Annotated in this window: 78 protein-coding genes, 1 tRNA gene and 1 other RNA gene; 23 read left to right on the top strand and 57 right to left on the bottom strand. The window is 64.4% G+C overall.

Annotation, left to right across the window (positions count from 1 at the left end):
* From AruCF_RS03580 to AruCF_RS03570, 4 genes are all read left to right on the top strand, one after another.
* Nucleotides 1-412, top strand: a 412-nt coding sequence (locus AruCF_RS03580) for an extracellular solute-binding protein (RefSeq protein WP_157130067.1), incomplete at its 5' end; no start/stop codon positions are given.
* Between the two features lie 8 nt (nucleotides 413-420).
* Nucleotides 421-1,233: a phosphodiesterase gene (locus AruCF_RS03575; RefSeq protein ID WP_083036547.1), complete on the top strand. Its 813-nt coding sequence runs from the start codon at nucleotides 421-423 to the stop codon at nucleotides 1,231-1,233.
* A 569-nt stretch (nucleotides 1,234-1,802) separates the two neighbouring features.
* A complete protein-coding gene (locus AruCF_RS29020; protein WP_157130032.1) occupies nucleotides 1,803-2,201 on the top strand; it encodes a hypothetical protein in 399 nt (132 codons plus the stop codon).
* A gap of 431 nt (nucleotides 2,202-2,632) precedes the next feature.
* Nucleotides 2,633-3,241: a class I SAM-dependent DNA methyltransferase gene (locus tag AruCF_RS03570; RefSeq protein ID WP_083036546.1), complete on the top strand. Its 609-nt coding sequence runs from the start codon at nucleotides 2,633-2,635 to the stop codon at nucleotides 3,239-3,241.
* 906 nt (nucleotides 3,242-4,147) lie between these two features.
* Here AruCF_RS03570 and AruCF_RS03565 read toward each other — a convergent pair.
* The 14 genes from AruCF_RS03565 to AruCF_RS29010 form a co-directional block, all read right to left on the bottom strand.
* Nucleotides 4,148-4,429 carry a BrnA antitoxin family protein gene (locus AruCF_RS03565; protein ID WP_056560122.1) on the bottom strand — a complete coding sequence of 94 codons (282 nt, stop codon included), beginning with the start codon at nucleotides 4,427-4,429 and terminating at the stop codon, nucleotides 4,148-4,150.
* A complete protein-coding gene (locus AruCF_RS03560) occupies nucleotides 4,422-4,733 on the bottom strand; it encodes a transcriptional regulator (protein ID WP_083036544.1) in 312 nt (103 codons plus the stop codon). The genes AruCF_RS03565 and AruCF_RS03560 overlap by 8 nt, the downstream gene beginning before the upstream one ends.
* An 85-nt stretch (nucleotides 4,734-4,818) precedes the next feature.
* Entirely contained in the window at nucleotides 4,819-6,804 is a 1,986-nt protein-coding gene (locus AruCF_RS03555) for a ParB/RepB/Spo0J family partition protein (RefSeq protein ID WP_083036542.1), read from the bottom strand.
* Between the two features lie 30 nt (nucleotides 6,805-6,834).
* The gene (locus AruCF_RS29415) at nucleotides 6,835-6,984 is read right to left on the bottom strand and encodes a hypothetical protein (protein ID WP_167385869.1); all 150 of its coding nucleotides are present in this window, start codon (nucleotides 6,982-6,984) and stop codon (nucleotides 6,835-6,837) included.
* Between the two features lie 72 nt (nucleotides 6,985-7,056).
* Nucleotides 7,057-7,479: a thioredoxin domain-containing protein gene (locus tag AruCF_RS03550; RefSeq protein WP_083036541.1), complete on the bottom strand. Its 423-nt coding sequence runs from the start codon at nucleotides 7,477-7,479 to the stop codon at nucleotides 7,057-7,059.
* A gap of 19 nt (nucleotides 7,480-7,498) precedes the next feature.
* Nucleotides 7,499-7,729, bottom strand: a complete 231-nt coding sequence (locus tag AruCF_RS03545; protein ID WP_083036539.1) for a hypothetical protein — start codon at nucleotides 7,727-7,729, stop codon at nucleotides 7,499-7,501.
* Nucleotides 7,730-7,742: 13 nt separating this feature from the next.
* A complete protein-coding gene (locus AruCF_RS29015; RefSeq protein ID WP_157130031.1) occupies nucleotides 7,743-8,174 on the bottom strand; it encodes a hypothetical protein in 432 nt (143 codons plus the stop codon).
* A 485-nt stretch (nucleotides 8,175-8,659) separates the two neighbouring features.
* Nucleotides 8,660-8,995 carry a ClpX C4-type zinc finger protein gene (locus AruCF_RS30235; RefSeq protein WP_083036538.1) on the bottom strand — a complete coding sequence of 112 codons (336 nt, stop codon included), beginning with the start codon at nucleotides 8,993-8,995 and terminating at the stop codon, nucleotides 8,660-8,662.
* Between the two features lie 468 nt (nucleotides 8,996-9,463).
* Nucleotides 9,464-9,658, bottom strand: a complete 195-nt coding sequence (locus AruCF_RS03535; RefSeq protein ID WP_046804271.1) for a DUF6900 domain-containing protein — start codon at nucleotides 9,656-9,658, stop codon at nucleotides 9,464-9,466.
* Between the two features lie 3 nt (nucleotides 9,659-9,661).
* On the bottom strand, nucleotides 9,662-9,916 hold the full coding sequence (locus AruCF_RS03530) for a hypothetical protein (RefSeq protein ID WP_083036536.1): 255 nt from the start codon (nucleotides 9,914-9,916) through the stop codon (nucleotides 9,662-9,664).
* Nucleotides 9,913-10,560, bottom strand: a complete 648-nt coding sequence (locus tag AruCF_RS03525; RefSeq protein WP_083036534.1) for a DNA methyltransferase — start codon at nucleotides 10,558-10,560, stop codon at nucleotides 9,913-9,915. The genes AruCF_RS03530 and AruCF_RS03525 overlap by 4 nt, the downstream gene beginning before the upstream one ends.
* 301 nt (nucleotides 10,561-10,861) lie before the next feature.
* Nucleotides 10,862-11,761 (bottom strand): N-6 DNA methylase, encoded by a 900-nt coding sequence (locus AruCF_RS03520; RefSeq protein ID WP_083036533.1) that lies wholly within the window; start codon nucleotides 11,759-11,761, stop codon nucleotides 10,862-10,864.
* Between the two features lie 308 nt (nucleotides 11,762-12,069).
* Nucleotides 12,070-12,480, bottom strand: a complete 411-nt coding sequence (locus AruCF_RS03515) for an antirestriction protein (RefSeq protein ID WP_083036531.1) — start codon at nucleotides 12,478-12,480, stop codon at nucleotides 12,070-12,072.
* Between the two features lie 473 nt (nucleotides 12,481-12,953).
* Nucleotides 12,954-13,994: a hypothetical protein gene (locus tag AruCF_RS29010; RefSeq protein WP_157130030.1), complete on the bottom strand. Its 1,041-nt coding sequence runs from the start codon at nucleotides 13,992-13,994 to the stop codon at nucleotides 12,954-12,956.
* Between the two features lie 118 nt (nucleotides 13,995-14,112).
* Between AruCF_RS29010 and AruCF_RS03510 the strand changes: the two genes are divergently transcribed.
* The 5 genes from AruCF_RS03510 to AruCF_RS29005 all read left to right on the top strand — a co-directional run bounded on the left by AruCF_RS03510 (nucleotide 14,113) and on the right by AruCF_RS29005 (nucleotide 18,818).
* Nucleotides 14,113-14,775: an SOS response-associated peptidase gene (locus AruCF_RS03510; RefSeq protein WP_083036529.1), complete on the top strand. Its 663-nt coding sequence runs from the start codon at nucleotides 14,113-14,115 to the stop codon at nucleotides 14,773-14,775.
* A gap of 302 nt (nucleotides 14,776-15,077) precedes the next feature.
* Nucleotides 15,078-15,389, top strand: a complete 312-nt coding sequence (locus AruCF_RS03500; protein ID WP_083036528.1) for a hypothetical protein — start codon at nucleotides 15,078-15,080, stop codon at nucleotides 15,387-15,389.
* 100 nt (nucleotides 15,390-15,489) lie between these two features.
* Nucleotides 15,490-15,816, top strand: coding sequence for a LapA family protein (locus tag AruCF_RS03495; protein ID WP_083036526.1), 327 nt, complete (start codon nucleotides 15,490-15,492; stop codon nucleotides 15,814-15,816).
* 57 nt (nucleotides 15,817-15,873) lie between these two features.
* Entirely contained in the window at nucleotides 15,874-16,713 is an 840-nt protein-coding gene (locus AruCF_RS03490; RefSeq protein ID WP_157130029.1) for a hypothetical protein, read from the top strand.
* A 416-nt stretch (nucleotides 16,714-17,129) separates the two neighbouring features.
* Nucleotides 17,130-18,818 (top strand): P-loop NTPase fold protein, encoded by a 1,689-nt coding sequence (locus tag AruCF_RS29005; protein WP_157130028.1) that lies wholly within the window; start codon nucleotides 17,130-17,132, stop codon nucleotides 18,816-18,818.
* 157 nt (nucleotides 18,819-18,975) lie between these two features.
* Here AruCF_RS29005 and AruCF_RS03475 read toward each other — a convergent pair whose 3' ends face one another.
* The 6 genes from AruCF_RS03475 to AruCF_RS03455 all read right to left on the bottom strand — a co-directional run bounded on the left by AruCF_RS03475 (nucleotide 18,976) and on the right by AruCF_RS03455 (nucleotide 23,281).
* A complete protein-coding gene (locus AruCF_RS03475) occupies nucleotides 18,976-19,896 on the bottom strand; it encodes a Fic/DOC family protein (protein ID WP_083036520.1) in 921 nt (306 codons plus the stop codon).
* 37 nt (nucleotides 19,897-19,933) lie between these two features.
* Nucleotides 19,934-20,143, bottom strand: a complete 210-nt coding sequence (locus tag AruCF_RS29410; protein ID WP_167385868.1) for an antitoxin VbhA family protein — start codon at nucleotides 20,141-20,143, stop codon at nucleotides 19,934-19,936.
* 181 nt (nucleotides 20,144-20,324) lie between these two features.
* Complete coding sequence (locus AruCF_RS03470; protein ID WP_083036518.1) at nucleotides 20,325-20,672, bottom strand: H-NS histone family protein; 348 nt, start codon at nucleotides 20,670-20,672, stop codon at nucleotides 20,325-20,327.
* A 296-nt stretch (nucleotides 20,673-20,968) separates the two neighbouring features.
* Nucleotides 20,969-22,150: a DUF7673 family protein gene (locus AruCF_RS30175; RefSeq protein WP_083036516.1), complete on the bottom strand. Its 1,182-nt coding sequence runs from the start codon at nucleotides 22,148-22,150 to the stop codon at nucleotides 20,969-20,971.
* Entirely contained in the window at nucleotides 22,147-22,902 is a 756-nt protein-coding gene (locus AruCF_RS03460) for a ParA family protein (RefSeq protein WP_254431167.1), read from the bottom strand. Before AruCF_RS03460 ends, AruCF_RS30175 begins: the two co-directional genes overlap by 4 nt.
* A gap of 76 nt (nucleotides 22,903-22,978) precedes the next feature.
* Complete coding sequence (locus AruCF_RS03455; RefSeq protein ID WP_083036514.1) at nucleotides 22,979-23,281, bottom strand: transcriptional regulator; 303 nt, start codon at nucleotides 23,279-23,281, stop codon at nucleotides 22,979-22,981.
* Between the two features lie 93 nt (nucleotides 23,282-23,374).
* Here AruCF_RS03455 and AruCF_RS03450 point away from each other — a divergent pair, with 93 nt between their 5' ends.
* From AruCF_RS03450 to AruCF_RS03435, 4 genes are all read left to right on the top strand, one after another.
* Nucleotides 23,375-23,731, top strand: a complete 357-nt coding sequence (locus AruCF_RS03450; RefSeq protein ID WP_050450311.1) for a helix-turn-helix domain-containing protein — start codon at nucleotides 23,375-23,377, stop codon at nucleotides 23,729-23,731.
* A gap of 976 nt (nucleotides 23,732-24,707) precedes the next feature.
* Nucleotides 24,708-25,187 carry a hypothetical protein gene (locus AruCF_RS03445; RefSeq protein WP_157130027.1) on the top strand — a complete coding sequence of 160 codons (480 nt, stop codon included), beginning with the start codon at nucleotides 24,708-24,710 and terminating at the stop codon, nucleotides 25,185-25,187.
* Nucleotides 25,188-25,190: 3 nt separating this feature from the next.
* Nucleotides 25,191-26,474 (top strand): DUF1173 family protein, encoded by a 1,284-nt coding sequence (locus AruCF_RS03440; RefSeq protein WP_083036511.1) that lies wholly within the window; start codon nucleotides 25,191-25,193, stop codon nucleotides 26,472-26,474.
* A gap of 309 nt (nucleotides 26,475-26,783) precedes the next feature.
* Complete coding sequence (locus AruCF_RS03435; protein ID WP_050450316.1) at nucleotides 26,784-27,854, top strand: tyrosine-type recombinase/integrase; 1,071 nt, start codon at nucleotides 26,784-26,786, stop codon at nucleotides 27,852-27,854.
* 24 nt (nucleotides 27,855-27,878) lie between these two features.
* Here the strand turns inward: AruCF_RS03435 and AruCF_RS03430 are convergent.
* The 6 genes from AruCF_RS03430 to mnmC form a co-directional block, all read right to left on the bottom strand.
* Nucleotides 27,879-27,954: transfer RNA gene (locus AruCF_RS03430), tRNA-Lys, on the bottom strand.
* A gap of 204 nt (nucleotides 27,955-28,158) precedes the next feature.
* Complete coding sequence (locus AruCF_RS03425; RefSeq protein ID WP_049071433.1) at nucleotides 28,159-28,956, bottom strand: MetQ/NlpA family ABC transporter substrate-binding protein; 798 nt, start codon at nucleotides 28,954-28,956, stop codon at nucleotides 28,159-28,161.
* Nucleotides 28,957-29,005: 49 nt separating this feature from the next.
* Nucleotides 29,006-29,659, bottom strand: coding sequence for a methionine ABC transporter permease (locus AruCF_RS03420; RefSeq protein ID WP_006388812.1), 654 nt, complete (start codon nucleotides 29,657-29,659; stop codon nucleotides 29,006-29,008).
* Nucleotides 29,616-30,704, bottom strand: a complete 1,089-nt coding sequence (locus AruCF_RS03415; RefSeq protein ID WP_049071432.1) for a methionine ABC transporter ATP-binding protein — start codon at nucleotides 30,702-30,704, stop codon at nucleotides 29,616-29,618. Before AruCF_RS03415 ends, AruCF_RS03420 begins: the two co-directional genes overlap by 44 nt.
* 172 nt (nucleotides 30,705-30,876) lie before the next feature.
* Entirely contained in the window at nucleotides 30,877-33,102 is a 2,226-nt protein-coding gene (locus AruCF_RS03410) for a glycoside hydrolase family 31 protein (protein ID WP_049071430.1), read from the bottom strand.
* Nucleotides 33,103-33,372: 270 nt separating this feature from the next.
* Complete coding sequence (gene mnmC, locus AruCF_RS03405; protein WP_049071427.1) at nucleotides 33,373-35,244, bottom strand: bifunctional tRNA (5-methylaminomethyl-2-thiouridine)(34)-methyltransferase MnmC2/FAD-dependent 5-carboxymethylaminomethyl-2-thiouridine(34) oxidoreductase MnmC1; 1,872 nt, start codon at nucleotides 35,242-35,244, stop codon at nucleotides 33,373-33,375.
* A 155-nt stretch (nucleotides 35,245-35,399) separates the two neighbouring features.
* On the opposite strand from mnmC, the gene AruCF_RS03400 reads away from it, so the two are divergent.
* The gene (locus tag AruCF_RS03400) at nucleotides 35,400-36,275 is read left to right on the top strand and encodes an inositol monophosphatase family protein (protein WP_049071425.1); all 876 of its coding nucleotides are present in this window, start codon (nucleotides 35,400-35,402) and stop codon (nucleotides 36,273-36,275) included.
* 21 nt (nucleotides 36,276-36,296) lie between these two features.
* On the opposite strand, the gene AruCF_RS03395 is transcribed toward AruCF_RS03400, so the two are convergent.
* Nucleotides 36,297-37,997: an AMP-binding protein gene (locus tag AruCF_RS03395; RefSeq protein ID WP_049071424.1), complete on the bottom strand. Its 1,701-nt coding sequence runs from the start codon at nucleotides 37,995-37,997 to the stop codon at nucleotides 36,297-36,299.
* A 76-nt stretch (nucleotides 37,998-38,073) separates the two neighbouring features.
* Between AruCF_RS03395 and AruCF_RS03390 the strand changes: the two genes are divergently transcribed.
* On the top strand, nucleotides 38,074-39,270 hold the full coding sequence (locus tag AruCF_RS03390; RefSeq protein WP_049071422.1) for a M20 aminoacylase family protein: 1,197 nt from the start codon (nucleotides 38,074-38,076) through the stop codon (nucleotides 39,268-39,270).
* A 7-nt stretch (nucleotides 39,271-39,277) separates the two neighbouring features.
* Here AruCF_RS03390 and AruCF_RS03385 read toward each other — a convergent pair whose 3' ends face one another.
* On the bottom strand, nucleotides 39,278-40,177 hold the full coding sequence (locus AruCF_RS03385) for a LysR family transcriptional regulator (protein ID WP_049071420.1): 900 nt from the start codon (nucleotides 40,175-40,177) through the stop codon (nucleotides 39,278-39,280).
* Between the two features lie 130 nt (nucleotides 40,178-40,307).
* Here AruCF_RS03385 and AruCF_RS03380 point away from each other — a divergent pair, with 130 nt between their 5' ends.
* The 4 genes from AruCF_RS03380 to pagP all read left to right on the top strand — a co-directional run bounded on the left by AruCF_RS03380 (nucleotide 40,308) and on the right by pagP (nucleotide 44,064).
* Complete coding sequence (locus AruCF_RS03380) at nucleotides 40,308-41,381, top strand: YeiH family protein (RefSeq protein ID WP_049071418.1); 1,074 nt, start codon at nucleotides 40,308-40,310, stop codon at nucleotides 41,379-41,381.
* Nucleotides 41,382-41,484: 103 nt separating this feature from the next.
* Entirely contained in the window at nucleotides 41,485-41,895 is a 411-nt protein-coding gene (locus tag AruCF_RS03375) for an acyl-CoA thioesterase (RefSeq protein ID WP_049071416.1), read from the top strand.
* A gap of 10 nt (nucleotides 41,896-41,905) precedes the next feature.
* On the top strand, nucleotides 41,906-43,378 hold the full coding sequence (mgtE, locus tag AruCF_RS03370; RefSeq protein ID WP_049071414.1) for a magnesium transporter: 1,473 nt from the start codon (nucleotides 41,906-41,908) through the stop codon (nucleotides 43,376-43,378).
* A gap of 131 nt (nucleotides 43,379-43,509) precedes the next feature.
* Nucleotides 43,510-44,064 carry a lipid IV(A) palmitoyltransferase PagP gene (pagP, locus tag AruCF_RS03365; protein ID WP_049071412.1) on the top strand — a complete coding sequence of 185 codons (555 nt, stop codon included), beginning with the start codon at nucleotides 43,510-43,512 and terminating at the stop codon, nucleotides 44,062-44,064.
* 76 nt (nucleotides 44,065-44,140) lie between these two features.
* Here the strand turns inward: pagP and AruCF_RS03360 are convergent, their stop codons facing one another.
* From AruCF_RS03360 to AruCF_RS03350, 3 genes are all read right to left on the bottom strand, one after another.
* Nucleotides 44,141-44,752 carry a gamma-glutamylcyclotransferase gene (locus AruCF_RS03360; protein WP_049071410.1) on the bottom strand — a complete coding sequence of 204 codons (612 nt, stop codon included), beginning with the start codon at nucleotides 44,750-44,752 and terminating at the stop codon, nucleotides 44,141-44,143.
* A 230-nt stretch (nucleotides 44,753-44,982) separates the two neighbouring features.
* Nucleotides 44,983-45,441, bottom strand: coding sequence for an Lrp/AsnC family transcriptional regulator (locus AruCF_RS03355; protein WP_006388798.1), 459 nt, complete (start codon nucleotides 45,439-45,441; stop codon nucleotides 44,983-44,985).
* A 103-nt stretch (nucleotides 45,442-45,544) separates the two neighbouring features.
* Nucleotides 45,545-46,324: an SDR family oxidoreductase gene (locus AruCF_RS03350; RefSeq protein WP_049071409.1), complete on the bottom strand. Its 780-nt coding sequence runs from the start codon at nucleotides 46,322-46,324 to the stop codon at nucleotides 45,545-45,547.
* A 164-nt stretch (nucleotides 46,325-46,488) separates the two neighbouring features.
* Between AruCF_RS03350 and AruCF_RS03345 the strand changes: the two genes are divergently transcribed.
* The gene (locus AruCF_RS03345) at nucleotides 46,489-47,025 is read left to right on the top strand and encodes a cysteine dioxygenase family protein (RefSeq protein WP_049071405.1); all 537 of its coding nucleotides are present in this window, start codon (nucleotides 46,489-46,491) and stop codon (nucleotides 47,023-47,025) included.
* Between the two features lie 78 nt (nucleotides 47,026-47,103).
* Here AruCF_RS03345 and AruCF_RS03340 read toward each other — a convergent pair whose 3' ends face one another.
* The 6 genes from AruCF_RS03340 to AruCF_RS03315 all read right to left on the bottom strand — a co-directional run bounded on the left by AruCF_RS03340 (nucleotide 47,104) and on the right by AruCF_RS03315 (nucleotide 55,395).
* Complete coding sequence (locus AruCF_RS03340) at nucleotides 47,104-48,798, bottom strand: thiamine pyrophosphate-binding protein (protein WP_049071403.1); 1,695 nt, start codon at nucleotides 48,796-48,798, stop codon at nucleotides 47,104-47,106.
* A gap of 59 nt (nucleotides 48,799-48,857) precedes the next feature.
* Nucleotides 48,858-49,847, bottom strand: a complete 990-nt coding sequence (locus tag AruCF_RS03335) for a tripartite tricarboxylate transporter substrate binding protein (RefSeq protein WP_049071401.1) — start codon at nucleotides 49,845-49,847, stop codon at nucleotides 48,858-48,860.
* The gene (locus AruCF_RS03330; protein WP_049071400.1) at nucleotides 49,844-50,587 is read right to left on the bottom strand and encodes a GntR family transcriptional regulator; all 744 of its coding nucleotides are present in this window, start codon (nucleotides 50,585-50,587) and stop codon (nucleotides 49,844-49,846) included. The genes AruCF_RS03335 and AruCF_RS03330 overlap by 4 nt, the downstream gene beginning before the upstream one ends.
* 182 nt (nucleotides 50,588-50,769) lie before the next feature.
* The gene (locus tag AruCF_RS03325) at nucleotides 50,770-51,489 is read right to left on the bottom strand and encodes a VOC family protein (protein ID WP_049071399.1); all 720 of its coding nucleotides are present in this window, start codon (nucleotides 51,487-51,489) and stop codon (nucleotides 50,770-50,772) included.
* 12 nt (nucleotides 51,490-51,501) lie between these two features.
* Nucleotides 51,502-54,237 (bottom strand): preprotein translocase subunit SecA, encoded by a 2,736-nt coding sequence (secA, locus tag AruCF_RS03320; RefSeq protein ID WP_054419228.1) that lies wholly within the window; start codon nucleotides 54,235-54,237, stop codon nucleotides 51,502-51,504.
* 174 nt (nucleotides 54,238-54,411) lie between these two features.
* On the bottom strand, nucleotides 54,412-55,395 hold the full coding sequence (locus tag AruCF_RS03315) for a M23 family metallopeptidase (RefSeq protein ID WP_049071396.1): 984 nt from the start codon (nucleotides 55,393-55,395) through the stop codon (nucleotides 54,412-54,414).
* 127 nt (nucleotides 55,396-55,522) lie between these two features.
* On the opposite strand from AruCF_RS03315, the gene AruCF_RS03310 reads away from it, so the two are divergent.
* Nucleotides 55,523-55,930 (top strand): flagellar hook-length control protein FliK, encoded by a 408-nt coding sequence (locus tag AruCF_RS03310; protein ID WP_006388788.1) that lies wholly within the window; start codon nucleotides 55,523-55,525, stop codon nucleotides 55,928-55,930.
* A gap of 200 nt (nucleotides 55,931-56,130) precedes the next feature.
* Here the strand turns inward: AruCF_RS03310 and lpxC are convergent, their stop codons facing one another.
* The 16 genes from lpxC to rnpB form a co-directional block, all read right to left on the bottom strand.
* A complete protein-coding gene (lpxC, locus tag AruCF_RS03305) occupies nucleotides 56,131-57,054 on the bottom strand; it encodes a UDP-3-O-acyl-N-acetylglucosamine deacetylase (RefSeq protein WP_006388787.1) in 924 nt (307 codons plus the stop codon).
* 240 nt (nucleotides 57,055-57,294) lie between these two features.
* Complete coding sequence (ftsZ, locus tag AruCF_RS03300; protein ID WP_020925134.1) at nucleotides 57,295-58,479, bottom strand: cell division protein FtsZ; 1,185 nt, start codon at nucleotides 58,477-58,479, stop codon at nucleotides 57,295-57,297.
* Nucleotides 58,480-58,669: 190 nt separating this feature from the next.
* Nucleotides 58,670-59,896 carry a cell division protein FtsA gene (gene ftsA / locus AruCF_RS03295; protein ID WP_006217473.1) on the bottom strand — a complete coding sequence of 409 codons (1,227 nt, stop codon included), beginning with the start codon at nucleotides 59,894-59,896 and terminating at the stop codon, nucleotides 58,670-58,672.
* Between the two features lie 4 nt (nucleotides 59,897-59,900).
* Nucleotides 59,901-60,725 (bottom strand): cell division protein FtsQ/DivIB, encoded by an 825-nt coding sequence (locus AruCF_RS03290; RefSeq protein WP_049071394.1) that lies wholly within the window; start codon nucleotides 60,723-60,725, stop codon nucleotides 59,901-59,903.
* Between the two features lie 12 nt (nucleotides 60,726-60,737).
* Nucleotides 60,738-61,688, bottom strand: coding sequence for a D-alanine--D-alanine ligase (locus AruCF_RS03285; RefSeq protein ID WP_049071392.1), 951 nt, complete (start codon nucleotides 61,686-61,688; stop codon nucleotides 60,738-60,740).
* Nucleotides 61,685-63,091, bottom strand: a complete 1,407-nt coding sequence (gene murC / locus AruCF_RS03280; protein WP_049071391.1) for a UDP-N-acetylmuramate--L-alanine ligase — start codon at nucleotides 63,089-63,091, stop codon at nucleotides 61,685-61,687. The genes AruCF_RS03285 and murC overlap by 4 nt, the downstream gene beginning before the upstream one ends.
* Entirely contained in the window at nucleotides 63,088-64,167 is a 1,080-nt protein-coding gene (murG, locus tag AruCF_RS03275) for an undecaprenyldiphospho-muramoylpentapeptide beta-N-acetylglucosaminyltransferase (RefSeq protein ID WP_049071389.1), read from the bottom strand. The genes murC and murG overlap by 4 nt, the downstream gene beginning before the upstream one ends.
* Nucleotides 64,164-65,357: a putative lipid II flippase FtsW gene (gene ftsW / locus AruCF_RS03270; RefSeq protein WP_049071387.1), complete on the bottom strand. Its 1,194-nt coding sequence runs from the start codon at nucleotides 65,355-65,357 to the stop codon at nucleotides 64,164-64,166. Before ftsW ends, murG begins: the two co-directional genes overlap by 4 nt.
* Nucleotides 65,354-66,886 carry a UDP-N-acetylmuramoyl-L-alanine--D-glutamate ligase gene (gene murD, locus AruCF_RS03265; RefSeq protein ID WP_049071385.1) on the bottom strand — a complete coding sequence of 511 codons (1,533 nt, stop codon included), beginning with the start codon at nucleotides 66,884-66,886 and terminating at the stop codon, nucleotides 65,354-65,356. Before murD ends, ftsW begins: the two co-directional genes overlap by 4 nt.
* Nucleotides 66,883-68,052, bottom strand: a complete 1,170-nt coding sequence (gene mraY, locus AruCF_RS03260) for a phospho-N-acetylmuramoyl-pentapeptide-transferase (RefSeq protein ID WP_049071384.1) — start codon at nucleotides 68,050-68,052, stop codon at nucleotides 66,883-66,885. Before mraY ends, murD begins: the two co-directional genes overlap by 4 nt.
* Nucleotides 68,042-70,906 (bottom strand): bifunctional UDP-N-acetylmuramoyl-L-alanyl-D-glutamate--2,6-diaminopimelate ligase MurE/UDP-N-acetylmuramoyl-tripeptide--D-alanyl-D-alanine ligase MurF, encoded by a 2,865-nt coding sequence (murF, locus tag AruCF_RS03255; protein ID WP_049071382.1) that lies wholly within the window; start codon nucleotides 70,904-70,906, stop codon nucleotides 68,042-68,044. The genes mraY and murF overlap by 11 nt, the downstream gene beginning before the upstream one ends.
* Nucleotides 70,903-72,630 carry a peptidoglycan D,D-transpeptidase FtsI family protein gene (locus AruCF_RS03250; protein WP_054419225.1) on the bottom strand — a complete coding sequence of 576 codons (1,728 nt, stop codon included), beginning with the start codon at nucleotides 72,628-72,630 and terminating at the stop codon, nucleotides 70,903-70,905. Before AruCF_RS03250 ends, murF begins: the two co-directional genes overlap by 4 nt.
* The gene (gene ftsL, locus AruCF_RS03245; protein WP_049071379.1) at nucleotides 72,627-72,917 is read right to left on the bottom strand and encodes a cell division protein FtsL; all 291 of its coding nucleotides are present in this window, start codon (nucleotides 72,915-72,917) and stop codon (nucleotides 72,627-72,629) included. Before ftsL ends, AruCF_RS03250 begins: the two co-directional genes overlap by 4 nt.
* Nucleotides 72,917-74,014, bottom strand: a complete 1,098-nt coding sequence (gene rsmH, locus AruCF_RS03240) for a 16S rRNA (cytosine(1402)-N(4))-methyltransferase RsmH (RefSeq protein WP_049071377.1) — start codon at nucleotides 74,012-74,014, stop codon at nucleotides 72,917-72,919. The genes ftsL and rsmH overlap by 1 nt, the downstream gene beginning before the upstream one ends.
* A gap of 7 nt (nucleotides 74,015-74,021) precedes the next feature.
* Entirely contained in the window at nucleotides 74,022-74,450 is a 429-nt protein-coding gene (gene mraZ / locus AruCF_RS03235; RefSeq protein WP_006392946.1) for a division/cell wall cluster transcriptional repressor MraZ, read from the bottom strand.
* Between the two features lie 324 nt (nucleotides 74,451-74,774).
* An RNA gene (gene rnpB / locus AruCF_RS03230) (RNase P RNA component class A) lies at nucleotides 74,775-75,180 on the bottom strand.
* A gap of 108 nt (nucleotides 75,181-75,288) precedes the next feature.
* Here rnpB and AruCF_RS03225 point away from each other — a divergent pair.
* Nucleotides 75,289-77,124 (top strand): ATP-binding cassette domain-containing protein, encoded by a 1,836-nt coding sequence (locus tag AruCF_RS03225; RefSeq protein WP_063568776.1) that lies wholly within the window; start codon nucleotides 75,289-75,291, stop codon nucleotides 77,122-77,124.
* A gap of 67 nt (nucleotides 77,125-77,191) precedes the next feature.
* On the opposite strand, the gene pyrC is transcribed toward AruCF_RS03225, so the two are convergent.
* Nucleotides 77,192-78,256 carry a dihydroorotase gene (gene pyrC / locus AruCF_RS03220; protein ID WP_049071373.1) on the bottom strand — a complete coding sequence of 355 codons (1,065 nt, stop codon included), beginning with the start codon at nucleotides 78,254-78,256 and terminating at the stop codon, nucleotides 77,192-77,194.
* Nucleotides 78,257-78,267: 11 nt separating this feature from the next.
* Complete coding sequence (locus AruCF_RS03215) at nucleotides 78,268-79,461, bottom strand: M20 aminoacylase family protein (RefSeq protein ID WP_049071372.1); 1,194 nt, start codon at nucleotides 79,459-79,461, stop codon at nucleotides 78,268-78,270.
* Nucleotides 79,462-79,608: 147 nt separating this feature from the next.
* Between AruCF_RS03215 and AruCF_RS03210 the strand changes: the two genes are divergently transcribed.
* Entirely contained in the window at nucleotides 79,609-79,887 is a 279-nt protein-coding gene (locus AruCF_RS03210) for an SWIB/MDM2 domain-containing protein (RefSeq protein WP_006217453.1), read from the top strand.
* Between the two features lie 1,431 nt (nucleotides 79,888-81,318).
* Here the strand turns inward: AruCF_RS03210 and AruCF_RS03195 are convergent.
* Nucleotides 81,319-81,684 carry a DUF4870 family protein gene (locus tag AruCF_RS03195; protein ID WP_049071370.1) on the bottom strand — a complete coding sequence of 122 codons (366 nt, stop codon included), beginning with the start codon at nucleotides 81,682-81,684 and terminating at the stop codon, nucleotides 81,319-81,321.
* A gap of 79 nt (nucleotides 81,685-81,763) precedes the next feature.
* Nucleotides 81,764-81,973, bottom strand: coding sequence for a hypothetical protein (locus AruCF_RS29680; protein ID WP_169538149.1), 210 nt, complete (start codon nucleotides 81,971-81,973; stop codon nucleotides 81,764-81,766).
* Nucleotides 81,974-82,157 lie beyond the last annotated feature (184 nt).

Here is an 82,157-nt window from a genome sequence, read left to right as displayed (position 1 = left end):
GGGGTTCTTCCCGACCTATGGGGATAACGCTCGCGTGCCGGCCGGTGGCAACGTGGCCATGATGTTTGCTAAAGACCCGGCGCACCAGAAGGCTGCCTGGGAATACATCAAGTTCGCCACCGGCCCCGAAGGGGCCACCATCATGACCAAGGGCACCGGCTATTTCCCCGCCAACACCCTGCCGATTGACGACCCCGCCAAGCTCAAGGGCTATTACGACGCCAATCCGAACCAATACACTGCCGTTCGCCAGCTGCCGTGGCTGACCGGCTGGTATGCGTTCCCGGGCGAAAACGGCCTGAAGATCACTGACGTGATCAATGATCATCTGCAGACCGTGTTCGACAAGTCCACCAAGCCCGACGCCGCGCTGGACGCCATGACGCGCGATGTGCAGAAGCTGCTGAACTGAGCGCCGCGATGAAATTCATCCATCTCACCGACACCCACCTGATCGCCGACGCTGGCGATCTGTATGGCACCAATCCCAAGCAGCGGCTGCAGCAGGCGGTAGCTCACATTCTGGCTCACCAGCCCGACGCCCAGGCCGTGACCATCACCGGCGACCTGACCCATTACGGCCACACCGGCGCGTATGAACACTTGCGCGAATGCCTGGCGCCGCTCACCATGCCGGTGTTCCCGATCCTGGGCAACCATGATCATCGCCAGATCTTCCAGAAGTACTTCCCGCACGTCGGGCGCGACCCCGAGGGTTTTGTGCAGTATGCGGTGGACTTCGGCGATCACCTGGCGGTGTTCCTCGACACCAACGAGCCGGGCGTGCACTGGGGCGTTTTCTGCGAGCGTCGCGCAGCCTGGTTGCGCGAGCAACTGGAGGGGACGGCCAAGCCGGTGCTGCTGTTCATGCACCATCCATTCTTCCCGATCGGCATCCGCAGCATGGACTTCCTCTCGCTGCGTGACACCGGGCCGTTCATGGCCGCCATCGCCGGCTTCGAAGCACGTATCCAGCAGGTGTTTTTCGGCCACATCCACCGCCCGATCTGCGGTGTCTTTCGAGGCATCGGCTACTCGACGCTGCGTGGCACTAACCATCAGGTCGCGCTCGATCTGCACGGCGACGAGAGCCAGATCATGGGTGTACATGAGCAGCCGCAATACGGCGTGGTGCTTCTGGCGTCCGATCAAGTGCTGATCCACACCGAAGACTATCTCGACTGCGAAATGCGCTACAGGCTGCACGAGATGCGCGACGGGGAGCAGAGCTGACTGCAGCCCCGACCGCGGCGGCCGGCCCCGAGCGAGCCGCCGCTTCAGCGCTGCAGAGGCCGGCCTTTCCGCAGGTCAATACCCAGGAGCGCCGTCCGCTTTTTGGGTGGAGCCTGGTCCCACAGGGACCACATACCCGAACATCGGAAACACAATGCGAACGTTACCCCGTTTGACCGTGCGCCTCGGTTCCCCGCCGAGCACCTCCTCCGACATGAGGGCGCACCTGCTCAGTGTCGCACCGTCCTCACCCTGACGCGGCCTGAGGAAGCGAGCCGGACGTCGCCTTCCGACCGTCGCGGTGCCGCTTCGCCTCGTTTTCAGTCTGCACTTGTTCTCCAAGATCATTCACCTTTCGAGGGGATGCGCAATGACATGTCCAAGCAGCCACTCCGCTGGGACTGACCACTAACCCCTTGAAAGCTGCCGTTAGACGGCGCCGACCCAAAGGGCTGCAACGGGTCGGAAGCCGACGTCCGCGATAGTCAGCTTGCGGCCAGAAGCGGCCATTCATACACAGCGTGTTAGGACCGACACGCAGCGAAAATTGCGGCATTGAGTGAGGCACAATGATCGAAGCATCGGACGTCTACGGAACACTTGAAATGGAGTATTCCTTGCCCTCTCTCCCTCCTCCCTCTGTCCCTCAATCCTTATGCGACATGCTCAAGGACTATCCGGACTGTGTCGAGCGATTGCAAGACTGCCTGAACAGATATGTAGGCAATCCTTCCTATCGAGACCTATTTAGAGGCGCCATTTTGGCGCTTCAAGGCACGCTGCAAACCTTATCAGCCGAAGCTGGCAATGAACTCGCTGCTGCCAAAGTCACCGACGATACGGGAATGATCGCCAGCGCATCCAAGAGGCAACAGCAGCTATTTACTGCGGGATGGTTCGTCTTCGAGATGGTGGATATGGAGGACCTTTGGGCTTACTTTCGGGCAAACAAGGACGCTTTCAAATGAGCACTCCTGTGTATCGGTTGTGCCAAGGTATTCGGTCAATTAGCGACGCCTCTCAGCATACGCGAGCCGTTGAACTTGGCATTCTCTACCGCAAAGTCATTGAACTTGGGCGACGCTTTGTTTCCTGCCCCCGTATGGAACTTCCATCTCCGGCCGCAATCCGCCGTTGAAGAGGCAATGAGGCGCGATCGGGCGGCACTCGCCGCACAGCAGCCGTTGGTGAGCGCACTTTGAAGCTTCCGCTTTGGGTCGGGAGCGGTCTATCGTCAAGGACGGTTATCGGCCAGTTTGAGACATTCGCCAACAAGAAATGCGCGAGCGGAAGCTGCCATTCACGGTGCAACTTAAGCTGCAGGGGCGCCCCAGATGGCAGCGCATAGAATGATGGTTTTGGGCCCGTTCACGACATTAATCCCCAGGAGTCGGATCGCATGAAATCTGACGCGGACAAGATCATCGATCTGTATGACCGGCATGCGCATGACTACGTCGCGGATCGTCGGCACGGCAACGGCGACGAAGCTGCTTGGCTCGACAGATTCTGTGCGCTATTGAAACCAGGATCAGCGGTACTCGACATTGGTTGCGGTTCAGGCACGCCGATGGCGGAGTATCTCGTCAATCAAGGCTTTGCGGTGGATGGTATCGACAGCTCGCCAACGTTGATAGCTCTCTGCCGTGAGCGGCTTCCGCAACGGTCTTGGCGTGTAGCGGATATGCGTGGCCTTGCGCTAGATCGGATATTCGATGGCCTGCTCGCCTGGGACAGCTTGTTTCATCTCAGCCACGACGATCAGCGCCGAATGTTTCCAATCTTTAAGCGACACGCGTCACCGCGCGCTGCGCTGATGTTTACCACTGGGCCTTCGCACGGTGTAGCCATTGGCTCGTACCGTGGTGAACCTCTCTATCACGCTAGTCTGGCTCCCGAAGAGTATAGAGCGCTTCTGAAAGCAAATGGGTTTCTGGTTGTGGAGCATATCGTCGAAGACCCGGATTGCGGTGGGCACACTGTTTGGCTTGCTCAAGTGGAGCACTAAGTGCCCGCCGAAGCGGCCGCTGATGACCGGCAGCAACGGGTCGCCATTGGCCGATCATCAAGGGCGGTCCGCGGCCAGGATAAGACACTCGTTCTTGACGAGACGTGACGCCAAGGCGTCGCTTCAATGCCAGCGTGCTTAAGTTTGGTTGGAGCTCCGACCAATTAGCCAACTGCTGACCGCAAGATTTGCGCCTCGCCTCTTGTGGTTGAGTTCGGGGCATGGCCCGGCGGAGAGACTTCTTACCTAGGGTGGAGCACCGCTACCAACGCGGTTAAGAAATCGCGGCTACACATCTGGCCCGACCGGACGGCAGCCCGAAATGTCACGTGTCCTGGTGCGACTAGGGTCCAAGTACGAGCGCAGCTCATATTCTTGTCGACAAGCTGTCACGTTGCGAAGACAACGTGTAGACATGGCGTCACAACATGTAGACGAGGCGTCACAACGCGTAGACATGGCGTCACAACGTGTAGACGCGGCGTCACAAGCGGGGCAGTTGCAGAGCGAGAGTCCGCAAAATCGGACGTTTGTATACAGTGAGGATGCCAGCGCAAACCAACGTTTGCGCGCGTTTACGTTTTGGGACGCTTTTCGCTGTCAGACAATAGAGAACTGCCCGCCGCAAGGAAAACCCAAAAAAATCAAAGAGATGACCGTACCCGGAGGGTGCGTCCTGTGTGGTGGCTTTAAGGGACCCGCCGCCGCCCTGGCGGCAGGGGCCTTAAGGGCACCTGTGAGCGTCCGGGGGACGCTCACGAAGTCCGCAGGACGGCCCCGCCGGCGCAGCCGGTGGGAACAGCCGCCCCACCCGAAATCCGACGCCGCAACCAAAGCAAAAGGCCGCCCGAGGGCGGCCTTTTGCTTTGGCGCAGGTTTTTCTGCGCAGGGACACGTGGAAGGCGGTCAGGTCATCTGGTGAGTCTTCAGCCAGTCCTTCAACGCATTGTTCATACGGGTCTGCCACCCCTGTCCGGTTGCCTTGAAAGCAGCCAAAACCTCTTCATCCAGGCGGATGGTAGTAGCGGATTTACGCACAGCGGCGGTACTACCGACGGGCCGACCACGCCGCCGCACGATCTCATCGGGCGTATGCACTCGGGCATATTGACCGTCAACAGCCTGTTTGGCGCTGCGCAACAGTGCAGCTTCAAACTCAGCCATCTCAGCATCTGGTTTCTTAGGCATCAAAGCACTCCTTGAGTTTGGCGAGAAACGACGCCGGCAGGTTATCGAACTTGGCTTTGGCGTATACGATCAACAGCACAACCTCGCCGCTGGCCAACCGAAGGTAATAGATCACACGGGCCCCGCCCCGCTTTCCCATACCGGCGCGGGACCAGCGCACCTTTCTGCATCCGGCCGAGCCAGGGATAACATCCCCTGCTTCCGGGTTCGCCGCGATCCAGTCTATGAATGCCTCCCGTTCGGAGTCGCTCCACACCTTCGCGGCCCAGGTGCTGAATTCATCAGTTTCGATAACGGTTAGCATGAATTAATTGTACTAGCATTTTATTGGTGCGGCAAGATGTTTTAGTGGGCCGCCAGCCAGGGATTCCCCGGCTGGCTCCGCGCTTTTACTCCACCGCTTCGTCCTTACTTTCCGGCTCGGATTTGGTCAGTAGAGGCTGGCCCCGCATCAGTTCCGGCACCCAGCCCCTGCCGTCCAGCAGTTGCTCGGCTGCGGCGGCGGCCTGGGCCTTCTTCATCGCCAGCAGCGGTTTGGCCTGCTCGGCACCGACCGCATCGGTAACGACATCCGCGATTCGGTCCTTGGACACGTGGGCGAGGTAGGACTGCGCCGTGGGCTTCCACCATTTGCTCATGTCCACCCCGACCAGTTCGCCCAAGCGATCAAGGTGCCGGGGCTCTTCACCGTAGGAATTGCTTTTGCGGCGGTAGATCGAAGCGCCCGTCAGCACGGCCAGCAGCTCGATCAGGTCCGCGTGCGGCCGCTCCAGCAACCAGGGCAGCACCGCCACGCCGTCATCGGGAATTTGCTTCGTGACGGCTTCAATGTGCGCGTGCACCGCTGCCCAGGCCGGGCTCTCCTTGATGCCAGCGTCCGTGTTCGCCAACTCGTGGTGGGCTGATCGCAACGAAAAATCGAACGTGTCTCCGGCGCTGCCGCGCCGATTCCAATCGAAGTCGCCCAGCATCTGCTCGATAAGCAGGCAAAGCGCGAGCGTCGGGCGGGCCATAATTTCAGCCTGAAGCGCAATGACGCGTTGCGCCTGGAGCCGGTTGGTCAGCGCCTCAGAATGGAGGGGCCGCGTCTTGACGGGGGGCAAGTCTACGCCCGCCGTTTTCTGACCATCTGCATCGTTGCTTCGCGTGGCTTTTGCCACGGCGTCGCGCTCGTCCTGGCGGATCAGGCCCCGAGTGACGGTCAAGTCGCCTTGATAGTCCAGGTGCACAATCGCGCCGCACAGGGCTTTCAGGTCGGTCGGGTAGTCGTAAAGCTCGGCCCGGATTTTACGAATCTGCCCTTCATAGCCGCGAATCACGCCGCGAACCTTGTCCAGGTCGGCCGCGTCGTGGCCTTCGGACTCTTGCAATTCCGCAAGCTTTGTCCGCGCCGCCTCGATCTTCTTTTGCAGTCCGTCGATCTGCTTGGCCTGGGCCTTGCTCGGCTCCTGGTGGACGCGCTGAATCTCGCCAAAGGGCCTTTTGTCGGCGTACTCAAAAGACACGCGGCATTCCACCCACAACCAGCCTTCTGCCTGCACCGCCTTGAACAGCTTGGACCGTTGCATCTTCGCCAGGGCCATCGTTCGCGCCATATCCGGATCAGCCAGATAGGTGTCGTTCTCGAACAGGTCGCGGCGCACTTCTCCGCCCGCCTTCTCATACGCTGCAACTGTCACGTAGCGGGCGACGGCCGAGTCGCCCAGCATTTCCGCTTCCGCCAGGAGGTTGCGGATATGAACGTCGCGATTCCAGTGTTCCGACTGCGCCGCCTTCCATGCCGCTTCCTGGCGGGCGTGGTCCGAAACGGACGCCAACGCCTGCATGTCGGCAACTTCAATCTTGCCGTCGCGGAATAGCTGCATGAGCTTGGGCGAAACAGCGCCGAGAGCCAGCAGCTTTTTTACGGCGGACTCCGTTGCGCCGTGCGCGGCCGCGATGGCGTCGATGGTCCAGTTTTTCTCTGCACGCAGCCGGGCATATGATTCATACATATCGGCGGGGTGCATGGCCTTGCGGGCGATGTTTTCGATCAGGCTGGCGTGATGGGCGTACTCGGCGGGAATCACGAGGCACGAGACCCTGTAGTCCGCCGCGAGTTCGGCATCTTCTATCAACAGCCCCAGCGCTGCCCAGCGCCGACCGCCCGCGCAGACTTCGTAGAAGCCATCGGCGCACGCAACGACCACGAGGTTTTGCAATAGTCCGCCCATCGCCTTGATCGTGGCCTTCAGTTCCAAAAGCTCAGGATCTTTCTTCGAATCCAGCGGACGACGAGCCTGATAGCTTTCGCTCAGGCGCAGTTGTGAATGCGGGATCTCCGTGCGGGTGCTTGCGGCGTGGATGGCGGCGAGTTCTTTGGAGTCGATCTTCATGGTGTGTGTTCTTGCTTCGATTTATCTGAATTAGTGCAGTTGTGCAGGGATCGGTGCGTCCTGCATTGCGGCGATGAGCGCGGCAAGGTCGCGCACCGTCATCGCCGGAAGGCGATAGGAAAGGCCCAGTACATGGGCACGGCGCATGTCGTTCGCCAATCTGATAAAGTCGTGGTTCATCACGGTTCTCCTTCGAAGGGTGGGTCGAGGTGCAAGCCCCTGTCGGTTGCCGCCGATCAGGGGCTTTTTCGTTTAATAGCCAAGCCATTCCAGCAGCACGTGGCCGCGATACAGCGGGTGATTGCCGCAGTCGGCAAAGAACTCTTGAGCGTCCAATTGATGCCTACCGATTTCTTCCATGACCTGGATGCGCGTCACCACGGCTTCGTCCGCCGATTCCCTATCGCGCAGGCCCCGGGCCGAAACCGACCCGAGATCGAATAGGTCCGCGAGTAGTTCGATCATGTCGGGCCTGTGGCCTTGCCATGCGACCAACTCGTTTTCGACAGCGACGGCCAAGACCGGCGCGGTGTCATAGCCTTTTGCCGCGAGCGCTTGAGCAAAGCCGGCAGCGCTGCGTTCGGTGAAGTCGATGCCGCGCGCGGCAAGGTCATCTTTGGAAAGCTCGCACTGGACGCAAGCCAGGTGGGTGTACAGAACGACGTCGCAAGACATGTCGGATTTCCTCGTTTGACTAGACTTCGGTTGAACCGACCCAGGACGTGCCCAGGAACGCATCGCAGCCGATCAGGGCCGATACAGGTTGCACAGCGCAAAGCCCCTCATGTGTCCAGCCGTGTGCCGGTCCCTGCTGGACGTGCAGGGTCGATCCATCCAGGCCGCGCAGGAGCAAAGGCTGGTGGCGCAGTGCGGCCAGAATGTCCGGCTCGCCTTCCATCTGGTCCGTTACGTACTTGATTAGCATCTGGGTTCCCCTCTCAGCCGTGATGCGGGCAAGGATTGCCGGAGCCGTCGTTGCAACCCGAACATGCGGCCATGGCTACGGACTCTTCTGCTTCACTCCAGCCGTCCACCCATGCGCTTGCCAGTTCGGCAACATCGGCCAGCAACGGCGGTACGTCGTCGGCGTCACGGCCACGGGCGAAATCTTCCCGGCCTTGAACGTGAGCGAGGATTTGCGCGTGATCAAGCTCCAAGAAACGGCTGTCTTCATCGAACATCCCTGCTGCTTTGGTGCGAGCGACGCGGGCGTCCAGGCCGCGAAGGAACACCACTGCGGGCCTCGGCGTTGCGATTGTCTGAACTGTGTTTGCCATGGTCATGTCCTTTACATTCAAGAGCGTTTTTGAAGCGCTGACCGATCCTGAAGAAGTCGTCCGAGCGTAGGTTTGTTGGATTTGGTTGTTCATGGTCTTTCCCTCCGCGTTATTCGCATCCGTTCCTGTGAGGCCTGTCCGTGCCGTCCGTGGCCACGTAGTGACGACTGGAAAGGGCCGGAGCAGAGGCCGCATGCGGAGCGCAGCCGAAGGCGAGCACCGAACGGGTGAGCACCGGACCCTTGGAGGGCGGAACGCAGTGGTACGGTCGGCGTTTTAGGACAGGGCTCGCGGGAATGGATGCATTGCGAGAGACAGGATGGCGACACCAAAGCCAGGCGCGCGCCGAGCGCCCCTACCCGCGCGCAGCGCGGGTCAACCTGGCCGCAAGGCGGCTGGCAAGCGGCAGCGCGCAGCGCCGGCAGGCGCGAAGGCGTGAGCCGACCGTAGGGAGGGTATGACTGAAGCCCCGCAAGGGGGTGAGACTGGCCCTTTGGCAGGCTCAACGCGAAGCGCGATGGCCCGACCCGTAGGCGCAGCCGGAGGGGCACGCCCAATAGGGAGCCGTGATCAAAAAATCAGTGCTGAGATTGGGACCCGGGCGGCATCGAGATATTCAGCAAATCCAGGGCCTTATTTGCCCTATCTCGTGCGTCGTCGATGATTTGATTTTGCCGAACGATGTACTTGTACAGTGCTTTGGGACTGTTTTCGGCCTCGACCAAACCTTGCTCGTTGATGATCTCGTTGCACAATTCAACACACTCGTCGCAGATCGTGAGCGCGCTGGCGCCAGGGCCGTTTTCCCGCGCGATCAGCTTGTGGACTTCGTCCTGAGACTTATCGCAAAATGCGCAATGCAGCACGGTCGGCTGCTTTTTTCGCCGAGGGCTCTTTTTATTGTTTTCGTCCATTGGGCGCAGGGTCCGCGTCAACGCGTCGCTAGGTCAGAGTAGGTGCGAAATCTAGCACAAGGCCCAACAGCCCGGATGGGTGTTTTTCCTAGTTGTATCCCAATTTCGTACCGACATTTTTGGCGCGTATTACGTCCGGTAGTTCTTTGAACAGGGAGAGTCACGTTGGATGGGACCATGATCATCAACGGTGTCCGTGTAGCCTACAGGACGATTCAAACGCCGAATGGAAAAGGGGTGATAGCGGAAGTGCAGTACGCCGACAGCGGACCGTAGGAGTGCGTTGGTGGACCCCACACGATGTTTGCTGACGACGCCTCTGCCCGCCGTGCGATACAAAACCATGTCGCCGCTGACAGGCCTAAGAGGACGAACCAGGAGCGGCGAAGGTAGCGGCCTGCACCAGCCTCTTCCCGCCGTCCTGTCGCTGGTGCGAGATTGCCAGGCCGCTAGGCCTGGCTATGCCGTTCAGCCGTTTCGGTGATGGTCCACCATGCCGGCCAAGTACGCCGCCTGCAATGCCCTCCATAGATCCCAAACCGGTATTTCGCGATAGTCCTTCGAGCGGACCCGCCGAAGTTCCAGACACTCAATGTCCAAAATCTCCATGGCGATGTTCTCAATGGCCAGTTCCGCGGCCTCGGATAGTTGCGGCATTCCCATGCTTCACTCCGTGTCCAGCTCGGCCAGCACCTGGCTGGCCAGCTCGTTGAGGTTGATTTCCAACTGGGCGATGGCTTGCACCTCGTCCGGCGGCAAGGGTTCGAGGAATCGCGCCATGCGTTGTTCGGTTTCTCGCGCCGCAAGCGCCGGCCAGGCGCCGTATGCGGCGATCGCGGACAAACCGGCCCGGTTGTGGCGGCCGTAGCCTTGTAGATATGCGATAAGCCCGCTCTGCATTTCGCTGGCTGCCCGGCTCATGCTGCGATCCTTTCCTGGTTGGCCAGCGCAAGACGCTGCACTGCGGCGTCGTGATACTTCGGGTCCATTTCGATTCCGTAGAAACGTCGGCCGGTCTGACGGGCGGCTACGCATGTCGAGCCGGAGCCTGCGAACGGGTCTAGAACAATGTCGCGCGGGCGGCTGAAGGTTTCGATCAGCGGCGTCAGGCATTCAACCGGCTTCTGGGTCGGATGGTGACGATTCCCGGTGTACTTCCAGGGCAGCACGTCGGGCAGAGGCGTCGCCGGCAGGGCTGGCTGGCCCTTGGCCAGCAAATAGGCCGACTCGTGCTGGTACGCCAAGAATCGCGCATTCGACTGATATTGCTTGGCGAACACGATGTGGCCGACCACACGAAAGCCCGCCGCGCGCCAGGCCGCGAAGAACCGATCTACGCGGTTCCAGCCATAGAACGAAATGCAGAACGCATCATCGCGAAGCACGCGGAACATCTGCGAAAACGCCGGCGTCATCCATTCATCGGTGCGGTCGTTGGCAATACTCCGGCCGGAGCGGTCCACGTAATTGACGAGGTACGGCGGATCGGTCAACACCAGGTCAACACAGCGATTCGGCAAGGTGGGAAGAACGGACAGGCAATCGCCCAGGACAACACGACTCATGGTTGGCTCCTTGCGTGCAGCAATGTCAGCCGATCTGCATTGCACTGCACGGGGCAGGCGGGCGCAGCCCACGAAAGCGCGGTCAAGGGACGTGGAATAAATAGTGAACGCAGTGAGCGGTTTATGCCGCGAAAGCCCTTGAAGATGGGGCCGCGGCTACAAAGCCGCGCGCAGCGGCCCTAGCGTCCGTGCGGGAGTGGGATGCGACTGTATGCTCCGTGCAGTGCTTGTGGCTCTACATGGTCCGCAGTTGGCGCGTGGCTAGCGCGCCAGGCCCCGAGAGGGGCCAATCGCAACCTCGCTAGAAGAGCGACATCTGGCCAGCGGCAGCAGCTTGGCGGATCGCCTTCGGAATGGCCTGCGGCGGCGCATCGATCTCGGCCGATGGACTGTCGGCCGCCACCTGGTCGACGTGGATCTCGTCCGTGGCCGCCGGCGCCTGCTGTAGCACCCGAGCGCCCTCCTCCGCTTCGCGACGGCGAAGCCGCGCACCCCAGCCGCCCAGGATATGTGCGGGCGTAAACCACTGCTCCCGGCACTCGCCCGTGAGGCCGTTGCCATGAATCACCACGGCCGGCACGTGCAAGAGCGCCAGCTGAATGAATGTCATATGGACGCACCGCTGATCGATGTCGATTGCAGTCGCGTGCATGCACTGCTGATAGTTCAGCTGCGCATCGTGCATCGCGTGCGCCGCCGCGATCAACATGCCGCCGGCGCCGCACGCCGGCTCCAGTACGCGGACGAACCCCTGCGCGCTCGTCTTGTCGACCAGATCCTGGCCATTGCCCATCATCATGTTGCCCATCAGGCGCGACACCTCATAGGGCGTGAAGAACTGGCCGGCGCTGGCATTGCCCATGTCCAGCATCATGAACGTGCTCCCCAGCACGTCGCCAAAGTCTGCTGCCTGAACCCGGACCTCGTATGCCATGACCAGGTGCGAGAACGCTTGGATGAGCAGGTCGAGCTCAGCTCGCTCGTACTGAGCGATCACCTGCAGGTAGCGCTGTTCGCGCGCCTCGCGCTGCGCCAGGTCTGCACGGGCCAATGCGATCGCGCAGATCTCCACCCAATCGCTCCAGACGCGGTCGATTCCGCGCGTACGCGCGACCTGCCGAATGAGGCTGACGATTTCCTTCTGATGGGCGTCGGCGCTGTTCAGGAATCGGCGTTGTTGTGCATTTGAGGTTTTGGCCATGTGGTCTCTCCGGTTGCCAGGGCGGGAATGCCCGGAACTTGAGAGGCACGGCGCAGCGCAGCGCTCAAGTGTCGAAGACGGCCAGCGGCCGCAAGTGGCGCCGGCGCAGCCGGAGCCGCGCCGCACTTGAACGCGAGAACGCCGTGGCACATTGACCGGGAATGCAGACCCGCCACCCCGTATGGCTTGCAACGGTCCAACTTCAGAGCGCAGCCGTTGCCCTGCAGCGTCACTTAGCAGGGGCTGAGCCACGATGGCCTAATGGCGCTCAGAAGAAGAAAGGCCCGCCGAAGCGGGCCGGAATGGCGTCAATCGATCGCGGCGAAGATGGCATTTGCCTCGGCGTGTTCGCCGGCGAAGTCGCGCAGGGCGTGGTACTTCTCGGCCAGGTCGTCGCTGCGGTACTGGCTGCACAGTTCGCACAGGGCGTACAGCGTTGCCACGATGCCGGCGGCGTCCGCCGACATGGTCCGGTCGCACCAGTTCATCGGCCATACGATGTGAAGCGTCCCGTAGTCGGCCGGCGCCATATAGAAACCGTTCGGGATTTCGTAGTAGTGCCAGTAGCCGCCGCAGTACTCCTGCGACAGGCGATCCAGCCAGTTGTAGACGCTGATTTCTCCGCGCAGCATCAGACGGCTTCCAAAAGACGTGGTGAGAAAGTTCATGCGTTCGCTATCGGGAACCAGGCGTGCGACGGAAAGAGTGGTTTGGGTCATGTCGTGCTCCTCAGAAGTGGGGCCCGGCCGGGTGGCGGGACGGGAGCACTGGCGCCCTGCGGAACAAGCGCCGGGGGCAAGGGGACGTGGAATATAAAGCGAGCGCAGCGAGCGGCTATATGCCGCGAAAGCCCCTTGCGCCTGACGCGCGCAGGGCAAAGATGCGCCCAAGGCCTGACACCAGCGCTGGGACCGACGCTGCGAATCACCGGGGAGACACTATTGCTGCATAGGGCGCGGGCCGTCCCGGATCACGGTCGGAAGGGACGCTGCCCGATGTACTATCCGCGCGCGTTTCAGGCGCCTAACACCGGAAGATTTCGGGCCTGACACGAGAGAACCAGCATGAATTCCGATTCGAAGTTTTTCTTGCTTCGCTGCCACCAGGAGGGCAGAGGCTCTCGACCAGGTAAAGAAGGGTCAACCCGACCTGACGACGGCCATTAGCGTTCTGCTCAAAGTGAGAGAGCGATCTAGTCCGGACTGGTGTGCAGCAATATCACCGAATCATCCCCTTCAGCTGAGCAGCTCCTTTGCATGTGTCGAGCCAGAGGCGCGCGCGACCAATCCGGCAAAAAAGTAGCCATCAGCATTGCAGCCGGAGTGCCGGCCCCCCAGTCGTGTAGCGTGGAAAACGCTCGCGATCGCGTACAGGCTACTCCCAGTTCGTATGGGTGCGACGGGCGCATTGCGAGCGCTAACTGGGGAATATCAGCCCCAAGTTCGGCGACGCGCGCGATGAATCCTGTTCTCGGATCAAGGTATTGAAGCTCAACGCCTCGGGCGTAACTGCGGACACGATCTGCGGTCAGAGTCACATTTGTGGCCGTCCCGGCGGACGTTGGTCCTAGCCCGGGCGGAAAATACGTCATTCCGTCAACCTCGATTAGGTGCCCTACGCCGCCCTTGCGCATACGCTGAATGTCGGCGGCCGTGAACGGAATTTCTCGCGAAGGAGAAATCCCCGGCGCGGAAGCTCGCTTGTACCGTTCAGGCCAGCTCCGGATGGCCAGCTGCAAAAGCGACGGGTCGCCCCACTCGACGTCCGCGTGCGGGCGGACATCGATCAGACCAATGGCATCATTCCACACGGCAAAGAACAGCAGCCAGTCACTTCGTTCACAAAACTCCGCAGCTGGCTCAGGATCGTTCTGCGGTATGTGAGCATGGGATATGCCCCAGTCCGCCCATAACTGATCGGTACGCACTCCCCGCCTTTTCCCGCTCGTATCATCGCGCGTCAGGGTTCTGGAAAGGAAGAAATTAAGATCATCGCCGTTGCGCGCCTTCGCCAGGATGCGATTGAGAGCGGGACGAACGTGCTCCGGAAATCTTCGCCAAAACCCGTTGGAAGGCAATGTGCACCGTGGTCGTGGGTCAATTCGGCGGAGCCTAAAATCCATCCACCTGAGCAAGGGGCAGGTCAATTCCGGCACATCTTCGCTGTACCAGAGTTGGAACGCTTCAATAAGATTGCGGGAAACAGCATCCAATTGAGAATCGAGTACGCTCATCAGTGGCCTGTAAGAAGTCGGCGTTCGACCTTGAACTCCGCGATGGTTCGGTACCATCCGAAACCTCCCGCGCCAATATACAGTGCAGAATCAATCTGGGTACTCGAAGGAGCTGGGAATGTGCGGTCGAATCGTTCAGAAATCGGGCCCGCTGGACTACGTTGAGCGGATCTTTACCAACCCGGGCCAGATCTTCGCGGACCCAACGGGGCCGCGATTCAACATACCCCCGGGCACACGCCCGCTCACTTTGCATCGCCTGGCCGAGGGCACGGAAGCGATGGCACGCCTGCCCTGGGGCTATAAGCGCCCCGACTCCAAGCACTTCATGAGCAACGCGAAGCTGGAGACCATCTTGAAGAACGGGTGGCCCTGGCGGCTCCTGATCGGCGCCGGTCGGATTTTGGTGCCTGCCGATGGGTGGTATGAATGGCCCGTGCAGCCGGACGGCAGCAAACAACCGTATTACATACATGGCGAAGGCCCGCTCTACTTTGCGGCGCTCACCGCGTGGGAACCGGGCGCTGAACGCAATGCCGCGCATGGGTTCGCTATCGTGACGAACGACACCCAAGGGGGGATGGTGGACATCCACGCCAGGCGGCCTGTGGCGCTGCCGCCGGATGTCGCTCGGCAATGGATTGACCCTTCCTGTCCATTTACAGATGCGCGTGCGCTGTTGAAGGACTGCCTGCCCGAGGACGCCTTCACCTGGCACCCTGTACGGCAAGAAGTTGGAAATTCTAAGTACCAACTGCCGGACGCTATCGATCCGGTCTGAAGGCGCGTTGGGTCAGGCCTTGGCTTGGTGTTCGTACAGCGCCAGCGCACCTTCAAAAGACGCCCTCATCCCGATCAACCTACCCGCCTCTCCGCGCGTGTGCCACAGCTCGTGCTGATACCGTCCGTCCACCCAGACCCGGCAGATAGTCCAGCCAGGCGGACCTGCCCAGTAGTAGTCATCGGCGCGCCGCCACTCGGAATCATCCATAGCTCTGTCCCCCATCGGCTCCCAAATCGGGGGCATATGGCGCAAATTCTAGGCATGTTTATACTGTATGTTCATACAGTATTGTTCCAATCATGCCGTTCAACCCGCCCCTTCCGCTCGCACAGCTGCGCGCCATTCAGAACCGCCATCGCGGCCCGGATGGCAAGATAAATGATGCGGACGTCCTCGCCCTACTGTTAGAGGTCAAGCGCTACCGGTCCTTCGTCCTGCGCACGAAGCAGCTGTCGGGCGAATTCAAGCGTCCTTCCGGCGTGCTGGCACCCATCTATGACGAATGGTGGGAAACCTTGGTGGCGGAACCCTGCGTGGCCGAGCAGGAGCAGATGATTCGGGAACTGCTCGAAGGGCCTTTCAAGCCTCGCAAGGGGATGGAATCGCGCTAGGGCACAGCCCGCGGGGCCTCCCTCCAGATTAGTAAAAGCGACTGGTTGTAAGTGAACGTTTGTTTAGCGGCTAAACTTCGGGATCACCTTTGGAGCCTACATGTCAGAACTCGACGAGATCGTCAAAGAACATAAAAGGAACAGGCGCACGCTGTCTGAGCAGACCTTTCACGTCGGCTGCATCCTTCTAGCGAGCCTCGTAATGGGCCTTCTCCTCTCTCAAACTGTGGATATGCCTGCCGGCATCACGGCTTCCGACGAAAAGGATATGAGGCTGGCGTTGGCGCTCCAGATCAGCGCCGCAATGACTCTTGTTCTTGGCGTCGCGTACGTCATTGGGACCTGGCTGCGCATACGAAAAGCGATCAGGCAGACTAACAAGAAATTGCTCGAAGCGAGCCTGAAGGCCATCCAACGAAAGGAATAGATTCCTCCGCCTGCATACCCTATTGCCGATGCCACCTTATTGCCCAAAGAGCTGTTCATGTCGCCTTCGCTGATCTTCCCATGGAATGACGGAGCCAAGTCGCTCCCGCCAGTCTACGTGCTGGAAGTGCGCGACAAACACAAGCCAGAGGGTCTCCCTATCCGATGGATCTTGGTCGAGCGAACCGAAACACGATCAGTAGGCCACGACGGGAAGTTGATTAGGGCAAGAATCCGCATGGCGTTTCAACCATTGCGTGTGGACGGAAGTCTTTATCTTGAGGACGGCGGGTTTTTCGCGGGAAGCTATTCCCCGGGGGTGGCGGGCAGGCCTTCGGATCTCTCGATCACTGCCGAGGACATCTACGGCGGCAATGTCATGATCAAATCAGCAGCATTGCGCGGCAACAGGATTGGGTCCCACCTGATGAATGAAATCGTCGAGTGGGCTATGAAATGGCCCGACGCATCGGTCATGCCAATCATGGTAGCCGCCGTAGACGCCGGCCCCGACAATCGAGAGCGCCGCAACAAGTTCTACGGGAATTTCGGAATTACTTTTCCGCCGTGCGATGGCCCCCTGATAGAGGGAAGGTCCCTGCCAATGCTTGCGGCACAACTGACTCCGCACCGCACTTGGGAGCAGAACATTGTTGTGAAGGACATCCCGTCCTACATCGACGAGTTGCGAAAGCAAGTGTGGTCATTGAAGGTCGAGAATTCCAAAAATGCGAGCCATGTAAAACATTTGGAAGGCGTCATTGAAAAGGCAGAAGATGCTCCCTTGCGCTGGGCATGGGGTCATCTTGCAACGCGTGCAGCAGGTCTGGTTCTGTGGCTGCTCGGCATAGGCTTTCTTGCTTTTGTGATCGTCGCGCTCACATCGGTCGTGGTGTAGATCGCGTGTGTTGTATATCTTTCTTCAAACTGAGAATTCGTGGGGGCCGGTGGGTATGTGGGAGAAGTCCGGGTAGCCGGTGGGCATACCCTGTGGTCAAGCGCGTGGTCAGGCGGAGCCTGTCCACCGTTTGTCCATCAGCGGTTGTCCACGGGTCGAGCGAAGCGAGCCGGGCGGTCGCGAAGCGATCATCCACATATCCACGGGTCCGGATAAACGTGTTTTGAATTGTGGGTGCAGCAACCGCTCAGGCTTGAAATCAGCTTGCGGTAGATGCCGCACCTGTACCGAACATGTCTGCCGTTTATTTGTTTGAGAACTATCGGCGAAGCCGAACCCTGGCCACCCTCACCTAACATGGAGGAGGGGATTTTCTGCTACAAGTCGGATGGATACTACGAAAGATATGATCGCTGATGAACCATCTAGATGCTTACAACACGCTTGAACATCTTTTGACCAATCCAGAGGCTATGAATGGAGACGTTTTAGCGTTGACCGGCCCCTGGGGATGCGGTAAGACCCACCTCTGGCGGACGCTTAAGCAGCGATATGACACCCACGCCACGATAAGCAAAGCGCTGTACGCCTCGATCTTTGGCGTGGACACCGTCGATGAAATTAAGCAGCGCCTTCTGCAAAGCGCGCTCAAGAACGGAGACAAGACTCAGTGGGATGTTGCGAAACACGGACTCAAAACGCTCTCAGCCTTGGTTCCACGCGGCCAACAAGTGTTAGCCGCCTTACCCCACGCAATGAGTCCATTCATTCTGCAAAATCGATTGCTCGTCCTTGACGACATAGAACGAAAAGGCAAAAAGATGGAGGCCGACGCTCTGCTCGGCTTCGTAGACGAGATGAGGACTCGATTCGAATGTCGAGTTCTTCTCCTTTTTAATGACGCCGCACTCGACGGTGACACGCTGAAGGTGTGGCTGCAACTCCGCGAAAAGGTGGTGGATCATGAGATCCGACTATCCCCATCTCCAGTGGACTCCTGGACTGTGGCGAATCTGGACGCAAAGTTCAGCTCGCCGACCTGGGCGATCTCCGTGCGAGATGCAGTGGAGACATGTGGAATTACGAACATTCGAATCATGGAGAAGATCTCATCGGCCGCGACCAAAGTGCTGGCGGACTATTCGCATGTTCCGCAGAAGGCCGCTCGCCGCCTCGCTTCTTCGATTACGCTATTGACGGCAGTCTACTACCACGGCATAGCAGACGCACCCCCGCTGCGGGAGCTCCAGACGAGCGCAAGCGACGGGAACAGATGGCAGCAGTTTATGAAAGAGTCAAACTCGACGAGTCAGGGCGATGATGGTTGGCTCGGTATCGCCCAACGACTAGGAGTCTATGCAGGCAGTGCCTTCGAAAATTCCGTCATCAACTACCTAAATGCCGGCTGGCGAAAATCCGCGGAGTTGGATGCCGCGATCAAGGAGATTATTGCCAATGGGGATAGGGCCGATGCGAGCGATATCCTCGTCGATTTCTTGATAGCCGATTATTGGAATTACCGGCTGACAAAGCAGGAGCGTATGGAGATGGCAGGCCGAGTCGCCGAGCGGTGCCATCTTTTAGACTTCGGTGCGATGAGCCAATTCCTCCTGCAACTCGATGAGATAGAAGGCGCGGAAAGCGTATTCGAGACTGCGCTTAAATCTTGGCAAGCGGCCCAGGGTGAGTCTCGCCCACCTGCTACGACAGAGGACCAGTTTGGCAGGCCGTTACACCCGCGCATGGTGGAATATTTGAAGCAAGCCGCTCCTCCCTTAACGCTCGCAAGCGAGTTTGAGATTTTCCGACGCATCAATTTTGGAAACTTCAGCTATTCCGATCTAGATAGGCTGGAGGTCATTTCAGTCGACGAATATGTCATGCTGATCGAGCGGGCGTGCACAGACGAACTCAGAGCTATGTTCCCCGCGATGTGGAGGCTAAGAAAGACCCAGTTCGCTGGCAGGGATGTTTCGCCCAGCGCCGACGAACTCTTTATCAGAGCCTGCCAGAAACTTTGTAAAGGGCCAGACCGCCGCTTATCCAACCTCATAAAGAGCCAATTGAAGTTAGCCAGTGTTCCGCTCGAACCCGACATCGGCTGAGGGTGAAGAAAGTAGCGGCCGGCACATGGTCACGTCCTGTCTGCCCACAGCTCGTCCGTCGACGGCTGTGCTGGGCGTGAGCGATACGACCATCCGACTGTCGAAGAGTCGGATAGATGCATTTTAAGTTGTGTTTAGCAGCTAAATAGCTGCTGTCTCAACGATCCAGATCGTGATCGCGATCGCGCTGCAGCCGCTTTGAAGAAGTTTGCTCGGCCTGTGATTCAGGGCACTCGACCAGGCCAGCGCCACCATGCGGATAGCGGATTTCGATTGCCTGCCCCGGGACGGCGAGGTCCACGTTGAGCAGCGCCCGACGGCTGTGCAGTACCACCTCGCCAGCATGGCCCTTTTGCTCTTGGATCAGGTAGCGCTCAGTTGATCCAATGACCACGCCCTCATAGTCGCGCCCGGGAGCAGCCAGTACGACATGCACGCGTTCACCAACTACTGCCTTCGCCAAGTCCAGAGCGTATTCACGGTCCATGTCTCGGAGATTGGCTCGAATCAAGTTCGCCATGCGTTGCGAGTCCCCCTGATAGGCCTCGATTGACGCCTTGGTCATCTCGTCCCGATCGACACCCAGCCAGTCAATGCCATAACCGGCATCCTTTGCAAGTTGACCGATGAACTCGCGGATACTTCTACCGTTGCCTTCCCGGAATGGATGAAGCACATTCAACTCACCCAAGTAATGGCCAGCACGCTCACTGAACGAATCGGGCGCAAGGCCCTTTAGGAGACCTTCTCGCGAAAGTGGTCTCGTGATCTGTGGCGCATAGCTCGCGATCTGTTCGTGACTGGCAAAGCGCGTTGTGCCCTTCGAGATGTCCACGGTGCGGATCTTGCCGGCCCAGTCATAGACGTCGCCGAACAGCCGTTGATGGATCTGTTGAAGGTGCGCCAGATTGAACTCGCCTCGAACGGGCGATACCGCAAGTTCATAAGACCGCACGGCAGCAAAGGTGGCTTCCACTCGATCCAGTTCGGCTTGGTCGCTGATGCCAAAGCGGTTGCGTAGAACGCCTGTATCAGGATCTACGTAGGGGTCTTTTGCGTTAATTGGATACTTTGCCATGGCCGTAGCGAAATGGCCGCCCGTGAGGCGGCCGTTGCTATTCGGAGGCAGAGGGAGAACGAAATTCCCCGGCCGCTACGCGGGCGCGGAGCGCATTGATCACGTTTAGAACGCTCAAGGTTCCGTCCGCTGCGCGCTGAAGATCCGCGACGGTCCGCGCATCTGGTTCCAAGCCTTCCAGACGTTGGCTTGCCACCGCATTCACTACGGCGCGCCGGCGCTCCTTCAGGTCGTATGCTGTCAGCATTTCGGGGCCTCCTGGCAAGCCTACATTTTACCAACTATCCGCCCGCCACAGTCGGTCTGGTTCACGTTCCGCTATGAACAAAAGCAAGAGCACCATTGGAACCTGATGCCGGTTGGGAAGGGATCGGGCGGTATTCGCGAGGAGAGTCACCTGAACGACGAAGGTGCCCGGCCAGCAGGCGTTAAATGCGGAACTGTTCGCGCGATGCTCCATCCTTTTCTGCTGACGTTAGCCAGCGCGGTGCACGTCCACGTCCGGTCCAGGTATCACCAGTTTCAGGATGACGGTACTTCGGCGCCACTGGGCGACGAGATTCGGGCCGCTCAACGCTCCTCTTGCGCTTGGAGCGGGCGGACTTCGCTGCGCCATATGCTGTCTGGATATCTGCGGGGGAAATATGATATTCGTGCATCTGCGCGACGATCTTTTGTACGGCGGACGCCCGGCCACTGATGCGAAGGGCTTCGGCGCGTCGCTGCAGAGCTTGGATCTGAGCGTTGAGCTTGGCGAGCGGTTTGTTCGAGAGCATTGCAGTTTCCTCAGGTGCTTTTGTGGCGAAAGGATTGTTGGATACGCCGTGTTGTGTAATGGAGATCAGGTGTTGTTGATGATCATGCCAACCAGAATAGGCACAGCTGACGCAAAGAAAGTTACGTTAGCTATGGAGTCCCAGCCCGCCCATCGCGAAATGATGGAAGTCGCCATGAGTACACATCCGACAATCAACGCCACCTTTCCCGGACCTTTTTCAATCATCACAGCTCCATATATTGAAATTCCATCTCGGTTCTCCCGTGTTTGGCCGCTAAACATCGGCGCGCTTTGTCATTCGTTAGCAAGCTGGGGCCTCCAGATCTTGACCAGTTCCTTGAACGCTTCGTGAACGGGCGTGCTCAGCGTGTCTGGATAGGACCGGCTGCGCCGGACGAGGGCAATCACTGATGACATGTCGTCGTAAATCTCCTTGTCCACGCTCCACAGATCCGACAGGTCGAAACCGCCGCAGCTTGTTGCGTTCCACCAGGCAAGCAGAAAGTCCGCTACACGCTTGCTCTGATTGGTGTCCCGTCGAGCAATTTCGATGAGACGATTCAGGGCGGCCATGCCGGCGTGGCGCAGCGCGGGATTTGCAGCGTCACGCTGCTCTTGCTCGAGCACATCCCTGCGGCGTTGAAATTCGGCCTTCACCTCGTCGGGGACTTCACGCTGATGCCGGGTGGCGGTCGTGTCCGCAACAAACGTCATCATTGCGCCCTGCTCTTCCGCCTGGCCGCCATGCCGATCGTCGACGGGATCTTCGGATTGCGTAGGGCCCTTCGGCTCGGCCGGTTGGTCCTTCGGCTTGGTGCCTTGCCGAATGGCTTTTACGGCGGCGCGCGTGGGCTTTTGCTCTGGCGCCTTCAACAGTTCGGCGACGGCTTGCGGATTCTCCCGATGCGCGACCGCGAGCTCATTTGCCAACGTCACGTCCGTGACTTTGCCGGTGGCAACGGCTTCTGCAACAGGGTCCGGCAGATCCAACATCTTGGCGTGCTGGGTCACCCAGGCCTTGGACTTGCCAAGACTTTCAGCGATTGCGGTCTGGCTATGCCCATCTGCCAATTCGTCGCGGATATAGAGAGCAATTTCATGAGCAGTTAGGTTTTCCCGTTGGATGTTCTCCGCGGCCTGAGCACGGCGGCTGATTTTCTTAGGCGTCAAGAAGCCAGGCACTTGCAGCCAACCCTCAACCTTGGCGGCGCGAAAGCGCCGGTGACCAAAATTGATAATGAAGCGACCAGGTTGATCTGGGTTGGGGTAAAGGGATATCGGGCTTTCCATTCCATCCGTGCGGAGAGATGCTCGCAGCTCGCCGATACTCTCCTCGCTGAACCCCGGGTTGTCTTCCGAGCGAACGTTTCTATCTTCGTCGATGAGGTCGATATCGAACATCATCGGCTCGCCGGTTGGCACAGACGGCATATCCAAGATGGACGCTAGGTCTCCCAGTCCTTTCAGATCCATCATGCTTTTACTCCCATCTTGGTGCGGATGTACTGGCCCAGGGCGCGCATTTCGGCGCCCGCCGCACGCGCGGTGGTCTTCTTGGATTTCCAGACGGGTTCGCCAATAGACTGTGCTTCAGCGACGCTTGTGCGTAGACCGATGGTGACGGGCGCAAGCAGCTTCTCGTGGGCGGCACGGACTTCTGCCAAATGTCGGACCTGGCGTGGATTCCGCCGATCCACCATGCTAGGAAGTAGCCCAAGAAATTGCAGCTTAGGATTGCGCTGCCGAGCATTGAGTATCACGCGCATCATCTTCTTGATCCCTTCGATGCTGTACTCCTCCATCTCCACAGGGGATATGACCGCATCGGCAGCGTGAAGCGCTGCTGCCAAGGCGATACTTACGCCCGGCGCTGTATCAATCACGCAGAGGTCATATCCCTTTTCGGCGAACGCCGACAGATTTACCCGGAAATTTCTCAGCGCGGTTTCAAGCGGCATGTAGATCAAATTTGCCAGCAGCTGATCTGCGGCGATCAAGGAGATGCTCGATTCGGGTGTGGGCACTGCCGGCACGCTGTCGAGAAATAGTGCGCTTGCAGGTATTGCCAAGCTGAATCGAGCCAGGGTCTTCGAAAGGTCACCGGTATCCAGGTCGATGACTAAGACCCTAGCCCCAGCTTCCGCAGCTTCAAATGCGGTATTGGCGGCGGTCGTGGTCTTGCCAACGCCGCCCTTCTGTTGTGCGACTGCGAGAGTTTTCATTTCCATATGCATTCCTCTTTTGCATTGAGGTGCGAGCGTCTAGCGGCCTAAGCGGTTTGCGTTTAGCCGCTAAACATTGAAATTAGGGAAGTCGCTTCGACGCGGCTTCGCACGTAGGGTCTTGGTCCGAGGGCTCGGGGAGATCAGGCCAAACCTCCCAATAGTCGGTCGGTCGTAGCTCCTGCCGCGAAATACCGAGATGGGTCATGATGCGAACGCAGTGATGCGCGCCAAGGGGCGCCTTACTCTTAAGCATCTTGTTGACGGCCGGCTGCGTAACACCCAGCATCTGCGCCAATGCTTCTTGCGTGCCCGCCAGTGCGATGGCTTTTTTGAGGGCCTCATACGAGGGCCCATATTGGTCGGAGGCTTCATAGATCATCATTCGGTAATTTTATAACTTGAGTTATTTTTTGGTCAATAACTTTTATTCTTTGGGTTTTTGACGGCATACAACTACAAGAATACGCTTCGGCGCATGGACCTCAAGGCGATCGGATTACGCGTCAGGCAGCGTCGGAAAGAGCTGGACCTGACTCAGGAGCAGCTCGCGGCCCGCGCCGGCATCTCCCAAGCAGCGATCGCGAAAATCGAGCGCGGCGGAGCCACGCGGCACACCGCCGAGATCGCCCGTGCGCTCGGTGCCAGCACTAACTGGCTCGTGTATGGCAGCGACGACCTGGCGCAGTCAGAACAAGGCTATTGGCCGTTCAAAGTAGCTCGCTTGAGCGAGTTCGAGAAATTGTCGCCCGCCAAGCAGAACGAATTGGACATCCGTCTCGCAGACTTCATCGCCGGGGCGAGCGAGCAAAGCGATAGCAAAAGAGTCGCTTAGGCGCTTGCCACAAGTGCGTCCCAAATTCCCCTTTGGTTTGCCGCCTAACCCCAGTCCCAATCTCTCAAGCTGGCGGACTACCCTGTCCGTAGTACCGCCGTTGTCTTTTTTTCCGCCGACGTAACCAAGAGAGACTGACGCAACATAAAGATGCTGAAATATAACTAAGGTGTTGCCTCTATTTATGACTTGAGTTATATTTCTTGGGCCGACACAGAAATGTTCGGTCTAGCTCTTTAACACTGCGAAACATGAATTTGCCCTGCGGCCCCCTGTGGCCGCAGTAGGGGAGATAGCCGCGAGCGAAAGCTTGGCCCCGGGCATTAAAGAAGCGGCAAGAATCAATGCGCCAGACGAGGCCCGTGAAGCCCGTTTCGCAACAAGCGCTGACGTACAAATCTGGCCAGGTGCTGAGCCTGGCGGGTGCATTGATCTCGTGCAGGTGATGGAGTTGTTTCCCATCCCTGCAGAAGCGAACCGACCGAGCGCTATTGCGGGGTCGGGCATTCAAACGAGCGCCGAAGCAGGACATGCCCCACGTGGCGAATAACGTGTTGGGCGAACACCGGGCAGGGTCTCAACTTGCCCGCGCCGTGCAAGTCGGCAGGAAGCCGCCAACGTTGTGGTATCTCGGCGGCGGCATCCGAATCGGCGTTCACCAGGATATTCCCAGGTGTTTAGCTGCTAAACACTTCGGAAATCGAGCGCTCCGATTCGGATGGCACATGGCTCCATCTCATGCAGGTCTACACACAAATAAACGCTCTTCAAAGAAAGCGCGATTTCAACAACAAATATCAATTTTGCAGTCAGGGCTGATGGGAGGCGCGCAACCAGCCGCCTCTGGAGTCGCAACTCCTAATCGCCCTTGCGTTGATGTCGACGCTCTTAGGACTGCAATGTGGGAAGAAAGGCGACTACGTTCGCGCAACGCGACGGGCAGGACGGGCAGACCTTTAGAACAATGGAGCGCATCTTGCACAACAAACAGCTCACTCACCGGACCCAACAGCGCACGTTGATGCTGGCGTCAGCGCTCAAAGTAGCTAAAAGCTTGGGACTAATCGTCGCGGTGCTCGCTGCGGCGGGAAAACTAATTGAAGAATGGGAAACAGTTCTTTGGAATGTGTCCCTTGGAGGCAAGTTCTGGGGAGCCATCTCAGTTGGACTGACCAGCGTAGCCGTATTTGTCTGGGCCAATTTGGTCGCCTGGGGCACGACGCCATCGGACGACGCCGATAGGAAGCGCCACAACAAGATTCGGGCCGTGCTGACATTCATACGGTGTACGGCACTGTTGACTCTTCTTGCCGCGACCGTGGCCATGTTCACGATCAGCCGCACACTCGCCGATCTGGATATCTATCAAAAGATATTTGCCGTAGCAATGATCGGCGCAGTGGTTGCGGTCTTCGGCTCGCTCGCGGGCACGCTGAAGGCGCATTCTAGGAGATAGCAAATGGATCGAACGCTATATGCCGTAGATGTCACGCTGGGTGGAATGACCCGACCGTACTCGCCAGAGTTTCAAACGGCTGAGCAATTCAAGGACGGCTGGAAGCGCGTACTGTTGATGGCGCACGGCAAGGCAGACGTCAGGTGTACTTGCCCTGGATCGGGCGAACGCCGCTTGTCAATCCACAGCCGCTCCAACTCCGATCGGTTCCACCTTGCCCGCTTTCCCGAGACAGGGTCAGAGCATAGCGAAGACTGCGTTTATTACGGTGTAGATCCGAGCATGTCCGGTCTTGGTTCATACCGACGCGGCGTGGTCCAGGAGCTCGACGACGGCGCGGTCAAGATTAAGCTGAAGGTCGGGCTTCAACAGCGTGCGACTTCCGCCCCAGAAGAGGGGGACGCCTCGTCCGCCACCGCACCGTCGATGCCTGCGACGCGCCCGCGAACCGGTCAAGCCAGCATGACGTTGCTCGGCCTCCTGCATTTTCTCTGGACACAAGCAGGCCTGCACGCATGGTCGCCAGGCATGGAAGGAAAGCGCAATCTTGGTGTGGTGCATTACCACTTGATGCGCTCGGCCATGACTACCTATGCGGGGCGTGTTCGACTGGCCCAAAACCTCCTGATATCCACGCCGACCGCAAGCGGGCAGCAAGCTGGACACAACAAGGCCAAGGCCCTGGAGGCGGTGACTCAACGACGGCGTTTGGTTGTAATTGCCCCCCTCGCACAGCACCAAGAAGGAATGGACGGCAGCGCCACACTGCCTATCGCGGGGTTTCATGGAGTCCCATACTTGAACCTCGACGAAAACGTCTGGGAGCCCTTGGAGCGCCGCTTTGCCCGAGAGATCGACTCTTGGCGTGCGGGGAATGCCGTCATCGCCGTCGTACAAACGGATCCCCCAAAGTCCTCTGGCGGCAGCATGCGCGCGCAGGTTGTCGATATCGCTCTCATGCAAACCACGCGGGACTGGATCCCGGTCGATTCGGGTTACGAGGCTCTGGTCGCTGACAAGCTCGTCGCTGAAAAGCGCCGGTTCGAAAAGCCGCTCCGGTTTGACGCTGGCGAGGACGTAGCCTTCCCGGATTTTTGGTTGCGCGACAGGCACACGCCAGCGCCACTGGAGGTGTGGGGCATGAGCACGCCGGAATACCTGGCGCGCAAGGCAGAAAAGGGCGCGCACTACGACGAGACGTACGGCAAAGAAGGCTGGTGGTCTTGGAACGCTTCGATCGGTGATCCAGTACCGGACTTCCCGGCACCACTGAGATCGCACGATTAAGCAATGACACCGAACGGTCCCTAGCCTTCTGGCTTTCCTGGCCCACCTCGATATTTCCCGGCCCGATAAAGGAGTTCGCATGTCCTCCATGCCTCCGGCAGAGAACGTGGATGAAAAGGCGCTCACCCTGCAAGAAGCAGCAATGCGCCTCAACATCTCTTACAGCACCATATTCAGCTATCGCAAAGAGCTTGGTTTTCAGCTTAGGGCGAGGGGCGCATGGCGCATTTGGCCATCGCGCCTTGCTGCATTTTCGGAAAAGAACAACAATGTCACCCAGCTATCGCTGCGGGTTGTGGGAGATGCACAATGCCCATCCGCAAAGATGAAACCTCAGGTATTTGGCAAGTTGATATCCGCGTCCCAGGCGTCCCGCGAGTTAGATGCTCTTCTGGAACGACGGACAGGCAAGCCGCGCAGGAGTACCACGACAAGCTGAAAGCCGACCTCTGGCGTCAAGCCAAGCTCGGCGAGCAACCCGACCGGTTTTTTGAAGAGGCCGCGGTGCGTTGTCTTCGACTATGGGACGGACTACGCGACTATGACAGCAAGGTCCGGCACGTCGCATATTGGCGTACTCAGTTCTCTGGACGTGCAATTCGCTCTTTAAAATTTGACGAGATCGCGGACAAACTGCCGACGCATACTACCCATAAGCATCGCAAGCCGACGCCGGTAAGTGCTGCGACCAAAAATCGCTACCTCGCCACGCTACGCAGAATGCTCAAGCTCTGCGAAGACTGGGACTGGATCGACAAGTGCCCAAAATTCTCGGAATTTGTTGAACCCGATAATCGTGTGCGATGGGAACCCCCGTCCGTTATCGGCCGACTGATAAGTGCGATGTCGCTCGAGTGGATGCGCGATGTCAGCCTCGTCGCCGTGGCAACTGGGATGAGGGAAGACGAATTACTTTCGCTCAAGCCGAGCAACGTGGACATGCCCCAGCGAAACGCATGGGTCATCGCAGAAGAGGCAAAATCGGGCTATGCCAGGTCGGTGCCTCTCAACGCGGACGCTATGGCAGTGCTGCAACGCCGGATCCCCAAGGCCAAACGGTTTGTATTCGAACGGCCATCAAGAGACGGTGTGGTGCGGAAGATCAGCCAGGTCGATGCTCGGTGCTTGCGTCGTGCGTGCGCCGGGGTCGGGATTGACGACTTTCATTTCCACGACCTTCGCCACACCTGGGCCAGTTGGCATGTACAGGCCGGAACACCACTCATGGTCCTAAAGGATCTGGGGGGTTGGGAGACACTGGACATGGTTCAACGCTATGCCCATTTGGCTCCGTCCCACTTGGCCCACCATTCGAACACGGTCGAATTTTGGTCAAAGTCGGAACAGAAAGAAAAAACGCCGCTAGTGATAGCGGCGTAAGTTCTTGATACTGCGGGTGTTTGGTGGTGGGCTGAGCGAGACTCGAACTCGCGACCAACGGATTAAAAGTCCGCTGCTCTACCGACTGAGCTATCAGCCCGACCGAAGCCCGAAATTATGGCTGATTTCGTAGACCTTGTCAAAAAATCGAGGCAGGGATGCCTCAACACCGCAACAGACCATCGCAACCCGTCAAGCGCGCCAGAGCCCACGCCCCGGCGGGGCCGTGGAAAAGCCGTCCGCCCTCGCGCCAACGAAAAACGGCCGCTTGCGCGGCCGTTCTGCATCGGGAGGCGAACCTGGCTTACCAGGCAGCCACCACCGCGCCCTTGAACTTGGTCTCGATGAACTGCTTCACGGCCGGGCTGTGATAGATGCTGACCAGCTTGGCGAACTCGGGACGGTCCTTGTCCTTTTCACGCACCACCAGCACGTTGGCGTACGGCGAGTTGGGCGATTCCTGGGCGATGGCGTCGGTGGCCGGGTTCAGGCCCGCTTCCAGCGCGAAGTTGGTGTTCACGGCCGAAGCGTCGGTGTCGTCCAGCGAACGCGGCAGCTGGGCGGCGTCCAGTTCGATGAAGCGCAGCTTCTTCGGGTTCTCGATGACGTCGATCGGGGTGGCCTTCAGGCCGGCTTCCGGACGCAGCTTAATGAGGCCATTGGCCTGCAGCAGCAACAGCGCGCGGCCGCCGTTGGTCGGGTCGTTCGGCAGCGCGATGCGGGCGCCTTCCTTCAGCTCGGACAGCGACTTGATCTTCTTGCTGTAGATGCCGATCGGGAAGATCACGGTCTTGGCGATGCTGACCAGCTTGTAGCCGCGGTCGGCGTTGGCGTTGTCCAGGTACGGCTGGTGCTGGTAGCTGTTCAGATCCAGGTCGCCCGAGGCCAGCGCGACGTTGGGCTGCACGTAGTCGGTGAACTCGATCACCTGGATGTTCAGGCCCTGCTTGGCGGCTTCCTGCTTGACCACGTCGAAGATCTGGGCGTGCGGGCCGGCGGTGACGCCAACCTTCAGGGGCTTGTCCTGGGCCAGCGCGGGCTGGGCGAATACGGCGGCGCCGAGGGCGAACGCGGCCAGCGACTTCAAAACCTTGATGCTCATGTTGCGAATTTCCCGGATGTCGGAAGGAGGAGAAGAATGTTCGGTGTGATCAACGATGCGAGATGCGGCGCACGTAGCGGTCGCCCAGGCTCTGGATCAGCTGCACCAGCACGATCAGCACGATGACCACGGCGGCCATCACGTCGGACTGGAAGCGCTGGTAGCCGTAGCGGATCGCCAGGTCGCCCAGGCCGCCGCCGCCGATGGCGCCGGCCATGGCCGAATAGCCGATCAGGCTGACCACGGTGACGATGGTGGCGGCGATCAGGCCGGGCAGCGCCTCGGGCAGCAGCACCTTCATGATGATCTGCATCGGCGAGGCGCCCATGGCGCGCGCGGCGGTGATCAGGCCCGGATCGACTTCGCGCATCGCGTTCTCGGCGATGCGCGCCATGAACGGAATCGCGGCCACCGACAACGGCACGATGGCGGCGGTGGTGCCGATCGAGGTCTGCGCCACCAGGCGCGTGAACGGAATGATGGCGACCATCAGGATCACGAACGGCACCGAGCGGGTGGCGTTGATGACCGCGCCCAGCGCGTGGTTGACGGCCTGGTTCTCCAGCATGTTGCCGCGCGCGGTCACGGTCAGGATCACGCCCAGCGGAATCCCGACCAGCACCGCGATGGCGCTGGCCACGCCCACCATCAGCAGGGTGTCAAGCAGCGACGTAATAAGCAGGTCGATCAGTTGCGGGCTCATGAGCGATTTCTTCAACGGTGATGTCACGGGCGGTCAACGCGGCGATGGCGTCCTTGACCGCGGCAGGCGCGCCTTGGGCCAGCACGAACATCGTGCCGACGGCCACGCCCTGGATGTCTTCGACGCGCGCCTGCACCAGGCCCACGTCCAGCGAATACTGCGTCGACAGGTCGGACAGGAACGAACCCGACGCGTCGGTGCCGGTCAGCGACAGGCGCAGCAGGCGCACGGCCTGGCCCGGCTTGGCGGCGGCCAGCGTCTCGATGCGCTGCTTGACGGCGGCCAGCGTGGCGTCGGTCAGGTCCGACGCGGTCGCGGCCGACACCATGGCGCGGGTCACTTCGTGGCGCGGCTGGGCGAACACTTCGCGGGTGCTGCCCATCTCGACCACTTCGCCCTGCGACAGCACGGCCACGCGGTCGCAGACCTCGCGCACCACTTCCATCTGGTGCGTGATCATGACCACGGTCACGCCGGTCTTGCGGTTGATGTCGCGCAACAGTGCCAGGATGTTGTGGGTGGTCTCGGGATCGAGCGCGGACGTGGCCTCGTCGCTGAGCAGCACGTCCGGATTGTTGGCCAGGGCGCGCGCGATGCCGACGCGCTGCTTCTGGCCGCCGCTGATCTGGCTGGGATAACGGTCGCGCAGATGCTCCAGGCCCACCAGGGCCAGCAGGCGTTCGACGCGGGCCGGAATCTCGCTCTTGGCGACGCCGGCGATTTCCAGCGGCAGCGCCACGTTGCCGTACACCGTGCGGCGCGACAGCAGGTTGAAGCCCTGGAACACCATGCCGATGCGGCGGCGCTGCGCGCGCAGTTGCGCCTCGCTCAGTCCGGTCAGGGCCTGGCCGCCGATGGCGATGGAGCCTTCGTTGGGACGCTCCAGCAGGTTGATGCACTGGACCAGCGTGCTTTTACCGGCCCCGCTGGGGCCGATGATGCCGAAGACCTCGCCCTGCTGGATGTGCAGGTTGATGCCACGCAGCGCCTGGAACTGGCCATGCGGCGTGGCGTAGGTCTTGGATAGGTTCTCGATCTGAATCATGGCAAGCGATTTTGTATCTTTTCTCTTCTAAAGAGAACGACCGTTTTTTCCATTTTTAATAACTATCAGTAATATAAGATGCATCCGCGCAAAGACGTAAAGGGCAGTCGGGAAGGAAAGCCTTCCTGACTGCCCTTTTGCATGGGTGGCCGGCGAACCGGCCGCGCCTGGCTCAGCGAGCGCGCGAAATACGGACTTCCGCGCCGCGGCGCTTGACCTCCAGGCCCTCGGACGGCGAAATGCGCAGGCCTTCCAGCCCCTTGATGTAGCTGGAGCCCTGCATCTGCATGACGCGGATCTTGTTGCGCATGACCACCGGGTTGTGCACCGGCATGCCGAACATCCAGACTTCGTCCAGGATGCGCGCCGAATTGAATTCGCCCGTGTGCTGCGCCGCCGGGCCGAGACAGAGCATGTGCCCTTCGCGGCCAAACACCGGGAACTGGCCCAGCTCGCAATCGATGGTCCAGGTGGTGCCGCCTTCGTAGCGGTGGCCGGTGTTCAGGTCCCACCAGGCCTCGCCCTTGGGCAGGTACACCCGCACCTGCTTGCCCGGCGCGGTGATCGGCGCCACCAGCAGGGCCGGGCCCAGCAGGTATTGCAGATCCCATTCGTGGGCATGCGGATCGTTCGGGAACGACAGCGCCATGGAACGCTGCACCGGCAGGCCGGTGCGGGCGGCGTCCTCGATGGCGCCCAGCACGTAAGGCACCAGGCGATAGCGCCACTGCATCCAGGTCTTGACGTGCGCCAGGGTCTCGTCGCCGAAGTCCCACGGCAGCAGGCCGTTCACGCCCTGGAACGAGAAATTGGCCGAGAACACGCCGGCGGTCAGCCAGCGCAGGTAAAGCTCGGGTGTCATGTCGGCCGTGCCGCGCGACGCGGTGCCGATACCGTGCACCTGGACCGGCAGGCCCGAGGCGCCGATCGACAGCGCGGTGCGCAGGGTATGGCGCAGGCCTTCCCAGGTATTGTCGACCTGCGGGCCCACCTGCCAAGGCAGGCGCTGCGCGGCCGGGAACAGGTCGGTGCTGGGCACCACGCCCTCGGGCGGCACTTTCAGGCCGGCGACGGCGTCGAACAGCGCGCGGCGCACCAGCAGCGGATACATGCTGCGCAGCGCCGGGCCGGTTTCGCCATTGCGAGCGGTCACGCCATCGGGAATGGCGATCTGGGCGTCGCAGGCCGGCGCGTCCAGGCCGTCTTCGACCAGTTGGCGATGGCGCTCGACCCACAGGTTGTAGATGTCGCGATAGGTCAGGTCCAGCAGACCGTAGGGCTGGCCCGAGGTGGCGGCATTGCCGTCGAACACCTGCGCCGAGCCATCTTCGCGCGTCAGCAGCCAGCCGCGATCCTCGAGTTCCTCGAACAGCGGGCTGGTCTTGATGACGCCGGGGAAGCCGGACGCCGCCACGTGCACGTTGTGCTTGTGGAACAGCGCCAGCATCTGCTTGGCGTCGGGGAAGCGCTGGGCGTCCCATTCGAACACGGTCTTGTCGGCCTGGAAGCCCCAGGCCGCCGGCTGCGCCAGGGTCACGGCGTCGACCGGAATCTGGTTCTCGCGCATGCGGCCCAGCAGCGCCACGGTCTGCGTCGGCATTTCGCCGCTGGCCTGCTGCAGCCAGGCGCCCATGGCCCACAGCACCGGCTGGCCGGCACGGCCGGTCAGCGCGGTGTACTGGTTCAGGATTTCGGCGGGCTCGCCGGCGAACAGGAACACATCCAGCACCACGTCGTCGACGCTGACGACATAGGCCGAATCGGCCGGCGCCACGCCGACCGAGTGCTGTACCCGGCGCATCGTGTTGACGTACAGGCCCCAGCCGCGCGGACTCCATGCCAGCGGCAAGGCGCGATGTTCGGGATCGTCGGAGACGACGGACTCCTCGCGGCGGTTCAGGTCGCCCGGGGTCTCGCCCAGGCCGTAGACGCGCTCGTCCGGCAGCAGCGTGAAGCCGGCGGTCCAGACCGCGTCGTCAGCCTGGTCCAGCGCGTTGTGCCCGAATGCGGGCGTATGCGCGGAAACCTCGGACTCGAACACCCGCTCTTCATTGCGGTAGAGCGCGAAGCGGACGGGATTGGATTGGACTTCCAGGGCCACGTCGCCCTGGGTGATGCGCCAACCGTCCCCGCCTTCGCGCGGGGCGATGGCGGCCTCGCCCACCGCCTCCTGGCGCGCGAGCAACATCTCGGCCACGGCGCGCGCGCGCGCGCCGGGCTTGTCATCGGTAAGGTGGTTCGCCTCGCCGCAGCGCAGGCGAAACACACCAGGCGCATGCGCCTCGACTACCAGGTGCAACCCATCGCCCGCGTCGAAATCGATGCGACTGGGGCGGGACGTCAGCAGCTCGATGGTGTCGAGCTGGGTAGTATGGGCAAAGTCGAACTTGGGCGGCACAGAGCATCCCCCGGCTTAAGCCAAAAACCATCAAAAGACGCTATTTTGACGGATTTGAGCTTTGAAATAAACTCGGTCCCTCTTTTGGATGGCGATATCGTCCAAAAAAAGGGTCACAAAGCCCCCGGCCGGCCCGTATCCGGCTCATCGCCGGCGCGCCGCCGCAACGCCATGCCTGCCCCAACGCGGGCCCATTTGGCGCCAAATCCTGGCATTTGCCGTCATTCTACGCCACCCCATTCCAGCCCTCCGCGCGCCCCGGAAGTTTTTTCAGCGCGGCGCAATCAGTTGGGACAGATCGGTTTCAAGAGGTGACGGTTCGCCGCAAAGGCGGGACGCGATCAGATCTCCCATCAAGGCCGACCAGGACAACCCGCGCGAAGCATACCCAGCGGCCAGCCACAGGCCCGGCGCATGGGCCAGTTCGCCCACGGCCGGCAGGCGCCCCGGCAACACCGCCCGCCACCCCGCCCAACCCGGCAGGCTACCGGGCGCCAGGTCATGCAACGCGGCCAAGCCGTCGCCCAGCAGGCCCGCGGCCTTGTCCAGGGTGACGCGCTGGCCTTCGGCGCCGATGCGCGCCTCGGTGGCGCCATGCACATAGGTGCTGCCCGCCACGCAGCCGCTGCCCGTGTCCGGCAGCAGGTAGCCTTCGCCCCCCACCACGCAGCGCGGACCGCCACCCAGCGCGGCCGCCGGCAGCAGCGTGACCTCGCCCGCCAGCGCATGCATCTGCGCCACGCGCGGCAACGGCGCCAGCAGGTCGCTGGCGGCCAGCACCTGCCGCGCGCCGAAGGCATTGGCGAGGACCACATGGGCGGCCTGTCCCAGCGTCGCTCCCGTCGCATCCAGCGCGCGCCAGCCCCCGGCGTCGCGCGCCAGCCGCGCCACGCAGCCCGGCGCCACCCGCACGCCGGCGGTCGCCAGCAAGGCGGGAATCAATTCGCTCGGCTGCACCAACATGCCCTGGCCGAAAAACACGCCGCCGCGCGCCAACGGCAGGCCCGCCAGCGCGCTGGCCTCGTCGCGGCTCACCGCGCGCACCCAATCGGCGGGAAACGCCAGGGTCGCCAGGGTGTCCGCCAAGGCCGCCGCGCGGCCCGCATCGCGATCCAGCTGCACCGTGCCACACACCCTCGGCGCCGCGCCGCCCGGTAGTCCGGCCCAGCGCGCCAGGGCGCGGCCACTGCCGGCGCGCGACAGGCGCGCGCGCGCGTTGTCGTCGCGCGCCAGCACCGGCGTCAGCGCCGCCGCGACATGGCCGGCATGGGCCGGCGCGCCGCGCGCCAGTCCCGCATCCAGCACCGTCACCCCCCAGCCGCGCAGGGCCAGCGCTTGCGCGATGCCGGCGCCGGCCAACCCCGCCCCCACCACCAGCGCGTGACGGGCTCGCTCGTCCTGCGCGGCTGGCGCGGCGGCCGCGCCCGGCATCGCCGTGGCCACCGTCATATGCCATTTGCCGCCATAGCCCGGCGCGCGCCGCGCCTCGAACCCCGCTTCCTGCAAGGCCCGCCGCAACTCGCCGGTGCAGGCCCAGGTGGCCAATGTGGCGCCCGGCGCGGCCAGCCGTGCCAGCTCTTTGAGCAATGGCGCCTCCCACATGCGCGGGTTGCGCTCGGGCGCGAAGCCATCCAGGAAGTACGCGTCCACCCGCGCCGACAAGCGCGGCGCCAGCGCCTGCGCGTCGCCGAATCCAAGCGTCAGCGTCACCGCGCCGCCCTCGAATTCAAGCCGGTGCAGGCCCGGCAGCAAGGACGGCCACTGCGCCGCCAGTTGCGTCGCCAGGGGCGCCAACGCCTCGGGCGCATGGCGCGTCAGCAGCGCCGCCAGATCCTCGCGGCTGAACGGGTGCGCTTCCAGTGACAGCACGTGCAGGCGGCGCGCGCGCCGCGGATCGTCGCGCCACGCGCGCCAGACCGCCAGGAAATTCAGGCCCAGGCCGAAGCCGGTCTCGCAGACCGTGAACGCGTCGCGGCCGCGCCAGCGTTCCGGCAGGCCGTTGCCGCGCAGGAACACGTGTTCCGCCTGGCCCAGGGCTCCCGAGGGCGAGTGATAGACGTCGCCATACGCCGGGCTGTAGAGCCGGCCTTGCGCGTCGACGTCGACAACGGCGGGGGTCAGGGGCGAATAGGAGGAAGACATGGGGAAAACCGGGCGCTTCAGGGAAATCTCGGGAATATCGGCAAAGCGGGATTATCGAACGGCGCGGCCGGCCTGCGTTGGATGCGCGCCACGCGCGGCGCGGCTTTTGCCCCGCCGCAACGGCTTTGACGCATACCTGGGCTTACACTGATTTCATGGAAACCTATGACCCGCCCCGCTCGCTGACCTCGCCCATCGACCTGTGCGCGGCGCTGGATGCCGCGGTCACGGCCGCCCATGCCGGCGCGGCCATCCTGCAATCCTACGCGCATCACCGCGCCGATCTGGTGATCGATCGCAAGGCGCGCAACGATCTGGTGTCGCAGGCCGACCGCGAGGCCGAAGCCGCCATCATCGACGAACTGCAGGCGCGCACGCCGAAATTCGGCATCGTCGCCGAGGAAACCGGCGGTCAGGCGCAGGGCGCGGCCACCTGGTACATCGATCCGCTGGACGGCACCACCAATTTCCTGCACGACATCCCGCACTATGCGGTGTCGATCGCGCTGATCGCCCACGCCGGCACCGCCATCTCCGCCAACGAGCGCCTGGCGCGGGACATGCCGGTGGCGGGCGTGGTCTACGATCCCAGCCGCGAAGAACTCTTCACCGCGGTGTATGGCCTGGGCGCCTGGCTCAATGGCCGCCGCATCACTTGCTCGCGCACCCGCACGCTCGAAGACTCGGTGCTGGCCACCGGCTTTCCGTTCCGCGACTTCTCCTTCGCCAGTCAGTACATGCCGATGCTGCACGACGCCATCAACCGCGCGCGCGGCGTGCGGCGCATGGGCGCGGCCGCGCTCGACCTGGCCTGGACCGCCTGCGGCCGCTATGACGGCTATTGGGAAATGGGCCTGGCGCCCTGGGACGTGGCCGCCGGCACGCTGATCGTGCGCGAGGCCGGCGGCGCCTGCAGCGACATGCACCGGCAGGATTCCTGGCCCATCGGCGGACGCGTGGTGGCCGGCAACCCGGACATCGAACGCGCCCTGCACGAGATGATCGCGCCGCACCTGGGCCAGCCGGGCTGAACGCCCGGCCGCACCGCGACCTCAGGCCGGCTGGCCTTGCGGCGCGGCGGCCTCGGCGTCCGGCCGCAATTCACGCCGCAGGATCTTGCCGACATTGCTCTTGGGCAGTTCGTCACGGAACTCCACATAGCGCGGCCGCTTGTAGCCGGTCAGCTTGTCCTTGCACCACTGCTGCACCTGGGCCTCGGTCAGCGCGGAATCCTTCTTCACCACGAACACCTTGACCGCCTCGCTGGAGTGCTCGTCCGGCACCCCGATGGCCGCGCACTCCAGCACGCCCGGCATCTGCGACACCGCCGCCTCCACCTCGTTCGGATAGACCTTGAAGCCGGACACGGTGATCATGTCCTTCTTGCGGTCAACGATGCGCGTGTAGCCCTTGTCGTCCATGATGCCGATATCGCCGGTGCGGAAATAGCCATCCGCCGTCATCACGTGACGCGTTTCCTCGGGCTTCTGCCAATAGCCGGCCATGACCTGCGGCCCGCGGATGCTGACTTCGCCGCGCTCGCCCAGCGGCACCTCGTTGCCGGCGTCGTCGAGGATGGCGACGTAGGTGGACGGTAGCGGCAGGCCGATGGAACCGGAATACGCCGTGGCATCGCACGGATTGACGGTGGCCACCGGCGACGTTTCCGACAGGCCATAGCCTTCGATCAGGGGCTTGCCCGTGATCTTCAGCCAGCGCTCGGCCACCGCCTGCTGCACCGCCATGCCGCCGCCCAGGGCCAGCCGCAGCCCGGAAAAATCGAGCCTGGCGAAATCCTCGTTGTGCACCAGCGCGTTGAACAGCGTATTGACGCCGGGAAACACGTTGATGGGCACCTTGCGCCAGGCATTGATCAACGAAGGCTGGTCGCGCGGATTGATGATCAGCACGTTGCGCATGCCCGCGTACATGCCGTACAGGCCGCAGACCGTCATGGCGAACACGTGATAAAGCGGCAAGGCGCTCAGCACGGTGATCTGCCGATCCGTCATGTCGCGCAGGGCCGGCGCCGCCACCGCCTCCATCTGCTTCACATTGGAGGTCAGGTTGCGATGCGTCAGCATCGCCCCCTTGGGCACGCCGGTGGTCCCGCCGGTGTATTGCAGCACCGCCAGGTCGTCCATCGAGATCGCCGGCGCGGTGAACGACAGGCCGGCCCCCTTGGCCAGCACCTTCGGCAGCATCAGCGCGCCATCGAGCTGCCAGGCGGGCACCAGTTTCTTGACGTAGCGGGCCGCCAGGTTCACCAGCGGCGCCTTCAGGCCGCCCAGCAGGTCGCCCGGCCCGGTCACCACGATGTGCCTGAGCTGGCCCCGGTCGGACACGCTCTGCAGGGTGTGCGCGAAATTCTCGAGGATCACGATGACCGCCGCGCCGCTGTCCAGCAACTGCCGCTGCAATTCCTCGGCGGTATACAGCGGGTTGACGTTGACCACCGCATGGCCGGCCCGCAGGGTGCCCAGCAGGGCCACCAGGTAGGCGGGCACGTTGGGCATCATCAGCGCCACCCGCGAGCCCTTCGGCAGATCCAGGCTTTGCAGCCAGCCGGCGAACCCGCGCGCGTGCGCGTCCAGCTGCGCATAGGTGATGTCACTGCCCATGGCGGTGCAGGCGACGCGCCCCGCGAACTGCTTGCAGGCCCGGTCCAGCAGGTCGGTCAGCGATGTGTAGCCGTCGATGGAGATGTCGGCGGGAACCCCTTGCGGGTAATGGGCAAGCCACGGACGGGTCATGGTGTTTGTCTCCATTAAATTGATTTTTGATTGATGATAACCTTGTTGCGTTCCCAAATTCCGCCTGATTCTTCCCATGAAACTGCTCGATCCCATCGTTGCCTGGCGCGACGATATCTCCCAGATCCGGCGCGACATCCACGCGCATCCCGAATTGGCGTTCGAGGAATTCCGCACCGCCGACGTGGTCGCGGCCAAGCTCGAAGAATGGGGCATTGAAATCCATCGCGGCCTGGGCGGCACCGGCGTGGTCGGCATCATCCGCGGCGACCGGCCCGGCGAGCGCGCCGTCGGCCTGCGCGCCGACATGGACGCCCTGCCCATGCAGGAAGCCAACACCTTCGCCCACGCCAGCAAGCACGCCGGCAAGATGCACGCCTGCGGCCACGACGGCCATACCGCCATGCTGCTGGCCGCCGCCCGCTACCTGTCGCAGCATCGCGACTTCGCCGGCACGGTCTATGTGATCTTCCAGCCGGCCGAGGAAGGTGGCGGCGGCGCCAAGCGCATGATCGACGACGGCCTGTTCACCCGCTTCCCGATGGAAGCGGTGTTCGGCATGCACAATTGGCCCGGCATGGCGCCCGGCCAGTTCGGCGTGACCGCCGGCCCCATCATGGCGTCCAGCAACGAATTCTCCATCGTGGTCAAGGGCAAGGGCACCCATGCCGGCATGCCCAACCTGGGCATCGACCCGGTGATGGCGGCGGTGCAGCTGGCGCAATCGCTGCAGACCATCATCACGCGCAATCGCAATCCGCTCGACGCCGCGGTGCTCAGCATCACGCAGATCCACGCCGGCAGCGCCGACAACGTGGTGCCCAACCACGCCGAACTGCGCGGCACGGTGCGCACCTTCACGCTGGAAGTGCTGGACCTGATCGAACGGCGTATGGAAGAGATCGCGCGCCACACCTGCGCCGCCATGGACTGCGAGGTGGAGTTCACCTTCCAGCGCAACTACCCGCCCACCATCAACCACCCGGAAGAAGCGGCTTTCTGTGCCGACGTCATGCGCGACATCGTCGGCGACGACAAGGTCAACGACCACGTGCAGCCCACCATGGGCGCCGAGGACTTCGCCTTCATGCTGCAGGAATTGCCGGGCTGCTACGTCTGGATCGGCAACGGCGTCGGCGATCACCGCGCCGCCGGCCATGGGCTGGGCCCGTGCATGCTGCACAACGGCAGCTACGACTTCAACGACGACCTGCTGCCGCTGGGCGGCACCTACTGGGTACAGCTGGCGCTCAAGCGCCTGGCCAAGCCCTGACGCCCCGCTAGAAACCGCCCCCCTGCCCCGTCCGCACCGCCTGGCACATCGCCAGGAAGCGCTGGGCGGCGCGGGCGGCGGCGTCCGCGTGCGGCACCAGGATGCTCAGTGTGCGCGTCAGCGGCCGCGGCAACAGCCGCAACGCCGCGAGCGCGCCGTCCTCGTGCCGCATCGACATGGCCGACACGAAGCCCACGCCGAGTCCGGCGCGCACCGCCTGCTTCACGCCCTCCACCCCGGCCAGTTCCAGACCGATCGACGGCGCCAGGCCGGCATCGGCAAACGCCCGCTCCACCAGCCGCCGCACGCCTGAACCGGGCTCGCGCATCACCAGCGCCGACAGCGCCAGGTCGCGCAGCGTCACCGCGCCCTTGCCGGCCAGCGCGTGATCGGCCCGCACAATCGCCACCACCTCGTCCTGCCGCCACGCGTGGACCGCGGTATCGGCGGGCAGGCCCGCCGGCACGTCGCCCTCGATGAAGGCCAGGTCCAACGCCGGCAGACGCTCGACGATCTCGCGGGTATTGCCATCGGACAAGTGCAGGCTGACCGCCGGAAACGCCTGGCGGAAGTCGGCCACCAGCGCAGGAAGCAGGTAGCTCGCGGGCGTGGTGCTGGCCCCCAGCCGCAGCACGCCGGTTTCCAGGCCGCGCCAGGACTCGCGCACCGCCTGCGCCTGGCGATACACCTGGCGCAGCTGGCGCGCCTGCTCGGCCAGGCGCTCGCCGGCCTCGGTCAGCGCTATGCCGTGGCCGCTGCGACGGTATAACGGCTCCCCGAACCATTCCTGCAAGGCGCGCAACTGGCCCGACACGGCCGGCTGTGACAGGTGCAGTTGCTGGGCCGCGCGGCTGATGTTGCCGGCATCGGCCACCGTGGCGAAGGTGAGCAATTGATCGGGGGTCATGGGCGGTGCGGGTGGCGGCAGCCTTATTATCAGAATTTCCGATATTTCATATCAAAAATGAAAATTTTCCAAATAATTGTCGCGAAACTAATATTTCGTCTGGTTATTTAGATATGCACAAAGGCCCGCCATGAGCACCGCCAGCACCACCGCCCCCCAACATGCCGCCCCCGCCACGGCCGCCGCAGCCACGCCCTGGCGCGACAAGCTCAACGGCGTGCTGTTCGTCGGCCTCATGTCGGCCGCGGTCATGCAGTTGGCGGACCTGCCCGCCATCCGCCAGTTGGGCTTTTCGCCGCTGGTGGTCGGTATCGTTTGCGGCATGCTGTACGGCAACTTCCTGCGCGGCACCATGCCGGTCGACTGGGGCGTGGGCGTCAACTTCACCGCGCGCCGCCTGCTGCGCATCGCCGTGGCCTTCTACGGGCTGAACATCAGCATCCAGCAGATCGCCGCCGTCGGCCTGCCGGGCCTGGCGGTCTCGGTGGCGGTCGTGGTGGGCACGCTGCTGATCGGCACCTGGGTGGGCCAGCGCCTGCTCGGGCTGGACCGCGACACCGCCATGCTGACCGCCGCCGGCAGCGCCATCTGTGGCGCCGCCGCCGTGCTGGCCTTCGAACCGACCCTGCGGGCGCAACCGCACAAGAGCGCCGTGGCGGTGGCCACCGTAGTGCTGTTCGGCACGCTGTCGATGTTCCTGTACCCGGTGCTGTATCACGCCGGCTGGCTGCCGTTCGACACCCAGTCGCTGGGCATCTACATCGGCGGCACCATCCACGAAGTGGCGCAGGTGGTCGGCGCGGCCAGCAACATCGACCCCGCCACCACGGAAGTCGCCACCATCGTCAAGATGACCCGCGTCGCGCTGCTGGTGCCGGTGCTGCTCATCCTCGGCCTGTACCTGCGCAGCGCCGCCAGCCATGCCGGCGGCAACGCCAAGGGCGCCAAGCTGCCGATTCCCTGGTTCGCGGTGGGCTTCCTGGTCCTGGCCATCGTCAACTCGCTCAACATCATCCCCGCCGACGTGATCGCCGCAATCCGCCGCCTGGACGTCTTCGCCCTGACCATGGCCATGACCGCGCTGGGCATCGAGACCCGCTTCGCCAATATCCGCAAGGCCGGTCCGCGCGTGATGGCGCTGGGCCTGATCCTGTACGCCTGGCTGCTGGTCGGCGGCTACGGCATCGTCAAGCTGGCGTCCTGATCCGCGCCCGCTTCGATAAAGCGCGCCGACGGGGCGCCGGCCCGCGCCGGCGCCCCGTTTTTCCTGCATAATCGGCTGGTTGCCTTGCATTGGAGCCGGCCGCATGACCTCCAGCACCAAAACTCCCTTCACGACCTTGCCCGCCAATCGCGACGCCGTATTGCGCGTCATGCCGATGCCGGCGGACGCCAACATCCACGGGGACGTTTTCGGCGGCTGGATCATGTCCCAGGTCGACATCGCCGGCTCGATTCCCGCCGCCCGCCGCGCGGCCGGCCGCGTCGCCACGGTCGCCGTCAACGCCTTCCAGTTCAAGCAGCCCGTGTTCGTGGGCGACCTGCTCAGCTTCTACGCGGCCATCGTCAAGACCGGCAAGACCTCCATCACCGTCTCGGTCGAGGTCTACGCGGAACGCCAGCGCCTGGACGCCGAAGTCGTCAAGGTCACCGAAGCCACGCTGACCTACGTGGCCACCGACGAAGCCCGTCGCAGCCGCCCCCTTCCCATTCTTTGAGTCGTAACGCATGACGCAGTCCGCCGCCGCGCAGAAACCGCCCGCGACGCCCCGCCGCCTCGACCCGGAAGACGCGCAGCACGCCCTGGCCGAAGTCCAGGAACGCCTGCGCCGCCAGCAACTGGTCGCCGACCTGGTGCATCGCCAGGAAGAAGGCGACGCCAAGGCCAACCTGGTCGAAGACCTGGTGCACCGCCAGCACGAGGCCGAGCTCAAGACCCTGCTGGACGGCCTGCATCCGGCGGACATCGCCTTCATCCTCGAATCGTTGCCCAAGGATGAACGCCAGACGATCTGGAAGCTGGTCAGCCCCGAGCACGACGCCGACGTGCTGCTCGAGGTCGAAGACTGGGTGCGCGAATCGCTGATCGAAGCGATGGACCGCCAGGACCTGGTGGCCGCCACCGGCAACATGGACGCCGACGAACTGGCGGACCTGGCGCCCGACCTGCCGCCGGACGTGGTGGCCGAGGTCCAGAAAGGCCTGACCGAGGAAGAGCGCGCGCAACTGCTGGAGGCCATGGGCTATCCGGAAGACAGCGTCGGCGCCATCATGGACTTCGAAATGGTCCGGGTGCGCGAGGACGTCACGCTCGAAGTGGTGCTGCGCTACCTGCGCCGCCTGCACGAACTGCCCGACCACACCGACCAGATCTTCGTGGTCGACCGCCAGGACAAGCTGCAAGGCATCCTGCCGCTGTCGCGCCTGCTGGTCAGCGAACCGGAAACCGAAGTGCGCGCGGTCATGAACTCGGATTTCCTGACGCTCAATCCGCTCGACTCCGACGCCGACGCGGCCGGCGCCTTCGAACGCTACGACCTGGTCTCCGCGCCCGTGATGGACGACCAGGGCCGCCTGATCGGCCGCGTCACCATCGCCGACGTGGTCGACGTGATGCGCGAAGACTCGCAAGAGCAGGCCCTGTCACGCGCCGGCCTGCAGGAAGAGGACATCTTCGCGCCGGTCAGCACCGCGCTGCGCAACCGCGCGCCCTGGCTGCTGTTCAACCTCTGTACCGCCGCCACGGCGTCGTTCGTGGCCTCGCAATTCGAGGGCACGGTCAGCCAGATCGTGATCCTGGCGTTCCTGATGTCGATCGTCGCCGGCATCGGCGGCAACTCGGGCAACCAGACCATGACGCTGATCATCCGCGCCCTGGCCATGGGCCGCATCACCGGCCGCAACCTGTGGCAGCTGGTCAAGCGCGAACTGTTCGTGACCCTGATGGTGGGCCTGTGCGGCAGCCTGGTCGCGGCCCTGTTCGCCTGGGCCATCTCGCATTCGATCTCGATCGCGCTGGTGATGATGGCGGCCATGGTCTGCAACATGCTGGTCGGGGCCTCTGTCGGCGTGCTGGTGCCGATGGTGCGGGCCCGCTTCGGCAAGGACCCCGCCATGGGGTCGTCGGTGCTGCTGACCTTCGCCACCGACTCGCTCGGCTTTTTCATCTTCCTGGGCCTGGCCACCATTTTCCTGCTGTAGCGCGTCCACAACGGACTTGCACAGGATTGTTTCACCGTATATCCAGGGCGGCTTTTTGACAGCGGCATGACAGTCAAGATGGCGGCGGCTCCGTTACAGTAACGGAGTTGTCATCATTCTCTGTTCTTACAATGACCGCCAGATTCCGGGCCGCGCTTTTTTGCCTGCTGCTCTCGACCTTCAGTGCCGCCGCGCACGCCTGCGACAATTTGCCCTCGTGGGCCCAGTCCGCCTGCCAACGCCTCGACCAGATCTGGACCGAAGGCGGCAATGATCTCTATTTCAGCGGCTACGCGTGGCACAACCGCGCCATGTACAGCCGCGAGAAGATCAACAGCTTTAACGAGCTGGCCTGGGGCGGCGGCTATGGCCGCAGCATCTACGACGAGGACGGCGACTGGCAAGGCCTGTACGCCATGGCCTTCCTGGACTCGCACAGCAAGGTCGAGCCGATCGCCGGCTATGGTTTCCTGAAGATCGGACGGGTCAGCGAGAACTTCCGGCTAGGCGCCGGCTATACGGTATTCCTGACCGCGCGCCACGACATCATGAGCTACGTGCCCTTCCCTGGCGTGCTGCCGCTGGTCTCGGCCGGCTACAAGGACACCATGCTGTACGCCACCTACATCCCCGGCTCGCGCGGCGCGGGCAACGTGCTGTTCATGTTCGGCCGCTGGGCCTTCTGACGGCCCGGCGCGCCGCCGCGGAACCGTCCCAGGCGCCCGCCGCAAGGCGCTTCAGCGGCCTCGGACGAGCCGCCTTTCAGCAGGGCTGCATGCCCAGGCGGCGCACCAGTTCGCCCAGGCGCCAATCGTCAATGCCGTGGGCGCGCAGCGCTTTTTCGGTTTCCACCACGTAATCCAGGCAGGGGCCTGAATGCCCGACCGCGTTGCGCACCGACGCCAGCAGGCGGTCGTCGCTCAGGTCGGCAGCGTATTCCTGGCAGGCGCGATTGAGCAGAAACACCAGGCCGCGCACCGGCGCCTGCTCGGTATGGCAGGTCAGCCAGCGCGGCGTATAGGCGCCAGTGACCATCTCGCGGCGCCACAACGCCTGGAACACCACCGGCACGTCATCGGCCGCGATCTGGAACGCCACGCCGCGGCAGCAGCCGCCGCGGTCCAGCCCGAACACCAGTCCGGGATTGTCGGGCGAGCCGCGGTGGTCATGCGACCACAGGCAAAGCGAGCGGTGATAGCCGCGCACCGTGGCCAGGCGCCGTTCGCGCCAGGCAAAGCCGGGATGCCAGATCAGGGAGCCGTAGGCGAACACCCACAGGTCGTCGGTGCCGTTCCATCCCACCAAAAGCTCTTCCACCGACGCGGGTTGCGTCTTCGCCAGTCCGGCACAGCCGGCGGGTACTGCCAACGACATAGGGTCCTCTGATATCCCGGGTTCATTCCCATGGCGGGAATGACGGATATGCTACGCCGCCCGGCGCGCAAAAGAATTGCGAGATAGGGCGCCTGCAACAGGCCGAAAGAAATTTGTATTCGCCGGAGGCCGGCGCCAGGGAAAAAAATTGCGCGTTGGCGTCCGGGCCCGTTTGCCACCGGCCGCCCCTCTGGGAACGACCCCGCGCGGAGCGTGTCGGGCGGCCGCGCCTAGAGCGCGTCCAGCGGCAATTCCGTGGTGCTCTTGATGACTTCCATCGAGAAGCTGGCGCTGACGTCCAGCAGGTCGACCGCGGCGATCAGGCGGCGGTAGAAGCGGTCATAGGCCGCCATGTCCTCGACCACCACCTTGAGCAGGTAGTCGATGTCGCCCGCCATGCGATGGAATTCGACCACGTTCGGCAGCGCCATGACGGCGTTGATCAGGCTCTGGGTCCATTTCTCGTTGTGCTGGCTGGTCTTGATGGAGACGAACACGGTCAGGTTCAGCCCCAGTGCGCGCGGGTCCAGCAGAATCGCGTTGCGGGCGATGACACCGTCGTCCTTGAGCTTCTGGATGCGGCGCCAGCATGGCGTGACGGACAGGTTGACCTGCTCGGCGATCTCGGCGACCGAGCAGGTGGCATCCTTCTGCAGCAACGCCAGGATCTTGATGTCCGTCTGGTCCATGGAGGTTCCTCAAGCGATATCGCCGCAATCTTGCCCTGACGCCCGGACCGCGTCCAGCCGTGGAACACCCTAAGCGGCCCGGGACAGCGCCGGCGGCGCGGATTCAGTACGTGCCGGGGTAGCCGCCGCCATCGAGCAGGATGTTCTGCGCCGTCATGTAGCCCGCCTGCGCCGAGCAGACATAGGCGCACAGCGCCCCCAGCTCCTCGGGCTGGCCATAGCGGCCGGCGGGACTGGCGCGGCCACGCTCGTCCCACAGCTGCTCGAAGGTCTTGCCGCCTTCCTCCAGCATCCCGCGGATATGGCGCGCCTGCGCATCGGTGGCGAAGGCCCCGGGCAGCAGGTTGTTGATGGTGACGTTGTGCCTCACGGTCTGCCGCGCAAGGCCGCTGACAAAGCCGATCAGCCCCGCCCGCGCGCCGTTGGACAGGCCCAGTTCTGCATGCGGCGCCTTCACGCTGCGCGACACGATGTTGACGATGCGGCCGAAGCGCCGCTCGATCATGCCGTCGACCACGCGCCGGATCATGTCGATCGGGCCGAGCATCATCGAGTCCAGCGCCGCGATCCAGTCATCGTGCGACCAATCGCGGAAATCGCCCGGCATGGGGCCGTCGGCATTGTTGATCAGGATATCGGGATGGGGACAGGCGGCCAGCGCGGCGTCGCGTCCCTCTGGCCGGGTCAGGTCGGCCGAGACCCAGCCCACGCCGATGCCGGCCTCCCGCGAGATCTCGCTCGCGGCCTGCTCCAGCGTCTGCGGATTGCGCGCCGCGATTGTCACCGCCACGCCTTCGCGCGCCAATTGCAGGGCGCAGGCCCGTCCCATGCCGCGGCTGCCGCCGAATACCAATGCCGTCTTGCCGCTGATCCCGAGATCCATGCCAACCCCTCCAGAGTGGTTCCAAGATGCGGATCAGTATAGGAGCGGGGGCGGCGCGCCGGGGTGGAATTTTTTTCTAAACATCCGTTCCATGCGGGCCAATTTGGCAAAGGCATTCCAGCATGAAACCCTAAGATGAAAGCTTGTCATTCAGGCGTACGTCCATGCCCAACCTCCCGCTCGCCACCGCCGACCTGCGCTCGCTGTGCGAATCGGTGCAGGCCGCCCAGATGAACGCGGCCCGCGCCTTGCTGCGCGAGCTGGCCGCCAGCGTCGCCAATGCCGGCGACATGCTGCAAGCCCTGCCCGCGGAACTGCGCGCCGGCCGCCCCGACCGCTACACCCGCCACATCGCCTATGCCGACCCGCACGGCGCCTTCACCGTCGCCTACCTGATCTGGCGCCCGGGACAATTCAGCCCGGTCCATGGCCACAAGACCTGGTGCACGTACCAGGTGCTGCAGGGCGAACTGGCCGAAACCCATTACCGCTGGGACCCCGCCGCCGGCGCCGCCCTGCCCTGCGGCGAAGTCAGCCGCCGCCCGGGCGACATCATCACCGCGTCCCAGGGCCTGCATCAGATCCACCGCCTCGGCAATGCCGGCCCCGGCGTTGCCGTGTCCCTGCATATCTACGGGGTCGACCAGGCCGATCTCTGCACCGGCGTCAATCATCTGGTGCCCACGCCCGCGCCGCACTGACGCCGTCCGCCGCAACCGGCATCCCGAAAAAAAAGCGGGGCCTTCCAAGGCCCCGCTGCACATTTCCCGGCCGGGTTCTCAGCCCATCCACTGGCTGACCGGCGCCGCGGCGTCCTGCAGCGGCTGCGCCACCACGTCGATCAGCGCCGGGCCGTCATGCTCCATCGCCGCCTTGATCGCCGCGTCCAGCTTGGCCGGGTCCTCGACCCGCCAGGCCTTCACGCCGTAGGCTTCGGCAATGCGGGCGTGGTCGGTACGGTCGAAGTCCACGCTGTAGTAGCGCTTGTCGTAGCCGGCCTTCTGGCTGGCCTTGATCCAGCCATAGACAGAGTTCGAAAACACGATCATCAGCAGCGGCGCCTTGTGGCGCACGATGGTCTCGAGCTCGCCGACCGTGAAGCCGAAGCTGCCGTCGCCCATCACCGACACGCACTTGGCGTTCGGCCGGCCGACCCAGGCGCCCAGGGCCGCCGACATCGAAAAGCCCAAGGCGCCATGGGCGCGGTTGGTGATGAAGTGGCGGCCGGGCCGCGACACGTCGTAGTAGGCCGAGAAGTACGGGCACGGCGTGCCGGGATCCGCGCACACCACGGCGTCGTCGGGCAGCAGGCGATTGAGCGACTGCACCACGCGTTCGGGGCGAATCGGCGCCTCCAGGCTGCTCGCCAGCGGCTCCAGTTGCGCGCGCCGCGCGGCCTTGGCGCGGCCCGCCAGCACCGCGCCATCGACGGCGTCGGACGGCCGGTGCGCCAGGCGCGCCTGCACCTCGGCGCCCAGCGCCTGCAGGGCCAGCTTGGCATCGCCCACCAAGCCGACTTCGGTCAGGTAGTTGGCGCCGATCACCATCGGGTCGATGTCGATGTGCAGGATCGGCACGTCGCGGTTCGGGAAGCGCCAGTGCTCGGTCGAGGTCGAACCCGCGCGGCAGCCGACGAACAGCACCACGTCGGCCGCGGCCACCACGTCGCGCGTGGCCATCACGCCGCCGTTCGAACCCACCACGCCCGCGTTCAGCGGATGGGTGTCGGCCAGGCTGCCCTGGCCGCTGACGGTCACGCAGACCGCCGCCTTCAGGCTCTCGGCCAGTTCCTGCAGCGCGCCGCTGGCGCCGGCGATCACCACGCCGCCGCCGCAGATGATGACCGGCGAACGCGCGCCCACCAGGCGCTGCGCCGCGCGCGCCACGTCCGACGGATCCGGCGCGTAGCGCAGCGACGGAAATTGCGCGTGCTCGGGCTGGGCCCAGACGTCGGCGCCATCGACCTGCTGCTTCATCACGTCATACGGAAAGCACAGGTGCGCCGCGCCGGGCTTGCCGGTGGTCATGGCGCGGAACGCCGCGCGCACCATGCCGGGGATCTGGTCGGCGCGATCGATGGTGCGGTTCCACTTGGTCAGCGGCCGGTACAGCGCCTCCTGGTCCAGCTCGGTCAGCGGGTACTTGCCGCGCGAACCCACCGCCACGTCGGACGTGATGCCCAGCACCGGAATGGACGACTCGTTGGCCTCCACCAGCCCCGGCAGCAGATAAGTCGCACCGCCGCCGCTCGGCCCTTCGCATACGCCGACCTTGCCGGTCACGCGGGCATAGGCGTCGGCCATGTAGCCGGCGCTGCGCTCGTCACGGGTCAGGATGTGTTGCATACCGTGATCCAGCCGGTAGAGCGCGTCGTAGAACGGCAGGCTGGTATCGCCGCACAGGCCGAAAATATGTTTGACGCCGTTGTGTTGCAGCATCCGCACCATTGCTTCGGCGCCAGTCAAGGTATCCATGTCTTCTCCACGCGATGCGCGGACCGGGCGGCGCGCGAAGGCGCGCCGCCACCGGCCGCTCAGTTATCCAGGTTGATGTTGCTGCTCTTGATGAACTTGCTCCAGCGGTCGTATTCCGCCTTCACGTAGGCATCCAGCGCCGGGCCGTTCGAGGCCACGATCTCGAAGCCGGCCTCTTCCAGCTTCTTCTTGACGTCCGGGTCGGCCAGCACCGTGTTGAACGCCTGCGTCAGCTTCTTGACGGTCGCCGCCGGCGTGCCCTTGGGCGCGAACATGCCGCTCCACGAATAGGCGACGAAGCCCGGAAAACCGGACTCCGCCACCGTCGGCACATTGGGCAGGTCCGGCAGGCGCTTCTCGCCGGCCACCGCCAGCGGCTTGATCTTGCCGGCCTGGATCTGGCCGCGCAGCGCGGCGAAGCTCAACCAGGTCATGTTGGCCTGGCCGCCCACCACGGCCTGGATGGCCGGTCCGCCGCCGCCGTACGGCACGTGCAGTAGCTCCACCTTGGACAGGCGCTTGAGTTCTTCGGGCGCCAGGTGGTTCAGCGATCCCACGCCGGTGGAGGCATAGTTGAACTTGTTGGGCGGCTGCTTGGCCGCGGCCGCCAGGAATTCCTTCAGGTTATCGCCCGGCACGCCCGGATTGGCGCCCAGCACCAGCGGGAAGCGCACGGTCTGGGTGATGGCGACGAAGTCCTTGAAGGTGTCGTACGGCAGCTTGGGCTTCACCGCCGGGTTGATGCCGTGATTGTCGAAGCTGACAAGCAGCGTGCTGCCGTCCGGTTCGGCCCGCGCCACGAAAGCGGTGGCGATCTGGCTGGCGGCGCCCGGGCGGTTCTCCACCACCACGGCGCGGCCGCCCAGTTCCTTGGACAGCCGAGGCTGCAGGATGCGGGCCAGGATATCGGTGCTGCCGCCGGGCGGATACGGCACCACCAGGATCAGCGGCTTTTCCTCCGCATGGGCGGGCGCGGCGGCCAGGCCGCCTCCCAGCGCGGCAAGCGCGCAGACGGCCGCCAAGGCGCGCCGCATCGTTGTGTAGGTCATGTGTTTTCCCCTGCTGTTGTGGTGTTGGCCGGCGCTGCGACAGCGGGTTCGGCCTGGTCCCGCATGTAAATCGTGGAAAAGCCGGTGCGGATGACATCGGTGATCTGGTCCAGCCGCCGGCCGATGTGGCTGCGCATCATGTCCGGCAGGGCATCGACGTCGCGCCGCTCCAGCGCCTGGACAATGCGCAAGTGTTCGCCCTGGGTGTGGCTGCGGCGGCCCTGCTGCATGTCGATCCAGCGCACGAAATGGATGCGGGCGTTGACGCTCTCCAGCGCGCGCACGAATTCGTCATTGCGCGAATAGCGTGCCAGTGTCAGGTGAAACGCCTCGTCCAGCTCCAGCAGGCGGGTCGCGTCACTGTCCTCGGGCACGTCGCGCGAGCGTTCGACAAACGCGCGCAGCGCCGCCAGTTCCTCATCGGTGGCGCGTTCGCAGGCGGCGCGCACGATGCCGGCTTCAAGCACCGCGCGGTATTCATAGAGGCTATGGATCTGCTTGGCGTCGAGCAGCCGCGCGATGAAACCGCGGTTCACCGAACGGGTCAGGAAGCCCTCCACCATCAGTTGGTTGAGCACCTCGCGCAGCGGCGTACGGCTCACGTTCAGGCGCCTGGCCAGTTCGACTTCGTTGATGCGCTCGCCCGGCTTGAACTCGAAACTCACCGCCATCGCCTTGACGGCGTTGTACAGCTCGGCCTGGCCGGCCATGGTGCGGGCTGCGGGTCGGGATGGCGTCATGAGGGTGTCGGCCGCCTGGGCGCTCCGGGTTGGGGTTGAAGTGCATACTAAAGTGCATACACTTTGCTCCACAACCAGGGTTTGCCCGAAAGACGCACGTCAGCGTTCCGTCCCCGGAAAGACAGGGAGGGAAGTTGGACGAAGGGAAAGACCCGCGCGGCGACCGCGCGCGGGAAGTTGGATCAGACGCCGGTATCGAGCGTGTAGTGGGCGCCGTCGCGGTTTTCCAGCGTCAGCGTGGACAGCACCGGGGTCACGGCCGTGGCGTCTTCCCGCACGTGGATGCGCAGGTTGGCCAGCGGCACGTCCCAACCGCCGGCGGCGGCCTCGGCCGTCACCCCTGCCACCAGGGCCAGCCGTTCGGCCACCTGGCGCGGCTGCGCGGCACGGGCGTCGATGCGAAGCAGGCTGCGGGCGCCATTGGGATGCGCCATCAATTCAGGCGACCAGACGCACTCGGGCGTCAGGTGACGGCAGAAATACATGCGAATGCCGGGCAGCGGTTGCTCGGCGAAACGCACGGTATGAAAACGGGCCTCGACTTCCTGGCCGTCCAGCATGGCGGGACGGGACAGTTCCTGCATCGGATTGACGGCGAAGCCGGCGGCGAGCAGGCGCTCGCGCGTGGCCGCGGCGTCGTAGGTGCGGAACACCAGCGCCTCGAGCCCGAAGGGCGAATCGGCGATTTCCTTGCGCGCCGGCGGCGCACCGGGCGGCCAGCCCAGCAGTTCGACGTAGGTGCCTTCCAGCACGATCAGGCGGTTGCACGAACCCAGGTTGTGCACCGCCTTGTCGCTCAGGTGAAAGCCCTGGCGCTCGAAGTGCGGCGCAAGCGCATCCAGCCGGTCGCGCACCATGACCACGGCGTGGTCGAACTCGGTCTGGCCGACGGCATGCAGCATGGCGTTATCCGCTCAGACCAGCTTGCCGTGGCACTGCTTGTACTTCTTGCCGCTGCCGCACGGGCACGGATCGTTGCGGCCCACCTTGGGCAGCACGTTGCGCACCGGCTGGGCGCCCGCGTCGTCGGCCGACTGGGCCAGGGCCTCGTCGTAGTCGGAGTGGTGGTACTGCACGTTCTGCACGTGCGACTGGGCCGCTTCGGCCTCGGCCTGCTCGACCTGCTCGGACGACTGCACGCGCACCGTCATCAGCACGCGCACCACGTCGTCGCGGATGCGGTCCAGCATGCCCGAGAACAGTTCGAAGGCTTCGCGCTTGTATTCCTGCTTGGGGTTCTTCTGCGCATAGCCGCGCAGATGGATGCCCTGCCGCAGATAGTCCAGCGCCGACAGGTGCTCGCGCCAGTGCGTGTCGATCGCCTGCAGCATGATCGAACGCTCGAACTGCGACCACGATTCGGCGCCGACCTGGTCGACCTTGCCCTGGTAGACGTCGCGCGCCGCCGCGATCACGCGCTCGCGCAGATCCTCGTCGGTCAGGTTGGCTTCCTTCTCGAGCATCTCGGTCAACGGCAGGTGGATCTGCCAATCAGCCTCCAGCGCCTTCTGCAAGGCCGGGATGTCCCACTGCTCTTCCACCGATTCCGGCGGCACGTAGGTGTTGAACAGGTCGACCACCGCGGCGTCGCGCAGGTTCTCGACCGTGGCGCTGACGCTGGCCGCTTCCAGCACTTCGTTGCGCTGCGCGTACAGCACCTTGCGCTGGTCGTTGGCGACGTCGTCGTATTCCAGCAGTTGCTTGCGGATGTCGAAGTTGCGGCCTTCGACCTTGCGCTGCGCGGTCTCGATGGAACGCGTCACCATGCCGGCCTCGATCGGCTCGCCCTCGGGCAGCTTCAGGCGTTCCATGATGGCGCGCACGCGGTCGCCCGCGAAGATGCGCATCAGCGAATCTTCCAGCGACAGGTAGAAGCGCGACGAACCCGGGTCGCCCTGGCGGCCGGCGCGGCCGCGCAGCTGGTTGTCGATACGGCGCGATTCGTGGCGCTCGGTGCCGATGATGCGCAGGCCGCCCGCGGCCTTGACCTGCTCGTTGAGCGGCTTCCAGTCGGCGCGGACCTTCTCGATGCGCGCGGTCTTTTCGGCTTCGGACAGCGATTCGTCGGCGCGGATCAGGTCGACCTGCTTGTCGACGCTGCCGCCCAGCACGATGTCGGTGCCGCGGCCCGCCATGTTGGTGGCGATGGTGATGTGGCCCGGCTTGCCGGCTTCGGCGACGATCTCGGCTTCACGCGCGTGCTGCTTGGCGTTCAGCACCTCGTGCGGCAGCTTGGCCTTTTTCAGCAGACCCGACAGCAGCTCGGAGTTCTCGATGCTGGTGGTGCCCACCAGCACCGGCTGGCCGCGCTCGTGGCAATCGCGGATGTCTTCGAGGATGGCGTTGTACTTTTCGCCGTCGGTCTTGAAGACCTGGTCGTTCTGGTCCTTGCGGATCATGGGCTTGTTGGTCGGGATGATGACCGTCTCGAGCCCGTAGATCTCCTGGAATTCGTACGCTTCCGTGTCGGCCGTGCCGGTCATGCCGGACAGCTTCTCGTACATGCGGAAGTAGTTCTGGAAGGTGATCGACGCCAGCGTCTGGTTCTCGTGCTGGATCTTCACGCCTTCCTTGGCCTCGACCGCCTGGTGCAGGCCGTCGGACCAGCGGCGACCCACCATCAGGCGGCCGGTGAATTCGTCGACGATGATGACTTCGCCATCCTGCACCACGTATTGCTGGTCGCGGAAGAACAGCGTGTTGGCGCGCAGCGCCACCATCAGGTGATGCATCAGCGCGATGTGGCGCGGGTCGTACAGCGACTCGCCCTCGGGCAGGATGCCCAGGCGCGCCAGGATGCCTTCGGCGTTGACGTGGCCGGCTTCCGACAGGTAGACCTGCTGGCTCTTTTCATCGACCCAGTAGTCGCCCTCGGGTTCCGGCTCCTGCGGCTTGGGCTCGCTGGCCATGCGGGTCAGCAGCGGCGGCACCGCGTTCATGCGGATGTAGAGTTCGGTGTGGTCCTCGGCCTGGCCGGAGATGATCAGCGGCGTGCGCGCTTCGTCGATGAGGATCGAGTCCACTTCGTCGACGATGGCGTAGAACAGGCCGCGCTGGCGCCGGTCCTCAACACGGTATTCCATGTTGTCGCGCAGGTAGTCGAATCCGAATTCGTTGTTGGTGCCGTAGGTAATGTCGGCGGCGTAGGCGGCCTTCTTTTCCTCGTTCGGCTGCTGCGGCACCACCACGCCCGTGGACAGGCCAAGGAAGTGATACAGGCGTCCCATCCATTCGGCGTCGCGGCGGGCCAGGTAGTCGTTCACCGTGACCACGTGCACGCCCTTGGCGGCGATCGCGTTCAGGTAGACCGGCAGCGTGGCCATCAGCGTCTTGCCTTCGCCCGTGCGCATTTCGGCGATCTTGCCGCTGTGCAGGGCGATGCCGCCCAGCAACTGGGCATCGAAGTGGCGCATGCCGAACACCCGCTTGCCCGCTTCGCGCACCACGGCGAAGGCCTCGGGCAGCAGGTCGTCCAGCGACGTGCCCTGGGAATGACGGGAACGGAATTCCGCGGTCTTGGCCGCCAGCTCCGCATCGGAGAGCGCGGAGATCTTGGGCTCCAGCCCATTGATCTGGGTTACCAGCTTGCGATACTGCTTAAGCAGCCGGTCGTTGCGGCTGCCTATGAGTTTTTTGAGCAGAGAAACCATGCGTATGTCGGCCGCACGAGCCCCGCCGCGCCCGCATGGGGCCAGGGCGGCGTCGCCCGTGACTTGATTTATTTGGTTGAGCGGGGGTCCGCTGGGAAACGAACCAGTTTAACGCACCTGGCGCGTAATAGCCTGGACCTATGGCCAGGGTGGCACTGTAGCCTGGATCGGGCGTCAGCGCGCGGCGCTGTCGCCGGCGGCTTGCGCCACCGTCGGCGGCGCGTGCTGCTGCGGGCCGAGGAACAGCCGCGGATCCAGCGGCTGCCCGGCCAGGCGGACCTCGAAATGCAGGTGCGGCCCGGTGGAGCGGCCGGACGAACCGACCCGCGCCACCTGCTGGCCCCGTTCGACCAATTGCCCCTGCTTGACCATCAGGGAAGAGGCATGGGCATACCGTGTGATCAGACCGTCGCCATGGTCGATCTCGACCATGTTGCCGTAACCGGGGTGGAATTTGGCTTCCAGCACCACCCCGCCCGAGGCCGCCAGGATGGGCGTGCCCGGCGGCGCGGCGAAGTCCAGCCCCTCGTGCATGGCGGAGCGTCCGGTGACGGGATTACGCCGCCAGCCATAGGAAGAACTGAGGTAGGGATAATCGGTGATCGGCATCGCCGTCGGCATGCGCGCCTGATCGGCCGAGCGCCGGGTCAGCGCCGCGTCCAGCAGCTTGAGGTTGTCGGTCTGCAGGGCCAGCCGTTCCTGGATCTCGTCCAGCTGGCGGCCCAGGGCCTCGGCCGAGGCGGCGCTGGGCGGCGTGCCTTCGGTGAACAGGTCGTCCATCACCTGGGTGGCCTCGGGCGCATGCTGCGTGTCGACCGGGGCCGAGGCCAGTTGCTTGGCCACCTCGGGGTCGGTGTAGGCCACCCCCGCCACCTTCGCCACCCGCTGACCCAGGCCGTCGATGCTGGCCAGCTTGGCCTGCAACGCGCCCACCTTGGCGGCCAGCAGGTTCATGTTTCCGCGCAGGAAATCGGCATCACGCCCCGGCTGCTCGGACAGCGGCCAGCCGACGGTGTGTACGGCGGGCAGGATGGGTGTAATGTAGCGCTGAAGGGCGGCGCCGAAGATGGCGGCCGTCATCAGCGCGCCCCCCAGAAACAACGCCAAGCGCGCGCCTCCCAGGGTGAAATGCCCGTCCTGCCCGTCGCGGGCGTGCATAATCACGATTTTCAAGGTTTGCTTCCTAATTCTCAGAGCCGGGATGAATAGACCCACTTCATACCGTCAACGTTCCAGTTCCAGCCGGCGAGGGGAAAATACCGCCCTGGGATGGCTGGGTCATGACATGCGGGGCGCCGGGGTACTGGCGACCGCCCGCAAGCACTTGCAAATCCAATATGCGGTGGCGGCGATCCTGCCCGCCCCGTTGGGCTCCGTCTGCCAGGTCGGCAAGCTGGAAAACCAGCGCCTTCAACTGGTGGTGCCCAGCGCCGCGCACGCGGCGAAGATGCGTCAATTGGCCCCGCGCATCGCGCAGGCCTTGGCGGACCAAGGCTGGAACCTTAACGAAATTGCCGTGAAGGTACAAGCCGGCCTGCCCAAGCCCGGCGCCCGCAAGCCGCTGCCGCCGAAAGAGGCGCAGCCGCTGGGCGATGCCGCCCTGGGCGCCTTCGAGACCCTGCATGACAACCTGCGCCCCGGCCCGTTGGCCGACGCGGTGGCCAGGCTATTGAAGCACCACAAGAGTAGCTGAGATAGCCGGGCTTGTCCGGATGCCCGCCTTTCGGATGACCGCAATGGCTCCATTGCCGGACGGGATGACCCCGCGGTAGGCGCCGGGACCGCGCCAGCGGAGTGAGGCATGGCCCCCCATGAGGAGCCATCCAAATGAAAATGGCCGGTTTCCAGCCGGGGACGGACCCCGGTGCACCGACCATCAGCGGCTGACCGACCTCAGGCCAGTTGCCATTCGTGCCGGAACGCCTGCGGCGCCTCGGCCTGCGATTCGTAGCTGACCAGTTCCCAGGCGTCACGCTGCGCCAGCAGCGCGCGCGCCAACTGGTTGTTCAGGCCATGGCCCGACTTGCACGCCACATAGCGCGCCACCAGCGGCTTGCCCAGCAGGTAAAGATCGCCGATGGCGTCCAGGATCTTGTGCTTCACGAATTCGTCGTCGTAGCGCAGGCCATCGCTGTTCAAGACGCGGTATTCGTCCATCACGATGGCGTTGTCCAGGCTGCCGCCGCGGGCCAGGCCCATCGAGCGCAGCGCCTCGACTTCGTTGACGAAGCCGAAGGTGCGGGCGCGCGCGATCTCGCGCACATACGAATGGGTGGCGAAATCGATTTCGGCGAAATTCGCGGTCGAGTCGATGGCGGGGTGGCGGAAGTCGATCGAGAAGGCCAGCGCGTACCCTTCATGGGGTTCGAGGCGGGCCCACTTCTCGTTGCGGCCTTCGCCCTCGCGCACTTCCACCGTCTTCAACACGCGGATGAACTGCTTCGGCGCGTTCTGCTCGACGATGCCCGCCGAGCGCAACAGGTACACGAAGGTTGCCGCACTGCCGTCCATGATGGGGACTTCTTCGGCAGTGAGGTCGATATGCAGGTTGTCTATGCCCAGGCCGGCCAGCGCCGACATGAGATGTTCCACCGTGGACACGCGGACATTGCCCTGCTGCAGCACGGACGCCATGCGCGTATCGCCCACGCCCGTGGCCTGCGCGGGCAGGTCGACGACTTCGGGCAGGTCAACGCGATGGAACACGATGCCCGTATTGGGCGCCGCCGGGCGCAGGGTGAGCTCGACCCGCCGTCCGGAGTGGACGCCGACGCCTGTCGTGCGGACGAGATTCTGAATGCTGCGCTGTCGGAACATGAGACTAAGGTATTTTTGACCCAGGAAGCCGGCAAGATGACAAGAGATTGCCGGCGTAACTGACGTATTGTAACTCTGTCCGGTTCTTGACGCCATCAAAGCGTCACGACCGACCGATAAAACCGTCCCCGATTCACGCCATACAAAGAAAACACGGACCGCTCCGCCTCCGGCCTGCCCGCGGGGACAGGCAGGCCGGAGATGAGGGAGTGCATAGGAGCCTGAAACCAGGCTCCTGGTTCAATCCGCCTGCTTGCGCAGGAACGCCGGGATGTCGAAATGATCCATGCCCGAGCTTTCCAGCGCGCGCACCTGGGCCGACGCCTGGCTGCGCGGGTTGCGCATGACCGACGGCATGTCCAGATTGCGGTAGTCGCCCTGACCGGCGGCCGGCATCGTGCCCATGGGCAGGTTGTCGGTGCCGGTACGCAGCGCCTCGGCGGTGTTCTGCACCAGTTGCGGACGCGCCTGCGCACGGCCCAGGCCGGTCGCAACCACGGTCACGCGCAGGTTTTCACCCATCGATTCGTCGTAGGCGGTGCCGAATATCACGGTGGCGTCGTCCGAAGCGTAGCTGCGGATCGTTTCCATGATTTCGCGCGTTTCGCGCATCTTCAGCGAGCGGCTGGCGGTGATGTTGACCAGCACGCCGCGAGCGCCGTTCAGGTCCACGCCTTCCAGCAGCGGGCAGGCAATGGCGTGCTCGGCGGCGACGCGGGCGCGGTCAGCGCCCGAAGCCGATGCCGTGCCCATCATGGCCTGGCCCTGCTCGCCCATGATCGTCTTGACGTCTTCGAAGTCGACGTTGACGTTGCCTTCGACGTTGATGATTTCGGCGATACCCGCGCACGCGTTGTGCAGGATGTCGTCGGCCGAACGGAAGCAGTCTTCCTGCGTCGCGTCCTCGTCCATCAGTTCATACAGGTTCTCGTTGAGCACCACGATGAGCGAATGCACGTGCTTGGCCAGTTCGGCAATGCCGTCTTCGGCCATCTTCAGGCGCTTGTTGCCTTCGAACGAGAAGGGCTTGGTGACCACGCCCACCGTCAGAATGCCCAGCTCCTTGGCGACTTCGGCCACGACCGGACCCGCGCCCGTGCCGGTGCCGCCGCCCATGCCCGCGGTGATGAAGACCATGTGCGCGCCGTTCAGGGCGGCACGGATCTCTTCACGCGCGGTTTCGGCCGACGCGCGGCCTTGCTCGGGCTTGGCGCCCGCGCCCAGGCCGGTGCGGCCCAGGCGAATCTGCACCGGGGCGTTGGTCGCCGCCAGTGCCTGCGCATCGGTGTTGGCGCAGATGAAATCCACGCCGTGCACGCCGCTGCGAATCATGTGCGCGACGGCATTGCCGCCCGCACCGCCCACACCAACGACCTTGATTACGGTCCCTTTGGTGTTGTTCTCAAGCATCTCAAAGTTCATCATGATGACTCCCTCACAAGTCCGATTTTGCAAATCACAAAAATTCCCCAACAACCTATATTTTGTGAATCGCCTCAAAGCCGAAGCCGACTGCTTTGGTCCGCAACGGGTTTGAGACGCCTCCCCTTTCTGGCCCGGCCCGCCCTACCGCCGCGGATCGTGCCAAGGAGCAGGCCCCAACCTGCCCCCCTCTTCAATTCATAAACCATTCCTTCATGCGCGCCAGCAGGCTCTTGAAATTGCCGGTCTGCGCGGCGACCTTGCGGCCGCGCACGCGTTGCATGCGCGCTTCCTGCAGCAGCCCCATCACGGTCGAGAAGCGCGGATTGCGCATCACGTCGGCCAGGCTGCCTTCGTATTCGGGCACCGCCACGCGCACCGGCTTGAGGAACACGTCCTCGGCCAGTTCGATCATGCCGGGCAATTGCGCCGAGCCGCCGGTCAGCACCACGCCGGAAGCCAGCAGGTCCTCGTAGCCGGAGTCGCGCACCACCTGCTGCACCAGCGTGAACAGCTCTTCGACGCGCGGCTCGATCACGGCGCCCAGCGCCTGGCGCTTGACCTGGCGCGGGCCGCGGTCACCCAGGCCCGGCACTTCCACCGACTCGTCGGGGCTGGCCAGCACCTGCTTGGCCACGCCGTAGCGCAGCTTGATTTCCTCGGCATCGGGCGTCGGCGTGCGCAGCATGGCCGCGATGTCGTTGGTGATCTGGTCGCCGGCGATCGGCAGCACGGCGGTGTGGCGGATCGCGCCGCCGGTGAAGATCGCCACGTCGGTGGTGCCGCCGCCGATGTCCACCAGCACGACGCCCAGTTCCTTTTCGTCGGCGGTCAGCACGGCCAGGCTCGAGGCGAGCGGCTGCAGAATCAGGTCCTGCACTTCCAGGCCGCAGCGGCGCACGCACTTGACGATGTTCTGCGCGGCGCTGACGGCGCCGGTCACGATGTGCACGCGCACTTCCAGGCGCAGGCCGCTCATGCCTATCGGCTCGCGGATGTCTTCCTGGCCGTCGACGATGAACTCCTGCGTCAGCACGTGCAGCACCTGCTGGTCGGTCGGAATGTTCACCGCCTTGGCGGTCTCGATGACGCGGGCGACGTCGGTGGCGGTGACTTCCTTGTCCTTCACGGCGACCATGCCGCTGGAATTGAAGCTGCGGATATGGCTGCCGGCGATGCCGGTGTAGACGTCACGGATCTTGCAATCCGCCATCAGCTCGGCTTCTTCAAGCGCGCGCTGAATCGAATTCACGGTGGTCTCGATATTGACGACCACGCCCTTGCGCATGCCGCGCGATTCATGCTGGCCGAGGCCGAGCACTTCGAATCGCCCTTCGGGCAGGATTTCAGCCACCACAGCCACCACCTTGCTGGTGCCGATATCGAGGGCGACGATAAGGTCCTTGATGTCACGGGTCATGGCGTTAGCGTTTCTTGGGAGGTTTCGGTGTGGATTTGGGTTTGTTTGCTGACGCGGGCAACGGGGCCAGCGCCAGGGCGAAACCATTGGGATAACGCAGGTCGGCCTGTGTGATGGTGCGCCCTTCCAGGCGCGCCGCCACGGCGGGCCAGGCCTGCACAAAGCGTTGAATGCGCGCGGCGAACGGCAGCGCGCCAGGCAGGCCATGCGGATCCGGCGCATCGGCGCCCGGATCGCGGCCCAGGTCCAGCAGCATGCCGTTGGACAGCACCACGCGCCAGGCGTAGCGCGGACTCAGCTCCAGCTGCTTGACATGCATATCGAGCGGCGCGAACCAGCGCGCCAGTTCGGCGTAGCGTTGCACCACCAGCGATTCGGTGCCCTCGGGTCCGGAGAACTGCGGCAACACCGTCTCGTCGTCCACCTCGCCCGTGTTGGCCGTGAACGCCTCGCCCCAGGTGTTGATCATCTGGTTCTCGTTCCACAGCGCCAGCGGCTGCTGTTCCTCGATGCGCACGCGCAGCACATTGGGCCAGATCCGCCGCACGGTGGCGTGGCGCACCCATGGCACCGACTCGAAGATCTCGCGCGCGTCGTCCAGGTCGACCGTGAAGAAGTTGCCCCTGAAGCGCCCCGCGATCGCCGCGCGCACCGCGCCCGGCGAGACATAGTGCAGTTCGGTGTCCGGCGTGGACTCCAGCTCGATGGCCGACAGCGTGAAGTACGGACGCTGCGCCACCCACACCACGCCCGCCAGGAGCATGGCGCAGACCGCCAGCACGGCAAGCGTGTTGGCGATCAGGTTGGTCGTGCGAGCGTCGTTCCACACAGAATGTCCGGGTCAAGTATTGCGAGCGGCGCTGTGCAATTTGCACGAAGCGTCGGCCAAAATCGCCACGCACAGCTCGGCATAGCTCATGCCGGTGGCGCGGGCCGCCATCGGCACCAGCGAATGGCTGGTCATGCCGGGCGAGGTATTCATTTCAAGCAGCCAGGGGCGGTTGTCGGCGTCCAGCATGAAGTCGGCGCGGCCCCAGCCTTCGCAGCCCAGCGCGCGATAGGCGCGCACCGCGATGTCGGCGACTTCCTCGGCCACGGCCGGCGGCAGCGCCGCCGGGCAGAAGTACTGCGTGTCGTCGGAGAAGTACTTGTGCTCGTAGTCGTAGTTGCCGCCGGGCGCGGCGATCTCGATCACCGGCAGCGCGCGTGCGGTCTTGCCGCTACCCAGCACTGCCACGGTCAGCTCGCGGCCCTGGATGAACTGCTCGGCCAGCACCTCGGCGTCGAACTTGGCGGCCAGGGCGTAGGCGTCCTTCATGTCGGAATAGCCCACCACCTTGGTGATGCCCACGGTCGAGCCCTCGTGCGGCGGCTTGATGATGAGCGGCAGGCTCAGGCGGTCCGGCACCAGGCGCAGTTCGGTGTCGGCGTCCAGCAATTCGAATGCCGGCGTGGGCAGGCCATGCTGCAGCCAGACGCGCTTGGTCATGGTCTTGTCCATGGCCAGGGCCGACGCCAGCGGGCCGCTGCCGGTGTAGGGAATGCCCAGCAGCTCCAGCGCGCCCTGGATCGAGCCGTCTTCGCCGAAGCGGCCATGCAGCGCGATGAACACGCGCTCGAAGCCCTCGGCGGCCAGCTCGGCCAGGCTGCGCTCGCCCGTGTCGAACAGGTGCGCGTCGACGCCGGCGCTGAGCAGCGCCTGATGCACGCCGGCCCCGGACATCAGGGACACTTCGCGTTCGGCGGAACGGCCGCCGTACAACACACCCACCTTGCCGAATTTCGCGCTCATGCCAATTCTCCAACCTGTGCGGGAACCTTGCTGATCGAGCCGGCCCCCATGACGATCACCACGTCGCCATCGCGCACGAAGTCGACCACCGCCTGCGGCAGGTCGGCCACGTCCTCGACGAACACCGGTTCCACCTTGCCGGCCACGCGCAGGGCGCGCGACAAGGCGCGGCCGTCGGCGGCCACCAGCGGCGGCTCGCCGGCCGAATAGACTTCGGTCAGCAACACCGCGTCGGCCGTGCCCAGCACGCGCACGAAATCCTCGAAACAGTCGCGGGTGCGCGTGTAACGGTGCGGCTGGAACGCCAGCACGATGCGGCGGTCGGGCCAGGCGCCGCGGGCGGCGGCCAGCGTGGCGGCCATTTCCACCGGGTGGTGGCCGTAGTCGTCGATCACCGTGAAGGTGCCGCCGCCATGCGCGGCCGGCACCGGGAATTCGCCCGTCTGCGTGAAGCGGCGGCCCACGCCCTTGAACGAGGCCAGCGCGTCGCGGATGGCTTCATCGGCCACGCCCAGCTCGGTCGCCACGGCGATCGCCGCCAGCGCGTTGCGAACGTTGTGCAGGCCCGGCAGGTTCAGCTCCACCTGCAGCGGCGGCAGCAGCGTGTCGCGGTGGCTGCGCTGCACGTTGAAGCGCATGCGCGTGCCGTCGGCCTGCACTTCGTAGCCGCGCACCATCGCGTCTTCGTTCAGGCCATACGAGGTGATCGGACGCGACACGAACGGCATGATCTCGCGCACGTTGGCGTCATCGGTGCACAGCACCGCGCTGCCGTAGAACGGCAGGCGCTGGGTGAATTCGATGAATGCGCTCTTGAGGCGGGCCACGTCGTGGCCATAGGTGTCCATGTGGTCCGCGTCGATGTTGGTCACGATGGCCATCACCGGCAGCAGGTTCAGGAACGAAGCGTCGGATTCGTCGGCCTCGACCACGATGTAGTCGCCCTGCCCCAGGCGCGCATTGGCGCCGGCCGAATTCAGGCGCCCGCCGATCACGAAGGTGGGGTCCAGGTCGCCCGCGGCCAGGATGCTGGCCACCAGGCTGGTGGTGGTGGTCTTGCCATGCGTGCCGGCCACCGCGATGCCGCGCTTCAGGCGCATCAATTCGGCCAGCATGATGGCGCGCGGCACCACCGGGATGCGCGCGGCGCGGGCGGCGATGACCTCGGGGTTGTCGCCCGCCACCGCGGTCGACGTGACGATGGCGCCGGCGCCAGTGACGTTGCTGGCGACGTGGCCGATGGCGATGTTCACGCCCAGGCCGGCCAGGCGGCGGGTCACGGCCGACTCGTTCAGGTCGGAGCCGCTGATGGTGTAGCCCAGGTTGAGCAGCACCTCGGCGATGCCGCTCATGCCGGAGCCGCCGATGCCTACGAAATGGATATGTTGGATTCTGTGTTTCATGATGAACGCCCCGCTGCTTGTTCACAGACGTCGGCGATGTGCGCCGCCGCATCCGGCTGCGCATGCGCGCGGGCCCGTTCTGCGACGGCTTGCAGTTCTTGTCGATTGCGCTGGCCCAGCCAGTCCGCCAGCCACGCCGGGCTCAAGGCGTTCTGCGGCTGCAGCCAGGCGGCCTGCGCGTCGCTCAGAAAGCGCGCGTTGGCGGTCTGGTGATCATCGATGGCATGAGGGAACGGCACGAACAGCGCCGCCACGCCTGCCGCGGCCACCTCGGACACCGTCATGGCGCCCGCGCGGCAGATCAGCAGGTCGGCGTCGCCCATCGCGCCAGCCATGTCGTCGATGAAGGCGCGGCAGTCGGCCGCCACGCCCGCCTGGGCGTAGGCCTGCTGCAGCGCCGGCAGATGTTGTTCGCCGGCCTGGTGCACCACCACCGGACGGCTCTCCCGCGGCAGGCGCGCCAGCGCTTGCGGCACGGCGGTATTGAGCGCCTGGGCGCCCAGGCTGCCGCCCACCACCAGCAGCCGCAGCGGGCCGCCGCGGCCGGCATAGCGTTGCGCCGGATCGGGCAAGGCGCACAGGTCGGCGCGCACCGGGTTGCCCATGGCTTCGCCCTTGGGCAGCACGCCGGGAAACCCGCTCAACACGCGGCGCGCCATCCTGGCCAGCCACTTGTTGGCGGTGCCGGCCACCGCATTCTGTTCGTGCACCACCAGCGGGGTGCCGCGCAGCGCCGCGATGACGCCGCCGGGAAAGGCGACATAGCCGCCCATGCCCAGCACCACGTCCGGGCGCACCGACGACAGCCGCGCCCAGGCCTGGGCGAAGGCGCGCACCAGCAGGAACGGCAGCTTCAGCAGCGCCGCCGCGCCCTTGCCGCGCACGCCGGCGAAACGCAGCGGCACCAGCTCGATGCCGCGCGGCGGCACCAGCTTGCCTTCCATCTTGTCCGGGTTGCCCAGCCACAGCACGCGCCAGCCGCGCTGGCGCAGCACGTCGGCCACGGCAAGGCCGGGCATGATGTGACCGCCGGTGCCGCCGGCCATGATCAGGATGGTGCGCGACGCGGCGGTCATACCCGTCCTCCGCGCATCATGATGCGGCTTTCCACATCCACCCGTATCAGCATGGCCAGGGCGCACAGGTTCATCACCACGCCCGAGCCGCCGTAGCTCATCAGCGGCAGCGTCAGGCCCTTGGTCGGCAGCAGCCCCAGGCACACGCCCATGTTGATAAAGGCCTGCACCCCGAACCACATCGCCACGCCATGCGCCACCAGGCCCGCGAAGGTGCGTTCCATGGCGATGGCCTGGCGGCCGATGTCGAAGCCGCGGTAGACGATGATGGCGAACAGCGTGATCACCAGCATCACGCCGGCGAAACCCAGCTCCTCGCCCACCACCGCCATCAGGAAGTCGGTATGGGCTTCGGGCAGGTAGTGCAATTTTTCGACGCTGGCGCCCAGGCCCACGCCCAGCCATTCGCCGCGCCCCAGGGCGATCAGCGAGTGCGACAGCTGGTAGGCGCTGCCGTAGGCGTTGTCTTCGTTCCAGGGATCCAGGTAGGCGAACAGGCGCGCGCGGCGCCACGGCGACAGCCAGATCAGCATCAGGAAGGTGCTGACCAACACCGCCAGCAGGCTGCTGAAGTACTTGCCGTTGATGCCGCCCAGGAACAGGATGCCGATCGCGATCGCCACGATCACCATGAAAGCGCCCAGGTCCGGCTCGAGCAGCAGCAGCATGCCGACGCCGGCCAGCGCGAACGCCATCGGCAGGAAGCCGCGGGCAAACGCCTGCATGTGTTCCTGCTTGCGCACCGTGTAATCGGCGGCATAGAGCAGCGCGGCCAGCTTCATCAGTTCGGACGGCTGGAAATTCAGCGGACCCAGCGGGATCCAGCGGTGCGCGCCGTTGACCTCGCGGCCGATCCCGGGAATCAGCACCGCCACCAGCAACACCATGGCCACCACGAACATCGGCACCGCCAGACGCTGCCAGACGCGGATCGGAATCGCCAGCACGACCGCGCCCGCCACCAGGCCCGCGCTGATGAACAGGCCGTGGCGGATCACGAAGTAGTAGCGGCCATAGGAGGCATAGCGCGGGCCGTCGGCCAGCGCGATCGACGCCGAATACACCATCAGCAGGCCGAGCAGCAGCAAGGTCGACGCCGCAATCGCGAGCGGCATGTCGAAATTGCGCATGCGGGTACGGCCGGGCCGTACGGCGTTGACGCTGGCGGTGAGATCGGCGATCAGGCTCATGCCACCTCTCCCCGGTCGCGGGCCAGGTCTTCGACCTCTTCCACGAACACTTGCCCGCGGTGCGGGTAATTGCGGAACATGTCCAGGCTGGCGCAGGCCGGCGACAGCAGCACCACGTCACCGGCCTGTGCCAGTTCGGCGGCGCGGCGCACGGCGTCGCGCAGCGATTCGACGGCGATGCAGTCGACGCCGGTGGCGGCCAACACGCGGCCGATCTCGGGGCCGTCCTGGCCGATCAGCAGCACGGCGCGCGCATGGCGCGACACCACCGGGATCAGCGGCGAGAAGTCCTGGCCCTTGCCCTGGCCGCCGGCGATCAGCACCACCGGCTGGCCCATGCCCTCAAGCGCGGCCACGGTGGCGCCAACGTTGGTGCCCTTGCTGTCGTTGATATAGTCCACGCCGCCGATACTGCGCACGAAGGCGGCGCGATGCGGTTCGCCGGCGTATTCGCGCAGGGCCCGCAGCATCGGGCCCCAGCCCAGATCGAGGCAACGCGCCAACTGCAACGCGGCCAGCGCGTTCAAGGCATTGTGGATGCCGCGGATGCGCAAGGCATCGACCGGCATCAGGCGACTCATGCGGCCCTTGGCGCGCGTCGGCTCTGGCGCGTCCTTCTTGCGGCGCACCGGCGCGACGGGCTCATCGAAGTCGACCGGCTCGGCCGCCACCAGCCAGGCCACGCCCTGGCCCAGCTCCAGGCCCATGTCGCCCACCAGCTCGGGCACTTCGCGGCCAAAGCTGCGCACCGGCATGGCATCCAGCGACGGCACCATGTCCACGGTATAGGGATCATCGCGGTTGACGATGGCGATGCGCGTCATCTTCAGCAGGCGCGCCTTGCTCCGCGCATAGGCGTCCATGCCGCCATGCCAGTCCAGGTGATCCTGCGTCACGTTCAGCACGACGGCCGCGTCGGCCATCAGCGTGTGCGTGGTCTCGAGTTGGAAGCTGGACAGCTCCAGCACCCATACCTGCGGCAGCGCGTCGGCATCCAGCGCCTGCATCAGCGCGGTCAGCGCGGCCGGGCTGATGTTGCCGGCGGCCAGCACCGACAGGCCACTGGCCGCGATCAGGTCGCGCGTCAGGGCGGTGACGGTGGTCTTGCCGTTGGTGCCGGTCACGGCCAGCACGCGCGGGCGGTATTCGCGGGTCTCGGCCAGTTCGGCCAGCGCCCGCGCGAACAATTCGATCTCGCCGATGACCTCGATGCCGCGGGTCTTGGCCTCACGCAGCAACTCGCCGGCCGGCGCGCCTTCGGGCGCGAGTCCCGGGCTGACGACGACCTGGCTCACGCCATCCAGCAACGCGATGTCGAAAGACGCATCGCAACCCAGGCGGTACTCGACCTCGGCCTGCGCCAGCGCGTCGCGCAACGCGTCCAGTCCACCCGGCTCCGCGCGCGTGTCGGCCACCCGCAGGCGGGCGCCCTGGCGGGCGCTCCAGCGTGCGGCGGCCACGCCCGACTCGCCCAATCCGAGGATCAGGACGAGCGGCGCATCGGCGCGGGAGGTTTCCATCGTATTCATCGCAACTTCAGGGTAGAGAGGCCAATCAGCACCAGCATCATGCTGATGATCCAGAAACGCACGACCACCTGGGTTTCCTTCCAGCCGCCCACTTCGAAGTGATGATGCAGCGGCGCCATGCGGAATATGCGTCGACCTGTTCCATAACGTCGCTTGGTGTACTTGAACCACGTCACCTGGATCATCACCGACAGGGTCTCGACCACGAACACGCCGCCCATGATGAACAGCACGATCTCCTGGCGCACGATGACCGCGATGGTGCCCAGCGCGCCGCCCAGCGCCAGCGCGCCGACGTCACCCATGAACACCTGCGCCGGATACGCGTTGAACCACAAAAATGCCAGCCCCGCGCCCCCGATCGCCGCGCACAGCACCATCAATTCCGAGGCGCCGGGGATGTAGGGGAACAGCAGGTACTTCGAATAGTCGACCCGGCCGACCACGTAGGCGAAGATGCCGAGCGCGCTGCCAACCATCACGGTAGGCATGATCGCCAGGCCATCGAGGCCATCGGTCAGGTTGACGGCGTTGCTGGTGCCGACGATCACGGCCCACGTCAGCGCCACGAAACCGAGCACGCCCAGCGGATAGCTGACAGTCTTGAAGAACGGCACGATCAGGTCGGCGCGCGTCGGCAGCGACATCGTGAAGCCGCTTCCCACCCAGGCCTTGAACAGCGGCCACAGTTCGGTGTTGGCGGGCGCCGACACGGCGAACGCCAGGTAGACCGCGGCCACCAGGCCGATGGTCGCCTGCCAGAAGAACTTCTGGCGCGCCGGCATGCCTTCCGGATCGCGATAGACCACCTTGCGGTAATCGTCCATCCAGCCGATCCAGCCGAAGCCGAACGTCACCAGCAGCACCACCCACACGAAGCGGTTGGTCCAGTCGGCCCACAGCAGCGTGCTGATGGCGATGGAAATCAGGATCAGCACGCCGCCCATGGTCGGGGTGCCGGTCTTGACCAGGTGGCTTTCCGGGCCATACGAACGCACGGCCTGGCCGATTTTCATCTCGGTCAGCTTGCGGATCACGCGCGGGCCGGCCACCAGGCCGATCAGCAGCGCCGTGGCGCACGCCAGCACCGCGCGCAGCGTGATGTACTCGAACACGCCCAGCGCGCGCACATCATCGGAAAGCAGGCGGGCGATCTCAAGCAGCATGGTTGTCCCCCTGCCCCTTGGCCGCTTGCCCGTCATTCGAAGTAAAAGCCGTCACTACCCGCTCCATGCGCATAAAGCGCGATCCCTTTATCAATACGCAGGACGCGCGCAGGCCGCGCAATGCGGCAACGACTTCGTCTACCGATGCGCAGGCGTGCGCGCCCGTGCCGAACGCGGCCGCGGCCGCCCGGCTGGCGTCGCCTAGCGTGATGAGCGCGTCGAGGCCAAGCTCGCGCGCGTAATTGCCCACCTCTTCATGCATGGCGGGGCCGTTGTCCCCGACCTCGCCCATGTCACCCAGTACCAGGACGCGGGTGCCGGCGATACGCGCCAGCACATCGATGGCCGCGCGAACCGAGTCGGGATTGGCATTGTAGGTGTCATCGATGAGCAACGTTCCGTCACTCAATTTCTTGTACTGCATGCGCCCGGCGACCGGGCTGAAACCGGCCAGCGCCCGCACTGCCACGTCCAGCGGCGCCCCCGCCGCGATGGCGCTGGCGATCGCCGCCAGCGCGTTGCGCAGGTTGTGCACGCCGGGCACCGGCAGCGTCAGGTCGGCATTGCCCACCGGCGTCACCACGCGGCAGCGCGTCGAATCGACGTCCGCCAGGATCTGCTCGGCATAGACATCCAGGCCGGGCTGCAGGCCGAAACGCAGCGCGCGGCGCGGCGCGGCCAGCTTGTCCCAGATCGCCGCATAGGGTTCGTCGCCCGGATAGACCGCCACGCCGTCGGCCGGCAGCGCCGCGATGGCGGCGCCATTTTCCAGCGCCACCGCTTCCACGGTGTGCATGAATTCCTGGTGCTCGCGCTGCGCGTTGGTCACCAGCGCCACGCTGGGCGCCGCAATGGCGGCCAGTTGCGCGATCTCGCCCGGATGGTTCATGCCGAGTTCGAACACGGCGGCGCGATGTTCGGGACGCAGGCGCAGCAGGGTCAACGGCACGCCGATGTCATTGTTCAGGTTGCCGGCCGTGGCCAGGCGGCCCGTCTCGCCACGCCAACCCGCCAGCATGGCCGAAATCATTTCCTTGGTGGTGGTCTTGCCGTTGCTGCCCGTTACCGCCACCACCGGCAGCGTAAAGCGGGCCCGCCAGGCGGCGCCGATGCGCATCAGCGCCACGCGGGTATCGCCCAGCACCAGTTGCGGCAGGCTCGATTCCGGCACGGCGTGCGCGACCACTGCGGCGCAGGCGCCACGCTCGGCGGCCTGATCCAGATAGTTGTGGGCGTCGAAGTTCTCGCCCACCAGTGCCACGAACAGCTCGCCAGCGCCGATGCGCCGCGTATCCGTGGAAACGCCCTTGACCAGCGGCAGCAGCAGCGCCAGCCGCGCCCACTCGCGATCGTCGAACGGCAGCTTTTCGCCGGCGATCTCCTGATAGGTTTCGTGGCCCTTGCCAGCCAGCAGCACCACGTCCTCGGGCGCGCTGGCCCAGATGGCCTGCATGATGGCGCGGGCGCGGTCGACCTGCACCTCGACCGCCGCCGACGCCGGAATGCCGGCCAGGATCTGCGCCACGATCGCTTCGGGCGACTCGCTGCGCGGGTTGTCGCTGGACACCACCACGTGGTCCGCGAGTTCGGCGGCGATGCGGCCCATCTCAGGGCGCTTGCCGGCGTCGCGGTCGCCGCCGCAACCGAACACGCACACCAGGCGGCCGGCGCGCGCCTGCGCCACCGGACGCAATGCCATCAACGCGCGCGCCAGCGAATCGGGGGTGTGGGAGTAATCCACCACCACCAGCGCGCCACGGCCCGAGTGGGCCTGGGTGCTGGCGGCAACCGGTTCCACGGTCTGCAGGCGGCCATCGACCGGATCGGTCGCAGCCAGTTCGCGCGCGATCTGCGCGAATGGCAGGCCCAGCTTGTACAGCACGCCCGCCACCAGCAGCAGGTTGGAAACATTGTGCGCCCCCAGCAGGCGCGTCACGATCTGGGCCTCGCCATGCGGCGACACCAGCGTGAAGATCTGCCCTTGCGCGGTGGCCTGCAGGTCGCGCGCGCGCATCGCGGCGGGAATCGCGGGATCCGCGCTCAGGCTGTAGCCCATCACCGACAGGTCCGACGGCAGCGAGGCGATCAGGCGGCGTCCGGCTTCGTCATCGGCATTGACCACCGCGGCGCTCAGGCCGGGCCAGCGGAACAGGCTGGCCTTGGCCGCCTCGTAACGTTCCATCGTGCCGTGATAGTCGAGGTGATCGCGGGTCAGGTTGGTGTAGGCGGCCAGCGCCACCCGCACGCCATCCATGCGGCCCTGCTCGATGCCGATCGAAGACGCTTCCATCGCCACCGCCTTGGCGCCAGCGTCGCGCATGGCGGCCAGCAGGCGGTGCACGGTCAGCACGTCCGGGGTCGTGAGATGGCCGCCCAGCGTCTGCCCGTCCGGCAGCACGGCGCCCAAGGTGCCAATGGTGCCGCAGGGCTTGTCGTTGCGGCCCAGCGCGTGGGCGATCCATTGCACCGACGAGGTCTTGCCATTGGTGCCGGTCACGGCCACCACGGCCAGGGTCGACGACGGCCGGCCGTACCAGGTGTCGCCCAGCTCGCCCAGCAGGGCGCGCAAGCCGGTCACCGGCAGCATCGGCGTATCGCCGGCGGCGGCCGCGGCCTCGATGGCCTCGGTCGCGGGCGCCTCGAACAGCACCGCGCTGGCGCCCAGCGCCAACGCCTTCTCTATATATAGACGGCCGTCGCTGGACAGGCCCGGGCAGGCGACGAACACGTCGCCCGGCTCGATCTCGCGGGAGTCCAGCTTCAGGTGCGCGGTCAATGACACGCGCGAATGCAACCACGCCACGGCTTGTTCGACCGTGGCGGCGGGGGATGAGAGGAAGCCTTTGGCGCTCATCTGCCTGGCTCCTTGATACCAGCAACAATTGTCGATTCGAAGGGCGCGTCCGGCCGCACCCCCATCAGCCGCAGACTCCCGCCGACAATGTGGGAGAACACGGGCGCGGCGATCGCGCCGCCGTAATAACCGCCGACCGTGGGCTCGTCGATCGAGACGGCCACCACGATCTTGGGATCGGACACCGGCGCAAAGCCCACATACGAGCTGCGATACCGCTGCGTGCTGTACTTGCCGTCGACAATCTTGCGCGCGGTGCCGCTCTTGCCGGCTACACGGTAACCCTGGACCTGGGCGGCCTTGGTGCCGTCCGGCCCGGTGGCGGCCTCCAGCATCCCGCGCACCAGCGCGGTGGTCTTGGGCGTATAGATCTTGACGCTGGTCGGATCGCTGTCGCGCTTGACCAGGGTCAGCGACACCATGTCGCCGTTGCGGGCGAACACCGTGTAGGCGCGCGCCACTTGCAGCAGCGACACCGACAAGCCATAGCCGTAGGCCATGGTGGCCTTCTCGATCAGGCGCCAGCGGTCCCAGGGGCGCAGGCGGCCGGGCGCCGCGCCGGGAAATCCCACTTGAGGAGCCTGGCCCAGGCCCAGTTCGGTGAAGCGGTCCCACATCTCGCGCGATTCCAGCTTCTCGGAGATCATCGTCATGCCGATGTTGCTGGACTTGCGCAGCACGCCGGCCACGTCCAGCGTGCCGTTGCGGCTGACGTCGCTGATCGTGCTGCCTTGATACGTGAAACGGCCGTTGCCGGTCTCGAACAGGGTCGAGGTGGTGATGCGGCCCAGGTCCAGCGCCAGCGCGGCGGTGAACGGCTTCATGATCGAGCCCGGCTCGAACGTGTCGGTAATGGCCTGGTTGCGCAGATTGGCGCCGTGGAAGGTCTCGCGCTTGTTCGGGTCGAACGTCGGCACGTTGGCCAGCGCCAGGATCTCGCCGGTATGGACGTCCACGACCACGGCGGTGGCGCCCTTGGCCTGGTGCTTGTCCATCGCGTCCTTCAGTTCCTTGAACACCAGGTACTGCAGGCGGGTGTCGATCGACAGCCGCAGGTCGCGGCCGTCCACCGGCAGCGTCACGGCCTGCACGTCCTCGATGACACGGCCCAGCCGGTCCTTGATGACGCGGCGGCTGCCCGGGCGCCCCGACAATTGCTGGTTGAAGGTCAGTTCGACGCCTTCCTGGCCCTGGTCCTCGACGCTGTTGAAACCCACCACGTGGGCCATCACGTCGCCGTCCGGGTAGTAGCGGCGGGTCTCGGGCTGCTGGTGCACGCCCGGCAGGCCGAGCTGCTTGATCTTGTCGGCCACGTCCATCGAGACCTGCCGCTTCAGGTAGACGAAGTTCTTGTCTTCCTCGACCCGGCGGCGCAAGTCGGCGATCGGCGTTTCCAGCAATTTGGCCAGCGAGTCCAGCTGGCTCGGGGTCGCCTGCTTCAGATCCTCGGGAATGGCCCAGATGGCGCGCGCCGGCACGCTGGAGGCCAGCACCGCGCCGTTGCGGTCCATGATCTTGCCGCGGGTGGCGGACAGCGTCAGGGTGCGCTCATAGCGACGCTCGCCTTGCTGCTGCAGGAATTCGGTGGACAACCCTTGCAGGAACAACGCGCGGCCGGCCAGCACGGTGAAACCGCCAAATAGCAGGATCAGCACAAGACGCGCGCGCCAGGTCGGCAGTTGCCCGCGCAGCACCGGATTGTCGAAGAACGGAACGCGCTTCATTGGGCACCTCCGCTGGCCGGCACCGGCGCCTGATTCAGATAGAGCGTGCGGTCAGGCACGATGGGAATCATCTTCAGGCTGTCGCGCGCGATCACGTCGACCCGCGCGTTGCGCGCCAGCTCGGCGCGCTCCAGCTGCAGACGCCGCCAGTTGGTTTCCAGGTCGCGCTCCTGCGCCTGATCGCGGCCCAGCTCGACGAAGAGCTGGCGCGACTGATACCGGCTGGTGACCAGGGAAATGGCCGACAGCATCAGCAAAGCCGCAACGATCAGGTTGACGCGACCCATCAGCGGCGCCCTCCCTTGCCGCCGCGACGAGGCGGCGGAGCCAGATCGCTGCCCGGCAGCGACCCGATTTTCACGAACGCCATGCCGCCCTCGGCGGGCAGGGGCGTGGCGGTGCGTTCGGCGACGCGCAGCACGGCCGAACGGGCGCGGGCGTTGGCCGAGACCTCATCGTCTTCGGCCAGCACGCGTCCCAGCGAACGCAGCACCGGCTGGGGCATTTCGCTTTCGCGCAGGGGCAGGCGCGCATGCGCGGCAGCCGGACGAGCCGCCGCCGCGATGCACTGCTTGACCATGCGGTCTTCAAGCGAATGAAAGCTGATCACCGCCAACCTCCCCCCCGGGGCAAGCAGGTCTAGAGCTGACGCGAGGGTGCGCGCGAGCTCTTCGAGTTCCCGATTGATGTAAATCCGTAGAGCTTGAAAGGTGCGTGTGGCCGGATGCTGCCCCTTTTCGCGCGTGCGGACGGCGCTGGCGACGCACTCGGCAAGCTCGAGCGTGGTGCGCAGCGGCCTTGTTGCGCGGCGAGCAGCAATCGCCTTTGCAACCTGAAAAGCAAACCGTTCTTCGCCATAATCCGCTATGACCTCCCGCATCTCATCCACACTGGCTTGCGCCAGCCAATCCGCCACCGTGGGTCCACGAGTGGTGTCCATCCGCATGTCGAGCGGGCCGTCCCGCATGAACGAGAAGCCGCGCTCGGCATCGTCGATCTGAGGCGACGACACCCCCAGATCCAGCATCACGCCATCGACCTTGTCGATGCCGAGCTGCCGCAATTCTTCGGCCATGGTGGCAAAGCCGCCATGCACCACCGTCACCCGGGAGTCCGCCGCCGCCAACGCATTGGCGACCGCGATCGCCTCGGGATCCTTGTCGAACACCACCAGGCGGGCCGCCGGACCGAGGCGGCCGAGCAGCTCGCGGCTGTGGCCGCCGCGACCAAAGGTGCCATCCACGAAGACACCCCGTTCCGCTCGCGTAGCCGCAGCCGGCTCGTCCTGGACCTGCGACCGTGCCGCGCCCTTGCCGCCGAAATCGGCCAGCAACAGCGCGTCCACCGTCGGCTCCAGCAGGACGGGCCGATGTTCGAATTCCATAACTCTTTCAGAACGAAAACTGATTCAACACATCCGGCATACCCTTGGCCAGGTCCTCAGCCTCGCGGCTCGCCAGGGTAGCGGCATCCCACAGCTCGAAGTGGGCGCCCAGACCGAGCAGCATCACATCGCGCGTCATACCGGAAGCGTTGCGCAGTTCAGGCGCGATCAGGACGCGGCCGGAGCCGTCCAGTTCCACGTCCTGAGCGTTGCCCAGCAACAGCCGCTGCAACGCGCGCGCCGTCATGGGAAAGGCGGCAATCTGCTCGCGCTTCTTTTCCCACTCGGGCCGCGGGTACACCAGCAGGCAGCCGTCTGGGTGGCGGGTCAGGGTCAGGCGGCCTTCGGCCTGCGCCATCAGCGCGTCACGATGCCGGGTCGGAATCGAGATCCGTCCCTTGGCATCCAGCGTGAGCGCGCTGCTTCCCTGAAACACCACTTTTACCCCACTTAATTGCACAATTTCCTACTATTTCCCACTCTACGGTATGGCAATGGGGCGGTCAAGCGCGCGGTTGCAATTTTTTCAATCACAACAAGGACTTAGAGCAACTTGTAAATACGCAAAAAGAAAAACCTCCCAATAAATCAGGAGGTTGCGTCACTATCTAAAAGTGCTTCTTAAGAAGTGGCGGCTAACAATGCCTTTGCATTGTTTTACCCAGCCCGCTTGCCGAAGACTGGCGGGCGTTGCGCGCCAGGTGGCGGATATCGCGGCGAGAAAAAAGCGCCGCGGCGCCACGCGTCGATCGGAAATCCAATGCAAGACGGGTCTATAGGCCGGATTCTGTACACCAGGTTTCCCTGGCGGACGATCATTCCTCTGCGCGGATCATTGCTGAGCCGCTGTAGCCATCTACCCGCATGCTCGGACGGAGCCGCCCTTCGCGGCCCGAAAGCCGCACGCATGCCTATTTGATGTTGCTCCGGGTAGAGGTTGCCGCGTTTCACCCTGCGATGCCGCCGGCCGTTGCCGACCGGCGCGATACGGAGATGGCCGTATCGGTGCGCGACTGGCGCGCCCGCCCCGCAGACTCGTCTCTGTGGCCCTATTCCTCGACCGCGCCCGAAGACGCGGCCGGACGGCCGTTAGCCGCTACCCCGCCCTGTGGAGTCCGGACCTTCCTCGATGGACTCGCATCCACCGCGATCGCCCGACCCGCCTTGCGGTGCGTATTCTAGTACAGGTCACGGCTCCGTCCCCGAACACCTGCCCGGGTTCCTGCGACAATACGGCTTGATCCGCTTACCCCGCCGCAAGAACGACTCACTACATGGCTCTCGCAACGCTCATCACCCTGACCGACATCCAGCTGGCCTATGGCCACCATCCGCTGCTGGACCACGCCGACTTCGCCATCCAGGCCGGCGAGCGCATCGGCCTCATCGGCCGCAACGGCGCCGGCAAGTCCTCGCTGCTGCGGCTGCTCGACGGCCGCACCGTGCCCGACGATGGCGACATCGCCCGCAGCTCGGGCCTGCGCGTGGCCACGGTCGAACAGGAACCGGAGCTGGACGAAAACGCCACCGTGTTCGACGTGGTCTGCAACGTCGACGGCGACCATGAGGACTGGCAACGCCCGTCGCGCGTGCGCGCCATGCTCGAAAAGCTCGGCCTGCCGGCGGACGCCCAGATCGCCGGCCTGTCGGGCGGCACCCGCAAGCGCGTCGCGCTGGCCCGCGCGCTGGTCGAGGAACCCGATCTGCTGCTGCTGGACGAGCCCACCAACCACCTCGACTTCGACGGCATCGCCTGGCTCGAAGAAATGCTGCGCACCTGGAAAGGCGCCGCCGTCATCATCACCCACGACCGCCGCTTCCTGGATTCGGTGGCCACCCGCATCGTCGAGCTGGACCGCGGCCGGCTGCTCAGCTTCCCCGGCAACTTCTCGCAATGGCAGGAGCGCAAGGCCCAGTGGCTGGAATCCGAGCGCCTCGAACAGGCCCGCTTCGACAAGCTGCTGGCCCAGGAGGAAGTCTGGATCCGCAAGGGCGTGGAAGCCCGCCGCACCCGCAATGAAGGCCGCGTGCGCCGCCTGGAACGCCTGCGCGTCGAGCGCGCCGAGCGCCGCGAACGGGTCGGCGACGTGTCGCTGGCGCTGGCCGAGGGCCAGCGTTCGGGCAAGCTGGTGGCCGAACTCGAACATGTCGGCAAACGCTTCGGCGACAAGGTCGTGGTAGACGACTACTCCACCACCATCCTGCGCGGCGACCGCATCGGCATCATCGGCCCCAACGGCGCCGGCAAGACCACGCTACTCAAGCTGATCCTGGGCGAGATGCAGCCCGACAGCGGCAAGACCCGCATGGGCACCAATGTATCGGTGGCCTACTTCGACCAGATGCGCGCCCAGCTAGACGAAAACGCGACCCTGGTCGACATCATCAGTCCGGGCAGCGAGTGGGTCGAGATCGGCGGCACCCGCAAGCACGTCATGAGCTACCTGGGCGACTTCCTGTTCTCGCCCGCCCGCGCCGGTTCGCCGGTGCGCAGCCTGTCGGGCGGCGAACGCGCCCGTCTGCTGCTGGCGCGCCTGTTCGCGCGTCCGGCCAACGTGCTGGTGCTGGACGAACCCACCAACGACCTCGACATCGAAACGCTGGAGCTGCTCGAAGAACTGCTGCAGGAATACTCGGGCACCGTGCTGCTGGTCAGCCACGACCGCGCCTTCCTGAACAACGTCGTCACCCAGACCATTGCCTACGAAGGCAACGGCCACTGGCGCGACTACGTCGGCGGCTACGACGAATGGGTAGCCCAGCGGCCTGCGCCGACGCCCGCCGCTGCGGCGGAAGAAGACGCGGCCAAGGCAGCTCGCGCCGCCGACGAGGCCGCGGCCCGCGCCAAGGCCGCCAAGCCAAAACCGGCCCGCGCCGCCAAGATGAATTCGTGGGAATTGCGCGAACTCGAAGGCCTGCCCGACGCCATCGCCGCGCTCGAGGCGCAGCAGGCCGAACTGGCCGGCAAGCTCGCCGACGGCAGTCTCTACCGCGATGCGCCCGCCGAAGTCGAACGCATCAACAGCGAGTTGGCCAAGCTGGAAAGCGAACTCGAGGAAAAGTTCGCGCGCTGGGAACTGCTCGAGGCGCGCCGCGAAAGCGCGCTCTGATCCCGCCCCGTCGGCGCCGCCACCACGGCGACTCCTGCCCTCTATATATAGAGGGCAGTTGCCGCGCTCAGACAGACGCGCGCCAGGCCAGCGTCTCGCCGGCGGCCAGCGGCACCAGCGCGGTGTTGCCGAACGGCACCTCGTCCGGGATCTGGAAGTTTTCGCGCACCAGGGTCAGCTTGCCAGTATTGCGCGGCAGGCCATAGAAATCAGGGCCGTGGAAGCTGGCGAACCCTTCCAGCTTGTCCAGCTTGCCAACCGCATCGAACGCCGTCGCGTACAGCTCCATCGCATGCAGCGCGGTGTAGCAACCGGCACAGCCGCAAGCGTGCTCCTTCAGGCCGCGCGCGTGCGGCGCACTGTCGGTGCCCAGGAAGAAACGCGGGCTGCCGCTGGTCGCCGCTTCCACCAGTGCCAACCGGTGCGTCTCGCGCTTGAGGATCGGCAGGCAGTACCAATGCGGCCGCACACCACCCTGGAAAATCGCATTGCGGTTGTACAGCATGTGCTGCGGCGTGATCGTGGCCGCGATCGGCCCTTCGGCATCGCGCACGTACTCGGCGCCTTCCTTGGTGGTGATGTGCTCGAACACCACCTTCAAGGCCGGAAACGCGCGGCGCAGCGGCTTCATCACGCGCTCGACGAAGATCGCCTCGCGATCGAACACGTCGATCGACGGATCCGTCACTTCGCCATGCACCAGCAGCGGCATGCCACACTTTTCCAACGCCTCCAGCGCCTTGGCGCACTTGCCCAGCAGATCGGTCACGCCGGCGTCGGAATTGGTGGTCGCGCCCGCGGGGTACAGCTTGACCGCGTAGACCTGGCCGGACTCATGCGCGCGGAAGATCTCCTCGGCCGAGGTATTGTCGGTCAGGTACAGCGTCATCAGCGGCGTGAAAGCGTCGGCATCGCCGCCCGCCTTGGTCAGCGCCGCCAGGATGCGGCCGCGATAGGCCAGCGCCTGCTCGGTGGTGGTCACCGGCGGCTTCAGGTTGGGCATGATGATGGCGCGGGCGAACTGCCGCGCGGTATCCGCAACCACCGCTTCCAGCGCCGCGCCGTCGCGCAGATGCAGGTGCCAGTCGTCGGGGCGGGTGATGATCAGTTGATTGGTGTTGTGCGTGGACATGGGGAGGCTTCTTAATCTGCCAGGGGCATGCCCCGTTCGGCCAGCGCGCAGAACATCGCGCTGCCCAGGGGAATGACGGCATCGTTGAAATCGAAATGCGAGTTGTGCAGCACGCAGCCGGACTCGGCGCCGCCCTGCCCCAGGCGGAAGTAGGCGCCTGGCTTGCTCTGCAGCATGAAGGAAAAATCCTCCGACCCCATCGACGGTACCAGATCCCGCACGACGTTTTCCTTGCCGATCATCTCGGTGGCGATGTCCGCGACCAGGTTGGCGTGCTGCGGCGTGTTCAGGGTCGCGGGATAGATGCGTTCGTAGGTCAGTTCGGCCGTGCCGCCGAAGGCGCCAGCGATCGCCGTCACCAGCTCGCGCATGCGCGTCTCGACCATCTCCTGCACCGACTTGCGGAATGTGCGCACCGTGCCCACCAGCCGCGCCTCGCGCGGGATCACGCTCATCGCGCCAGGGTGGCCCGCCTGCAGGGACCCGATCGACACGACCGCGGAATCCAGCGGATTGACGTTGCGCGAGACAATGGTCTGCAATGCCGTGATGACCTGGCCGGCGATCGTGACCGGATCAATCGTCTGATAAGGATGCGCGCCGTGGCCGCCACGGCCTGTGATCAGGATCTCGAAGCGGTCGGCCGCCGCCATCATCGGCCCGGGATTGATGCCGATGGTGCCGGGCCTCAAGCCCGGCCAGTTGTGCAAGGCATAAATGGCATCGCACGGAAAAGTATCGAATAACCCGTCCTCCATCATGGCTTTGGCGCCACCGCGCCCTTCCTCGGCCGGCTGGAAGATGAGCACGGCCGTGCCATCGAAATTGCGCGTCTGGGCCAGATATTTGGCTGCCCCGATCAACACCGCCGTGTGGCCGTCGTGACCGCAACCGTGCATCAGCCCGGGCTTGGTCGACTTGTGACCGAACTCGTTGTCCTCGGTCATCGGCAAGGCGTCCATGTCGGCTCGCAGGCCGATCATGCGGCCGCTGTCGCAGCGTTTGCCGCGAATGACGCCCACCACGCCGGTCTTGCCAATTCCGCGATGCACCTCGATTCCCAACGCCTCAAGCGCACCCGCGACGATCCCGGACGTCCGGACCTCTTCGAAGCCAAGCTCGGGATGGGCATGCAAGTCGCGCCGCAGCGCTGTCAATTCGTCATGGAACAGGCGAATTGATTCCAAAGGAGAACGTGCGTACATAGGAGGTTACAGAATGACGTGATAGGGGGGACAGTGGGGATATTTTAGTTGCTACAGAGGATAAATGCCTTTGTCTTTACGGGAGAGACACGTTATGCTCCGGCCGCAGGACAATTTTTCCAACAGCCAGAGAAGGAGCGCCGCATTATGGCCACAACCTCCAAACCCGCGACCGCGCGCAAGCCGAACGCTGCATTCATGAAGCCCCTGACTCCCAGCGCCGAACTGGCCGCTGTGATCGGTTCGGAAGCCGTGCCGCGCACCGAGGTCACCAAGAAGATCTGGGAATACATCAAGAAGCACAACCTGCAAGATGCGAGCAACAAGCGCAACATCAACGCCGATGCCAAGCTGCGCCCGATCTTCGGCAAGGATCAGGTCACGATGTTCGAACTGACCAAACTGGTCAACGCGCATCTGAAGTAAGCAGGCAAAGGGCGTACCCCGTACGTCCCTGCCTCGATACTGTCGCGACGCCCTGGCTTGAACGCCGGGCGGACTCGACTTGCGGCACCCAGCCTGCCGCGCTTGCGCAAGCATTCCGGTTTGCGCCGCCAGCCCCATACAAGCGATGGGCACGGCCCCGCCACCCGACCACTTTCTTCCCCAGATAGCCTGCCACGCTCCCCGCGCTTTTGCGCCGCTGGACATCATCGCGACATGCGCGCCGTCTTGCCGAAGGCAGGGGCAGCAAGTCGCAAGGCCGCACCACGACTGGCTATGCGCGTTTCGCCGAAGTGAAAGCGGGGCATGAATGGCGCGGAGCAGCCAGCCGGGAAACACCAGTGCCAGCGGCCGCTGCGCGGCTGCGCGCGAAGCAACCAGCCAAGAGCTATGGTCGTTGGCCAACACCGGCTCGAACTGGCGAACCTGGCGCCCGGCCCGCCGGTCATCGCCCGCCAACATCAAGCGTCCCGACGCCACACCCGAGCCATCGACGGCAGCCTGCCACATCAGCGCGGCATCGCTGAACCGCACACCCTGCGTCAAGCCCAGCGCCACGCCGGCCCGCTCGCACCACTGCCGCCACGCGGCATGCGGTTCGTCAAGCAGCAGCATGACCTTTGCCAGCCCCCTGCGCCACCAACGCCGGCGCCAGGCGCGGATGGCAGACCAGGCTCAAATTTTCCGCAGGATCAGATCCGTTTTCAGGCCACCACCCCAGGCCCGAACGGAGGCCCAAGTCGAAGGGATGCCCAAGTCGAATGGATGGCCCAGTCGAATTCATCATCGGCTGCCCACGAGTGCGTGGAGCTGGCGATCCGGAACCCGATGTCGGGATGGCGCTCGCGAAACGCCGGCTGCCGCGACAACAGTCGCCACGACGCAAATGACGGCAGCGTCTTAATGCGCTACGGCACCGTGCGCGCTTCACGCGGCTGCGCCGTTGCCGCAGCCATGCAATCAAATGCGAGCGATAGCTCGCGCAGATAGCCCTGCCCCGTGCGGGTCAATGCCGAGGCATGCCGGCACCGCACGTGACGTTCACGGTCATGTTCGCCCGGTTCCTGAAGCCCGGGCTTGGCCTGTCATTGCGGGTTGGCCAACTCAGCATCACGTTCGTCGTCCTCGACCTGTGTTGCCACCTCCCATGGATCCTGGCGGCAGGGTGCCCCCTGGTCGCTTCAATTCACGACGGGCGCTGCGGATCCAGGCCGCCGTCTTCGCCACTTTGATGCTCCTGGTCGCGTTGTGCGTGACTCGTGGTCGCGTTGTGCGTGATCACGAGTTGACATCGCGCCGGTCTCATCGAAGAGCGCCGGGAATCCGTGGCAGGAAGAAGCGGCCTGCCCTGGGCGGTCACAGCCAATGAAAAAGGCCGGCGCAATGCCGGCCTTCGTCCCAAACGCCTCGGTTTCAGGCGTAGGAGGTGGGCGCCGTGCCTTCCAGCAGCGCCAGCCACCCCTTGATCAGGCGGTACAAGCCCCACACGATGGTCGCGATCACGCCGATCCATCCAATATAGATAAGCACAGCCAGGCTGCTGATAGCCAGCCACAGCAGGGCCCACCAGAACGTGCGCAGCAACCAGTCGAAATGGGCCGCATAGACGGTGCCGGCAACATCCGAGCGCTTCAGATACATCAGCACGACGGCCGCCAGCGTGGCGATGCCCAGGAAACCACTGGTCAGAAAGCCCAAGGCGAATAAGCCATAGGCCACATGGGTCAGCGTGCGCAGGTCTAATGCCGTACCGGGCGCGGGGGTCTGGGTATCACTCACGATTACGCTCCAACAATTGACTCGGTCAATCTTACCGCACAAAACCAGCCGACCCACGTGCGTTGTTATTTGGGCACATTCAATGCTGGCGCGGGTTGCAGGCTTGCTCAAGGCGATTTTGGCAGACCGTTTTCAGCGTTGGGAAGATCACGGCGTCGACGATTACGTCGTCGTGGCGGCGTCTTGAAAACCGCTGCGAAGGCGGCAATGGACGGTCAGCGGCCGCCTTGCGGAGCGTTGAAATGCGCTGATGGAAAGCAAGACCTTCTACGACAAGCTGCAGCGCCACGGCATCGACCGCCAGGAATACACGGGCACGCCGGGGTGACCGATCGGCGCGGGATCGACGCCGTCAAACAAAAACCCCCGTGCGGCGCCAGCCGCACGGGGGTTTCTTTTTGGGGGGCGCGGCGCCGTGCGCGGGCGATGTGGGCCCAAGACGCGCCTGCCGCCAGGGACAGCGCGCCGATCCC

The sequence above is a fragment of the Achromobacter ruhlandii genome (genome assembly GCF_002082135.1).
Classification (GTDB): Bacteria; Pseudomonadota; Gammaproteobacteria; order Burkholderiales; family Burkholderiaceae_B; genus Achromobacter; species Achromobacter ruhlandii.
The sequence above is the reverse complement of the archived record's forward strand: the minus strand, read 5'-3'. Positions and strand labels throughout refer to the sequence as shown.

Excerpts from the sequence above, each read along its gene's own strand:
- AruCF_RS29010 (WP_157130030.1), bottom strand. The coding sequence starts at position 13,994 with ATGAGCGTACTCGATTCTCAATTGGATGCTGTTTCCCGCAATCTTATT.
- mnmC (WP_049071427.1), bottom strand. The coding sequence starts at position 35,244 with ATGTCTTCCTCCTATTCGCCCCTGACCCCCGCCGTTGTCGACGTCGAC.
- AruCF_RS03285 (WP_049071392.1), bottom strand. The coding sequence starts at position 61,688 with ATGAGCGCGAAATTCGGCAAGGTGGGTGTGTTGTACGGCGGCCGTTCC.
- AruCF_RS03525 (WP_083036534.1), bottom strand. The coding sequence starts at position 10,560 with ATGAGTCGTGTTGTCCTGGGCGATTGCCTGTCCGTTCTTCCCACCTTG.
- AruCF_RS03340 (WP_049071403.1), bottom strand. The coding sequence starts at position 48,798 with ATGGATACCTTGACTGGCGCCGAAGCAATGGTGCGGATGCTGCAACAC.
- AruCF_RS03330 (WP_049071400.1), bottom strand. The coding sequence starts at position 50,587 with ATGACGCCATCCCGACCCGCAGCCCGCACCATGGCCGGCCAGGCCGAG.
- AruCF_RS03355 (WP_006388798.1), bottom strand. The coding sequence starts at position 45,441 with ATGGACCAGACGGACATCAAGATCCTGGCGTTGCTGCAGAAGGATGCC.
- AruCF_RS03420 (WP_006388812.1), bottom strand. The coding sequence starts at position 29,659 with ATGAGCCCGCAACTGATCGACCTGCTTATTACGTCGCTGCTTGACACC.
- lpxC (WP_006388787.1), bottom strand. The coding sequence starts at position 57,054 with ATGTTCCGACAGCGCAGCATTCAGAATCTCGTCCGCACGACAGGCGTC.
- murC (WP_049071391.1), bottom strand. The coding sequence starts at position 63,091 with ATGAAACACAGAATCCAACATATCCATTTCGTAGGCATCGGCGGCTCC.
- AruCF_RS03315 (WP_049071396.1), bottom strand. The coding sequence starts at position 55,395 with ATGCACGCCCGCGACGGGCAGGACGGGCATTTCACCCTGGGAGGCGCG.
- mgtE (WP_049071414.1), top strand. The coding sequence starts at position 41,906 with ATGACGCAGTCCGCCGCCGCGCAGAAACCGCCCGCGACGCCCCGCCGC.
- AruCF_RS03440 (WP_083036511.1), top strand. The coding sequence starts at position 25,191 with ATGGATCGAACGCTATATGCCGTAGATGTCACGCTGGGTGGAATGACC.
- AruCF_RS03475 (WP_083036520.1), bottom strand. The coding sequence starts at position 19,896 with ATGGCAAAGTATCCAATTAACGCAAAAGACCCCTACGTAGATCCTGAT.
- AruCF_RS03575 (WP_083036547.1), top strand. The coding sequence starts at position 421 with ATGAAATTCATCCATCTCACCGACACCCACCTGATCGCCGACGCTGGC.
- AruCF_RS03250 (WP_054419225.1), bottom strand. The coding sequence starts at position 72,630 with ATGAAGCGCGTTCCGTTCTTCGACAATCCGGTGCTGCGCGGGCAACTG.
- AruCF_RS03570 (WP_083036546.1), top strand. The coding sequence starts at position 2,633 with ATGAAATCTGACGCGGACAAGATCATCGATCTGTATGACCGGCATGCG.
- AruCF_RS03520 (WP_083036533.1), bottom strand. The coding sequence starts at position 11,761 with ATGGCCAAAACCTCAAATGCACAACAACGCCGATTCCTGAACAGCGCC.
- AruCF_RS03495 (WP_083036526.1), top strand. The coding sequence starts at position 15,490 with ATGTCAGAACTCGACGAGATCGTCAAAGAACATAAAAGGAACAGGCGC.
- AruCF_RS03545 (WP_083036539.1), bottom strand. The coding sequence starts at position 7,729 with ATGCTAATCAAGTACGTAACGGACCAGATGGAAGGCGAGCCGGACATT.
- AruCF_RS03530 (WP_083036536.1), bottom strand. The coding sequence starts at position 9,916 with ATGAGCCGGGCAGCCAGCGAAATGCAGAGCGGGCTTATCGCATATCTA.
- AruCF_RS03345 (WP_049071405.1), top strand. The coding sequence starts at position 46,489 with ATGCCCAACCTCCCGCTCGCCACCGCCGACCTGCGCTCGCTGTGCGAA.
- ftsA (WP_006217473.1), bottom strand. The coding sequence starts at position 59,896 with ATGACCCGTGACATCAAGGACCTTATCGTCGCCCTCGATATCGGCACC.
- AruCF_RS03560 (WP_083036544.1), bottom strand. The coding sequence starts at position 4,733 with ATGCTAACCGTTATCGAAACTGATGAATTCAGCACCTGGGCCGCGAAG.
- AruCF_RS03375 (WP_049071416.1), top strand. The coding sequence starts at position 41,485 with ATGACCTCCAGCACCAAAACTCCCTTCACGACCTTGCCCGCCAATCGC.
- AruCF_RS03535 (WP_046804271.1), bottom strand. The coding sequence starts at position 9,658 with ATGGGAATGCCGCAACTATCCGAGGCCGCGGAACTGGCCATTGAGAAC.
- mraY (WP_049071384.1), bottom strand. The coding sequence starts at position 68,052 with ATGCTGCTTGAGATCGCCCGCCTGCTTTCCGATGATGTGCGCGCGCTG.
- AruCF_RS03215 (WP_049071372.1), bottom strand. The coding sequence starts at position 79,461 with ATGTACGCACGTTCTCCTTTGGAATCAATTCGCCTGTTCCATGACGAA.
- AruCF_RS03350 (WP_049071409.1), bottom strand. The coding sequence starts at position 46,324 with ATGGATCTCGGGATCAGCGGCAAGACGGCATTGGTATTCGGCGGCAGC.
- murG (WP_049071389.1), bottom strand. The coding sequence starts at position 64,167 with ATGACCGCCGCGTCGCGCACCATCCTGATCATGGCCGGCGGCACCGGC.
- AruCF_RS03515 (WP_083036531.1), bottom strand. The coding sequence starts at position 12,480 with ATGACCCAAACCACTCTTTCCGTCGCACGCCTGGTTCCCGATAGCGAA.
- ftsZ (WP_020925134.1), bottom strand. The coding sequence starts at position 58,479 with ATGATGAACTTTGAGATGCTTGAGAACAACACCAAAGGGACCGTAATC.
- pagP (WP_049071412.1), top strand. The coding sequence starts at position 43,510 with ATGACCGCCAGATTCCGGGCCGCGCTTTTTTGCCTGCTGCTCTCGACC.
- AruCF_RS03390 (WP_049071422.1), top strand. The coding sequence starts at position 38,074 with ATGAAACTGCTCGATCCCATCGTTGCCTGGCGCGACGATATCTCCCAG.
- AruCF_RS03425 (WP_049071433.1), bottom strand. The coding sequence starts at position 28,956 with ATGAGCATCAAGGTTTTGAAGTCGCTGGCCGCGTTCGCCCTCGGCGCC.
- AruCF_RS29020 (WP_157130032.1), top strand. The coding sequence starts at position 1,803 with ATGATCGAAGCATCGGACGTCTACGGAACACTTGAAATGGAGTATTCC.
- AruCF_RS03385 (WP_049071420.1), bottom strand. The coding sequence starts at position 40,177 with ATGACCCCCGATCAATTGCTCACCTTCGCCACGGTGGCCGATGCCGGC.
- AruCF_RS03460 (WP_254431167.1), bottom strand. The coding sequence starts at position 22,902 with ATGGAAATGAAAACTCTCGCAGTCGCACAACAGAAGGGCGGCGTTGGC.
- AruCF_RS03380 (WP_049071418.1), top strand. The coding sequence starts at position 40,308 with ATGAGCACCGCCAGCACCACCGCCCCCCAACATGCCGCCCCCGCCACG.
- AruCF_RS29005 (WP_157130028.1), top strand. The coding sequence starts at position 17,130 with ATGAACCATCTAGATGCTTACAACACGCTTGAACATCTTTTGACCAAT.
- AruCF_RS03510 (WP_083036529.1), top strand. The coding sequence starts at position 14,113 with ATGTGCGGTCGAATCGTTCAGAAATCGGGCCCGCTGGACTACGTTGAG.
- ftsW (WP_049071387.1), bottom strand. The coding sequence starts at position 65,357 with ATGAGCCTGATCGCCGATCTCACCGCCAGCGTCAACGCCGTACGGCCC.
- secA (WP_054419228.1), bottom strand. The coding sequence starts at position 54,237 with ATGGTTTCTCTGCTCAAAAAACTCATAGGCAGCCGCAACGACCGGCTG.
- ftsL (WP_049071379.1), bottom strand. The coding sequence starts at position 72,917 with ATGGGTCGCGTCAACCTGATCGTTGCGGCTTTGCTGATGCTGTCGGCC.
- AruCF_RS03335 (WP_049071401.1), bottom strand. The coding sequence starts at position 49,847 with ATGACCTACACAACGATGCGGCGCGCCTTGGCGGCCGTCTGCGCGCTT.
- AruCF_RS03395 (WP_049071424.1), bottom strand. The coding sequence starts at position 37,997 with ATGACCCGTCCGTGGCTTGCCCATTACCCGCAAGGGGTTCCCGCCGAC.
- AruCF_RS03310 (WP_006388788.1), top strand. The coding sequence starts at position 55,523 with ATGCGGGGCGCCGGGGTACTGGCGACCGCCCGCAAGCACTTGCAAATC.
- AruCF_RS03400 (WP_049071425.1), top strand. The coding sequence starts at position 35,400 with ATGGAAACCTATGACCCGCCCCGCTCGCTGACCTCGCCCATCGACCTG.
- AruCF_RS03555 (WP_083036542.1), bottom strand. The coding sequence starts at position 6,804 with ATGAAGATCGACTCCAAAGAACTCGCCGCCATCCACGCCGCAAGCACC.
- rsmH (WP_049071377.1), bottom strand. The coding sequence starts at position 74,014 with ATGGAATTCGAACATCGGCCCGTCCTGCTGGAGCCGACGGTGGACGCG.
- AruCF_RS30235 (WP_083036538.1), bottom strand. The coding sequence starts at position 8,995 with ATGGACGAAAACAATAAAAAGAGCCCTCGGCGAAAAAAGCAGCCGACC.
- AruCF_RS03490 (WP_157130029.1), top strand. The coding sequence starts at position 15,874 with ATGTCGCCTTCGCTGATCTTCCCATGGAATGACGGAGCCAAGTCGCTC.
- AruCF_RS03455 (WP_083036514.1), bottom strand. The coding sequence starts at position 23,281 with ATGATGATCTATGAAGCCTCCGACCAATATGGGCCCTCGTATGAGGCC.
- AruCF_RS03435 (WP_050450316.1), top strand. The coding sequence starts at position 26,784 with ATGCCCATCCGCAAAGATGAAACCTCAGGTATTTGGCAAGTTGATATC.
- murD (WP_049071385.1), bottom strand. The coding sequence starts at position 66,886 with ATGAATACGATGGAAACCTCCCGCGCCGATGCGCCGCTCGTCCTGATC.
- AruCF_RS29415 (WP_167385869.1), bottom strand. The coding sequence starts at position 6,984 with ATGAACCACGACTTTATCAGATTGGCGAACGACATGCGCCGTGCCCAT.
- AruCF_RS29410 (WP_167385868.1), bottom strand. The coding sequence starts at position 20,143 with ATGCTGACAGCATACGACCTGAAGGAGCGCCGGCGCGCCGTAGTGAAT.
- AruCF_RS03210 (WP_006217453.1), top strand. The coding sequence starts at position 79,609 with ATGGCCACAACCTCCAAACCCGCGACCGCGCGCAAGCCGAACGCTGCA.
- murF (WP_049071382.1), bottom strand. The coding sequence starts at position 70,906 with ATGAGCGCCAAAGGCTTCCTCTCATCCCCCGCCGCCACGGTCGAACAA.
- AruCF_RS03225 (WP_063568776.1), top strand. The coding sequence starts at position 75,289 with ATGGCTCTCGCAACGCTCATCACCCTGACCGACATCCAGCTGGCCTAT.
- AruCF_RS03415 (WP_049071432.1), bottom strand. The coding sequence starts at position 30,704 with ATGATTCAGATCGAGAACCTATCCAAGACCTACGCCACGCCGCATGGC.
- AruCF_RS03550 (WP_083036541.1), bottom strand. The coding sequence starts at position 7,479 with ATGTCTTGCGACGTCGTTCTGTACACCCACCTGGCTTGCGTCCAGTGC.
- AruCF_RS03470 (WP_083036518.1), bottom strand. The coding sequence starts at position 20,672 with ATGCTCTCGAACAAACCGCTCGCCAAGCTCAACGCTCAGATCCAAGCT.
- AruCF_RS03325 (WP_049071399.1), bottom strand. The coding sequence starts at position 51,489 with ATGCTGCATGCCGTCGGCCAGACCGAGTTCGACCACGCCGTGGTCATG.
- AruCF_RS03450 (WP_050450311.1), top strand. The coding sequence starts at position 23,375 with ATGGACCTCAAGGCGATCGGATTACGCGTCAGGCAGCGTCGGAAAGAG.
- AruCF_RS29015 (WP_157130031.1), bottom strand. The coding sequence starts at position 8,174 with ATGAACAACCAAATCCAACAAACCTACGCTCGGACGACTTCTTCAGGA.
- AruCF_RS03500 (WP_083036528.1), top strand. The coding sequence starts at position 15,078 with ATGCCGTTCAACCCGCCCCTTCCGCTCGCACAGCTGCGCGCCATTCAG.
- pyrC (WP_049071373.1), bottom strand. The coding sequence starts at position 78,256 with ATGTCCACGCACAACACCAATCAACTGATCATCACCCGCCCCGACGAC.
- AruCF_RS30175 (WP_083036516.1), bottom strand. The coding sequence starts at position 22,150 with ATGATGGATCTGAAAGGACTGGGAGACCTAGCGTCCATCTTGGATATG.
- AruCF_RS03360 (WP_049071410.1), bottom strand. The coding sequence starts at position 44,752 with ATGTCGTTGGCAGTACCCGCCGGCTGTGCCGGACTGGCGAAGACGCAA.
- AruCF_RS03565 (WP_056560122.1), bottom strand. The coding sequence starts at position 4,429 with ATGCCTAAGAAACCAGATGCTGAGATGGCTGAGTTTGAAGCTGCACTG.